The organism is Myxococcus sp. CA040A, from assembly GCF_013336725.1.
GTDB lineage: Bacteria > Myxococcota > Myxococcia > Myxococcales > Myxococcaceae > Myxococcus > Myxococcus llanfairpwllgwyngyllgogerychwyrndrobwllllantysiliogogogochensis.
In genome coordinates this window covers 1168097-1283439 of sequence record NZ_JABUMR010000002.1, presented here as the reverse complement: position 1 = coordinate 1283439, position 115343 = coordinate 1168097, and the positions used below count along the sequence as shown (strand labels likewise).

Annotated in this window: 83 protein-coding genes (2 of these 83 running past the window's edge); 46 read left to right on the top strand and 37 right to left on the bottom strand. The window is 69.2% G+C overall.

What is annotated here, in order from left to right:
* The 3 genes in view from HUA75_RS11765 to HUA75_RS11755 are tightly spaced (at most 5 nt apart) and all read right to left on the bottom strand, a layout consistent with a single transcriptional unit that may run on beyond the window.
* Positions 1-2754, bottom strand: partial view of an efflux RND transporter permease subunit gene (locus HUA75_RS11765; protein WP_174458279.1) — the 5' portion only. It extends 381 nt beyond the left edge of the window; the window shows 2754 of its 3135 coding nt (coding positions 1-2754); the start codon lies at positions 2752-2754; the stop codon falls past the left edge of the window.
* Positions 2751-3962, bottom strand: coding sequence for an efflux RND transporter periplasmic adaptor subunit (locus tag HUA75_RS11760; RefSeq protein WP_141646132.1), 1212 nt, complete (start codon positions 3960-3962; stop codon positions 2751-2753). Before HUA75_RS11760 ends, HUA75_RS11765 begins: the two co-directional genes overlap by 4 nt.
* 5 nt (positions 3963-3967) lie before the next feature.
* Positions 3968-5425, bottom strand: a complete 1458-nt coding sequence (locus tag HUA75_RS11755; protein ID WP_141646131.1) for a TolC family protein — start codon at positions 5423-5425, stop codon at positions 3968-3970.
* A 202-nt stretch (positions 5426-5627) separates the two neighbouring features.
* On the opposite strand from HUA75_RS11755, the gene HUA75_RS11750 reads away from it, so the two are divergent.
* From HUA75_RS11750 to HUA75_RS11725, 6 genes are read left to right on the top strand one after another with little or no spacing between them, the layout of a single operon-like run.
* Positions 5628-7589, top strand: coding sequence for a putative metal-binding motif-containing protein (locus HUA75_RS11750; RefSeq protein WP_174486408.1), 1962 nt, complete (start codon positions 5628-5630; stop codon positions 7587-7589).
* A 12-nt stretch (positions 7590-7601) separates the two neighbouring features.
* Complete coding sequence (locus HUA75_RS11745; RefSeq protein WP_174486407.1) at positions 7602-8300, top strand: ABC transporter ATP-binding protein; 699 nt, start codon at positions 7602-7604, stop codon at positions 8298-8300.
* Positions 8297-9103 carry an ABC transporter permease gene (locus HUA75_RS11740; protein ID WP_246137529.1) on the top strand — a complete coding sequence of 269 codons (807 nt, stop codon included), beginning with the start codon at positions 8297-8299 and terminating at the stop codon, positions 9101-9103. Before HUA75_RS11745 ends, HUA75_RS11740 begins: the two co-directional genes overlap by 4 nt.
* Positions 9100-9846 (top strand): ABC transporter permease, encoded by a 747-nt coding sequence (locus HUA75_RS11735; RefSeq protein WP_141646129.1) that lies wholly within the window; start codon positions 9100-9102, stop codon positions 9844-9846. The genes HUA75_RS11740 and HUA75_RS11735 overlap by 4 nt, the downstream gene beginning before the upstream one ends.
* Positions 9843-10601 carry an ATP-binding cassette domain-containing protein gene (locus HUA75_RS11730; RefSeq protein WP_141646128.1) on the top strand — a complete coding sequence of 253 codons (759 nt, stop codon included), beginning with the start codon at positions 9843-9845 and terminating at the stop codon, positions 10599-10601. The genes HUA75_RS11735 and HUA75_RS11730 overlap by 4 nt, the downstream gene beginning before the upstream one ends.
* Positions 10594-11604, top strand: a complete 1011-nt coding sequence (locus tag HUA75_RS11725) for an MlaD family protein (protein WP_174468170.1) — start codon at positions 10594-10596, stop codon at positions 11602-11604. The genes HUA75_RS11730 and HUA75_RS11725 overlap by 8 nt, the downstream gene beginning before the upstream one ends.
* 31 nt (positions 11605-11635) lie before the next feature.
* Here HUA75_RS11725 and HUA75_RS11720 read toward each other — a convergent pair whose 3' ends face one another.
* The gene (locus HUA75_RS11720) at positions 11636-12100 is read right to left on the bottom strand and encodes a DUF4150 domain-containing protein (protein WP_174486406.1); all 465 of its coding nucleotides are present in this window, start codon (positions 12098-12100) and stop codon (positions 11636-11638) included.
* A 104-nt stretch (positions 12101-12204) separates the two neighbouring features.
* On the opposite strand from HUA75_RS11720, the gene HUA75_RS11715 reads away from it, so the two are divergent.
* Genes HUA75_RS11715 through HUA75_RS11695 form a run of 5 tightly spaced genes read left to right on the top strand, consistent with a single transcriptional unit; the run spans position 12205 to position 15573 of the window.
* Entirely contained in the window at positions 12205-13077 is an 873-nt protein-coding gene (locus HUA75_RS11715) for an AHH domain-containing protein (RefSeq protein ID WP_174486405.1), read from the top strand.
* A 23-nt stretch (positions 13078-13100) separates the two neighbouring features.
* Entirely contained in the window at positions 13101-13688 is a 588-nt protein-coding gene (locus HUA75_RS11710; protein ID WP_174486404.1) for an imm11 family protein, read from the top strand.
* Between the two features lie 18 nt (positions 13689-13706).
* Positions 13707-14534 (top strand): hypothetical protein, encoded by an 828-nt coding sequence (locus HUA75_RS11705; RefSeq protein WP_174486403.1) that lies wholly within the window; start codon positions 13707-13709, stop codon positions 14532-14534.
* Positions 14522-14806, top strand: a complete 285-nt coding sequence (locus tag HUA75_RS11700) for a hypothetical protein (protein WP_174486402.1) — start codon at positions 14522-14524, stop codon at positions 14804-14806. The genes HUA75_RS11705 and HUA75_RS11700 overlap by 13 nt, the downstream gene beginning before the upstream one ends.
* Positions 14803-15573, top strand: a complete 771-nt coding sequence (locus tag HUA75_RS11695; RefSeq protein ID WP_174486401.1) for an Imm49 family immunity protein — start codon at positions 14803-14805, stop codon at positions 15571-15573. The genes HUA75_RS11700 and HUA75_RS11695 overlap by 4 nt, the downstream gene beginning before the upstream one ends.
* A gap of 104 nt (positions 15574-15677) precedes the next feature.
* Here HUA75_RS11695 and HUA75_RS11690 read toward each other — a convergent pair whose 3' ends face one another.
* Positions 15678-16430 carry a dienelactone hydrolase family protein gene (locus HUA75_RS11690; protein ID WP_174486400.1) on the bottom strand — a complete coding sequence of 251 codons (753 nt, stop codon included), beginning with the start codon at positions 16428-16430 and terminating at the stop codon, positions 15678-15680.
* Positions 16431-16691: 261 nt separating this feature from the next.
* On the opposite strand from HUA75_RS11690, the gene HUA75_RS11685 reads away from it, so the two are divergent.
* Positions 16692-17840: a hypothetical protein gene (locus HUA75_RS11685; protein WP_174486399.1), complete on the top strand. Its 1149-nt coding sequence runs from the start codon at positions 16692-16694 to the stop codon at positions 17838-17840.
* A gap of 3 nt (positions 17841-17843) precedes the next feature.
* Here HUA75_RS11685 and HUA75_RS11680 read toward each other — a convergent pair whose 3' ends face one another.
* Positions 17844-18932: a hypothetical protein gene (locus tag HUA75_RS11680; protein WP_217446019.1), complete on the bottom strand. Its 1089-nt coding sequence runs from the start codon at positions 18930-18932 to the stop codon at positions 17844-17846.
* 302 nt (positions 18933-19234) lie between these two features.
* On the opposite strand from HUA75_RS11680, the gene HUA75_RS11675 reads away from it, so the two are divergent.
* Positions 19235-21991 (top strand): phosphatidylserine/phosphatidylglycerophosphate/cardiolipin synthase family protein, encoded by a 2757-nt coding sequence (locus HUA75_RS11675; RefSeq protein WP_174486397.1) that lies wholly within the window; start codon positions 19235-19237, stop codon positions 21989-21991.
* A gap of 21 nt (positions 21992-22012) precedes the next feature.
* Here HUA75_RS11675 and HUA75_RS11670 read toward each other — a convergent pair whose 3' ends face one another.
* The gene (locus HUA75_RS11670; protein ID WP_174486396.1) at positions 22013-23467 is read right to left on the bottom strand and encodes a hypothetical protein; all 1455 of its coding nucleotides are present in this window, start codon (positions 23465-23467) and stop codon (positions 22013-22015) included.
* A 196-nt stretch (positions 23468-23663) separates the two neighbouring features.
* On the opposite strand from HUA75_RS11670, the gene HUA75_RS11665 reads away from it, so the two are divergent.
* Complete coding sequence (locus HUA75_RS11665; protein ID WP_174486395.1) at positions 23664-24512, top strand: metallophosphoesterase; 849 nt, start codon at positions 23664-23666, stop codon at positions 24510-24512.
* Between the two features lie 24 nt (positions 24513-24536).
* Here the strand turns inward: HUA75_RS11665 and HUA75_RS11660 are convergent, their stop codons facing one another.
* Positions 24537-25277 carry a double-CXXCG motif protein gene (locus HUA75_RS11660; RefSeq protein WP_174486394.1) on the bottom strand — a complete coding sequence of 247 codons (741 nt, stop codon included), beginning with the start codon at positions 25275-25277 and terminating at the stop codon, positions 24537-24539.
* A gap of 7 nt (positions 25278-25284) precedes the next feature.
* Positions 25285-25845 (bottom strand): TIGR02269 family lipoprotein, encoded by a 561-nt coding sequence (locus tag HUA75_RS11655; RefSeq protein ID WP_174486393.1) that lies wholly within the window; start codon positions 25843-25845, stop codon positions 25285-25287.
* A gap of 263 nt (positions 25846-26108) precedes the next feature.
* On the opposite strand from HUA75_RS11655, the gene HUA75_RS11650 reads away from it, so the two are divergent.
* Positions 26109-27827 carry a DEAD/DEAH box helicase gene (locus tag HUA75_RS11650; RefSeq protein ID WP_141646120.1) on the top strand — a complete coding sequence of 573 codons (1719 nt, stop codon included), beginning with the start codon at positions 26109-26111 and terminating at the stop codon, positions 27825-27827.
* A 6-nt stretch (positions 27828-27833) separates the two neighbouring features.
* Here the strand turns inward: HUA75_RS11650 and HUA75_RS11645 are convergent, their stop codons facing one another.
* The 5 genes from HUA75_RS11645 to HUA75_RS11625 all read right to left on the bottom strand — a co-directional run bounded on the left by HUA75_RS11645 (position 27834) and on the right by HUA75_RS11625 (position 34182).
* Positions 27834-28514, bottom strand: a complete 681-nt coding sequence (locus HUA75_RS11645; RefSeq protein ID WP_141646119.1) for a Fe2+-dependent dioxygenase — start codon at positions 28512-28514, stop codon at positions 27834-27836.
* A gap of 17 nt (positions 28515-28531) precedes the next feature.
* Entirely contained in the window at positions 28532-30736 is a 2205-nt protein-coding gene (locus HUA75_RS11640) for a TonB-dependent siderophore receptor (RefSeq protein WP_254627497.1), read from the bottom strand.
* Positions 30737-30957: 221 nt separating this feature from the next.
* Positions 30958-32691 (bottom strand): PepSY-associated TM helix domain-containing protein, encoded by a 1734-nt coding sequence (locus tag HUA75_RS11635; protein WP_174486391.1) that lies wholly within the window; start codon positions 32689-32691, stop codon positions 30958-30960.
* 8 nt (positions 32692-32699) lie between these two features.
* Positions 32700-33557 carry an energy transducer TonB gene (locus HUA75_RS11630; RefSeq protein WP_254627496.1) on the bottom strand — a complete coding sequence of 286 codons (858 nt, stop codon included), beginning with the start codon at positions 33555-33557 and terminating at the stop codon, positions 32700-32702.
* A gap of 136 nt (positions 33558-33693) precedes the next feature.
* Entirely contained in the window at positions 33694-34182 is a 489-nt protein-coding gene (locus tag HUA75_RS11625; protein ID WP_141646222.1) for an 8-oxo-dGTP diphosphatase, read from the bottom strand.
* A 314-nt stretch (positions 34183-34496) separates the two neighbouring features.
* On the opposite strand from HUA75_RS11625, the gene gltB reads away from it, so the two are divergent.
* Together gltB and HUA75_RS11615 are read left to right on the top strand one after the other, a co-directional pair.
* Positions 34497-39053, top strand: coding sequence for a glutamate synthase large subunit (gene gltB, locus HUA75_RS11620; protein WP_174486390.1), 4557 nt, complete (start codon positions 34497-34499; stop codon positions 39051-39053).
* Between the two features lie 3 nt (positions 39054-39056).
* Positions 39057-40517, top strand: coding sequence for a glutamate synthase subunit beta (locus HUA75_RS11615; protein WP_174486389.1), 1461 nt, complete (start codon positions 39057-39059; stop codon positions 40515-40517).
* Positions 40518-40520: 3 nt separating this feature from the next.
* On the opposite strand, the gene HUA75_RS11610 is transcribed toward HUA75_RS11615, so the two are convergent.
* Positions 40521-41132: a hypothetical protein gene (locus HUA75_RS11610; protein ID WP_174486388.1), complete on the bottom strand. Its 612-nt coding sequence runs from the start codon at positions 41130-41132 to the stop codon at positions 40521-40523.
* Between the two features lie 225 nt (positions 41133-41357).
* On the opposite strand from HUA75_RS11610, the gene HUA75_RS11605 reads away from it, so the two are divergent.
* Together HUA75_RS11605 and rnk are read left to right on the top strand one after the other, a co-directional pair.
* Positions 41358-44165, top strand: coding sequence for an ELWxxDGT repeat protein (locus HUA75_RS11605; protein WP_174486387.1), 2808 nt, complete (start codon positions 41358-41360; stop codon positions 44163-44165).
* Positions 44166-44270: 105 nt separating this feature from the next.
* Positions 44271-44687, top strand: coding sequence for a nucleoside diphosphate kinase regulator (gene rnk, locus HUA75_RS11600; RefSeq protein WP_141646227.1), 417 nt, complete (start codon positions 44271-44273; stop codon positions 44685-44687).
* Positions 44688-44744: 57 nt separating this feature from the next.
* Here rnk and HUA75_RS11595 read toward each other — a convergent pair whose 3' ends face one another.
* Positions 44745-45509, bottom strand: a complete 765-nt coding sequence (locus HUA75_RS11595; RefSeq protein WP_174459284.1) for a ParA family protein — start codon at positions 45507-45509, stop codon at positions 44745-44747.
* Positions 45510-45775: 266 nt separating this feature from the next.
* Here HUA75_RS11595 and HUA75_RS11590 point away from each other — a divergent pair, with 266 nt between their 5' ends.
* From HUA75_RS11590 to HUA75_RS11580, 3 genes are all read left to right on the top strand, one after another.
* Positions 45776-46609: an MBL fold metallo-hydrolase gene (locus tag HUA75_RS11590; RefSeq protein WP_141646228.1), complete on the top strand. Its 834-nt coding sequence runs from the start codon at positions 45776-45778 to the stop codon at positions 46607-46609.
* 15 nt (positions 46610-46624) lie between these two features.
* Positions 46625-48220 (top strand): sigma 54-interacting transcriptional regulator, encoded by a 1596-nt coding sequence (locus tag HUA75_RS11585; RefSeq protein ID WP_174486386.1) that lies wholly within the window; start codon positions 46625-46627, stop codon positions 48218-48220.
* A 147-nt stretch (positions 48221-48367) separates the two neighbouring features.
* Positions 48368-50695: a hypothetical protein gene (locus tag HUA75_RS11580; RefSeq protein ID WP_174486385.1), complete on the top strand. Its 2328-nt coding sequence runs from the start codon at positions 48368-48370 to the stop codon at positions 50693-50695.
* Between the two features lie 6 nt (positions 50696-50701).
* On the opposite strand, the gene HUA75_RS11575 is transcribed toward HUA75_RS11580, so the two are convergent.
* The 3 genes from HUA75_RS11575 to HUA75_RS11565 all read right to left on the bottom strand — a co-directional run bounded on the left by HUA75_RS11575 (position 50702) and on the right by HUA75_RS11565 (position 55958).
* Complete coding sequence (locus HUA75_RS11575; RefSeq protein ID WP_174486384.1) at positions 50702-51652, bottom strand: hypothetical protein; 951 nt, start codon at positions 51650-51652, stop codon at positions 50702-50704.
* A 230-nt stretch (positions 51653-51882) separates the two neighbouring features.
* Positions 51883-54300 carry a serine/threonine-protein kinase gene (locus tag HUA75_RS11570; RefSeq protein ID WP_174486383.1) on the bottom strand — a complete coding sequence of 806 codons (2418 nt, stop codon included), beginning with the start codon at positions 54298-54300 and terminating at the stop codon, positions 51883-51885.
* Positions 54297-55958: an adenylate/guanylate cyclase domain-containing protein gene (locus tag HUA75_RS11565; protein ID WP_141646233.1), complete on the bottom strand. Its 1662-nt coding sequence runs from the start codon at positions 55956-55958 to the stop codon at positions 54297-54299. Before HUA75_RS11565 ends, HUA75_RS11570 begins: the two co-directional genes overlap by 4 nt.
* Positions 55959-56166: 208 nt before the next feature.
* Between HUA75_RS11565 and truD the strand changes: the two genes are divergently transcribed.
* The 7 genes from truD (at position 56167) to HUA75_RS11530 (ending at position 64976) form a co-directional block, all read left to right on the top strand.
* Entirely contained in the window at positions 56167-58032 is a 1866-nt protein-coding gene (gene truD, locus HUA75_RS11560; RefSeq protein WP_174486382.1) for a tRNA pseudouridine(13) synthase TruD, read from the top strand.
* Between the two features lie 122 nt (positions 58033-58154).
* Positions 58155-58724, top strand: coding sequence for an RNA polymerase sigma factor (locus HUA75_RS11555; RefSeq protein WP_174459296.1), 570 nt, complete (start codon positions 58155-58157; stop codon positions 58722-58724).
* On the top strand, positions 58721-59224 hold the full coding sequence (locus HUA75_RS11550; RefSeq protein WP_141646236.1) for a hypothetical protein: 504 nt from the start codon (positions 58721-58723) through the stop codon (positions 59222-59224). Before HUA75_RS11555 ends, HUA75_RS11550 begins: the two co-directional genes overlap by 4 nt.
* A gap of 7 nt (positions 59225-59231) precedes the next feature.
* Positions 59232-60740 carry a polymer-forming cytoskeletal protein gene (locus tag HUA75_RS11545; protein WP_174486381.1) on the top strand — a complete coding sequence of 503 codons (1509 nt, stop codon included), beginning with the start codon at positions 59232-59234 and terminating at the stop codon, positions 60738-60740.
* A gap of 256 nt (positions 60741-60996) precedes the next feature.
* Positions 60997-62343, top strand: a complete 1347-nt coding sequence (locus HUA75_RS11540) for a 2Fe-2S iron-sulfur cluster-binding protein (protein ID WP_174486380.1) — start codon at positions 60997-60999, stop codon at positions 62341-62343.
* Positions 62340-63827: an FAD-dependent oxidoreductase gene (locus HUA75_RS11535; RefSeq protein ID WP_141645163.1), complete on the top strand. Its 1488-nt coding sequence runs from the start codon at positions 62340-62342 to the stop codon at positions 63825-63827. Before HUA75_RS11540 ends, HUA75_RS11535 begins: the two co-directional genes overlap by 4 nt.
* 354 nt (positions 63828-64181) lie before the next feature.
* Entirely contained in the window at positions 64182-64976 is a 795-nt protein-coding gene (locus HUA75_RS11530; RefSeq protein WP_174486379.1) for a serine protease, read from the top strand.
* A gap of 9 nt (positions 64977-64985) precedes the next feature.
* Here the strand turns inward: HUA75_RS11530 and HUA75_RS11525 are convergent, their stop codons facing one another.
* Positions 64986-65855 (bottom strand): SDR family oxidoreductase, encoded by an 870-nt coding sequence (locus HUA75_RS11525; protein WP_141645161.1) that lies wholly within the window; start codon positions 65853-65855, stop codon positions 64986-64988.
* Positions 65856-66046: 191 nt separating this feature from the next.
* Between HUA75_RS11525 and HUA75_RS11520 the strand changes: the two genes are divergently transcribed.
* Positions 66047-66511: a universal stress protein gene (locus HUA75_RS11520; protein WP_141645160.1), complete on the top strand. Its 465-nt coding sequence runs from the start codon at positions 66047-66049 to the stop codon at positions 66509-66511.
* A gap of 12 nt (positions 66512-66523) precedes the next feature.
* Here the strand turns inward: HUA75_RS11520 and HUA75_RS11515 are convergent, their stop codons facing one another.
* Complete coding sequence (locus HUA75_RS11515) at positions 66524-67387, bottom strand: hypothetical protein (protein ID WP_254627495.1); 864 nt, start codon at positions 67385-67387, stop codon at positions 66524-66526.
* 338 nt (positions 67388-67725) lie between these two features.
* Between HUA75_RS11515 and HUA75_RS11510 the strand changes: the two genes are divergently transcribed.
* A complete protein-coding gene (locus HUA75_RS11510) occupies positions 67726-68271 on the top strand; it encodes a hypothetical protein (protein WP_141645158.1) in 546 nt (181 codons plus the stop codon).
* Between the two features lie 30 nt (positions 68272-68301).
* On the opposite strand, the gene HUA75_RS11505 is transcribed toward HUA75_RS11510, so the two are convergent.
* From HUA75_RS11505 to HUA75_RS46615, 3 genes are all read right to left on the bottom strand, one after another.
* Positions 68302-69075: a 1-acyl-sn-glycerol-3-phosphate acyltransferase gene (locus tag HUA75_RS11505; protein ID WP_141645157.1), complete on the bottom strand. Its 774-nt coding sequence runs from the start codon at positions 69073-69075 to the stop codon at positions 68302-68304.
* Between the two features lie 20 nt (positions 69076-69095).
* Complete coding sequence (locus tag HUA75_RS11500; RefSeq protein ID WP_141645156.1) at positions 69096-69878, bottom strand: exodeoxyribonuclease III; 783 nt, start codon at positions 69876-69878, stop codon at positions 69096-69098.
* A gap of 81 nt (positions 69879-69959) precedes the next feature.
* Positions 69960-74297 (bottom strand): lamin tail domain-containing protein, encoded by a 4338-nt coding sequence (locus HUA75_RS46615; protein ID WP_254627494.1) that lies wholly within the window; start codon positions 74295-74297, stop codon positions 69960-69962.
* Between the two features lie 576 nt (positions 74298-74873).
* Between HUA75_RS46615 and HUA75_RS11480 the strand changes: the two genes are divergently transcribed.
* The 4 genes from HUA75_RS11480 to HUA75_RS11465 all read left to right on the top strand — a co-directional run bounded on the left by HUA75_RS11480 (position 74874) and on the right by HUA75_RS11465 (position 84962).
* Entirely contained in the window at positions 74874-80042 is a 5169-nt protein-coding gene (locus HUA75_RS11480) for a multicopper oxidase domain-containing protein (protein ID WP_174486377.1), read from the top strand.
* Positions 80043-80135: 93 nt separating this feature from the next.
* The gene (locus HUA75_RS11475) at positions 80136-82124 is read left to right on the top strand and encodes a YncE family protein (protein WP_174486376.1); all 1989 of its coding nucleotides are present in this window, start codon (positions 80136-80138) and stop codon (positions 82122-82124) included.
* The gene (locus HUA75_RS11470) at positions 82121-83254 is read left to right on the top strand and encodes an SCO family protein (protein WP_254627493.1); all 1134 of its coding nucleotides are present in this window, start codon (positions 82121-82123) and stop codon (positions 83252-83254) included. Before HUA75_RS11475 ends, HUA75_RS11470 begins: the two co-directional genes overlap by 4 nt.
* 199 nt (positions 83255-83453) lie before the next feature.
* On the top strand, positions 83454-84962 hold the full coding sequence (locus tag HUA75_RS11465; protein WP_254627492.1) for an ABC transporter substrate-binding protein: 1509 nt from the start codon (positions 83454-83456) through the stop codon (positions 84960-84962).
* A 66-nt stretch (positions 84963-85028) separates the two neighbouring features.
* Here the strand turns inward: HUA75_RS11465 and HUA75_RS11460 are convergent, their stop codons facing one another.
* From HUA75_RS11460 to HUA75_RS11450, 3 genes are all read right to left on the bottom strand, one after another.
* Positions 85029-86426 carry a HAMP domain-containing sensor histidine kinase gene (locus HUA75_RS11460; protein WP_174463676.1) on the bottom strand — a complete coding sequence of 466 codons (1398 nt, stop codon included), beginning with the start codon at positions 86424-86426 and terminating at the stop codon, positions 85029-85031.
* A complete protein-coding gene (locus HUA75_RS11455; RefSeq protein WP_141645150.1) occupies positions 86423-87112 on the bottom strand; it encodes a response regulator transcription factor in 690 nt (229 codons plus the stop codon). The genes HUA75_RS11460 and HUA75_RS11455 overlap by 4 nt, the downstream gene beginning before the upstream one ends.
* Before the next feature lie 84 nt (positions 87113-87196).
* Positions 87197-88171, bottom strand: coding sequence for an alpha/beta fold hydrolase (locus HUA75_RS11450; RefSeq protein WP_174466095.1), 975 nt, complete (start codon positions 88169-88171; stop codon positions 87197-87199).
* 118 nt (positions 88172-88289) lie between these two features.
* Here HUA75_RS11450 and HUA75_RS11445 point away from each other — a divergent pair, with 118 nt between their 5' ends.
* Entirely contained in the window at positions 88290-89081 is a 792-nt protein-coding gene (locus HUA75_RS11445) for a phytanoyl-CoA dioxygenase family protein (RefSeq protein WP_174459306.1), read from the top strand.
* A 21-nt stretch (positions 89082-89102) separates the two neighbouring features.
* On the opposite strand, the gene HUA75_RS11440 is transcribed toward HUA75_RS11445, so the two are convergent.
* On the bottom strand, positions 89103-91166 hold the full coding sequence (locus tag HUA75_RS11440; protein ID WP_174486375.1) for an ATP-binding protein: 2064 nt from the start codon (positions 91164-91166) through the stop codon (positions 89103-89105).
* A gap of 137 nt (positions 91167-91303) precedes the next feature.
* Here HUA75_RS11440 and HUA75_RS11435 point away from each other — a divergent pair, with 137 nt between their 5' ends.
* On the top strand, positions 91304-92092 hold the full coding sequence (locus HUA75_RS11435) for a WbqC family protein (RefSeq protein WP_174486374.1): 789 nt from the start codon (positions 91304-91306) through the stop codon (positions 92090-92092).
* Positions 92093-92096: 4 nt separating this feature from the next.
* Here HUA75_RS11435 and HUA75_RS11430 read toward each other — a convergent pair whose 3' ends face one another.
* Entirely contained in the window at positions 92097-93881 is a 1785-nt protein-coding gene (locus tag HUA75_RS11430; RefSeq protein WP_174459309.1) for an ATPase, read from the bottom strand.
* A 186-nt stretch (positions 93882-94067) separates the two neighbouring features.
* Between HUA75_RS11430 and HUA75_RS11425 the strand changes: the two genes are divergently transcribed.
* On the top strand, positions 94068-94832 hold the full coding sequence (locus HUA75_RS11425; RefSeq protein ID WP_174486507.1) for a DUF6209 family protein: 765 nt from the start codon (positions 94068-94070) through the stop codon (positions 94830-94832).
* A gap of 246 nt (positions 94833-95078) precedes the next feature.
* Complete coding sequence (locus HUA75_RS11420; protein ID WP_174486373.1) at positions 95079-96182, top strand: class I SAM-dependent methyltransferase; 1104 nt, start codon at positions 95079-95081, stop codon at positions 96180-96182.
* A gap of 51 nt (positions 96183-96233) precedes the next feature.
* On the opposite strand, the gene HUA75_RS46180 is transcribed toward HUA75_RS11420, so the two are convergent.
* From HUA75_RS46180 to HUA75_RS11405, 3 genes are all read right to left on the bottom strand, one after another.
* Complete coding sequence (locus HUA75_RS46180; protein WP_217446018.1) at positions 96234-97103, bottom strand: hypothetical protein; 870 nt, start codon at positions 97101-97103, stop codon at positions 96234-96236.
* A 604-nt stretch (positions 97104-97707) separates the two neighbouring features.
* Positions 97708-98853, bottom strand: coding sequence for a right-handed parallel beta-helix repeat-containing protein (locus HUA75_RS11410; RefSeq protein ID WP_174486372.1), 1146 nt, complete (start codon positions 98851-98853; stop codon positions 97708-97710).
* Between the two features lie 129 nt (positions 98854-98982).
* The gene (locus tag HUA75_RS11405; RefSeq protein ID WP_174459314.1) at positions 98983-102006 is read right to left on the bottom strand and encodes an error-prone DNA polymerase; all 3024 of its coding nucleotides are present in this window, start codon (positions 102004-102006) and stop codon (positions 98983-98985) included.
* 412 nt (positions 102007-102418) lie between these two features.
* Here HUA75_RS11405 and HUA75_RS11400 point away from each other — a divergent pair, with 412 nt between their 5' ends.
* The 4 genes from HUA75_RS11400 (at position 102419) to HUA75_RS11385 (ending at position 106546) form a co-directional block, all read left to right on the top strand.
* Positions 102419-103084, top strand: coding sequence for a hypothetical protein (locus tag HUA75_RS11400; RefSeq protein WP_174463669.1), 666 nt, complete (start codon positions 102419-102421; stop codon positions 103082-103084).
* A gap of 104 nt (positions 103085-103188) precedes the next feature.
* Positions 103189-103677, top strand: a complete 489-nt coding sequence (locus HUA75_RS11395) for an NfeD family protein (protein WP_141648771.1) — start codon at positions 103189-103191, stop codon at positions 103675-103677.
* Positions 103677-104801: an SPFH domain-containing protein gene (locus tag HUA75_RS11390; protein WP_141648772.1), complete on the top strand. Its 1125-nt coding sequence runs from the start codon at positions 103677-103679 to the stop codon at positions 104799-104801. Before HUA75_RS11395 ends, HUA75_RS11390 begins: the two co-directional genes overlap by 1 nt.
* A gap of 242 nt (positions 104802-105043) precedes the next feature.
* Positions 105044-106546, top strand: coding sequence for an ATP-binding cassette domain-containing protein (locus HUA75_RS11385; RefSeq protein ID WP_174486371.1), 1503 nt, complete (start codon positions 105044-105046; stop codon positions 106544-106546).
* Between the two features lie 67 nt (positions 106547-106613).
* On the opposite strand, the gene HUA75_RS11380 is transcribed toward HUA75_RS11385, so the two are convergent.
* A complete protein-coding gene (locus tag HUA75_RS11380; RefSeq protein WP_174486370.1) occupies positions 106614-107594 on the bottom strand; it encodes an NAD-dependent epimerase/dehydratase family protein in 981 nt (326 codons plus the stop codon).
* Positions 107595-107724: 130 nt separating this feature from the next.
* Between HUA75_RS11380 and HUA75_RS11375 the strand changes: the two genes are divergently transcribed.
* Complete coding sequence (locus HUA75_RS11375) at positions 107725-108258, top strand: FHA domain-containing protein (protein WP_141648775.1); 534 nt, start codon at positions 107725-107727, stop codon at positions 108256-108258.
* Between the two features lie 12 nt (positions 108259-108270).
* On the opposite strand, the gene HUA75_RS11370 is transcribed toward HUA75_RS11375, so the two are convergent.
* Positions 108271-108795, bottom strand: a complete 525-nt coding sequence (locus HUA75_RS11370) for a hypothetical protein (RefSeq protein WP_174486369.1) — start codon at positions 108793-108795, stop codon at positions 108271-108273.
* Between the two features lie 173 nt (positions 108796-108968).
* Here HUA75_RS11370 and HUA75_RS11365 point away from each other — a divergent pair, with 173 nt between their 5' ends.
* Complete coding sequence (locus tag HUA75_RS11365) at positions 108969-109544, top strand: imm11 family protein (RefSeq protein WP_174486368.1); 576 nt, start codon at positions 108969-108971, stop codon at positions 109542-109544.
* A gap of 11 nt (positions 109545-109555) precedes the next feature.
* On the opposite strand, the gene HUA75_RS11360 is transcribed toward HUA75_RS11365, so the two are convergent.
* The 3 genes from HUA75_RS11360 to HUA75_RS11350 all read right to left on the bottom strand — a co-directional run bounded on the left by HUA75_RS11360 (position 109556) and on the right by HUA75_RS11350 (position 113323).
* Positions 109556-111064 carry a DNA polymerase Y family protein gene (locus tag HUA75_RS11360; RefSeq protein ID WP_174486367.1) on the bottom strand — a complete coding sequence of 503 codons (1509 nt, stop codon included), beginning with the start codon at positions 111062-111064 and terminating at the stop codon, positions 109556-109558.
* 6 nt (positions 111065-111070) lie between these two features.
* Positions 111071-111937 (bottom strand): ImuA family protein, encoded by an 867-nt coding sequence (locus HUA75_RS11355; protein WP_174486366.1) that lies wholly within the window; start codon positions 111935-111937, stop codon positions 111071-111073.
* Positions 111938-112108: 171 nt separating this feature from the next.
* Complete coding sequence (locus HUA75_RS11350; protein WP_174486365.1) at positions 112109-113323, bottom strand: vWA domain-containing protein; 1215 nt, start codon at positions 113321-113323, stop codon at positions 112109-112111.
* Between the two features lie 259 nt (positions 113324-113582).
* On the opposite strand from HUA75_RS11350, the gene lon reads away from it, so the two are divergent.
* Positions 113583-115343: the 5' portion of an endopeptidase La gene (gene lon / locus HUA75_RS11345; RefSeq protein ID WP_141647087.1), read on the top strand. 729 nt of this gene lie beyond the right edge of the window; only the first 1761 of its 2490 coding nucleotides appear in the window; the start codon lies at positions 113583-113585; the stop codon falls past the right edge of the window.

Genomic DNA, 115343 nt, shown 5'->3' with positions numbered 1-115343 from the left:
GTTCTTCTTCACGATGCCCATCAGCAGCAACAAGCCAATCATGCTGAAGATGTTCAGCGTGCTGCCCGTGCCCAGCAGCGCGAAGGACGCGCCGGCCACCGACAGCGGGAGAATCGTGAGCACCGTGACGGGGTGCAGGAACGAGTTGAACTGCGCTCCCAGCACCATGTACGCGACGCCAATCCCCAGGAAGAGCGCGAAGAACAGGCTGCTCATCGAGTCGCGGAACGCCACGCTCGCGCCGCCCGGCACCACTCGCACGCCTCCAGGCAGGTCCTTCGCGAGCCGCTCCACCGTGGCCAGCGCCTCTTCCTGACTGGAGCCCGGCGCCACGTTGGCGAAGATGCTGATGGCGCGCTCTCGGTCCCTGCGGGTGATGGCCTGCAGCGCCGGCCGCTCCTCCTGCGTCACCAGCGACGACAGGGGGACGAGCGCACCACTCGCCGTGCGCACCTTGAGCATCGCCAGGTCTTCCGGCCTGGAGCGCTGCCCGGCCAACAGGCGCATGCGCACGTCGATGCGCCGACCTCCGGTGCTGTACTTGCCTACGCGAACGCCGCCGACCAGCGCGTTGATGGTCGTCGCCACCGCTTGAATCGGCACGCCCAGGTCCGCCGCGCGCGCCCGGTCCGGGGTGATGCGCAGCTCCGGCATGCCCAACTGGTAGTCGGTGTCCACGTCCACCACCTTGCCGCTCGCCTGGACCTTCTCGCGCATCTCCTGGCTCGCCTTGACCAGCTGGTCCCAGTCCGAGCCGCGCACGCTGAACTCCACCGGGAACCCGCGCTGCGCGGTGAAGCCCGCCTGCGACAGGTCCTGCACCACGGCGCGCAGACCCGGGTAGCTGTTGAGCTCCTTGCGGAGGATCTGCTGGAACTCCGCCTGCGGCATGCGCTCGTCGGGTGGCTTCAGCGTCAGCATCATGAAGCCTCCGTTCGCGCTGGTGTTGCCACCGCCTCCGCCCACCACCGCGAAGACGCTGAGCACCTCCGGGCGCGACGAGGCGAAGGCCTCCGCCCGCTGGAAGATTTTATTCGACTCCTCCAGGCTGCTGCCCACCGCCGTCTGCAGGCGGACCATCAACCGGCTCTGGTCCTGCGACGGGACGAACTCGCCCGGCAGCGCGCGGAACGCGAACACGCTGGCGGCCAGAATCACCACCGCCCCGCCCAGCACCCGCCAGGGCCGCTTCAGCCCCCAGCCCAGCACCCGCCCATACGCGTGCTCCAGCTTGCTGAAGCCCTTGTCCACCCACACGCCCATCTTGCTGCGCCCCTCGCGGGACGTCTTCAAGAGCTGCGCGCAGCGCGCCGGCGCCAGGGTGATGGCCTCCACGTACGACAGCAGCACCGCCACGCAGAGCGTGACGCCGAACTGGAGGAAGAACCGGCCGATGATGCCCTTCATGAACACGACAGGCAGGAAGATGGCGATGACGGCCATCGTCGCCGCCAGCGCGGCGAAGGTGATCTCCGCGGTGCCCTCGCGCGCGGCGCGCACCCGGTCCTTCCCTTCCTCCGCGTGCCGGAAGATGTTCTCCAGCACCATGATGGCGTCGTCCACGACGATGCCTACCGCCAATGCCAGACCCAGCAGCGTGAAGGTGTTGAGCGTGAAGCCCAGGAAGTAGATGACGGCCACCGTCCCCAACAGGGACATGGGAATGGCCAGCACCACGTTCATCGTGCTCGACAGCGAGCCCAGGAACACCCAGCACACGAACGCGGTGAGGATGCAGGCCAGCAGCAGCTCGAACTCGATTTCGTGGACGCTCTCCTCGATGAACTGCGTCGAGTCGAAGCGCACCGCCACATCCATCCCCTCCGGGGCCTCCTTCTGGATGCGCGCCAACTCCGCGCGCACGCCCTGCGCCACCGAGACCGCGTTGGCCCCGCGCTGCTTCTTGATGCCCAGGCCCTGCGCGGGGATGCCATTCACCCGCGCCATGCGCCGGATGTCCTCGAAGCCGTCCTCCACCAACGCCACGTCGTGCAGGTACACCGGCTGGCCGCCCTGCTCCCGGATGACGATGTTGCGCAGCGTCTCCAGGTCCAGCGCCTCGCCCAGCACGCGCACGTTGACTTCGCGGCCCGACGTCTCGATGCGACCCGCCGGCAGCTCCACGTGCTCCCGCTGGAGCGCGGCGGTGATGTCCATCACCGTGAGGCCGAGCGAGTCCAGCTTGCCGGAGTCCACCCAGATGCGGACGTTGCGCTCCAGCGAGCCGCCAATCTGGACTTCACCCACGCCCGGCACCGTCTGGAGCTTCTCCTTCACGCGGTAGCGCGCGAAGTCACTCACCACCTGCTGCGAGAAGGGCCCGGACACACCCACCTGGATGATGGGCTGGTCCTCCGGGTTCGTCTTGGTGACGATGGGCGGGTCGATGTCCTCGGGGAGCTGGCGCTGCGCCTGGCTCACCTTCGTCTGCACGTCCGCGAGCGCCGTGTCGACGTTGCGCGACAGGTCCAGCTCCACCGTGATGTTGGCGCCGCCCTGCCGGGCGTTGGAGGTGATGCTGGTGACGCCTTCCACCTGCGTCACCGCCTCCTCGATGGCCTCGATGACGTCGCTCTCCACCGCTTCCGGGTTGGCGCCCTCCCACGTCACGCTGATGTTGATGGTGGGGAAGTCGACGTCCGGGAACTGGCTGATGCCGATGCGCTGCGACGCCACCACGCCGAAGACGATGGTCGCCGCCATGATCATCCAGGCGAGGACCGGCTTCTTGATGCAGGCTTCCGTCAGGCTCATCGCCCAGCTCCCTCGCCGCCGCCGGCGTCTTCGACGCGGGGCTCGGCCGTCAGCGCGGGCTTCTTCTCCTCGGCCACGCGCACCACCACGCCGTCGCGCAGGGCCTCGCCGCCGCGCACCACCAGTCGCTCTCCCGCCTTGAGGCCCTCACGGACCTCCACCCGGCCGTCCGCCGTGCGCATGCCCAGTTCCAGGATGCGCTCGCGGGCCTTGTCACCCTCCACCACGAACGCCATGAAGCCGCGCTCGCTGGCGCGCACCGCCGTCTGCGGCACCACCGGGCTGCCACCGCGCGTCTCCACTGGCACCGCGACGGAGGCGAACACGCCCGGCCGCAACCGGTGCGCGTCCTCGGCGGACACCTCGGCCGTCACCGGCACCATGCGGCTGGCCTCGTCGGCGGCCTCCGCCACGTGGGTGATCTTCGCCATGTACGAGCCGCCCTCCGAGCGCACAGAGAACCGCGCGGGCAGGCCCGGCTTCAGCCGCGACACGTCCGCCTCCGGCACCGTGAAGCGCAAGAGCAGCGGGTCCTTGCGCAAGAGCGTCGCCATCACGATGCCGGGCTGCACGTATTGCCCGGTCTGCACCGTGCGCGTCTGGAGCACGCCGTCCATGGGCGCGCGCACATACGCGTCGCGCTGGTTGAGCTGGGCCTGGTCCAACGCCGCCCGCGCCGAGGCGACGTCCGCCTCCGCCGTGCGCGCTCGCGCCTGGAAGGTGTCGAGTTGCTCCGCGGGCAACAGGCCCGGGCTGGCCTCATTGACGGCGGTGCGACGGGCAGCGCCGGACTGGGCCTCCGCCAGCGAGGCGCGCGCCTTGGCGAACGAGGCCTCGGCCGCGCGCACGGCGATGGCGTAGCGCGCGGGCTCGATCTCCGCGAGCATGTCGCCCTTCTTCACCGTCTGCCCCTCCATGAAGAGGACACGCTCCACGGCGCCAGGCACCCGCGCGGTGATCTGCACCCGCTCGAAGGCCTCCACGGAGCCCACCGCGTTGACGACGTACTCGACGTCGCGGGCCTCCACGGGGGCGACCTCGACGGGGAACTGGATGGGCCCACGGCCCCCCGGACCACCGCCGCCGGGACGACCGCCCGCCTTCCCGGCCGGGGCCGCTTCCGCGCCCTTCGACGCCTCCGCGTCCTTCTTGCATGCACCCATGGCCAGCATGGCCACGGCCAGCGTCAGCGTTCCTGCGCGTCGCATCGCCTTCACGGTTCCTTCCCCAGGGGATCAAGTCCGACTGCCGCCCTCAGGCCCAGCAGGGCCACGCCCAGCGCATACCGGCTGCGCGCCAGGGCCACCTCCGCCTCGAACAACCGGAGGGAGGCATCCGCCAATGTCAACGCCGTGGACAATCCCTGGCGGTAGAGAATGCCCTGCTCCTCCGCGTTCTGCCGCGCCGCGCGGGTCGCCAGCTCGCTCTGGGTGAGCGCCGCCCGCGCGTTCTCCAGGGCCACGCGGGCCCGCTGGATGTCCACGTCCACGCGCCGCGTGCCCGCCTGCTGCTCCAGCTCCGCCGCGCGCGCCAGGGCCACCCGCTCACGGCGCTCCGCGTAGCGCTCACCGCCATCGAAGAGGTTCCAGACGAGGTCGGCCGACAGGAAGCCATCACCGGTGCGGCCCGTCAGGCCGCCTTCATTGGTGAGCCGGTACGTCGCGGCCACGCCCAGCGAGGGCAGCAGTCGCGCCAGCGGCTCCAGCGCATTCGCCTCCAGCGACTCCACCCGCAGACGCGAGGCGAGGATGTCCGGGCGGCGCTCCACGGCGCCCGGGATGATGGAGTCGTGGGTCGCGAGCGGCCGGGCCGCGTCGTCGAGCAGGGTCTGCGGCATGACGAGCGCGCCCTCCACCGACTCCACCAGCAGATAGCCAAGCTCCAGGCGGCTCGTCTGCGCCAGGTTGCGAGCGCTGATGAGCTCCACCTCCGCGGTGGCCACCTCCACCTCCGCGCGCGTCACGTCGTTGGTGCTCGCGAGCCCCCCCTTCGCCCGGGCCGATGCGTCCGCGTGCGACTGCTTCGCGAAGGCGATGCGCTGCTCGGCGGCCTGGAAGACCTGCTGCTCCTGGAGGGTGATGAGGAAGGCGTTGGCGGCCTCGAACGAAATCTGACGTCGGGCCTCCACGGCCTCCAGCCCCGCCGCCTCGCCGTCCAGGCGCGCGGCCCGGTACAGCGGGAAGCCGCGCGCGTCGAAGACCGTGACGCGGGCGACGATGTTGGCGCCGAAGGCGTTGTAGCGCTGGAGGACGACCTGCTGCCCGCCCACCTCACGCGTCGACTGGTTGGAGCGGCGCGTATAGGTGCCCGTCGCCGTCAGCTCCGGGAAGAAGAACGCACGGGCGCGCGACAGGCGAGCGTCGGCGGCGGTGGCGCGCTGCTGGGCCGCGAGCGCTGACTCGTTGCGCTCGGCCGCCATCGACACCGCTCGCTCCAGCGTCAGCGGCGCGCTGTCCGCGGGAGGACTCGCGGGCGCCGCCGTGCCTGGCGCGACGGGTGCGGATTCCGCAGCGGGCCGTGCGGAATTCGCAGCCTCGGGTGCGGAATCCGCAGCGCCGCGCGAGGGAGTGGGTGCCACGGGTGCATCGCTCTGGGCCGCCTGGGACTCGGCTGGAGACAAGGCCAGCCAGGCACAGAGGGGCGCGAAGAGGGCGGTTCGAACAGGGGACATGAGCGAGGAGGCGGGGCTCGGGCCAGATGGGTGACGGGGTGGCGCGCGCTGGGGCCCGACGAGCGAAAGGATGCACCCTGCGACGGGGGCTTCTGGACGATGGCCAGCGCGGCGGTCTATGGGGGAGTTCCGGATGTCCTTGGGTTCTACGGCGGTACGTCACGACAGCGGGCGCCGCGACGCGGCGGGGAATGCACGGGCGATGCGTTTATTCCAGGTGGGTGTACTGCTGCTGACACTTGCGTTGTCGGGTTGCAAGACGGAGACCCCCGCCAGCGCGCCCGCGCTGAGGGTCTTCATCACGTATGCGACCTTCCGGCCAAAGTGCCTGACGCTCACGGTGGTGGACGTGCACGACGCGTCGCACACCGCATCGGGCGCGGTGCCGGTGGACGAGGAGCGACTCAGCGACACGCGCCTCGGCGTCATCCAGGATCATCCGGGCTGGAGTCGTGACCTGCGAGTGACCGCCGTGGCGCACGAGGGCTCGTGTGCCGGGCCCGTCATCGCGAGCCAGTCCGCGGAGGCCCGGTTTCCGACCCGGGATGTCACCGACCTGGGCCTGGACCTGCGCGCGGAGGACCTGGACGGCGATGGAGCCTTCGCCGCGAAGCCGCCCTACCCCGGCACGGACTGCGACGACACAGACCCGGCCATCCACCCCGGGGCCACCGAACTGTGTGACGGTGTCGACAACAACTGTGTTGCAGGAGAGGACGACGCCCCGCGCGAGACTCCGTTCTGGCCGGACGCGGACGCGGATGGCTACGGCGATGACGGGGCCCCGCGGGCCCTTGCCTGCATCACGCCCACGGGCTTCACGACGCGCGGTGGGGACTGTGACGACACGGCCGGCGACATCCACCCCGGGCAGGCGGAGTTTCGCTGCGACGGCAGGGACGACAACTGCGACGGCGTGGCGGACAGCGATGGGTTCTCCGTGGGCATGGCGTGCACGACGCCGCTGGGCTGCTCCGGGGTGCTGGCCTGCGCGGGGCCCTCCGCCTCCGCGTGCGCCAGCAGCGAGCAGCCGGTGGCCTACTTCGCGGACGACGACGGAGATGGAGAGGCCGGACAGTCGGTGGGGCCCGGCTGTGTGCCGCCCGAGCCGGGCGCGACGCGGGAGGACACCGACTGTGACGAGGGCTCCGCCCTGGCGCGACAGGGCCTCACCGAACAGTGTGACCGCCTGGACAACGACTGCAATGACCAGACGGATGACGGGGTGACGGGCTGTGCCTCGACGGCGTGGGATGTGCGGGAGGAGCTGGGTGATGCGAGCGCGCGGTTCGATGCGGTGGCCGTGTACTCGAGGAAGCACGGCTGGCTTGCGGGCGCGGCGAGCCGTGTGCTTCACGTGGAAGACAACGCCGTCACGCCCGTGACGAACTGTGAGGGCGAGTGGAAGTCGGCGTGGGCCGCGAGCAATGGCCGCGTCTTCCTGGGCTCCCGCGCGGGTCGGTTCGCGACGCTGAGGCCCGGTGAAGAGGCCGAGCCGTGCGAAAGCTTCTCCAGTGGCCATGCCGGCGCCATCAACGGCCTGGTCGGCTTCGAGAGCCCCACGGACAACATCGTCACCCTGTATTCCGTCACCAGCCAGGGCCGCGTCCTGCGCTGGCGCTACGACGACGGAGGCGCGACGCAGGAGCAGCCCACGGTCCTCACGGAGGTGGCCTCCAACCTGAGGGCCATTCATGGCCTGGATGAAACGACGCTGCTCGCGGTGGGCGCGGAGACGGTGGAGGGACAGCCCCGCCCCGTGGCCTTTCGTGCGCCTACGAGCGGGACGACGTGGACGAAGGAAGAGATGGGAGTTTCGGGTGCCACCGGCTTCCTGAACGACGTCCGGGTCCTGACGCCTCGGCTGGCCTATGTGGCGGGCGACGGCGCACTGCTGCTGGAGCGCTCGCGAGACACCTGGACTCGACTGCCGACACTGACGGTGACGGGCGGGGCCACGCCCGATCTCCGGGCCCTCATGGCCTTCGGCCGCACCGCCCTCTACGCGGTGTCCTCGGAGGTGAACGACGTCCACTTCTTCAACGGGTCGACCTGGAGCACCGCCACGCAGTCGCCGGCGACGCTGAATGCGCTGGGTGGCTCGGGTCCCGGGGACGTGTGGGCCACGGGCCACCGCGGCACCCTGCTGCGCTGGACGCCGTGAGAGAGCGAGCCCATGGACCTGCGCGCTGAAGCCCTGACAGTGAGGCACGGCGCGCGGACGGTCCTCTCGGACGTGCGCTGTGCGCTGCCACCGGGGACCCAGGCGCTGCTGCTGGGGCGGTCCGGCGCGGGGAAGACGACGCTGCTGAAATCGCTGGCGGGCCTGGTCCCCGCGTTTCGCGGGCAGGTGCTGTGGGATGGGCAGGACGTGGCGCGGCTGTCCTCCGCCGCGCGACGTGAGCGGCAGGCGTCCTTCGGCATGGTGTTCCAGACGGACGCGCTGTTCGACTCGATGACGGTGCGGCAGAACGTGTTGCTTCCGCTCGTCCGGCGACATGTGCCGGAGCGCGAGGCCGAGGCGCGCGCGGACGAGGTGCTTCGCGCGGTGGGCTTGCAGGACGCGGCCGACACGCTGCCGGAGCGACTGTCCGGTGGAATGAAGAAGCGCGCGGGCATCGGTCGGGCGCTGGCGGCGCGGCCCTCCGTGCTGCTCGCGGACGACCCCTTCGCGGGCCTGGACCCAGGGACGGCCCGGCAGGTGGCGCGGGTGCTGTTGGAGGTCTCCCGGGGCGGCACGTTGATTGTCGCCGCGCCCGAGGCGCCGCTGGACCTTCACCTGCCCCGCTGGCTGTATCTCCGAGGTGGGCGGTTGGTGTACGACGGGCCTCCCGCGCCGGAGCTGGAGCGCGAACAGGACGAGGTGCTCCCATGAGCCCACCGCCGCGCGTCGAGAGCCCCGGGCTGAAGACGGTGCGCGGCGCGGGGAGCCTGGGCCTGGGGGCAGTGCGAGGCATCGGAGCGCTGGCGCTGGTGGCGGCGCGCACGGTGCTCGGACTCCCGCGACTGGAGCGGCGCGAGCTGGCACGGGCGCTGGTGCAGTTCGGGTACGACTCCCTGCCCCTCGCGCTGGCCACGGCGGCGCTCGCGGGCGTCATCGTCGTGTTGCAGTCGGGGCTCTACATCCAGCGCTTCGGCGCGCGGGCATTCCTCGGGTGGGCCGCGGGCTATGGAGTGCTGTGGGAGTTCGGTCCGCTGCTGCTGGGCCTCATCATGTCCGCGCGGATTGGCGCGAGGAACGCGGCGGAGCTGGCCACCATGCAGGTGGGTGGGCAGATAGAGGGCCTGCGCGGAATCGGCCTGGACCCCTTCGCCATCCTCGTGGCGCCGCGCGTGGTGGCGATGGAATTGAGCATGCTCGCGATGAGCACCTTCACGTTCCTGGTCGCCATCCTCTTCGAGTCCGTGGCGGCGCTCTTCACGCTGGGCCTGCCGCTGCGAATCTTCTTCGGGACGTTCGCGCAGATGCTCAGTCCGCTCGACATCCTGGGAGGCGTGGTGAAGACGGGCGCCTTCGGCCTGGCCATCTCGCTGGTGTCCACCACGGTGGGGCTGTCGGCGCGCGGGGGCGCCCAGGCGGTGGGACGCGCGGCGGCGAGCGCGGTGGTGCAAGGATGCGCCGCCATCTTCGTCATCGACTTCGTGCTCACGCTGGTCCTCGCGGGGTGGATGGCATGAACCGGGTGCTGTCGTTCTTCGGAGCCCCGGTGGTGCTCTTCGCGCGCACGGTGCGGGCCGGGGCTCGCGAAGGCGTGTCCTGGCGCGAGTGCGCGGTGCAGCTCCACGAGCTGGGGGGGCGCAGCGTGTGGCTGGTGATGTCGGGCATGGCCTTCTTCGGCGCGGTGCTGGTAACCATCGCCAACAGCCAGGCGCGGAGATTCGTGGGCAACGTGGCGGTGCTCGGGCCGGCGTACTTCGAGCTGCTGATTCGGGAGCTGGGGCCGGTGGTGTCCGCGCTGCTGACGGCGTCGCGCGCGGGGGCGGGCCATGCGGCGGAGCTGTCCACCATGAGCGTGAACGAGCAGGTGGAGGCGCTGGAGATGTCCGCGGGGGACCCGTATGCGGACCTGGTGGCGCCGCGCGTGGTGGCGGGGCTCCTGGGCGTTCCGCTGTTGAGCACCTTGGGGACGGTGGCCGCGACGCTGTCGGCGGCGCTGGTGGCAAGCCTCGTGTTCGGCGTGGACGGTCGGGCCTTCATGGACCCCCGGTATGTGGATGGCTGGGATTTGCTGGCGGCGGGCATGAAGGCCGTGGCGTGTGGGCTGTACATTCCCCTGGCGGCGGCGGTGGCGGGGCTGCGAGCCCGGGGTGGCGCGGAGGCGGTGGGAGAAGCCACGACGCAGGGCGTGGTGGCCGCGAGTCTGGGGTGTCTGTTGATTGACTTTGGTGTCTCCCTCGCATTCCAACTGCTACGCCTGTGAGCGCGAACGACTCCCCCACCCGCACCGAGGACACGCTGCGCTTCACGGACGTGCGCGTCGCGTTCGAGGGAGGTCGGCGCGTGCTGGACGGCGTGACGGCGGAGGTGTCGACGCGCGAGCTGACGTTCATCGCGGGGGCGAGCGGCTCGGGCAAGAGCGTGTTGTGTCGGATGGCGGTGGGCTTGTTGCAACCGGACTCCGGCAGCGTGGAGCTGTGGGGCGAGCGGGTGGACACGCAGCCGGAGCGGGAGCTGGTCCGGCTGCGGCGCCGCGCGCCCTATCTGGTGCAAGGCCCTGCCCTGCTCGACTGGCGGACCCTCCGTGAGAACGTGCGGCTGGCGGACCCGAAGGCCCCGGAGGACGCGGTGGAGTCGGCGCTGGCGCAGGTGGGGCTCTTGGAGTGGGCGGACCGGTTGCCGCCGGAGCTGGGGCCTGGGGCGAAGAAGCGCGCCGCCATCGCGAGGGCGCTGGTGTTGAAGCCGCGCTATCTCTTGCTGGACGAGCCGACCACCGGGTTGGACCGGCGAGCGGCCACGCAGGTGGAAGAGGTCATCGCGTCGCTGAAGACGCGGGGACTGGGAGGGCTGGTGGTGACACACGACTATCGACAGCTCAAGGGGCTGGCGGACCAGGTGTTGGTGGTGGCGGGAGGTCGGTGTGCGTACCTGGGGCCACCGGAGGGCTTCCTGGAGTCCTCCGCGCCAGAGCTGCGGGTGTTGACGGCGCCGTTCATGGAGGGTGCGACGGATGGATGAGCGACGGTTGGAATTGAAGGTGGGCGCCCTGGTGCTGGCGGCGGTGGTGGGCGTGCTGGTGTTGCTGTGGTTGATGGGTGAGCTCAGCCTCGGGTCGTCCACGGTGCTCCCGGTGGACTTCGGGCACACGGGCAACGTGGTGGAGGGCGCGCCGGTGAAGCTGGGCGGCGTCCAGGTGGGCCGGGTGCAGGCGATTCGACTGCAGCCGGAGCGCAGGGATGCCCGCGGACAGCCCTTGCCCGTGCGCATGGAGCTGGCGGTGACACCGGAGTCGCTGGCGGCGCTGCGCTCGGATGCGCGGGTGACGGTGGCCTCGGTGGGCCTGCTGGGCGAGCCCTATCTGGAATTGAATCCAGGAACCCAGCCGGGAGGCAGGCCCGAGGGCGAGGCCTTGCGGGGAACGGATGCACCGCGTCTGGATTTGCTGGCGGAGCATCTCTCGAAGTTCGTGGAGACGATGTCGGGGATGCTGGAGAAGGACCCTGAGGCGGTGACGGGGTTGGTGACCAACATCTCGCGGCTTTCCAAGACGCTGGATGAGCTGCTCACGGAGAACAAGGGCGACGTGAAGGTGCTGGCCTCGGAGCTGGCGGCGGCATCGAAGGACTTGAGGCAGCTGGCCCAGCTCGCGAGGGAGTCACTCCAGCCGGGTGGCAAGGCGGCACGGCTGTTGGACGATGCGGCGGCCTCGGCGGCGGTGCTGCGCAGCGAACTACCGGGACTGACGAAGTCCGCGGGGACGACGTTGGATGGACTGGCGGCCGTCACGGGCGAGCTGGGCCCGGAGGATGGGAAGCGCGTGAAGCTGGCCTTGGAGAAGCTCACGGCCGCCGTAGGGCAACTGGACAGCATCGCGGCCCGGGCGGACCGCGTGCTGGCGAAGATAGAGGCTGGAGAAGGCACCGCCGGCGCCGTCCTCAAGGACCCGACGCTCTACAACGAGCTGCGCACCCTGGTGACGGACCTGCGCAAGCATCCGTGGAAGATGCTGTGGAAGGACTGACCCACCCGATGCAGGCCCCGGGCAGACGAGTCTAGATGTCGTGTTCACAGACAAGGCACTGGGACTTGCCTGGCCCTGTGCCGTTGGCGACGACAGGGCCCTGCATGACAGGGAAAGGCGGCGTGTTCTTGTCGTTGTGCAGCATGAGGTCCATGGCTCGCGCTACGTTCTTGCCCTCGAACTTCACGTCGAACGAATAGTTCACGAACTCGGCCTTGCCCTTGGTCTTGCTGGAGGCCACACCTCCGCCCGCGGTCCCTGCCTCGTCGCCGGTGCTGGTGCTGAAGTTGGAGTCCTTCACGCACACGGGGTTACCACCCACCGACACCTTCTTGGTCCCCTTGGCGGTGTCGGAGGACTTCGCCACATTGGGATAGGGAATGGGGACGGGACCCGCCGGACTGGGCGTCTTGCAGACATCAGGGAAAGCCATCGTCGTACCGCCACTATCCTTGGTGACGACTGACATCTTGTTGACACCAGTATTGACGGCCATGAAGCCCTCCTACCGCACGAGGCTACCGCATCGCGCGGCCCGCAAGGGAGACGCGCCCACCTCAGGTTGACCTGTCATCAATCGGTTCGCTAGCGTCCACGCGCATGGGTAAGGCTGACAAGCACATATTGGCCCTCCAGAAGACTCCTTCGCACGTCACCGCGGGAGGGTTGAGCGGGGGCAAGTGCATCGCGAAACACTCACCCCCGTACAAGGAGAACTGCTCCTGCTCCCATCGCTGGCAGGCCTTCAAACAAGCGCTGAAGGCCGAGAATGCAAGCAGGTACAACGTACCGGAAGAGCACGTGAGTTCGCAGGGCAACGGGCGATGGTCCCTGCTCTTCCGAGGGGGCGCGAAGGCCGTCGCCAGGCTGGCGAAGCGTGGCGAGACAGCTGCCCTCTCCTCCGAGAACAAGGGAATGTACCAGCATGAAGTCCAGAAACCGCAGCAGGGTGACTGGGACATCTCCGAGAGCAAGTACAACTTCAAGTACGATTGCAACAAGCCCTATTACCACGAAGCCCATCACGTCGTTCCGGACGCCACGCTCCGCACCGTGATGGTGAAGGTCTTCCCCAAGCCGGAACTCGCAGTCCTGGTGGCGACCGAGATGCTCGACGCCCCCTACAACGTCCACCATATGGACAACATGATCATCCTGCCCATGGATGAGCGCGTAGGTGACCTGCTCCAGCTCCCGATCCACCGGGAGACCAGGCAGTGCAACCACACCGCCTACGATCTGTACATCGAACAAAAGGTCGAAAAGCGAATGCGGGCGGCCCTCCGAGATATCGTCAAGAAGCACCGTGAGGAAGGTGGAGAGCCCAAATACAAAGACCTCGCGGCAGCCGTCGAAGCCATCTCCAAACAAACCTACGTCGAGGTCGCCAACGCCCGGCGCACCCATCAAGCCAAATCCCTCGAAGAACTGGGGGCGAAGCTTTTGCCCTCCAGCCCTCAAGGCGCCCGATAACTCCGGGTTGAAGAAGACCGAACGTGCAATTCTTCCAGCTCGACACCCTCGGTAACGTGAACGACTCGGAGCTCGGCCTTTCGGATGGCGCTCCGGAGGGCATGGAACTTCATAGTTACTGCATGGCCTTTGGCGACAGCACCCATCTCCTCTATCCAGCGGAGGCGAAGATCTCCCTCCGAGAGGACCGTCCAGGCATCAAGCTGTCTTCGCTCCTGGGGAACACGAACAGCTATCTCATCGTCCACTCCACGATGAAGGATGTCATCGAGGCGCACTGTCAGGGTATCGAGGTGGAGTTCCTCCCCTTCGATCTCCATGACCATCGCAAGCGCCTCTACAGCCGGGACTATTTCATCATCAATCCCCTGGGCACTCACGACTGTCTGGACCCGGTTGCGAGCGGCGTCCAGCGCGGGCCGGAAGGCAGCGTCATCCATGTCGAGAGCTACACCCTCGACCCGAGAAAGGCGACCCACCTCCCGCGCCTCCTTCGCCCCAATGAGGACCCCTCGGTCTACATCGTGTCGGAAGAGCTGGCGAGCGCGCTTCGGGACAAGGGATTCACCAACGTCCAGCTCAACCCCCTCCCGTTCTCACCGGGTTCTTGACGATTCCTGGGGCCACCCATGCCGCTGGCGCTGACAGGACTGGGGATGGTGTCGAGCGTGGGCTGGGGCAGCGTGACCTCCTGTGCAGCCATTCGCGCGGGCCTCACCCGTCCTCGCCCCGTGCACGACATCTATGTCACCGACCAGGACCCACTGGAGCCCGTGCCACTCACGGGCCACCCCATACTCGAGCTGACCGATGGCTTCGGGCCCATTGGGCGCTGGTCGCAACTGGCCGAGGCCTGTGTCGCGGACCTCTGGGAGACCGCTCGCCTACCGCCCGTGTCCGATGTCCGTTTCTGGGCTCAGACGGATTGGATATTCGTCCTGCCGCGCCTGGATCCAGCGCGCTACCTGGAGGTTCAGGACTTCGGCCCCGACCTCATGACGTCCTCCTTGCGGGAGCGCCTCGGCCAACGCCTGCGCCTGGAGTTGCCTCGGCAAGCCGTCCATTTCGTCCATGCGGGCCACGCGGGCACAGCTATCGCGCTCCAACTCGCGCAGCAGCTCCTGTCCGCCCGGCACGTCGAGCGATTCGTGGTGCTCGCTCTGGACTCCTACCTCGACGAAACCAGCCTGGAGTGGTTGCACATGCACCGGCGGTTGAAGTCGCCGGACCAGCACGTAGGGCTGGCACCAGGAGAGTCCGGGGCCTGCCTGCTCGTGGAGCTTCGCCAGACCGCCCGCCAACGCGGTGTCCCCGTGCTGGCGAACATCGAAGACATGTCGACGGGCAACGAGGCAGGTTCGCGCGTCGCGGGGCGACCCGGGACGGGGAGATGTTGGCACGAGCCCTGGAACAGGTCCTTCCCCAAACACCCGCGGGGGGCTTCGTGGGCGATCTGATCTCCGACCTCAATGGAGAGACCTGGCGCGCCCAGGCCTGGGGCTTCGTCCAGGTGCGATTGCACGACCGACTGGGCGAGAGGACTCGGCTGCTGATTCCTTGCACGTCGCTCGGTGACGTGGGGGCGGCCAGCGGTGCCGTGGGAGTCTGCATGGCCACTCGCGCCTTTGCCCGCAAGTACGCCAGCGGGGAACACACGGTCATCGTCTCCAGCGCGGAGCACGGGGAGGTGGGCGCCATTCGCGTCACTGCCCCTGGAGCCCCGGCATGAGCAACAAGTTCCTGCCTGTCTTCGTGAGCAACGCCCGTTACGGAGCCCAGAAGCTCCTGCCCCGGCTGCTTCAGGGCGGTTTCAGTCCGCAGGAACTGCTGACCTTCTGCCACAACCACCGCCTCATGGGCCTTGGGACCCTCCTCCTGCTCTGTGACACCGAGCAGTGCCAATCACACCTGTACCGCAGCGGAAGGGCATTCCTGGAGCTCGGCGCCGTCGCGGACGGCAAGTGGGCCGTGGCGCTGAGCCGCGCAACTCCCTTCTTCGATGCCTTGGCGGCGTTCGACATCGAGGGCGCCCGGGAGCTGGCCATACGTGCTCCACACTCGCGGCGGGTCGACAGTGAATACGAGGAGGATTTTCTCTACGTCCGATTCCTCATGGACCATTGCCTGTTGGACCAACCCGTACACGAGGCAGGACTGGCACTCGCTCGTTTCGAGAAGGTCCTCCAGGGCTCCAAGGAGCCGCGGCTCGATGTGAGCCGGGCTCTGCTGACGCGAAACGAGGAGCGCTTCCACGAAGCCCTCCAGCAATTGGTGTCGGCCCAACGCAAGCGACACGTTCTCTTGCGAGAGAGGGGACGTCTGTCGCAGGAACTCTGGGCCACCGAGGCGAAGGTGTGTGTCGAAGGTCTGGCGCTGTGCATCCTCGCGGAACACCTTGGCTTGCGGGCGCCCGATGCCCAACCAGGCCTTCCTTCCGTGGCGCGATTCCGACAGCGTCCCTCGGTACCGTCAGAGTCATGGAAGCTCGACGCCTGAGCTGGGCGTTCCGAAGCGGCCTCTTCCAGCCGAGGGCGAACCCGACGCCTGGGTCTGGCGCCGGGCTCACCCACGAGACTCCGTGTGGAGCCTCCGACAACCGCTCAGAGCGAGTGGCTCAACATCCACGCGTAGATGTCATGACCCGCTGAACCGTTGTAGGTCTGGGACCACGAGTCGTGTCCCACGCCCTGATACAGCGTGAGCTGGGCGGGCGGGCTCGCCGCCGGATTGCAGACGTTGTTCAGCTTGTTCACCGGGTCGATGGATCCCCACTGAGACACCGTCCCATCCGCCGTGCCATGGAAGGCCCACACCGGCACGTTCCACATGTTGCAGATGGGAATCCCGTTGCCGTTCCCCGCGATGGGCACAATCGCCGCGAGCTTCTGCGGGAAGGCCACCGCGTAGGACCAGGTGACGATGGCCCCCGCCGAGAGCCCTGTCAGATAGACGCGGTTCGGGTCGACTCGATAGCGCGTCTTCGCGAACTCGAGGATGGCGTCAATCTCATCGTCGCCCCACCAGGCATTGAACCGCTGCGGTGAGATGAGGATGAACGGGAAGTGCCGGCCGTTCCGGATGAGCCGAGGCGGTGCGGTGACCGCCATCAGCTTCTCCAGGCCCGTCACCGAAGCCGTTCCATCCCCCTCCTGCCCCTGGCCCCCCAGGAAGATCACCAGCGGATAGCTCGCCCCTGCATTGTCGTCATAGCCCTGCGGCAGATACTCCCAGTAGCCGTAGCTAATGCCCGGCACCGTCGCCTGGGGTCGCGCGAGGATCTGCCCCTGCGCTGCCAACGCGCCCTGCGCGAAGAACAGGACACAGCCCAACAAGATGCGCTGCGATATCGACATGGCAACTCCTCTTCACCCTTAGGGGAGTCGATACTTTAGCCATCAAGTTGCACAACCCCCAGCTATTTACTGATTTGCAGTTTAAGCGGATAACTTAAAGCCCATGCGTCAACAGACACACCTCTGGTGACTCCCACCGAGGTTTGTTGCTCCGGAACGCGGCATCGGGCGCAGACTCGGTGGACGAAACACGCACATCCGGGCTGGCTTTCGGGGGCGCAAGAGTGACTGAGAGTGCGTGTCTGTGTATCCTTCCGCTCCATGCATCCACTTTCCAAACTGCGCAAACGCCTGTTCTCCTACGTCCCCAAGACTGGGGCATTGCCATTTGAGCTCAGCACCCGCGACGATTTTGACCGCTGGGTCCAGCGCGCCGTCCTGGATGCCGTCTACACATCGGACGATGAGCGCTGGGATGGCTATGGAATCACCGCCGCTACCGAGCCATCCCATTCTTCCTTTCCCTCGATGGATAACCCCCTCTTTCCCACCTCCGACCGCCAAGCGTTCGAGAAGCTCCGTGAGGTGATGTGGGGACCGGCTGTGGAGGCAAAGCCCCTCCGCTTGAGCATTCTGGGCAGTGCCTATGGTGTGACGGTGGAGCAACTCGATGCGGTCGGCTGGTACACCTCGCCGCAAGCGGGCTGGTGCGGCGGGAACGTGCCCAAGACCGATGATGACGCCGAAGGCCAGGAGCACGTCGCCCGAGCCCTGACAGAGGCCATGCGGGCCCTCCCGAGCATGCGCGACCTCGGGCTCCAGTTGCCGGTCTTTCGCGTGATTGGCTGCGCCGAGGGCGAGAAGCAAGCGAGCCAGATCTCACACCTCAAGGAGGGGACAGTCATCATCCACGGTGCGCGGCCCATGAAGAACAAGTCGAATCACTTCATGTCGACCAGCATCACCCCCAACTTGAAAGGCTTCAGCGTGAACCTCCCCATGGCAGGTGAGGTGTTGGCGATCTACGGCTCCTCCGGACGCTACATTCAGTGGCTTGGCCGCCACGGCTTCTCGATGGATGGCGGTGAGGTTCTATACCCACCTGGGACCGTCACTCGCTTCTTGGGACAGGTCGCGGCCATCACTGTGGGCGAGCGCGAAAACGTCCCTGTCTACATGCTGGTCGAATGCGACCCCAGCGAGGTCACCAGCAAGACAACGGTCGTCGACGACTTCAAGTTCGGCGAGCCACCCGGCTCGCTCGACCTTGCCAGGCTGCGCGAGAAGTACGCCACCACGGGACGCGCGGTGGAGCCCTTCGATTTCTCAGAGAGAGATCTCATGCAACGCACGAGCAACATCCTCAAGGGCCTCACGGCGTCGGGCTCACCAGTTGCCACCGAGGGCCACGCCCGCGACCTTGCCCAGTCGAACCCAGGGCTTCGCTATCGCGGTGGAAAGTCCGGTTGAGCTTCAGGGCCCATTGGTGTCCCTGTCCCTCAGCACGGCATAAGCCGGTCGGATGCGGCCGGCGGTGTCATACCCCAGGGGACTTCCATCCCAGGGCTCTGGCGCGATGATGCCCCGGTCCTGCATGGCGCAGTTGGCCGCCGTCGAGCACTGGTTCGCGGAGTTGTAATAGTAGATGCGGGTGATTCGCCCGCTCAGGTTCGGCAGCCGCAGGATGAACTTCGTGGTGTCTCGTTGGGACACGTCACCGAACACCTGCCCATCCGCGTTCCGGTAGAACGCTCCCACCTCCGTCAGCCAGATGTGCCCCACGTCCCAGCTCGCATCCAGCCCCCCGAGCCAGTTCACGAACGTCCGCGTCGTGCAGCCCTGGTCTCCCGGAACACAGTGCGCGCCGCTCGCTTGATAGCGATTGGCATCATGGTGCGGATGGATGCTCCACAGCTTGGGCCGGTGGCTCCGCAGGAAGATGCGATAGCGATCCCAATACGCGTCGTTCGGCGTCGCGTCGAACTCCCCCGCCGCCACCGTGCAGTCCGGACAGATGCTCACGACGAGCCGGTAATAGAACGCCGCCCTCAACGGCCCGCAGTTCTCCAGGTCCTCACTGGCGCACGTGGGCTGATCCAACGGGACTCCGCTCTGCAGGACGGAGTTCGGGAAGTTCGGCTCGTTCCAGGCTCCCACCAGGGTGATGGCCGAGTACGTCGAGTGGAATGACTCGAAGGCCGCGCGGAACTCCACGTCCGTGGGCGCCAGGTACTTCCCATTCGCCGCCTTGCGCAGATCGCTCGGTCCGAGCGTCACGTAGGGCTCCACGGCCTTCGCCGCCGTCGCCTGCAACCACGCCTCGAACTTCAGTCTCCGGGCGTCGTTCGCGGGTCGCTGCGCCACGTCATAGGGCACGACGACTCGCGCCCGCTTCACGTTGAGCCCATCCCAGGCCGGATGGGTGAACGTCTCCGCATCCGAATCCGAGATGCCCACCGCGAAGTCCACCAATGAGCGAGGGACTGTCCCCGCTTCCCCATGGACCTCCTTCTCGAACACCCCGTCTCCACAACCCATGACACTCGCCACGACGAGCGCCATCAACGGACGCCTCTTGCAACGCGATGGAATGGCCATGAATCCGAAGACTAACAAATCCCCACGCGAATCACAGACTCGTTGCCTCAGGCAATCAATTCCAATCCGCCTGCAATTTCATACGACCAATCCTAGGAAAGCCCGGCATCGGGAGTTCGAAGCCCAGCCCCCGCTCCAAAACCTCGACGCCCTCCATCGAAGGGCGCCGCCACGGCTCAATCCCGGCATAATGGTTCCTCGGTCGACCGCTGGAGCCGTGAGTCGGTGAAGGCGGGCGACAGGATGTCCTGGGAACCGCGCGCGCCATGTTCCGTCGTCTAGTGGTCGTCTTCGATGCCGGCTCGGAGTCCGAGGCGGTGCTCCACGCGGTTCGTCGGCTGAGCGCCTCGCCCGAGGCCGTCTATCTGTACGGCCTGGTCCCCGAGCGCAGCGAGCTGGAGGCCCCTCCTCCCGCGAGCCTCACCGTCCTGGACCGGCTTCGACACGCCCTGCACACCTGGAGCCCCACACTCCAGGTTAGTGGCGCACTCGAAACCCACCTCGACACCCGCTCACTCATCGAAGCCGCCACGAAGCACGGCGCCGAGCTCGTCGTCCTCGGTCCCCACCTCGACACGGCCCCTCGTGCCCGGGTCAGCGCCATGCTCACGCTCTCGCTGCGCGAGCACGTCCCCGTGCTCAACATCGGGAAGGCCCCCGCCACCGCGCCCAGGGCCCCGTCACGCATGGCCGTGGCCATCGCTCCAGATGGACGGGGACTCGGCTCGGTGGCGACCTTTCTCTCCCGCTGCGCCCTGCCCTCCGAGCTCATCGCCCTCACCACCGGCTCGGCGCCCGAGCAGACCTCGCACCTCCAGGCCCTTTCGCGCGCCCTGGGCATCACGCAGACGCTCCACGTCGAATCCCTCACCGAGAACCCCGCCGACAGCCGCGTGGAGGCCTTCGACGTCGCGGCGCTCCGCTCCGGCGCGGACCTCCTGGTCATCCCCGCCGACGCATTGGCCGACATGGAAGCCCTGGTGCTTGGGATGTTGGGAGCCAGGGCCCTCCAGGAGGCTCGCGTCCCCACGCTGCTCCTGCCTCGCACGCAGACGGCGTCCGTGTTGTTCGAGGACCATTACGCCGTCTCCGACTCCGTGGCCGTCCCCGGATTGTCGCCCCGCTTCTCCGTCGAGCGCGTCGGCTTCATGTCGAGCATCTCCGTCCCCGAAGCGGGCCCACTGTCCGTGTTCGAGGGCGGAACCACCCTGGGAACCACTCGACACGAAGGCGGCACCGCGGCGCTCACCGCGTCCTGGTTCGACCACGTTCGCGGACTCCACCCGCTCGCGTTCTCCTTCTCCGGCGCCTCCGCCCCCAGGAACCTCTCCCCTTGCTACGTGCTCGGGCCCGAACAACCCCTGTTCCTCGTGGACAGCCAGCTCGACGAGGACGCGCTCGAAGCGGTGCGCGCCCTGGCGATGGACCGTCACCACCTCGTCTTCGTCAGACTGCGCGACACCGACTCTCTCGACGAACAACGCGAGCACCTCCGCGAGCTGCTGCCCGACACCCCCTGGCCCCTGCTGCTCGATGCCAGCGCGTGGCTCGACGACGCTCGCGCGGACGATGTGCCCCAACAGGTCGACGGACAGCGCCTCCTGCGCGTGGCCACCCGTCTCGCCGCCGCGGGCGTCGCCATCTCCGCCGTCGTCACTCGCGACCCGCACAAGCCGGTCCATCCGTACCTGCGCACGCTGAGCCCCGAGGAGTGCCTGGCGCTGCCCCGGGCAACCTCCCTGGACCCCCTCGCCATCCCCGACGCACCAAACACCTGGTCACGGGAGCTGGCACTGGCGGGCTGCAGTCCCCTCCTGGAGGGACACCACATCGACTTCGAGTTCGACAACGGGCTGGCTCGCGAGTCCGTGCTCGAGGCCATCGACTCGGCCCGAAGCACCATCCATTGGCAGTGCTACATCGTCGAGGACGACGCCGTCACCGCCCGCATCACGGACGCACTGAAGCGAGCCGCCTCACGCGGTGTCCACGTGCGCTTCCTCGCGGACGCGCTCTACAGCGGCCACGACTCCTTCGGCGCCCTCAACCCCGCCCTCGTGACGCTGTCCGAGACACCGCACGTCGAGGTGCGCGCCATCGCGCCCTTGGTCGGCGTGCCCAGCCTCTCCGAGCTCAAGCAACGCAACCACCGCAAGCTCACCGTCATCGACTCCGAGCGAGCCTTCGTCTCGGGCCGGAATCTCGGCGCGCCCTACTACACGGGCTTCGATGAAGTGGGCCTGCGACGGACCTCGCACTATCGCGACATCCCCTGGCTCGACTGTGGCGCGCGACTGGAAGGGCCCCTGGTCAGCGTCCTCGAAGGCGCGTTCCTGTCCGAGTGGACCCGCGCGGGCGGCGAGCCCTATGCCTTCCCACCCACGCAATCCGTGGGGACGATGGCGGCCCGGGTCGTCCTCCATGAAGGACTCAGGGACACCCACACGCTCGACACACAGCTCGCGCTCATCCGCCACGCGCGCTCACGGCTCGTGCTGGTGAACACCTTCCCGCTGCTGCTCGAACTCCAGAACGCGCTCATCGCCGCCGTGCGCCGGGGCGTCCGCGTGGAGGTGCTGTTCGGCAGCGTCCGGCCGCACTACGGCTCCGCGCGGACGTACTTCCCGGGTGGAGCGCTGCGCGAGGTGGCGGACCGCTACGTCCGCAGTCGACTGGACGCGGTCATCGAGGCGGGCGGCATCGCCTACGAATGGGCGCTGCCCGCCATGCCGGAGTGGGAGCCGGAGCTGGAGCAGCTCTTCCCCCACGTCCACGCCAAGCTCATGGTCTGCGACACCAGCGCCGTCGCCATCGGCAGCGCCAACCTGGACGTCACCGCCGCCTACTGGGAGAGCGAGGCGCTCCTCATCGTGGAGGACGCGCCCTTCGCCGAGCGCCTGCTCACCGCCCTGAACGGGCTCTTCGCCACGTCGCACAGAATCGACCGCGAGGACCGGAGCTGGCGCGACGAAGTCGAACAGCGCGCCTGGGTCGGCCGGAACTGGCCCTCGCTCGTCGGCTGAGCCACGCCGGCCCCGGCCCGACTACCCGGTCCGCGCGATGCGGTCGGGCGCGTCCGGATGCCTCGGGTCGCGGTCCAGCTCCTTCCCCTTCTCCTCGGGGCGGGTGTGCATGCTGTTGAGCCGGCTGAGGAACTCGTCCTTCGGCATGCGCTCGGTGCGGCCCCAGGGGTTGGTGTACTCGACGTACTCCTCGCCGGTCTTCGGGTCCACGCCCGTGCCCGTCACCACCACCTGGTGGCCTCCTGAACCCCACGTCATTCCCACCGCCACCGACTCTCCAGCGGCCGTGCGCTCCTGGATGAGCTCCCACGCCGCCGCTTCCTCTTCGGCCCCGCCAATCCCCTTCACCGTGTCGACTCTCCGGTCGAACACCGCCTCCGCGAGCCGATCAAACTCGTCCGCGTACAGGCCGCTGTGCGTCTTCTTCCCGTCTTCGTAGTGGGCGTCCGTCTTGTCCTGGTAGTCCTTGTCACCGTTCGCCACTTCCATGAACGCCGGCGCAAGCAGCTCCTGGCTCTCCGAGCGGACGTCCTCTCCGCCCTTCGCCTCGGCCCCCAACGCCTCGCGCTTCATCACCGTCTCGCCGTCCGCCAGCGTCACCTCGCCGGAGCTGCTCGCCAGTCCCGCGACGAGGCGCACGTACTCCGCCGGGTTCTCCATGAGGAGCTGGATGGTCGCCGCGGTGGCCGCGCAGGTGCCCTTGTTGCGTTGGTTGACGGACTCGGGCGTCGCCAGCTCCTGCACCACGTCCGACAGCAGCGCGCCGCGATCAATCCCCTCGCCCAGCTCCTGCGTCTGCAGCGTGTGGAGCTGGTCCAGCAGATCTCCTTCGCCGCCCAGCGCCTCTTCACCCGGCAGCTTGCCCTCCAAGAGCAGCTTCTGGAGCGCGAGCGTCGCCACCGGGTCGCCCGCGGGCTCCACCGCCATCAGCCCATCGCGCACCTCCTGGTACTGCTGGCGCTCCTCGGGAGAGAGGTTGTCCAGCGCCTCCTGCTCCAGGGCCGCGTTGGCCTCCACCTCGGCCACGGCCGCCTGATGGCGCGGCGACGCCGGGTCCGTGTCCGCCGCGTCGTTCACGTCCTTGGCGTCGCGGGTGATGTTGGCGCCCTGCGCGGTCTCGCTCAGCTTCAGGAAGTTCGCGCCACCCAGCAGGCGGTCCGCGTTGGCCAGCGCGTCCTCGCGCGTGCGGGGCTGGGCTTCACCCTCGCTGAAGCTCCGGAGGCTGTTCGACTGCGAGCGGATCTTCTGAACGTCGAGGTCGTTGTAGACATCGCGACGCGTGGGCCCCGGAACGAACTCATCCGGGTTGATGGCCACCGCGGCACGCTCCACGCCCTTCTGCGTCGGGCGGGAGAAGCTGTCCTGCGACGTCACCGCGGGCTTGCGGACTTCCGGCTTCGGCTGGGCCGCGGCGACCGACGTGTCACTTTGCGAGGCACGGGTGGGCGTGCCTCCACTGGAGGAAATGCGCGTCATGGGGAGATCTCCGGGGGTTTGGATTGCGGCCAGGCCCGAGGGGCAACTCAGCCGCGACTGCTTTGTATGGATTATCTCCACACTCCCAGGGAAGTTGCGAAGCCGGGACAACTACTCTCTGTCCCGGTCAGACCCCTGGGCCCGCCCCCGTCGCTGCGCCACCCGACGCCAGGACGCGTCATGCTGAGAGGCGACCATGGCCCCCCGTCCCGACGACTTCTACTTCGCAGCCGTGGGCGACGTGCACGGACGGATGAACCGGATGGTGTCCTTCCTCCAGTCCTGGACGAAGAACGCGCACCGGGAGCTGGCCTTCGTGCTCCAGGTCGGAGACTTCGAGCCCCACCGCGACGACGCGGACCTGGCGACCATGGCCGCCCCCGCGCGCTACAAGCACCTGGGCGACTTCGGGGACTACCACCAGAATCGCCGCCGCTTCCCCTGGCCCGTCTACTTCATAGGCGGCAACCACGAGCCGCACGGCCACCTGGACGCGACCCCCGAGGGCGCGCTGATCGCCACCAATTGCCGGTACCTGGGCCGCGTGGGCGTCGTCGAAACCAGGGGGCTGCGCGTCGTCGGCGTCTCCGGCATTCATGACGAACGGGGCTTCCAGAAGCCGCATCCGCCCCTGTCCCTGCTCGGCAGCGTGTCCCTCAAGGACTTCACCTGCTTCAACGAAGAGGACATCGACCGCGCCCTGGGACTCGAACGGGCGGATGTCCTCCTCGTGCATGACTGGCCCTCCGGAATCATCGCCACCGAGGACCGCGAGGACTTCGCGCACCAGCGTCGCAGCCCCAGCGCCGAGGCCGTGGGCAATGACTACGCGCGGCTCGTGGCCGAAGCACTCCAGCCCTCGCTCGTGCTCTGTGGACATCTGCACAAGCGCTACCGGGGCACCCTCGCCCACGCCTCCGGCCGGGTCTCCCAGGTGTGCTGTCTCGCCAGCGTGGACCAGGGGGCGGACGCCTTCGCCGTCTTCCACGCCACCCCGACAGGGCTCCAGGAAGTCACCGGGCTGGGGGTCCCCGAGCAGGGCTGAAGCCTGGCGAAGGGGATTCCAGCCCTACGACGCTGGTCGTGGCGGGCGCTCGCTGTAGCCAGCGGAGTCCTCCGCCGCCAGCTCTACCAGGAGGATGTCACTGGGGTCCTCCATCGCGTCGAGTGCGTGCGCGAATCGCTCGGACGCGCAGACCACGGTAGGGGCGTCCTCGAGCCTCCACAGGTCCAGGTCTGGGACCTGCGCACTGTCGAGCCAGTACCGCTGTGGCAGTCGCCAACCCGCGCGGCCGCACACGCCGCACGGCGCCTCAACGGTGGCTGGGAGACACTCAGGGGCCAGCCGTCCACGCGCCGGAATCTGCAGCTCAAGCAGCTCCGTGACGGTGCGGCGCAGTTCGTGGCGCGCGGGCGTTACTCCGCGGAGCCCCGACAGATACTCGAGCGCGTCTGTGCGCACCCAGACCGTCCAGGGGTCGGTGAGCGTCACGGGCCCCCACCGCCCGAGCGCGGTCCCCATCGCCGGGCCAAACTCCGTCCCTGGCTCGAGGAGCGCCCCGGGAGGACACAGGGGCCGCACCAACTCGCGCAACTCCACCACCTCACCCCACTGCGCCGGTCGCGGCTCCTCGAGGCGTCGTGCCCAGTCCACACCCGAGAGGTCGACAGCTGGGTACGCGAGGGGGCCGCTCCAAGTCTCTCGACATCCTGGACAGTCCTCGACGCCTGGGAGGCTCCACTTTCGAGTGGCGCGGAGTGCCGCGCTCCACCGCCGGCGCGCTGGTGTGCGTAGCTCGTAGACGCGCATGACGTCCTCACGGGGGCGGGAGGGGAGGGAGATTGAGGTGTTGATAGTACGTCACCGGGATACCAAACACGTTGTACTTGCGTATCAGCTCGCGAGCGAAATCGAAGTGCTCGACCTTGGTGGCGCGCCCCCTCGTATTGCGGCGCCACTCAAGCCACTCGGTATTCCACGGTCCCCCGTCTCCATCCTTGTGCAAGGCCCGGTGATGGGCCACATCGATGATGACGGTCCAGTCGTGCACTGCGATGCCTTTGGACCGGAAATAAAGCTCTTGGGCCTGGGGGAATATGTGGTGCCGCTCGTGCGGCCGATCACGCCAGAGCGCATAGCGCCGCTCTGTCTCGAGTTGGGACGGCAAAGGCTCCGGCGGATACCAGTTGAACACCATCGCCTTGGTGGACGGGCCAGCCTGTGCGGCCCCCCAGTTGCGCTGGGGAGACGATGGTGCCCGCGGAGGGGCGATTGCGCCTGCGGGGCGCTGGAGCACCTTGCGTGACTCTCCGTGAGGAGTCGGCGTGGTGCTCGCGCAGGCCGCGAGCAGGAGCGTGAGGGCGAGAGTTGCGCGCATGGGTCCCCCCGAGGGATGCGGTCATCTTAAACCGCAATGGCACGGGCCCCAGGGTCTGCCTCCACCGCTCAGGCCCGGCGACGCCCTTGTCCGGACAGTCCTTTCAGACGAAGAAGCCTGACCCGTTGGACCTTTCGCCCCCCACGTGAGGGGTCGGTTCGCGGCCGTCCACCCACCAGCGCCCACCAGGGACGCGATAGATGTGGGACAGAAGGGCGATTCTTAAAGCCACGAGGGAGGAAGCCGGTGGTACAAGCCCCGGCGTGACTTCCGCACCGCCGTCTTCGCCCCCCGTCGCCTCCTTCGAATCCCTGGGCCTCAAGCCCCAGCTCGTGGAGGCGCTCAGTGCCCTCGGATACGAGGAGCCCACGCCCATTCAGCAGGCCGCCCTCCCCCCGCTGCTCGCAGGGAAGGACCTGCTCGGTATCGCCGCCACCGGCACTGGCAAGACGGCGGCCTTCGCCCTCCCCCTCCTCCACCACCTGAAGCCGGGTGAGGCGGGCCCCCACAACACCTCCGCCCTGGTGCTCGTCCCCACGCGCGAGCTGGCCATGCAGGTGTCCGAGGCCATCCACCGCTACGGCCAGAAGCTGGGCGCCACCGTCCTGCCGCTGTACGGCGGCCAGGTCATCGGCCAGCAGCTGCGCGTGCTCAAGCGCGGCGTGGATGTCGTCGTCGCCACCCCCGGCCGCGCCCTGGACCACCTGCGCCGAGGCACCCTCCAGCTCGAGAACGTCCGCACCGTCGTGCTCGACGAGGCCGACGAGATGCTCGACATGGGCTTCGCCGACGACCTGGAGGCCATCCTCTCCGGGACGCCCGAGAACCGGCAGACCGCCCTCTTCTCCGCCACCCTGCCCCCGCGCATCGCCAGCATCGCCGAGCGCCACCTCCACCAGCCGGTGCGCGTGCGCATCGCCAAGGAGAAGGTGGAGCCGGGTGAGCTGCCTCGCATCCGGCAGACCGCGTACGTCGTCCCGCGCTCGTTCAAGATCGCCGCGCTGGGCCGGCTGCTCGATGTGGAGTCCCCCACCGCCGCCATCATCTTCTGCCGCACCCGCACGGAGGTGGACGACCTCACCGTCTCCCTCAACGGCCGGGGCTGGCGCGCGCACGCGCTCCACGGCGGCATGACGCAGGAGCAGCGAGACCGCGTCATCAAGCAGCTGAAGTCGCATGGCACGGACCTGCTCGTCGCCACGGACGTCGCGGCGCGCGGCCTGGACATCCCCCGCCTGTCCCACGTGGTGAACTTCGACGTGCCCAACGCCCCGGAGGCGTATGTGCACCGCATCGGCCGCACGGGCCGCGCGGGTCGCGAGGGCGTGGCCATCACCCTCGTCGAGGCCCGCGAGAGCCGGCTGCTGCGCAACATCGAGAAGGTCACCGGTCAGCGAATCACCGTGTCCACCATCCCCACCGTGGCGGACCTCCGGGCCCGTCGCCAGGAGCTGATGCGCGCCACGCTGCGCGAGACGCTGGTGGCCGGCGGACTGGAGTCGCTGCGGAGCATCGTGGAGGACCTGGCCGGCGAGTTCGAGCCGCTCGACATCGCCGCGGCGGCCGTGAAGCTGCTCCAGGACTCGCAGGACGAAGGCCGCGCGAAGGAAGAGGAGGAGATTCCCGCGGTCTCGCCGGCGACGGAGCGGCCGGCTCGCTCCAGTGGCCCCTCGTCGGGACCGGGCGGGCGTCCCGTCCGCTCGGAGCGAGGCGCCCCGAAGCGCCCGGCGGGCCCTCCGTCCTGGGACACCACCCGGCTGTGGATTGGCGCGGGCCGTGTGGCGGGCATGCGTCCCGCCGACCTGGTGGGCGCCATCGCCGGTGAAGCGGGCCTGGACTCGTCGCGCATCGGCGCCATTCAGATCGCCGACGGCTTCTCGCTCGTGGAAGTCCCCGAGCCGGATGCCAACCGCGTCATCGCCGCGCTGAAGGCGGCGACCATCCGCGGTCGCAAGGTCGTGGTCCGCAAGGACCGGACCTGAGGTGACTCAGGGCTCCGCCCACTGGCGGAGCAGGTTGTGGTACACGCCCGTCAGCATGACCAGTGAGGGGCTCCTGGGCACCTCCTGGTTGAGCTGCATGATGGCGGTGTCCATGTCGAACAGCAGGGCGCGCCGGGACACGTCGCGCACCATGCTCTGCACCCAGAAGAACGAAGCGAGCCGCGCCCCCCTCGTCACCGGGGTGACGTGGTGCAGGCTCGTCGACGGGTAGATGATGAGGTCCCCCGCGGGCAGCTTCACCGCGTGGTGGCCGTACGTGTCTTCCACCACCAGCTCTCCACCGTCATAGCTGTCCGGCTCGGAGAGGAAGAGCGTCGCGGACACATCGGTGCGCACGCGCTGCCCCGTCCCGGGAACGGGGCGGATGGCGCCGTCCACGTGCGAGCCGAAGGACATGCTCGTGTCGTAGCGGTTGAACAGCGGGGGAAACACGCGCTGCGGAAGCACGGCGGAGATGAAGAGCGGACTGCGCTCCAGCCCCGCCAGGACGAGTTCCCCCAGCTCCCGCGCGGCGGCGCCGCCTTCGGGGAGCTGGAGGTTCTTCTTCACCTGGGCGGACTGGTGGCCGGCCGTGACCTTGCCGTCCGTCCAGTCCGCCTGCTCCATCACCGCGCGGCAGCGGGCCACCTCGGGCGCGGTCAGGACATTGGGAATGTGCAACATCATGACCGCGACCCTCTTGGTTAGAAGCGGTAACGCGCCGTCAGCAGCGCGGACACGCCATCGGCGGGCACCGCGTGGCCGCCGTAGTACTGGTCGTAATACAGCGTGTCGGTGAGGTTGTAGACGTTGAGCTGGACCTGCGCCTTGCCGAACGCGTAGCTGGCGAACGCATCGAAGCGCCAGAAGTTCGGCACGTAACTGGTCGCCGTGGTGGGCGCCGCGGGATTGCTGACGCTCGTCACGTCCTGGTAGACGGCGCCGCCGCCCACGGTGAAGTCCTTCAGCGGCGAGTACGTCGTCCACAGGGAGATGCTGTGGCGCGGCGTGTTGGGCAGCCGCTGGCCCACGAGGAACGCGTTCGTGTGCTCCACGATGGCGGAGTCCATCAACGTGTAGTTGGCGAGCACCTTCCAGCGCTCGACGATGGTGCCGGCGATGCCCACGTTGAAGCCCTGCACGCGCTGCTCACCCTCGAGCACCTGCGGCGGCCCCTCCGGGTCCGTGTTGGGCACGCGCGCGTCCGTCTTCGTGATTCGGAACACCGCGCCCGTCAGCCCGAGCCGGCCGTCGAGCAGGTCCGCCTTGGCGCCCGCCTCCAGGATGGCGTTCTTCTCCGGGTCCAGGCTCACGGTGTCCGCGGACACCGAGCCCAGCTCCGCGGAGGGGCTGGAGGACGTGCCGTACATGCCATAGACGCTCACCTTCTCCGCCGGGTGCAGGACGACGCCCGCACGCCAGTTGAAGAGGTGGTCGCTCTTGCGCAGCCGGCTCTTGGCGCCGGTGTTGCCCGTGGTGGAGTAGTCGGTGTTGAAGACGTCCCAGCGCAGCGAGCCCACCAGCTCCAGGTACTGCCCCACCTGCACCTGGTCCGCGGCGAAGAGGCCGAGCGTCCGCTGGATGCTCACGTTGGAGCCGGAGAACACCGGCGACACCGCGGACAGGTCCGGCTCCGCGTCCGGCTCGAACAGGTCCGCCGGGATGTTGGGGCCGGTGGGCAGGCCCACGGCGTTGAGGTTGTCGCGGGACTGGCCGCGCTTCTCCCACGACAGCTCCACGCCCGCGTTCGCGGTGTGCTTGATGAAGCCCGTCTCCACTTCGCCGCCCACGGTGGCCTGGTTGGAGACGACGGAGTTGTCCGTCTCCGTCTGGAAGCGCTGCCGGCCGATGGTGGTCGGCGCGCCCGCGGGGGTGAGGCCGCGCGGCGCGGTGGGGCTGGCGAAGCGGTCCACGCGGCCGAAGCGCAGCGTGTTGGTGAACTGGAACTGCTCGCCCAGTCCCTGGGTGAGGCGCGCCGTGGCGACGTGGGCATCCACGCGCTCGGTGTCCGCCTTCACGCCGTAGAAGTTCCCGCGCGGGACATCCAGCGTCTCCGTGACGGGCTTGCCGTTGAAGTAGGGCACGCCGTAGTCGGGAAGGCCGTCCTCGCGCTGGAAGAGGTAGTCGAGCTCCAGCGTGGTCTGCTCCGCCACCTTGAAGCGCAGCGAGGGCGCCAGGCCCAGCCGGTTGTCCTGGACGACATCGCGGCCCGCCGTGGAGGCCAGCTGGCCCATGAGGTTGAGGCGCGCCTGGAAGTTCTCCGACACCGCCTCGTTGAGGTCCGCCTCGACGCGGCCCGACGGCGCGGTGCCGCCGCTCAGCGCGACCTCCTGGAAGGACGTGCGCTTGGGCTTCTTCGTCACCAGGTTGATGGCGCCGCCCGTGGAGCCACGGCCGAAGAGCACCGAGGACGGACCGAAGTACGCCTCCACGCCCTCCAGGTTGAACGTGTCGCGGGTGAACCAGCCCAAGTCTCGCGCGCCGTCGCGAGACACGTCGTTCTGCGCGGAGAAACCACGCAGGATGAAGGCGTCACCCTGACGTCCCCCTTCGCCGGCGCTCATGGTGATGCCGGAGACGTTGCGCAGCGCGTCCCGCACCGTGGTCGCCTGCTGCTCCTCGAGCACCTCCTCCGGCACCACCGTCACGGACTGCGGCGTATTCACGAGCGCGCGCTGGACGCGGGGCAGAGAGCTCTCCTTGACCTGATAGCCCTCCGCGTCGCCCTGCACCTGCACGGTGGGCAGCGTGAAGTGACCCTCGGTGCCCTGGGTTTCCGGCACGGGCGTCGTGGCCTGGGGCTCCACGGGCGCGGCCTCCACCGGGGCCTCCGCCGCCACCGGCACCTGCTGTGCTTCCTGCTCCTGCGCCACCGCCCCACCGGCCGCCAGCGCCGATGCGAGCCCCATCGCGGGACCCCACGGCCTCAGCGCGGAACGAATTCCTCCCGTGTGACCCGCGCTCGTCCGGATTCTAGGGCTGCGTGACTTGATGAACGACATGACTCTCCCCACTCCCAGGCCCATTGAGGGGCCGTTCCAGTTAAATTGAGAATGACTGCGATTTTCAGAATCAACTAAAGGACGCCCGAAGGCGTCGCGGGAACCTCGCCCGCCCGTTTCGAGGTGTCCTAGGCGGGGGTCTCCGGCGAGCTCACGGGCGTGGGCTCGGACGACGCCGGCACGGGCGTCGAAGTGCGCGGGTTTCGCTTCGGGAAGAAGCGTCGCCACGACAGGGCGAAGCCGGTCCACACGAGGAAGACACCACCGAGCGAGGCCATCGCGGCGATGAGCTGGCCCACCCACCCGAGCGCCTCGCCGGTGTGGAGGAAGCGCAGCCAGGTCCTCAGCTTGCGTCCGCTGTTGAAGTCCGCGAAGCCCTCACGCTTCGCGATGACGCCCGAGAACGGGTCCACCGAGAACTGCGTGGAGGCGAACAGCGGCCATCCATCCTGTTCCTTCACGTTGAAGGTGACGGCGTCGACCTTGCCGTCGCTGTCGCCCTTCGGGCCGCGCGATTCACCGCGCGACTTGCCTTCGGCTCGGCGCTCACCTTCCGCGACGGGCGCACCACCCCGCGACTCGGCGCGACGCTCGCCCTCAGCGGCCGGTGCCTCAACACGGCGCTCACCTTCCGCGACGGGCGCACCACCCCGCGACTCGGCGCGACGCTCGCCCTCAGCGGCCGGTGCCTCAACACGGCGCTCACCTTCCCCGACGGGCGCACCACCCCGCGACTCGGCGCGACGCTCGCCCTCAGCGGCCGGTGCCTCAACACGGCGCTCACCTTCCCCGACGGGCGCACCACCCCGCGACTCGGCGCGAGGCGCACCCTCACCCGCTGGTGTCTCGGTGCGACGCTCACTGTTGGTGACGGGGGACTCAGCGCGACGCTCACCCGCCACGACCGGAGCCTCGGCGCGAGCGCCAGGCTCACCCTGCCCTGCCTGTGGCGGCGCGGACGGTGCCTGCCCTGGGGGAGCGGACGGCTTGTCCTGCCCACCTGCCCCTCGGGGCGGCGACGGCAGCCGATACGTGATGCTCGACCAGGCGGGAACCTGCTCCTGGACCGTCGCGAGGAGCGCACCCAGTTCCTTGCGCGGCCCTCCACTCTCCGGCGGCGTCACCTTCACGCCCGCCGACCCCGGAGGCCCCTGCGTCGCTGGCGCAGCGTTGCCCGTCACCGAGTAGACGAAGTCCGACGCCCACTTGTACGAGATGACCATGCCGGACGCCGTGAGCACCACCAGCACCGGCATCGACCAGAGCCCGATGACGTTGTGCCAGTTGAAGTCGCGAGGCTTGCCCTTCAATCCCCGCTTGAACCAGAGCACCGGGCGCACCGTCTTCAGCGTCCACTTGCGCGGCCACCACAGGTAGAGCCCCGACAACGCCAGGAACAGGAAGCCCGCGTTGGACGCGCCGGTGATCGCCTTGCCGATGGCGCGATTGTCGCCGCCCGTCGCGAGCCACCGGTGCCAGTCCTCCATCACATGGAAGAAGTCCCGCCAACCCTTCGCCCCACCCTCCCGCACCTCGCCCGTGTAGGGATTGACGAACACGACGCCAGCGCGCCCCAGGGCCACCTGCGCGGCCGCCGTCGCGGACGGATACACCGTGACACCCGACACCTGGGCCTCGGGCTTCGCCTCGCGAACCTTCGCCACCAGCGCCTCGATGGGCAGCCGCCGGACCTCCGCCTCGGGAGCCGGCACGGCGCGAGCCTCGGCCTCCGCCCACTCGAGCACCTGGGACTCGAACGCGATGGCCACCCCCGTCACCGACATGATGGCGACGACGATGCCAACGACGACACCGACGACAAGATGAATCCAGAACAGCGGCTTGCGGAGCGGGAGGGCCATGACCTGCTTCAATTCAAGGAGAACTGGACGGGAAGCTCGAGGATGACGCGCACGGGCTTGCCCTGGCGTCCGATGGCCGGCGTGAAGCGCCACCGATTGACGGCCGCGATGGCCGCCGAATCGAGCATGGGAATGGAGCGGATGACCCGCGTGTGCTCGGTCTCAACCTCACCGTCCGTGCCGACGATGATGCGCACCAGGACGAGCCCCTGGACGCCATCGACGCGAGCCCGACGGGGGTACTCCGGCGTGAGCTGCTTCAAGACGGACGGAGGTCGCAGCACCTGCCCCAACCCCACTGCCTCGCCCGTCCCCCCCGGGGCGCCGACGATGCCGCCCTGCGTGCCGCCAGCCACCCCACCCGCGACGCCCCCCACCACGCTCGGCTTCGACGTGTCTTCGGGACGAGCCTCCGCGGTGGCCTCGGGCGCGCTCGTCTCCGCCTCTTCAACGGCCGGAGCCTCCTCGGGCGGCGTGGGCTCGACGACCTCGGGCCTCTGCTGCGGCACCACGGCCCGAGGCACCACCACCGGACGCGGCGCGCGAGGGCGGGCCTGCCGCGACGCACGCTCGACCGAAGCGGGACGCGGAGCACCTCCCGATGCGGGCGGAGGGGGCGCGAAGGAGAGGAACACCAACTCCGGATCCTCCGCCACGGGCGCCACCTGGGCGGGCGCGGGCAGCGCCATTCCCACCCCCAACACCCCCACGTGAACCACCACCGCCATGACGAGCGCCCAGCCCCACCGGGCCCAGACGCCTTCGCCTTCCAACGTCTCGCCCAGGCGGAACAACTGCCCGGACGACACGCTCCGCTCGGCCGGCGGGACGCCCTCCATGGAGGGGATATTGAAATTGAGAACCATTCTCATATTCAGATTCCATAGAACTACGCCCACGAGCCAGGGCTCGTCAACGCGCAAGCTCGACTTGGGCGTATTTGTTTCATCACAGTGGCCGATACACGCACCCCGCGCGTGGCAAACCCAGACAGGGTGCGTCTCACAGCCGCGTGAAACTCCAGCTCAACGCGCGTCCCCCGGAATACGGCATGACGCCGTGAAACGGCCGAGGGTCCTCGTCGAACACGAGCGGCAGGAAGTGCCGGTCTCCGTCCCACATGGGCAGGCGAGGAAGCTCGTCGAGGGGCACCCAGGACAGCGTGCCCTCCGCGTTGCGCTCCAGCGGCGTGCCCTCGAAGGCGTCGATGCGGAAGACGAAGCCGAGCCAGTCCTCACCGTGCTTGCCGAAGCCGGGCCAGGACAGCGTGCCGCGAAGGACCATGCGCGTGCACTCGATGCCCGCCTCTTCGCGAATCTCGCGGCGCATGCACGCGCCCACGTCCTCGTCGCGCTCCATCTTCCCGCCGAGCCCGTTGTACTTGCCCAGGTGCGCGTCGTCGGGCCTGGCGTTGCGGTGGATCAGCAGCACCCGTTGCCCGTCCGGCGACATCACGTAGCCCAGGGTGCCGATGATGGGGGTGTAGGGCATGGCGCGGTCCTCATGACGCCGTGCGAGAAGAGCTCGCGCGGACGCGCCGCTTCATAGCGAATCCTGGGCGCCCCCGGTCCACCCACCACGGTGGGTCCCTCCCACGGCGTGACGAGGCCGCCCCTCCCCCGAGGGCAATCGACTGGCCACCCATTGACGAGGGCCTCCGTCTTGGGGGTGGCCGGCAAGGCCCCTTGGCCCACTGCCCAACCACCGGCCTCTCGCTCGTGGCTTCTTTACGGGAGTCGACGCGTCGCGTTAGCGTGTAGCGACACAGCGATGACCTCCCGCGTCAGGCGGGAAAGGGGAAGTTGATGACCGCGATCCTCCCCGGCCGGTACGGCCTCTACGAGCCCGAGACCGAACACGATGCCTGCGGAGTGGGCTTCGTGGCTCACCTGCGAGGTGAGCGCTCTCGAGGCATTGTCGAGGACGCCCTGGAACTGCTCAACCGCCTGAGTCACCGGGCGGCCGCGGGGAAGGATCCTCGAACGGGAGACGGCGCCGGCATCCTCGTCCAGTTGCCGCACCGCTTCTTCGAGCATGAGGCGCCGGAGCTGGGCTTCGAGCTGCCTCCGCGTCGACAGTACGGCGTGGCGCAGGTGTTCCTGCCGCAAGAGGTTGAAGCCCGGGCCGCCTGCGAGGCGGTGCTGGAGGAGGTCGTCGCCGAGGAGGGTCAGCGCGTGCTCGGCTGGCGCGACGTCCCGGTGGCGCCGGAGCACCTGGGGCCGGTGGCTCGCGAGGCCGCGCCCGTCATCCGCCAGCTCTTCATCGCGCGGCGCCGCGTGGTGCCCAGCGCGTTCGAGCGAAAGCTGTACCGCATCCGCAAGCTGACGGAGAACCGCGTGCAGGCGCGCGGCGTGGACCCGATGGGCCGCTTCCACCTGGCCAGCCTCTCCTCGGAGACGCTCGTCTACAAGGGGCTGCTGCTCCCGGCGGACCTGCCGCGCTTCTACCCGGACCTCCAGCACACGGAGTTCGTCAGCGCGCTGGGGCTGGTGCACTCGCGCTTCTCCACCAACACGTTCCCCACGTGGGAGCTGGCGCAGCCGTTCCGCTTCATCGCGCACAACGGCGAAATCAATACCCTGCGTGGCAATCGCAACTGGATGACGGCGCGTCGCGGGCTGCTCCAGACGGCGCGGTTGGGCGGGAGCCTGGAGCCGCTGTGGCCCATCATCGTCCCGGGCAAGAGCGACTCCGCGCAGTTCGACAACATGGTGGAGCTGCTCTACCTGGGCGGCCGCACCCTGCCCCACGCGATGATGATGATGATTCCGGAGGCGTGGGAGGGCGACGCGCTGATGTCGGACGAGAAGCGCGCGTTCTACGAGTACTCCTCCGCGCTCTTGGAGCCGTGGGACGGGCCCGCGGCCATCGCCTTCACGGACGGGCAGCTCATCGGCGCGACGTTGGACCGCAACGGGCTGCGGCCAGCGCGCTACCTTGTCACGGAGGATGACCGCATCATCCTCGCCTCGGAGACGGGCGTCATCGACGTGCCGCCCTCGCAGGTGCGCCGCAAGGGGCGCCTGACGCCGGGCCGCATGCTGCTGGTGGACACCACCGAGGGCCGCATCCTGGAGGACGAAGAGGTGAAGCGCGACATCAGCACGCGCTGGCCCTACCGTCGCTGGCTCCAACGCAACGTCTTCACCTTCGACGACCTGCCCACCATCGCCGCGCCGGAGCGGCTGCGAGGTGACGAGCTGACGCGACTCCAGGGCGCGTTCGGCTACACGGTGGAGGACATCCGCTCGGTCATCACCCCCATGGCGGAGACGGGCAAGGAGCCGGTGGGCTCCATGGGCACGGACACGCCGCTGGCGGTGCTCAGCGACCAGGCCCCCAGCCTCTTCTCGTACTTCCACCAGCTCTTCGCGCAGGTGACGAACCCGCCCATCGACCCGCTGCGCGAGTCGCTGGTGATGACGCTGGCGACGGCGCTGGGCCCTGAGAGCAATACCTTCGAGGAGACGCCCGAGCAGTGCCATCGGCTCTCGCTTCCCGGCCCCATCCTCACCAACGGGCAGCTCGCGCGGCTGGCCTCCATCCACGGCGAGGGCCTGTTCGAGACGAAGCGCCTGTCGCTGCTCTATCCCCTGGACGGCGGAGAGGGCGCGCTGGAAGCGGCGGTGGAGAAGCTGTGCGCGGCGGCGGTCGACGCGGTGGACGCGGGCGCGAGCATCCTGCTCCTGAGCGACCGGGGCGTGGACGTCACGCACGCGGCCATCCCCGCGCTGCTGGCCATGTCCGCGGTGCACCAGCGACTGGTCCGTGACGGCATCCGCATGTACACGGGCCTCCTGTTGGAGACGGCGGAGGCGCGTGAGGTGCATCACTTCGCCTGCCTCTTCAGCTACGGCGCGGCGGCGGTGAATCCGTACCTGGCGCTGGACACGGTGCGGGCGATGGCGGACGGGGGCGAGCTGGGGGTGGACGCGGAGAAGGCGCAGGAGCGCTTCATCCACGCCGTGGAGGAAGGACTGATGAAGGTGATGTCCAAGATGGGCATCTCCACGCTCCAGTCCTACCGAGGCTCCCAGTTGTTCGAAGCGGTGGGACTTCAGCGCGGCCTGATTGAACGCCACTTCACCGGTACGCCCTCCCGAGTGGAAGGCGTGGGCCTGCCCGAGCTGGGGCGGGAGGTCGCGGAGCGCCACGCGCGCGGCTTCGAGACGGCGGAGGGCCAGGTCCCCGTGGGCGGCCAGTACCGCTGGCGCCGACAGGGTGAGCGACACAAGTGGAACCCGGCGACAATCGCCAAGCTCCAGGCGGCGGTGCGCGGCAACGACGCGGCGCAGTTCGCGGAGTACTCGCGGCTGGCGGACGACGAGACGCACGAGCACTGTAACCTGCGCGGTCTCCTGGAGGTCGTGACCGAGGGTTGTCGTCCCGTCCCCCTGGAAGAAGTAGAGCCGGCCCTGTCGCTGGCGCGTCGCTTCGTCACGGGTGCCATGTCCTTCGGCTCCATCAGCGCGGAGGCCCACGAGACGCTGGCCATCGCGATGAACCGGCTGGGTGGCAGGTCCAACAGCGGCGAGGGCGGCGAGGAGTCCCGGCGCTACCAGCCGGACGAGCACGGCGACCTGCGCCGCAGCGCCATCAAGCAGGTGGCGAGCGCGCGCTTCGGTGTCACCACCGAGTACCTGGTCAACGCGGACGAGCTGCAGATCAAGGTCGCCCAGGGCGCCAAGCCCGGCGAGGGCGGGCAGCTTCCGGGCCACAAGGTGGACGAGCGCATCGCCAAGGTCCGCTGGTCCACGCCGGGCGTGACGCTCATCTCCCCTCCTCCGCACCACGACATCTATTCCATCGAGGACCTGGCGCAGCTCATCTACGACCTCCAGTCCACCAACCCGAAGGCGCGGGTGAGCGTGAAGCTGGTGAGCGAGGTGGGCGTGGGCACCATCGCCGCGGGCGTGGCGAAGGCGGGCGCGGGCTGCGTCGTCATCTCCGGCTACGAGGGCGGCACGGGCGCCTCGCCGATTTCGAGCATCCACCACGCGGGTCTTCCGTGGGAGCTGGGCCTCGCGGAGACGCAGCAGGTGCTGGTGCACAACGGCCTTCGCTCGCGCATCCGCGTGCAGGCGGACGGCGGCCTGCGCACCGCGCGCGACGTGCTGGTGGCCGCGCTCTTGGGCGCCGAGGAGTTCGGCATGGCCACCGCGAGCCTCGTGGCCGTGGGCTGCATCATGCTGCGCAAGTGCCACCTCAACACGTGCTCGGCCGGCATCGCCACGCAGGACGGAGCGCTGCGAGAGCGCTTCCAGGGCAAGCCCGAGGACGTGGTGAACTTCTTCCTGCTCATCGCGGAGGACCTGCGGCGCAAGATGGCGGCGCTGGGGGCTCGGACGATGGAGGAGCTGGTGGGCCGGGTGGACCTGCTGCGCCAGCGCGCGTCGGTGGACCACTGGAAGGCGCGACGCGTGGACCTCTCCGCGCTGCTGGCCGCGCCCGCTGCTCCGGAGAGCGAGCCCCGTCACTGCACGGTGCCCCGCTCCAAGGATGTGTCGGACCACCTGGACCACGAGCTGCTTCGCGACGCGAAGGCGGTGCTCGACGGTGGCCCCGCCATGCTGTTGACGCGGCCGGTGAGCAACACGCACCGCGCGGTGGGCGCCATGCTGTCCGGGGAGATCGCCAAGAAGTATGGGGCGCGAGGGCTCCCGGACGGGCGGCTGCACGTGCGGATGAAGGGCTCGGCGGGTCAGAGCTTCGGCGCGTTCCTGGTCTCCGGCGTCACGCTGGAGCTGGAGGGAGACGCCAACGACTACGTGGGCAAGGGCCTCTCGGGCGGACGCATCATCGTCTACCCGCACCAGTCCAGCCGCTTCGTGGCGGAGGAGAACGTGCTGGTGGGCAACACGGCCCTCTACGGCGCCACGGCGGGCGAGGTGTACCTGCGAGGACTCGCGGGTGAGCGCTTCGCGGTGCGCAACAGCGGCGCGCAGGCGGTGGTGGAAGGCGTGGGCGACCACGGCTGCGAGTACATGACGGGCGGCGTGGTGGTGGTGCTGGGCCCCACGGGCCGCAACTTCGCGGCGGGCATGAGCGGCGGCACCGCGTACGTGTTGGACAAGGAGTCGACCTTCCGGCAGCGGTGCAACCTAGAGATGGTGGAGCTGGAGTCGCTGGTGGACGAGTCGGAGATCTGGCTCGTGCACGGCATGGTCGAGCGACACCTGCGGCATACGCACAGCGCGCTGGCGCGGCGGGTGCTCGACAACTGGGAGCTGATGGTGCCCCGGTTCGTGAAAGTGATGCCGACGGACTACAAGCGCGTGTTGCAGGCGCGACGCGCGGCGAAGAAGCCACCGGAGACCTCGGTGGGGGCGCAGCTCCAACACGTCGTCGGCGGGAGGGGCTGAACCATGGGCAAGCCGACCGGATTCATGGAGTGGGCCCGCGTCCACCCGCACAAGCGCGAGAAGCAGGAGCGGCTGGGCGACTATCGGGAGTTCGCGCTGCCGCTGGCTCCCGAGGAAGCCAAGCGACAAGCAGGGCGCTGCATGGACTGTGGCGTCCCCTTCTGTCACCAGGGCTGTCCGCTCGGGAACCTCATCCCGGACTTCAACGAGGCCGTGTACCGGGGCCGCTGGCGCGAGGCGTACGACATCCTCACCCGCACCAACGGCTTCCCGGAGATGACGGGCCGGCTGTGCCCCGCGCCGTGCGAGGCCGCGTGCGTGCTGGCCATCGACCGCGACGCGGTGACCATCGAGCAGATGGAGAAGGAGATCGCCGAGCGCGCCTTCACGGAGGGCTGGGTGAAGCCCCGGCCGCCCCCTCGACGCACGGGACGAACTGTCGGCGTGGTGGGCTCGGGTCCCGCGGGGCTGGCGGCGGCGGCGCAGCTCAATGCGGCCGGTCACAGCGTCACCGTGTACGAGCGCGACCCGAAGGCCGGAGGGCTGCTGCGCTACGGGATTCCGGACTTCAAGCTGGAGAAGTCCGTGGTGGACCGTCGCCTCGCGCTGATGGAGGCGGAGGGCGTGGTGTTCCGCACCGGCGTGGACGTGGGCGGCTCAGTGAGCTTCCGCGAGCTGCGCGGGCGACATGACGCGCTGCTGCTGGCGATGGGCGCGCGACGGGCGCGTGAGCTGGAGGTGCCCGGGCGCGACCTGAGCGGCGTGGTGCAGGCCATGGAGTACCTGGAGCACCAGAACCGGCTCGTGGATGGGCATGGTGAACAGCAGGAGCGACTGAACGCGGCGGGCAAGCGCGTGGTCATCCTGGGCGGTGGTGACACGGGCTCGGACTGCCTGGGCACGGCGCTGCGGCAGGGCGCGAAGAGTGTGCAGCAAATCGAGCTGTTCCCCGCGCCTCCCTCCGTGCGCGCGCTGGACAACCCGTGGCCCCGGTGGCCGGTGGTCTTCCGCACGTCGTCGAGCCAGGAGGAAGGCGGCGAGCGTGGCTTCGCGATGCAGACGAAGCGACTGGTCGGCACGGACGGGAAGCTGGAGACCCTGCACGCCGTGAAGGTGGAGGTGCAGCGCTCGGTCGGCGGCGGCCCGAGGCTGGTGGAGGTTCCCGACTCCGAGACGACGCTCGAGGTGGACCTGCTGATTCTGGCGATGGGCTTCACCGGCCCGGAGACAACGGGACTCGTGGACGACCTGGGCGTGGCGCTCTCACCTCGCGGCACGGTGCAGGTGGACAAGCGCTTCGCCACCTCGGCGGATGGCGTCTACAGCGCGGGGGATGCCAGCCGGGGCGCGAGCCTCATCGTCTGGGCCCTGTCCGATGGCCGCGAGGCGGCGAAGTCCATCGACGCGTACCTGTCCGGCGGCGTGTCGGTACTGCCGACACGCGGCGCGGACAGTCCGTTCTGAGCGTCAGGGCTCGAAAGTCTGGAGCTCAAGCCCCTCCGCGATGAGCTCGGCCACGGTGACGCGTTGGTCGAGCCGTTCGAGCGGGCAGCCCCAGAGCGCGATAATGGCGCGGTCCAGCATCGGCGAAAGTTGGAGCGCGGACCTGGCGTGAGCGGCCAACGCATCGGCCACTTCCTCAGCCATGGGACGCAGCTCGGTCGGCATCTTTCGATGGAAGATGGAGAGCTGGAAGGGGTGCCCCTCCAGCACCCCCGACGCCCATTCGGGCAGCGCCAGGAGCCGGCTGCGCATCAGCCACGCGCGTCCCAGCCCATCGACGAAATCCGGCGAGTCGACGACACCGAGCACGTTGAGCAGCTCGGCACCTGACGTCTGCTCCCGCATCGCTTCATACTGAGGAAGATTCACGAGCCCGAGGCGCTCGAACAACGCGAGGCTCAGCGGCCGATACCACCCCGCGAGATCCTCCTGCTTCCGATCCAGCATCCACGCCAGGTCCGCGCAGAGCGTCACGAGGTCCGCGGGTTGGAGAGTTTCCTGGGGCAGGAGGTAGCAGTAGTGGCGGGGAGTAAACGGCGTCAGGAAGGTCGACAGGTCGTTGATGGACGTGGGCATGTTGGACCCCAGGACCAGGTTGGCGTCTCAAGGCTGACGTTGTTCCATCCACCGTGGCGCGCTTCTCGACGCGGCTTCGGCCGATGAGTCGCCTCTGACCGACCGTGGCGATGTGCCCGAGCGCTCAATTCCCCGTCCCTGGAGGGTGGGTTTTCACGAGGCGGGAGCAAGCCACCTTTGGCGCCCACTCGCGCGAGAAATGTCGCGCGAAGAACGGTGTCCCTCATGGCGTTGCCGCTCCTGCCTTTGTCACTGCTCCTCACGTTGCTGGTCTCCGCGCTCTGCTGTGGCGCAGGAGATGCGGACACCCTGTCGATGGGAAAGCTGGGGGGCACCCCGGACGTGCTGGACTCCCCCTACCCCGTGGACGACATCGCGGGAGGCCGCCTCAGCTCCGGCCCGCATGAACTGACCGACGTCAACGGCACCCTCTACTTCGTCGCCACCGACCGCTCCCGAGGCACCGAACTCTTCAAGAGCGATGGCTCGGACCGAGGCACCTTCCTCGTCAAGGACCTCCGCGCTGGGCCCCTCGGCTCGGAGCCGCGTGAGCTCACCGCCGTGGGAGACACGCTCTACTTCGTCGCCCATGACGGCGAGCACGGCGAGGAGCTGTGGCGCAGTGAAGGACGGAGTTCAAACACCCGCCTCGTCGTGGACTTGCGTCCAGGCCCCCTGGGCTCCCATCCCGAGAGCCTCGTCCAGCTCGGCGAGCACCTCTTCTTCTTCGCCCATGACGGCCAGTCCGGCGTCGAGCTCTGGCGGACGGATGGCACCGAGGGAGGCACCGCGCTGGTGAAGGACATCGCGGAAGGTCCATCCGGCGCATTCCCTTCCCAACTCGTCGCAGCGCAAGGCCGGCTCTACTTCTTCGTCGACCGGGTCCTCTGGCGCAGCGACGGCACGACCGGCGGCACCGTCGCCGTGAAGGAAGTCGATGCCCCGCCCAGCGTCATCGTCCGCCCCAGGGCGCTCACCCAGGTGGACGGTCGACTCTTCTTCTTCGTCAGCTACGAGGACGACGACGTCCTTCCCGGTGAACTCCCCGCACTCGCCCTCTGGACGAGCAACGGCAACCCGAATGGCACGGTGAGGCTCATGGACCTCCCGTTCCCCACGCTCGATGGGCCCTTGCGCGCTCGCGCCGCGGGCAACCTCTTCTTCTTCGTCACCAGCTTCCCCGACCATGGCGACGAGCTGTGGCGCAGCGATGGCTCCGTGCTCGGGACATTCCCCGTGCGCGACATCGCCGCGGGCTCCGCCAGTTCCAACCCCCGCGAACTCACCGCGATGGACGGGCGCCTCTACTTCTCCGCCTGGTCTCCCCAGCACGGTGACGAGTTGTGGCGCAGCGACGGCACGCCCGACGGCACCGTGCTCGTCAAGGACCTCGCTCCCGGTCCCCAGGGCTCCGCCCTCGCCTTCCTCCGTGAGGCCAGGGGACGGCTGTACTTCTCCGCGCGCGAGCCCGGGAAGGGCCACGAGCCCTGGAGCAGCAATGGCTCCGGGCGCGGAACCTCTCGACTGGAGGACCTGTCCCCCGGCGCGTTCTCGTCCGCCGCGCGCGACTTCACGGTCAGCGGCCGCAGGGTGTTCTTCACCGCGAACGAGCGCGGCACCGGCGCGGAGCTGTGGGCCCGGGACGTGGGCTACGACTTCCGAGTCGCCACGAAGCACCTGCTGTGGCCGGGCGACGACGAGGACACGCTGCACTCGAGCCCCTCACCCGCGCGACTCATCCAGGACATCTTCCCGGGCCCGGGCAGCGCCAACACCCGCGCGTGGACGACGCGAGGCGACACGCTCTACTTCGACGCGGACGACGGCAGCGTCGGCCAGGAGCTGTGGCGCACGGACGGAACCCCGGCGGGCACCGTGCTCATCAAGGACCTGCGCCCGGGCCCCCTATCCTCCGAGCCCTCCGACTTCTTCGTCGTCGGCCCATGGGTCCTCTTCTTCGCCGACAATGGCGTCCACGGCCGGGAGCTGTGGCGCACGGATGGCACCACCGAGGGCACGGTGCTGGTGAAGGATATCCGGCCCGGCTCGGGGAGCAGCCAGGGCGACGGAACCCCGGTCGTGCTGGACGGCATCGCGTACTTCAACGCGCGCGATGCGAGCCACGGCGAGGAGCTGTGGCGCACGGACGGAACCCCCGCGGGCACCACGCTCGTCAAGGACCTGGCCCCTGGCGCCGAGGACGGCTCGCCGCGCTACCTCACCATGGTGGGCTCGCGCATCTTCTTCCTCGCGAACTTCCCTGACGCCGGATGGGAGCTCGGCATCAGCGACGGCACCGAGCCCGGGACACACCTGGTGAAAGACCTCCTCCCAGGCTCCACCGGCTCGTTCCCCAACACCTTCACCACCCTCGGCTCGCGGCTCGTCTTCGCCGCCAACGACGGCGAGCACGGCGAGGAGCCCTGGGTCAGTGATGGCAGCGAGGCCGGTACCCGGCTCCTGCGCGACATCTGGCCGGGCCCGAGCGGTTCATACGCGGACACCTTCACCGTCGCGGGAGACCGCGTCTTCTTCGCGGCGGCGGACCCCATGGCGGGCCGCGAGCCCTGGCTCAGCGACGGCACCGAGAGCGGCACCACCCTGGCCTTCGACATCTACCCCGGCCCGGAGGGCTCCTATCCCCTGTGGTTCGGCGAGCTGGGCTCAAGCGTCCTCTTCAGCGCCGATGACGGCACCCACGGCATCGAGCTGTGGCGCACCGACGGCACGCCCGGCAGCGCCTTCCTCGTGAAGGACATCCACCCGGGCCCCGCCCACTCGGAGCCCCGCTGGATGACAGGCGTGGGCACGACGGCCCTCTTCCATGCGGACGACGGCGTCAATGGCGCCGAGCTCTGGGAGACCCACGGCATGGAGTCCGGGACGCGGTTACGTCAGGAGCTGGTACCCGGACAGCTCGGCGCGCTCCCCTACTTCTTCACGCGCGCGGGGCCCCAGGTCTTCTTCCTCGCGGACGACGGTGCCCAGGGAATCGAGTGGTGGGTGCTGAAGCTCCCGGACGACGGCGGCTGAGGCCCCGCATGGCTCTCCGGGCTCGCCGGGAATAGATATTTCGCCCAGCCGTTGGCGCGGTGTTGACCCTATCCTCATTCTTTACTTTTCACGGGAGCCATCGACATGACCAGCGAGCAGTCCCTCATCGTGACTGAGACCGACCTGGAGCGTCTGCGCCAGGTCATCGACCACCATGGAGGGGGCCGTACGGCCGAGCTCGTGGAGATGCTTGATTCGGAGCTGTCCCGGGCCCAGGTGGTGTCCTCGGAGACGGTTCCTCCCAGCGTCGTGACGATGAACAGCACCGTGCTGTTCGAGGATGAGCAGACCGGCGAGCAGCGGCAGGTCACGCTCGTCTACCCGAGGGACGCGAAGAGCGACGAGGGTCGCATCTCCGTGCTGGCCCCCATCGGCAGCGCCCTCATCGGCCTGTCCGTGGGGCAGTCCATTGCCTGGCCGCTGCCGAGCGGGCGCACCAAGCGACTGCGCATCGTCGCCGTGCCCTACCAGCCCGAGGCCGCCGGCCACTACCACCTCTGAGTGATTCGCGCGAAGGCACCCGTCCCGTGCTCCCGGGGCGGGTGCCCACGCCGTAAGTCAGCGCAGGCCCACGCGCTTCGCCAGCTCCTGCGCCAGGGCCCGCAGCTCCTCGACACCCGGCGCCGCGGGGCTCGTGTCGAACACCACCTCGTAGCCCAGCCCCGCTTGATTGATGGACTCCGAGCGCGGAATCCGCGCGCGCAGCACCGGCACCGTCGAGTCCTTCAGCGCCTCTTCCATCGCCTCGTTGGTCGCCGTGGTGCGCCGGTCCCACAGGTTCACCACCGCCACCAGCTCGCCGCTCTGCTGCTCACGCACGTCGCGCCACGCCGCTTCGATTTCGCCCAGGCCCTGGAGCGCGAAGGCCCCCGTGGGCACCGGCGCCACGACGAGGTCGGAGAAGCCCAGCACCGCCTCCGTGTACGCGCCGATGCTCGGCGGCGTGTCCGCGAGGATGACGTCCGGCGTCCAGCTCAGCGTCTTCAATGCGCGCGGAATCGCCTGCAGCCGGTGTCCCCATTGGAACAGCTCGCGCTCCATCGCCGCCATGCGAGGCGCCGCCGGCGCGATGAAGAGCGTGGGCCGCTTCGGTGACGCCACCACCACCTGGTCCAACCGGTACTTGGGCCGCGCGCCCAGGGCCTCCCCGACACACGGCCCCTCGCGACTCTCCAGCCCCAGCACAAGCGACGCGTGCGCCTGGGGATCCAGGTCCAACAGCAGCACGCGCTTGCCCATGTCCGCCAGCGCGGAGGCCACGTGCGCGCAGAGCGTCGTCTTCCCCACGCCACCCTTGATGGTGCAGAACGCAATCAACGCCATGGCTCCGTCCTATACCGGATCTCCCACGCGGGCGATGGACGCCAGGGCCCCCAGCAGCCCGGCCATCAATCGGAACTCCCCGTAATTCTTGATGCCCCGGAATGGTACGGCCGCACCATCCAGGGGCGCTCCAGAATGGTGCGGTGCCCCGCAACGTCAGACCTCTCGTCAATAATTCCAGCCACTTGGACATGGCATCCCACGTGCTCAAGCACGGGGCATCAGGGCGTCCTCACGGAGGCCCTCCATTGAATGAGGAGGTCGTCATGGATATCCGGTTCTACGGCGTTCGGGGGAGCATCGCTGTCTCGGGTTCGCGCATTGGCGGCAACACGGCGTGCGTGGAGGTGACGAGCCAGGGCCACCGGTTGATCCTCGACGCGGGCACGGGCATCCGGGCGTTGGGTGAGGTGATGATGCGCGAGGGCCCGCCGCACAAGGTCGCGATGTTCTTCTCGCACCTGCACTGGGACCACGTGCAGGGCTTCCCCTTCTTCACGCCCGCGTACCTGCCCACGACGGAGCTGACGATGTACGGCCCCGGCGCGAATGGCGCGCAGGCGCTCCAGTCGGAGCTGGCGGCGCAGATGCAGCCGCCGCACTTCCCGGTGCCGCTGAGCATCATGCGCTCGCGGATGGACTTCCTGTCCGCGCTGCACGGCAAGACGGTGGAGGTGGGGCCCTTCAAGGTGACGCCCATCGACGTGCCGCACCCGCAGGGATGCCTGGCGTACCGGGTGGAGGCGGATGGGCACTCGTTCATCTACGCCACGGACGTGGAGCTGTGCCGCGAGGACCTGACGCCGGAGGTGGCGCGGCTGTTCGAGGGCGCGGACGTGTTGTGCCTGGACGCGCAGTACACGCCCGAGGAGTACGACGGCCGCAAGGGCATCCCGAAGAAGGGCTGGGGCCACTCGACGATGATGGACGCGGCGGACGTGGCGAAGACGGTGGGCGCGCGGCGGCTGTGCCTGTTCCACCATGACCCGGCGCACACCGACGAGACGCTGGAGGACATGGCCGAGCAGGCGCGCACCCTCTTCCCCGTGTGCGAGCCGGCCCGCGAGGGGCAGCGACTGATCCTGGGCCGCGCGGCCTGAGAGGCGGGCGGAACGATGCCACTCGAATGCTATGGTGACGCGTCGGCCTTCATCCTCCCGCCACTGCCCACCATGCCCCCTGCCGCGGACATCACCCAGGTCCTCCTCCCCTTCGGAGCGCTCGTCGGCAGAGAGGTGGACCTGGATGCATTCCTCCAGACGTTGATGGACCGCATCGCCGCCACCATGCAGGCGGACCGGGGAACCTTGTGGCTGTTGGACCCCGCGCGCCGGGAGCTGTTCAGCCGCGCCGCGCACCTGCCGGAGGTGTCGCAGATTCGCGTGAAGCTGGGCCAGGGCGTCGCGGGCACCGTGGCCCAGGAGGGCCATTCCATCAACGTCCCGGACCCGCGCGGAGAGCAGCGCTTCTTCGCGGACATCGACCGGATGACGGGCTACCGCACCACCAGTCTGCTGGCGGTGCCCCTGCGCGACGCGGACGGCGCGCTGTACGGCGTGCTCCAGGTGCTCAACCGTCGCGGGGGAGATCGCTTCACCCCGGAGGACACCGAGCGGCTCGACGCGATTGCCTCGCAGGTGAGCACCGCCCTGCAGAGCACCAGCCTGTACCAGGAGCTCCAGCGCGCGAAAGACCAGCCGCACGCCCCGGTGGGCTACTTCTTCAACCGCATCATCGGCGAGTCCCCGCAGCTCCAGGCCATCTACCGGCTGGTGCGCAAGGCCGCGCCCACCGACGCCACAGTGTTGCTGCGCGGGGAGAGCGGCAGTGGCAAGGAACTCTTCGCGCGCGCTGTCCACGTCAACGGGCCGCGCCGCGACAAGCCCTTCGTCAAGGTGGACTGCGCCGCGCTGCCCGCGACGCTCATCGAGAACGAGCTGTTCGGCCACGAGCGTGGCGCCTACACAGGCGCGGACCACCGCATGCCCGGCAAGTTCGAGGCGGCGGACAACGGCACGGTGTTCATCGACGAGATTGGCGAATTGCCCCTCCCCGTGCAGGGCAAGCTCCTGCGCGTCATCCAGGACCGCGAGTTCGAGCGCGTGGGCGGCACCCAGGCCATCAAGGTCGACGTGCGCATCGTCGCGGCCACGCACCGGGACCTCGCGCGCATGGTGGCGGAGGGGCGCTTCCGCGAGGACCTCTACTACCGCATCAAGGTCGTCGAGGTCGTCCTGCCTCCGCTGCGCGAGCGCGGCGCGGAGGACATCGAGCGACTGGCCCGGCACTTCGTCGCCGCCGTGGCGCGACGTCACCGGTTGCCTCCGCCCCGACTCAGCCCGCTCGCGCTGGAGCGACTCAAGCGCTACCGCTGGCCCGGCAACGTGCGCGAGCTGGAGAACTGCATCGAGAGCGCGGTGGTGCTGTGCGAGGGCGAAATCCTCGAGGAGCACCTCCCCCTGCCCGACATGGACCGGTTGCCCCCCGCCAGCACGGCGCCCCAGTCGATGGCGGACCCCGCTCGCGCGACGACCACCCCCTCATCGGCCGAGGCCGGACTGCTGCCGCTCGCGGAGGTGGAGCGCCTCCACATCCTGCGCGTCCTGGACTCGGTGAAGGGCAACCGCACGGCCGCGGCGAAGGTGCTGGAGATTGGCCGCAACACCCTGGCCCGGAAGCTCAAGGAATACGGCCTCGGCGACGAGGTGTGACCTTCCTCCCCGCGGGCTCCCCCCCTCGCGCCCAGGCAGCCAGCCGGGCCAGCCCTGGACTCCACCTCGAAGCCGACAGCACGTGCCTCCCGGGATAACCTGGAGCATGCTGGGACGGCACTTCCATGCAGGTCGAGGGGGCTTCACATGAAGGTGATTGAGACGCTGGCGAACCTGCCGGCGGAGCTGGCCGAGAAGATTCCAGACGTGAAGCTCCAGGACCAGGACATCCGGGTGACGCTGGCGCAGGAGGGCCTCACGCGCGAGGGCATCCTCCCGCCGAAGCTGAACCTGGGGGACTTCGCGCTCTCCTTCGAGGCCAGCGCCGAGGCCACCGTCCGCAACTTCAACTCCTCCGGCGACGTGGACGAGAACGGCATCGTCGGTGAGGCGGCAGCGGCGAACGCCCCGCCCTCGGACTCGCCGCGTCCGCAGCTCCTCCTGGGCGGCGACAAGGGGTGGATGCGTTATCAGGCCACCGGCCTCGTGAAGGCGGGGGCATCCGGCCGCTACTCCTTCGTCTCCGCCAATGGGAAGACGGAGCTGTCCGCCACGCTCAGCGACTACCGCGCGCATCCGCTGGCGCGCAACATGCGCGAGGCCGCGAAGGAAGACCTGGCCTCGCCGCGCCTGCTGGTGAATTCGACGGACCTGACGAAGCTGGGGACGGGTGACGCGCTGTCGTGGCGGGTGCGCGGCATGCTGGAGACGGGGCTGGACCTGGGCTGGGCGGACCTCTTCACCACCAACCTGGGAGACCTGTCCTTCGTCCGGAACAGCGAGCTCATCGAGCTGAAGACGTCCATCGTCGCGCTGGTGCGCGCGCGCGTCTCGCTCACCGACGACTACCAGCTCAGCTTCTCCCGTCCGAGCCCGGGCCGCCTTCAGCTCGCGGTGCGCAAGGCGAAGTCCCACGAGGCCACGCAGGGCGCGGGCCTGGGCATCCAGGTGGCCTTCGCGGACCCCGAGGCCGTGCAGGCCCGGCTCAAGGAAGTGCTGTCCGCGCTCGCGGGACAGGCCGAGGCCAAGGTCGAGGAGCTCATCGACAAGGCCCTCCAGAAGGTGGCCTCCTCGGAGGACCTGGCGCTGCTGCGCACCGTGCTGGAGCGGCTGGGGTTGGACCCCGAGCTCGTCAACCTGGACCACCTGAAGCAGGAGTGGGAGGAGCTGAAGCAGAAGGTGGAGGGCGCGCTGGAGAAGGTGGTGAAGGCGCGAATCGGCGCCGCCTTCCAGTACGAATACCTGCGCATCTCCGAGTCCTCCACGCTGCTCGAAGTCGAGCTGGACGAGGCCACCGCGCTGAACTTCCACGGCCAGCTGGTGCTCGGCAACCTGGTGGACCTGATGTCGTGGCTGCGCGCGCCGAAGAACGCGGGCAGGTTCACCCTGAAGAACTACCTCAACACCGCGTCCTTCACGCTCCAGCAGACCGTGGGCTTCTCGCTGAGCCTGGGCACCTTCGAGGTGTTCAAGGCGCGCGGCTCGCTCAAGCAGACCTGGGTGTCGCAGGAGAACACGCAGGGCGCGCGGCGGCAGGCGTTCCTGGGACAGCGCACGTACGAGGACGCGCTGATGGGCCACCGCAACCGCTGGGCGGTGGACTTCCGGGCGGACATGGAGTCCTTCGCCCAGGCCCCGGCCGCGTCGGACTTCCGTTACGGCCTGCACATGCTCCTGTGGGGGCAGAAGAAGAAGCTGACGAAGCAGGAGCTGCAGCAGGCGGTGGACGACGCCGTCGTCTGGGGAGTGCTGGACGCCAATGATGCGGCCAGCGTCACGGCGAAGCTCGAGGCCCACCTGGGCAAGACGGACGTGCAGACGCAAGTCGAGCTGAAGGTGTCCGACGACATGCTGCGCGAGCTGGTGCCCCGGCTCCAGACGTTCGACCTCAAGCTGTTCTCACGCGCCCTCGCCCGCGCCATGCCGTGGAGCGAGCAGACGGCCCGCGTGTCCTCGGAGTTCCGTAAGCTCGTCTACGCGCCCATCTGGGAGTCGTACCTCACCGAGGTGATGAACAAGGGCAGCTTCCTGTCCGGAGACCTCTCCCCCACCCGCGCCGCGCAAATCGCCGCGTGGTTCATCGAGCGGGACTCCACGGTGAAGCAGCTCGCCTCGGGCCTGCTCCTGCGCGAGAAGACGTGGCAGCCGCCCGGTGGCAACTTCAGCTTCGCCGAAGTCACGGACAAGAACCGCAACACGCTGGCCAAGTGCCGCCGCTTCGTGGACGGCCTGGTGCGCCTCCGCCGCTCCATCGAGGAGCGCCGCAGCGGCGAGGAGCTGCGCACGGTGCACGGCGACCTGGAGGGCTTGTGGAACACGGGCTTCCACCTGCGCACGGCCGGCGCGGTGCTGGCGGAGCTGGCGAAGAGCACGCCTCGGGGGCTGGGCGGAATCGAGCGGACCTTCACCGTGAGGCTCGCCGACAGCCAGGAGCAGCTCGTGTTCTCCACGGCGTGGGGTCCGTCCACGCCGTAGCGCGGCTCACATCGAGCGCGACAGCATGAACGCGGCGGCCATGGACATCGCTCCGGCCGCCGCGAAGTGCCTCCAGGCCAGGCGCGACAGGGTGCCCCTCGTGACGTCGGCGTCCGAGCCCAGCACCACCATCGCCGCCCCGCCCCGCCGGCCCCTCAGCTCGTAGGTGCCCTCGCGAGCGCCGCGCCGCAGCTCGCCCACCACGAAGCAGGTGTCGCCCGCGCTCCCCACGCGCTCCCAGGACAGTGCCCGAGCCTCATCGTCGGCCTCGCTCGCGCCCGACAGCCCGCGCCCCTCAGGACTCACGGGCACCTCTTCGTACCAGGACGAGGGCGGCATCACCGACAGCGTCCGACAGCGACGAGGCCGCATCGGCGCCATCAGCGACGCGGGAGAGAACCTCACGCGCGCTCGGACCTGTGCGCCTCGCAACGTCAGCGCGGGCGAATAGGCCCGCTCTCGCGACAGGAGCGCGCCCTTCCGACCGTCCGCCGCCACCTCGCGCAGTTCGGCTTCGAAGAAGGCGCAGGGAACGCCGCCCGGTGACGTGAGCACCTCCTCGGCATCGAGCGTGCCCTGGTAGACGCCCCAGCGCGACGCCTCACCGGAGCGCAGCGTCGCCACGGCCTCATCCAGCGATTGGGGCACCGTGCCGCGCAGCAGGTCCGCGCCCGAGCGCACCCGCGTGCCACGCACTGCCAGGAGGGCCGCCACCACCAGCAGCGCGAGCGCCAGGGACTTGCCAACAGCCTCGTCCGACAGGAGCGTCGGCCCACCGCCTTCCCCCAGGCGCAACACCAGCGCGAGCGCGCCCAGGGCCAGCATTCCGAACCAGACCAGCGGAAGTCGCGGGATGCGGGCTCGCGCGCCTCGCCGTCCAAACGTGAACGCCGCGACGACGAGCGCCGCCAGGAACGCCGCATAGATGGGCGCCAACACGACGCGCCAGAATTCCATCCCGTCCCCCGGCAGCTCGACCGGAGCCCCCAGGGCCCCGAACACCGGAAGAAAATGGGACGCCCGCGAAGCCCGCGCAAGGTCGTCCAGGGCGAGAACCCGTCTCCCCGAGGACAGCCCTCGGCAGGAGAACACTTGCCCGCTCCGCAAGGGCCCGAGGCGAGGCGCGATGTGAGTGGAGTGTCGGAAACAGGAGACCGGCGCGCGGGGCGGAGCCGGCTCTGGAGGAACTACTGCTCCTGGCCCGCGACCGCCTGGCGGGGAGGACGCTCCTTCAACTGTCCCTTCACCGACAGGTCGTCGAAGGTGCAGGCCAGGTTGCGGCACCCCACCGCCACCTTGCCGACGCGGTTCTTCAGGCCCGGAAGCAGCTTCCGGGCGAAGCGCTGCTTGCCGAGAAAGCCCTCCGCGAGCACGACGCCTTCCGCCTTCGGGCTCAGCTTCAGCCGCACGAAGTAGGGTCCTGTCGAGGGCAGCGGCATCTCGTCCTCGACGAGCCCGTCCGTGTCCTGCGCGCTGTTGCCCACCACCTCGTGGCCATCCTCGGTGAAGTAGCGCCACGCCAGGCGCATCCCCACGCCCGGAATGGCGAAGGCCGACACCTGGAGGTCCTTGATGCGGAAGGACAGCTCGCCGTAGTGCTGGGCGTCCGGCTCCTCGGGGTACTCGTCCCCGAGCGGCTTGACGTCCATCAACACCTGGGCGTCGAAGTCGTCGGCCGCGAAGTACCGGTGCGCCACGTACGCGCGCGGCACCAGCCGCCGTCCCGACGCATCCAGGCCGCCCTGCCACGCCCTGAGCTCACCGTCCTCAATCACCCACCGCCCGCTGTGGAGGTTGAGCTCCTCGGTGCCCTGGCCCTCGAAGGTGACGCCGAACCGGGTCTCCCCGCCGGGCTTCTGGGCCAACGCCACGCTCGACGAGGTGAAGGCCTCGCCGTACGTGTTCGGCGGAAACGGCCGGGTGGGCGTGCGCACCTTCCTGCCCTGCTCGGAGGAGGTCCGCTCGGAACCATTCTGGCCCGACGCGTCCATGAACACCCGTGCCGCCAGGCCAATCACCGCGAGCCCGCCCACGATGGACAGCCCGCTGCGCACCTGGCGCCAGCCCATGCGCAGGCGACGGGTAATCTGGCTCGTCGTCGGGGCGCGCGCGGTCGCCAGTTGGCGTGCCGGCTGGATGCCCGTCATCAGGCCCGGCGCGGATGAGGTGGAGATCATCGTCTCCAGCGCCGCGCACAACTCCCCCGCCTTTTCGTAGCGGGCTTCCGGGTCCGTCTCCAGCAGGCGCTCCACCACCAGATCCACGCGCGAATCCAACCCCGCCACGCGCTGGGACGGCAGCTTGAAGCGCCCCAGGGGCACGTCCCCGGTGAGCAGTTCGTAGAGGACCACGCCCAGCGAGAACAGGTCGGCGCGACCGTCCACGTTCTTCGCGTCGCGCCGCTGCTCCGGGGCCATGTAGTTCAGCGTGCCCATGGCCACCGCCGTCGCGGTGAGCTGCAACCGGGACTCCGACTGACGGATGCCCGCCAGCCCGAAGTCCGCCACCTTCACGTTGCCCCGCCCGTCCAGCAGGATGTTCTCCGGCTTGAGGTCGCGGTGGATGATGTCCTTGTCGTGCGCGCACTCGACGGCGCGCGCCACCTGGAGCATCAGCCTCAGGCTCTGCTGCGGCGACAGCGCGCCAGCGGAGATGGCCTCTCTCAGCGAGCGCCCCTCCACGAACTCCATGACGAAGTAGTAGTGCTCGCCCGCGACGCCCCGGTCGATGATCTGCACGATGTTCGGGTGGTTGAGGGCGGCCAGCGCGGTGGCCTCCTTCTCGAACCGCGCCACGAACTCCGGGTCCTTCGCCAGCTTCGGCGGCAACAGCTTCACCGCCACCGTGCGACCCAGCGACGTCTGCCGCGCGAGCCACACCTCGCCCATGCCGCCGCGGCCGAGCAACTCCAGCAGCTCGAACCCCGGCAGCGCCACCCGCGACGCCGCCACGAAGGTGTCCACCTCGTGGACGTTCAAGTCGGAGTCCGCGTTGCCACGGCCCGTCGGCGTCGACGAGCGAACCACCGTCGCACCCACGGGAACCTCCAGGCCGGGTGTGGCGGACGGCATGGCCACACCGCTCGGCCCGATGCTGGCATTGAGGGGAGGGACCACGTCCGCGCCCGGAAGCGGGACCCCGGGAAGCGCCATGTCGCTCGGAGAAGCACCCGTGCTCGACGAGGGCGCCGCGCCGGCATTCACGCCCAGCACCTCGATGCCACTCGCCAGCGGGCCCCTGCTCGCCGCCGTTCCGCCCACCAGCGTCACGCGCCCATGGACCGAGCCGGGCTCGTCACGCGGGGGCTCGCGCTCCTCCAGCAGCGAGGCGTCCCGGAGGGCGCCGCCGTTCGCATAGCTCGTCGTGCTCCGGGGGGCGCGCTCGTCGGGGCCAAGCCCCGGCACCACGGTGTCGCGGGTGTTTTCCGGAGCCCCCTGCGCGCGGTGCGGGGCAACGGTGATGTGGGACGTCGCGCGAGCGCCGCTCGCGTCCTGACGCCGCACCTCGAAGCGGATGCCGCAGCGGCACGCCACCTTCTGTCCACTGACATAGACCCGGGTATCGTGCTGGATCCCGCAGTTGGGACACTCCTGGGTCGTCGTCATGCGCGGCGCGGGGAAGCAGCGGTCGTGTGTTCCACGCCGTGGACACGATACGTGGGAACGGCCTTCTCCTTGCCCTTCACCTGCAGCGCCTTCAGCTCCTCCACGTCGAAGCCAGGCCCGGACTTGCGGACCGTCGACTCCGACGCGAGCACCTCGCCACTCTTCGCCATGCCGCACAGTCGAGAAGCCGTGTTCACCGTGTCCCCGATGGCAGTGAACTCATGCCGCTCCGCGCTGCCCATGTAGCCCACGACGGCCTGACCGGTGTTGATGCCGATGCCCACCTCGATGGGCGCCTTCCCCATCGCGACGCGCTGACGGTTGATCTCCTCCACCGCGTCCTGCATCTCCAGCGCCGCCCGCAGCGCACGCGCCGCATCGTCCGGATGCGAGAGCGGCGGACCCCACACCGCCATGACGCAGTCGCCAATGAACTTGTCCAGGTTCCCCTCGTAGCGGAACACCACGTCCGCCATCGCCGAGAAGAAACTGTTCAGCATCGACACCACTTCCTGGGGCGACTCGTTCTCGGAGATGGTGGTGAAGCCCCGGATGTCCGCGAACAGGCAGCTGACTTCCGCCAGCCGGCTCTGCCTCAAGTCCTCCGTCTCGCCGGAGATCACCGCGTCCGCCACCGCCTTGGACAGGAAGCGACTGAGCTCCGCGCGCGTCACCGCCTCCGCGCGGATCTGCTCGCCCAGCGCCGAGTTCTCCAGCGCGATGCTCGCCTGCGAGGCGATGCCGGAGAGGATGTTCAGGTCCTTCTCCGAGAAGGCGTTGATCTGCTGCCGGCTGTCCAGGAAGAGCACCGCCTGGATCTTCGTGTTCACCATCAGCGGCACCGCCATGGCTGAACGGATGCCCTGCGCGACAATGCTCTCCGCCGCGGAGAAGCGCTCGTCGATGATGGCGTCCGCCGTCAGCACGGCCTTGCCCGTCTCCACCACCCGCTTCAACACGGTGTCGGAGAGCATCACGTTGACGGGCTTGCCCGTGCGGTGGTGCACCGCCGCCGGGATGAACTCCCCGTCCCCGGCGACCTTCAGGATGACGCCGTGGTCCGCCGCGAGGAGCTGGAAGGCGACCTTGAGGATCTGCTCGAACAGGGCCGTCTGGCTGCCCTGCAGGCCCACCTGCCGGTGGAACTCGTGGGCGATGCGCAGCTTCTCGTAGTCGCGGCGCAGCGCCTCCACGTCCGTCATCAGCTCCACCGGACGGAAGTTCTGCGGCACCTGGTCCATCTGCGCCAGGAAGGCGGGCATGGACACCGACTGGGCCACCACCGTCACGCCCGGCGCGGTGGGCGCGGTGTGGTTCACCGCCGGCTCGCCGCTGTGGAAGATGAGGCGAGAGGAGCCCAGGGCTATCTCGTCCCCGTCCTTCAGCCGCAGCTCCTTCACCCGCTTGCCGTTGACGAACGTCCCGTTCGAGGACCCCAGGTCCTTCAGGACGAAGTCCTTGCCCTGCCGCTCAATCGTCGCGTGCTCCTTGGAGACCTCCCGGTCGACCAGGCGCAACGTGTTGGACGGATGGCGGCCGAGCGACGTCAGCGGCCCCAGGGGAAATTCCCCCAGAGTGCCGTCCGCGAAGCGCCCGGTCAGCCGGGGGCCGCGAAGCTGCCCGGATTTCGGAGCGAATGGGGCGGGAACCTGGCTCACGCGCGAATCCTCACCGGCGCGGACACTACCAGAGCCTCTCCCTCACAGGGAACGTCTGGTGCGGCTGTCCGACCCGAAGGGCCTCCGAAGGGCTGCACGGCTGGTCAGCGTCCAGTTCCTGGGACGGCGCGTCACCCGGGGGAGTCCACCCCCCAGCCGCCCCTCCGCCCCGCTTCTCTCCTGGGTCCCACACTGGTAAGGGGGGCCCGTGAGAATCAAACAGAAGCCCGAAGACTTCAGCGTCAAGGAATCATACCGCTTCGATGAAGTCGATGGAGGGCGTTTCCGCGTCTACCTGATGGACAAGCAGAAGCTGTCCACGTTCGACGCCGTCACCCGCCTGCGGGACGCGTTCGGCCTGAAGCCGGGCGCCATCAGCTATTGCGGTCTGAAGGACAAGCAGGGGCGCACCGAGCAGATCATCGCGGTGGACGGCGCCGACGTGGACATGCAGGAGCCCGACCTGCGCCTGAAGTTCCTGGGCCGCACGAACAAGGCCCTGTCCTCGGCCAACATCACCTCCAACCGCTTCTCCGTGACGGTGCGAGCGCTGGGCCCGGAGTCCGTGGGCCCCCTCAACTCGGCCGCCGCCGAGGTCAACCGCCTGGGCGTGGTCAACTACTTCGACAGCCAGCGCTTCGGCTCGCTCAAGCACGGCCAGGGCTTCATCGCCAAGGACCTCATCCGGGGCGACTTCGAGGCCGCGCTGCACAACTTCCTGGCCAAGCCCTCGGAGCTGGATTTCACCGAGGACGCCAAGGTGAAGGCCTTCTGGCGCGACAATTGGGGCCAGTGGGACGCGCGCGTCCCCTTCGAGGGCACCCGGAAGTACCACCGCGTGCTGCGCTCCTTGAGGGACCACCCCAAGGACTTCATGAAGGCCTTCCTGCAGATCGACTCGGACTACCGGGCGATGCAGCTCTTCACCTTCCAGAGCTTCCTCTGGAACGAGGGCGTGCGGCGCTACCTCCAGTTGATGCTGCCGCGCGAGTCGCTGTTCCCCATGCGCTACCAGGCCGGCACGCTGCTGTTCCACCGCGACGCGGACGCGAACACGCTGCGCGTGCTGCGCGAGGCCACCTTCCCCCTGCTCGCCCCCGACACCACCTTCAAGGACCCCAAGGTGGAAGAGGCCGTCCACTGGGTGCTGAGCCGGGAGAAGCTGACGCTGGCGGACCTGCGCATCCCCGACGCCGAGCGCCTGCTCTACTTCAAGCACGAGGAGCGGCCCCTGCTCTCCTTCCCGCACAAGCTCGTCGTCGGCCGCACCCAGCCGGATGAGATCAACCGCGGGGACATCAAGGTCAACGTCGCCTTCACCCTGCCGCCGGGCGCGTACGCCACCCTCGTCGTCAAGCGCCTGTTCCACTTCGCGTACACTGAAGAGACCGCCGACGACATTCGCGCCCAGCGCGAGCGCACCGCGCGCATCATCGAGGAGAGTCAAGCCGAGGGCGCGCCGTCCAGCCGCCGCGGTCCTCCCGTCCGCGACGGTGAGCGAGGCTCGGAGCGTCCTGGCGCCACGTCTTCACGCCGCCCGCAGACCCGTGACGAGGAGCGAGCCCGCTCCCCGCGGACGGAGTTCCCCTCCAGCCGCCGTGCGTCCTCCTCCCGGAGCGAGGCTCCCGCCCGCCGTGGAGCCGGGGCCGCTCGCGAGGACGAGCCTTCGTCCACCCGCCGAGCCTCCTCCTCCCGGAGCGAGGCTCCCGCCCGCCGTGGAGCCGGGGCCGCTCGCGAGGACGAGCCTTCGTCGACCCGCCGCGCCTCCTCTTCCCGGAGCGAGGCTCCCGCCCGCCGTGGGTCATCTCGCGATGAAGGGCCCTCGACCCGTCGCTCCCCGTCTGAATGGGCGGCGGCACCCGCCCGGAGCCGGTCCGCTTCGAGCGAGGATGACGTCTCGGCGTCCCCCTCCAGGGGCCGGTCGCTCGCCGACCAGGCAAACGCCCCGAAGGCCCCCAAGGAAGCGCCCCCTGCCCCGCTCGGATTCCGCGAGAAGGCCCGCCAGCGCAAGGCGAACAAGGAAATCGCGCGCGCCGAGACGGCGGCCAAGCGCCCGAAATCACGAAAGAAATAAGACTTCAACGGGGATGAACCGTTTGAACGCAATGGGGGAGCGCGCACGTCGTAGACCAGGACGTGAACGCTCTTGCCCTCGACGACGCCCCCGGGACGCTCGCCCACGCCATTGGGATGCTGATGGCTGACGACGCCGTCCCGCTCCCCTGGAAGGCCGACGTGCAGGCGGCCCGCCGGGGAGATCCGTCCGCCTTCGAGTCCCTGGTGCGCAGCGTCCAGCGCCAGGTGTACGGCCTGGCCCTCCGGCTCCTGCAGAGCGAGGCGGAGGCCGCCGAGGTGTCCCAGGAGGCCTTGCTGCGCGCGTACCAGAACCTTCACCGGTACGACGACGCGCGCCCCTTCGATTTGTGGGTGCTGGCCATCACCCGCAACCTCTGCCTGGACCTGCTCCGGCGCCGCACCAAGGTGCGCACCGAGGAGCTGGAGCCCATGAAGGAGGTCCTCCCCAGCGGCGAGGCGTCGCAGGAGGAAGGCGCCATCGCCCGCGAGGAGCGTCAGTCGCTCGAGGACGCCATGGCCACCCTCTCCGTCGACGACCGTGAAGTCCTCGCGCTCTACTACGTCCAGAAGCGCACGACGAAGGAGATCGCGCAGATCCTCGGGTGCGCCCCTGGCACCATCATGGCCCGCCTCTTCAGGGCCCGAGAGAAGCTGCGCAAGAAGATGACCACCGAGGAGGCCACCCGATGAGCGCGCACCTTTGTCCCGACCTCGAGGTCCTCTTCGCGGAGCTGGAAGAAGGAGAAGGCCCCGCGCTGGACCACGCCGCCGACTGTGAAGCGTGCTCCGCCGTCCTCGAAGAACACCGGCTGATGGAGCAGGACCTGTACCGACTGGCGGACCCCCTTCCGCCACCCACCCTGGTCGCCAGCGTCATGGCGAGGGTCGCGGCCGAGCCCGTGCCGCAGCGTCGCGAGGTGTGGTCCGGGCTCGCCATCCTCATGACCTCGCTGCTCGGTGGGCTGGGTTACCTGGTGATGAGCGACCAGGCGCTCGGTCGGCTGGGAACGGGCGTCGCGTCCTTCCTCGTGGAGGGACGGCTGTTCGCCGAGGGCGTGCTGAGTGGCGCCCGCGCGCTGTGGTCCACCGAGGGTCTGGCCGTGGCGGCCATCCTCGCCTTCCTCCTCCTCACGTCCCTGGCAGGCCTCAAGCGGCTCGCAGGCAGCGCCCCCACCCCCTCGGAAGCCTGAGCGACCCATGAAGATCTCCCCTCGATTCCTTCTCCCCGCGTTGCTCATGGGCGCCCCCCTCGCGCTCGCCGAGTCCGCCCCGGCCCCCAGCGCGGCGTCCGCGCCGGCCGCCAGGAGCATCGACGTCAGCTTCCGCGGCAGCCTGCGCGACGCGCTGAAGACCATCGCCGACAAGGGCGGCCTCAACCTGGTCGTCACCGGCGACCTGGATGTCCCGGCCGAGGTGCACCTGCGCAACGTCACCGCTGACCAGGCGCTGCGCACCGTCTCTCGCGCCTACTCGCTGCGCATGGAGCAGGACGGCTCCATCATCACCCTGCGGCCCATGACGCCGCATGAGAAGGAGGCCGCCGCGCAGGGCCACGCGCTGCCTGCCCCCGCCGCTCCGCCCGCCCCCGCCGCTCCTCCCGCGCCCGCCGTGGCGGCGACGCCCGCGGCTCCTCCAGCGCCCCCGGCGCCCCTGGCTCAGGAGACGGACACGGAGTCGGGACACTCCGAGGAGGGCATCGGCTCCGACGCGGAGGGGATGGAAGAGGTGCGGGATCAGATCCGCGAGCAGATCCACCGCACGCGGGACGAGCTGAAGCGCTCGCGCCGCTCCGGTGGCCGCAATGTCGTGGCGCGCGGACAGTCGCTCGAGGTGAAGGAAGCCCAGAACGTCCAGAGCGCGGTGGTGTACGGCGGCAACCTCGTCGTGAAGGGCCACGTGGAGAACGACGCGGTCGCCTTCGGCGGCAACCTGGTCATCCACGGCCACGTGGAGGGAGACGCGCACGCCTTCGGCGGCAACGTCGTCCTCAAGCCCGGCGCCAAGGTGGAAGGCGACGTGTCCTCCTTCGGCGGCAACGTGGAGCGCGAGGACGGCGCGGACGTGGAGGGCAGCATCAACACCTTCGGCGGCGCGAACATCGGCCGCATCGTCGCCGGCGAGCTCAAGGAAGGCCTCAAGGAGTCGCGCAACCCGCGCCACGAGCACGAGGAGCGAGACTCGGACGACGACAACAACAACGAGGGCGGGCTGGCCACCTTCATCCTGACCTTCGCGGTGCTCTTCGGACTGGGCTTCCTGGGACAGATGTTCTTCCCGGCGCGGATGAAGCAGGTGGGTGACGAGATTCGCGCCCGTCCGGTGCAGAGCGGACTCACCGGCCTCTTCGGAGTCGTGGCGATGATTCCCCTCACGGTGGTGCTGGCCATCACCATCATCGGAATCCCCGCCGCGCTGGTGCTGTGGATGGCGGCCCCGCTGGCCGCGGCGCTCGGCTTCGCGGCGGTGGCGAGCGAGCTGGGCACGCGGCTGCCGGTGATGCGCGGTCGCAAGACGCAGGCGGTGGTGCTGGCGCTGGGCTTGTTGGTGTTGATGGTGGTGGGCGCCATCCCGGTGCTCGGGGCCATCGTCTCCACCCTGGTCGTCCTGGTCGCCCTGGGCGCGGTCATCCGCACCCGCTTCGGCTACCGGCCGCGTGGCAGTGGGATGCCGGAGCCCATCCACCCGCACACCGAGCAGCCGGTCTAACGCACCGCCGCCGGGGATTGCCCGGCGCGTCAAAGGAGGCGGACAGCGCACCGTCCGCTCTCCCGAGAGACACCCACCGGGGATCGCCACGAGCCCAGACGGCCCGTGACGGTCCCCGGTGTCGTTTCAGCGGCAGTCTTAGAGAAGTTCCATCGCGCCATCACCGCGACTGTCGGATGGCCCCCATGACCGGGGTGCGTCATGCCTCGACAGGCTTTGACCACCCGGTCCGGGTACGCCATTTTGCGCGGCACCCATGCGACGCCTCCCAGACGCCTCGTTGCGCGGCAGGGCCATCACCGTGGACCTCGAGGGCGAGAGCATCCCCGCCATCGAAGGCGAGCCGGTGGCGTGCTCCCTGGTCGCCGCCGGCGAGCCCATGCTTGCCCGCTCCGTGAAGTACCACCGCCCTCGCGGGCCCTACTGCTTCGCCGCCGCGTGCTCGCACTGCCTGATGCGCGTGGATGGCCTGCCCAACGTCTACACGTGCCGCACGCCCGCCAGGGAGGGCATGAAGCTGGAGCGGCAGAACGCGTACCCCTCCGCGAAGGTGGACGTGTTCGAGACCATCGACTGGTTCTTTCCCAAGGGCCTGGACCACCACGAGATGTTCGCCGGCGTGCCCGTCGCCGAGCAGGTGATGGCCAAGGTCGCCCGCCAGCTCGCCGGCCTGGGCCTGTTGCCCAAGGAGGCCGCCCCCACGCCGCCCGAGTCGCGCACGGTGCGCACCCGCGTGGCCGTGGTGGGCGCTGGCGCCGCGGGCCTCGCCGCCGCTCGGGAGCTGACCGAGCGCGGCGTCCCCTTCCTTCTCTTCGAGCGCGAAGACCACGTGGGTGGACGGCTCGCGCACGGGGCGCCCGAGCAGGACGCGCCCGAAATCACGGACGTGGCCACGCTCGCGCCGGCAAGCCTCACCACGCGCGCCACCGTGCTGGGCCTGTATGACGACGAGGCGGGGCGCTTCCTCGCGGTGGGCGTCTGGGAGCCCACGGGCACGCGGCTCCTGAAGGTCTACGCGGAGCGCTTCCTGCTGACGCCCGGCGGCCACCCGCCCATGGTGCCTTTCGAGAACAACGACCTGCCCGGCGTCTACGCGGGGCGCGCGGCCAGTCTGTTGCTGCGCCGGCACGACGTGGCGCCCAAGGTCGCCGCGCTGGTGGGCTGGGGCGACGAGCTGTACGGCCTGGCCAGGCTCCTGGAAGAGCGCGGTGTGAAGCTCTCCGCGGTGGTGGACCTGAAGGGCCCGCCGCCCTCGGGGGCCCACGCGCTGGCGGTGGAAGGCTCCGAGCCCAAGGCCCACGGCATGCGCTCCGTGAGCGCGTTCAGCTTCACGCCTCGCGATGGCAGCAGGCGCAAGGTGCACTGTGACGCGGTGCTGGTGTCCGTGCCCGTAAGCCCCAGCTTCGAGCTGGCGCGACAGGGCGGCGCGAAGGTGTCGTTCGACGCCGGACGCGGGCTGTTCCGGGTGGAGGCGGACGCGGATGGACGCACCGAGGCCCCGGACATCTTCGCGGCGGGCGACCTCACCGGTGGAGGCAGTGCGAAGGACGCCGCTGCCGCGGGACGCCGCGCGGCGCAGACGCTGGTGGGAGGACTGTCATGAGCAAGTCGATGATCTGCTCGTGCGAGGACGTCACCGCGGATGACGTGCGGCACGCTGTCTCGCGCGGCTATTGCGATGTGGAGTCGGTGAAGCGCTACACCGGCTTTGGTACCGGCATCTGCCAGGGCAAGAGCTGCCTGTCGGCGGTGGCCGCGCTGCTGGAGAAGGAGAAGGCCCTCAAGCCCGACGCGGTGGTGCCCTTCACGCCGCGCCCTCCCCTGTTCCCCACCGAGCTGCGCCTCTTGGCTTCCGCTCCGGTGGACGAGTCCCAACCTCCCGTGGGCGGCCTGCCCCAGGACGTGGACGCGTTCGCCAGCGCGCTGCGGCCCGAGGGGCCCCTGCCCGCCAAGGCCAAGGTGGTCATCATCGGCGGCGGCATCATGGGGCTCGCGCTCGCGTACAACCTGGCGCGCGAGGGTGAGACGGACGTCGTCGTGCTGGAGCGCGGCTACCTGTGCGCGGGCGCGTCCGGACGCAACGGCGGCGGCGTGCGCATGCAGTGGGGCACTCCGGCGCTGGTGGAGTTGGCCAAGCGCTCCATCGACCTGATGAAGGGCTTCGCCCGGGATCTGGGCATCAACGTCTGGCTGCGCCAGGGCGGCTACCTGTTCCTGGCCCGGACGGACGCGGTGGCCAAGCGGCTGGAGCGCAACGTCACGCTGCACAACCGCTACGGTGTGCCCACGCGGCTGGTCACCCCGGACGCGGCGCGCGACATCGTCCCCGGCCTGACGATGAAGGGCTGCGTGGCGGCCTCCTTCAATCCCGAGGACGGCGTCATCTTCCCCTGGCCCTTCCTGTGGGGCTACGCGCAGGGCTGCAAGAAGAAGGGCGTCCGCGTGGAGACGTACACGGACGTCACCGGCTTCGAGGTCAGCGGCGGCCAGGTGCGCAAGGTGAAGACGGACCGGGGTGACATCGCCTGTGACACCGTCGTCCTCGCGTCGGGCGCGTGGAGCCCGGAGGTCGCGAAGCTCGTCGACGTGCAGCTCCCCAACGAGCCGCACCGTCACGAAATCCTCAGCACCGAGCCCCTCAAGCCCTTCCTGGGGCCGCTGGTGTCCGTGCTCGACTCGGGCCTGTACTTCAGCCAGTCCATGCGCGGCGAAATCGTGGGCGGCATGGGAGACCCGAAGGAGCCTGCGGGGCTCAACATGGGCAGCACCCTGCGCTTCGTGTCCCGCTTCGCCCGCGCGCTGATGGAGCAGATGCCCCACGTGGGCCACGTCAAGGTGCTGCGCCAGTGGGCCGGCTGCTACGACGTGACGCCGGACAACAACCCCATCCTCGGCCGCACCCCCGGCCTGGACAACCTCCTCCAGATGTCCGGCTTCGTCGGCCACGGCTTCATGATGGCCCCCGCCGTCGCCGAGCGGATGGCGAAGTGGATGGTCACCGGTGAGTCCGACGAGCTCTTCACCCGCTTCAACCTGCGCCGCTTCGCCGAAGGCAGCCTGGAGCGAGAAGACATGATCATCGGCTGAGCGCCCCAGTCCTCCGCCTCGCGTCGTCGACGGGCCGCGTCCCCTCCTGCGTGGAGCGGAGCGCGGCCCGTGGATTTTTCCGTCGCTGTCCTGGCACGGGACACCGAGCCCCGCGACTGCCCACAAAAACGACACTCCCAGAAAAACAAGTAAATCACGATAATCACTGAGGTTTGTCCCGAGGGGCGCGAAGGGCCTTTACATGGCCTCTCGTCAAACCGGAGCACGCGCGCACCACCTGGGCGCGCGCGAGTGAGTGACTCCCGAGTGAGCGTGTCCCGTTGATGACGGTGGCACGGGGTGTGCCAGGGCCCACGCGGCGCGCAATCCCGCGCGTGGTGGAGGAGTCCCCCGATGATCGCGAAGAGCATGCGTGCGTTGTTCCTGGTGGGTGCCCTGTCGGCATGCGGTACCGAGCAGGCTCCCGACGTTCCCGATGTGGAGGCGAACGAGCCGCTCCAGTCCCAGGAGTCCACGGTCATCGTCGGCTCGGTGAACTGGGTGGGCGCCACCACGCTGACGGGCACGCAGCGCACGCGCTCCAGGGCGGTGGGCTACCTGTCCATCCCCGCGGTGGGCAGCCGCTGCACGGCGTGGCTCGTCTCCGCCGACGTCATCATCACCAACAACCACTGCATCGGCAGCGCGTCCCAGGCCGTGGGCGCGCGCGTGTCCTTCAACTACGAGGACGGCGTCGCCTCGGCGGATCGCGTCTGGTACAACTGCGCCACGTTCATCAAGACGTGGTCCGGTGATGACATGACGGCGGTGCGCTGCTCGGCCACGAACGGCCAGCTGCCCGGCAACGTGTACGGCTGGCTGACGGTGTCCACCACCAACGCCGCCACCAACGCGAGCGTCTACGTCGTGCACCAGAACTGCGACTACTACACGACGTCCGGCTGCGCCCCGACGAAGAAGTCCTCGCCGGGCGTGGTGAAGAACGCGAACTACTCCACCACGGACCTGTCCTATGACGCGGACACGCTGGGCGGCTCCTCGGGCTCGCCGGTGTTCTCGTCCTCCACGCACCAGGTGGTCGGCCTGCACCACATCGGACTGGGCGGCAACTCGTCCGGCCGCGGCACGGCCAACACCGGCGTGAAGGCCACCCGCGTGAAGGCGCGCCTGACGGAGATCGGCCTCTAGTCCGTCACGTCATGCCGGAGTGGGCTCGCGCGCCAGCAGCACCGGTGACGCGAGCCCCACCGGCAGCGCCTCGGGCGCGGTCAGGGCCTCCCGCCGCACGCCTCGCAGCGCCAGCCGTCCCAGGCCCCGCTTCACCATGCGCGGCAGCAGGGGCAACAACCGCATCACCCACCGGTGGCCCCAGCCTGGATACACCAGGGCCTCACCCCGCTCGAAGGCCGCCAGGGCGACGCGCGCGCAGTGCTCCAGCGAAATCTGGAAGAAGGGCGCCACGCCCGCGCCCACCGCCTGGGAGCCCGCGTCTCCCAGCGGACCCGGCGCCACGCGGGTGATGACCACGCCGCGCCCCTCCACCTCCAACCGCAGCGACTCCGTGAAGCCGTCGAGGAAGCGCTGCGTGGCGGCGAACATCGTCGAGCCGGGCAGGAAGAGCTGGGCTGCGCCCGAGCCGATGTTCAGCACCCCGCCCCTCCCCCGCTCCAGCATGGGGGCGAGCAGCCGGTGGGTCAGCAGCGCGGGCACCCAGACATTCGCGCGCAGCAGCTCCTCGAGCCCTCCCCAGCGCGCTTCGGCGTACAAGCCCTGGCGCCCCAGGGCGGCGGTGTTCACCAGCACATCCACCCGGACGAAGTGCGACTCCAGCGAGGCGACGAGCGCGTCGATGTCGCGCGACTCGCAGACGTCGCACTGCTCGAGCAGCACGCCCAGGGTGGGATAGAGGGACAGCAGCTCCTCGCGCAACGGCTTCAGCCGCGCCACGTCTCGGTCCACGAGGACCAACGTGCGAACGCGCCGCGACAGCAGCCGGGCAAGCTCCCGGCCGATGCCCTCGGACGCTCCGGTGATGAGGACCGTGCCCTGGTCAATGGGAGGACGCATGGGAGAGAGGCACCTCGTCTTCGTTCAGGTGGCCATCCTGCGCACGAATCGCGGAGCGCGCTCGCCTCCCCGCAAGCTCTGCGCGCGCACGGGTACGAGCAGGCGGGCAAGCCCTGGCATGGAACTTCCACTGAGCGTCTTCCGGCCCCATTCCCCTAGCAGGGGCCTTTCCAACCACCGAGGAGCCGCCGATGGCCGCACCGTCCCGCATTCTCGTTCCCATCGATTTGAGCGAGGGCTCTCGCACCATCATCGACTACGCCCTGCACCTGGCGAGGCCCTTCAACGCCTCCGTGGAGGTGGTTCACGCCTGGGAGCCCCCTCAATACGTCGCGCCGGACCTGCTGGTGGCCGCGCCGGGCTGGAATGCCCTCTCGCTGGAGCAGGTCGCCATGGACACGGCGCGCAAGGAGCTGGCGACCCTCCTCCAGCAGATGGAGCCCCCGCAGGTGACGCTGAAGCACCGGGTGCTGGTGGGCGAGGCTGCCTCCACCATCCTCGAGCTCGCGGAGCAGGAGGGCTTCGACCTCATCATCATGGGCACCCACGGCCGCCGGGGACTCCCCCGACTCCTGCTGGGCAGCGTGGCGCAGAAGATCGTCTCCCGCGCGCCGTGCCCGGTGCTCACGCTGCACGTCGCGCCGGACAAGAAGTAGCGAGCACCGCCCCTAGCGCCCGAGCGCCGCCCGCGTGGCGGCCTCCCGCCGTCGGGCCGCGAGCACCGTGGGCACCGCGAGCACCGACATGGCCACCATGACGAGCGCGGCGCCGAGCAATTCGCGCGTCCCAACGCCGGGCAGCCCCAGGAACAGCGACAGCCCCACCGTGGCCACCACGCCAGAGAGCACGCTGGACGCGCGATTCACCGGCACGGAGAAGGCATTCTCCCTCGCGTCCAGGAGGATGAGCCCGCCGAAGATGCCGGTCCCCTGGGACAGCAGGCCCACCAGCACCTCCTCCAACAGCCGCCCCCGGGCGAACATGCCGGTGAAGCCCTCGCGGATGTCCAGCGCCGCGGCGGAGCCACCCCAGAGCGCCACCCCGGCGAGCACGAGCACGAGGAAGGGCGTGGCCACCATCTGCTCCTCAACGAAGTAGCGCGTGGACAGCGACTTGTCCTCGGACTTGGCCAGCCGGCTCATGGCGCGCAGCCGGATGAAGTAGCTGAGCAGGTACACGCCCACGTCCACCATGGCCACCACCGTCATGGTGGCCCGCGCATCCGTTCCCGACGCGACGACCACCGCCGAAAAGCTCAAGCCCAGCGCCACCCACGAGGGCCAGCGCACACGCCTGCGGCTCAGGACGTCCACCACGGGCGCCAGCACCAGCACGCCGCCGCGCATCAGCAGCATCATGAAGACGATGGAGGTGCCCTCCAGCGTGTACGCCAGCGTCGTGGTGCCGATGATGGCCGCCGAGCACATCCCGGACAGGAAGGTCCACGGCCCCGGCGAGGGCACCCGCAGGCCCAGCACCTTCCGGTGCCCCGCGAAGCGCCACCAGCGCTTGAGCGTGAGGAAGATGAACATGCCCACCATCGACGTCGCCGCGCTCACCGGCAGCAACGTGAAGCCGACGATGCCCTCCTCCATGCCCGGCAGGGAGCCGCTCGACAACGCCTTCGTCAGCGCGCTGTAGGGGGCATAGGCCGCGAAGTACCCGAAGGCATAGACCCAGATGGTGAGGTCGGTGGAGTCGTCGTGCTGCGTCGAAGGAGCGGCCAGTGCGGACCTCGGGACAGGGCCAGATGGACACCGTACAGCAAGGCGCGTGCCCTGGCCCGCACCGGCTGGAGCAACCGCCCCATGCAATCAGTGCGAGCCCTCGTCCGTAGGCCTCTCAACTCGGATGTCTCAGGAGCCCGCCCATGCGCTCATCGCTGCTGCCGACCCTGGCCCTCGCCGCCACCCTCACCTTCCCGGCCTTCGCGGCGGATGACGCGGCGAAGAAGCCCAACGACATCAAGGTCGTCTGCGCCACCACGTCCAAGGATGGCAGCCGCGCGGTGCAGGGCACGGACCTGGTCATCGAGGCCGGGGACAAGGTGACGGACGCGGTCGCCGTGGACGGCAACGTCATCATCCGCAAGGGCGCCAGGGTCGACGACGCCGTCGCCATCCGGGGCCGCGTCATCGTCGAGGCCGGCGCCCGCGTGACGGGCGACGCCGTCTCCATGGGTGGGGAGGTCCGCATCCAGAACGGCGCGCGCGTGGACGGCAGCGCCATCGCCCTCGGCGGCAAGCTCACCGTGGACAAGGACGGCGTCATCGGCGGCGACCGGGTCAGCCTGTCCTTCGAGATTGGCGGCAAGGACCTGCTGCGCGGCTTCATCGAGGAAGCGCTCGAGGAAGAGACGGGCTGTCACATCATCGACGAGGACGACGAGGACAAGGGCGAAGACAAGGACGTCTGAACGACGTCCCCTCCCAGCCCGCGTGGGGTGCTACGCGGCGCTGACGGTATCCGGGGCGGAGTCGGCGTCCCGGGTCAACGGCTGGAGCGAGGCGCGCAGCGAGAGGATCTGCTCGCGCGCCAGCGTCTTGAGCTTCTCCAGGTCATCCATCGTCATGCCCTTGGTGGAGATGGGCGTGCCCACCGTCACCATGCCGCGCGACGTGGAGAAGCGCCACGAGTGCTTCGGCAGCGCCTTGCGCGTCCCGCTCACCGCCAGCGGCAGCACGTCCGCCTGACGCTCGATGGCCAGCCGGAACGCGCCGTCCTTGAAGGGCAACAGCTCGTCCGTCTTCGAGCGCGTGCCCTCCGGGAAGATCATCACCGGCATCCCCTTCTCCATCCACTCCTTGCAGCGCGCCATGGCGCCCGTGGCGGACTCGCGGTCTCCTCGGTGCACGGGGATGTCGCCGGCGAGGCTCATCATCCACCCCACCACGGGAATCTTGAAGAGGTTGGCCTTGCCCAGCCACTTCATCTCCCACGGCAGATGGGAGATGAGGAACGGGTCCGCGTTGGACTCGTGGTTGCTCACCACCACCGTGTTGGGGGCCACCCGCTCCGGCACCGCGCCGTGCACCCGGAAGCGCCAGTACGGCGTCAGCTTCGCCGCGGTGACGCCCACCATCCGGAAGCACCGGCCCGTGGCATAGCGCGTCTTGTCGAACGGCAACGTGAAGATGGCGATGACGAGCTGAACGAAGAAACCGACCAGCGCGACGATTCCAATCTCGACCCAGGTCCAGATGGAGAGCAGTGCGTTCATGAGAGAGCCTCGAGCAATCGTCAGCGGACAGCGGAGTCCAGGTCCACGCTCACCGGGCAGTGGTCCGAACCCGACACGTCGGGGTGGATGGCGGCGCGCTTGACGTAGGCCATGGCTCCGGGAGACGCCAGGACGTAGTCGATACGCCAGCCGATGTTCTTCTCCCGCACCCCGAAGCGCTGGCTCCACCACGAGTAGTGGCCGCCGCCCTTGTGGAAGTGTCGGAAGCTGTCGACCCAGCCCGCCCGGAGCCACCGGTCCAGCTCCTCGCGCTCCTCCGGACGGAAGCCGCTCGTCTCGCGGTTCTCCCGGGGACGCGCCAGGTCGATGTCTTGATGCGCCGTGTTGAAGTCGCCCACCACGAGCACCCGCCCACCATCGCGCAGCGGCTTCTCCAGCTCCGCGAAGAGGCGTCGGTAGAAGGACAGCTTGAAGGGGATGCGGCTCAGGTCCCGGTCCTTCCCGTTGCCGTTGGGGAAGTACACGTTGGCCACCGTGAGCTTGCCGAAGCGGGCGAGCTGGAGCCGGCCCTCCACGTCCATCTCCGGGATGCCCAGACGGGTCTCCACCGCGTCGGGTTCATCTCGGGAGAACAGGCCCACGCCGCTGTAACCAGGGCGCTCCGCGGACGAGAAGTGCGTCTTCCATCGGGGCGGGGTGCGGACCTCGTTGGGCAGCTGGTCGGCGCGCGCACGCACCTCCTGCAGCGCCACCACCTGCGCCCTCGCGCCCGACAACCACGGCAAGAAGCCCTTGCCGTGGGCCGAACGCAGTCCATTCACGTTCCATGAGACGACTCGCACGGAACGCTTATGACCCGGCCGGGCCGGGTTTTCCAGCCCCTACCGGTTCAGAGACCGGTAGGGGCGGGGGATGCCCGTCAACTACTCCGTGGCGCTGGAGGAGTTCTGGGGCTGACGCGTCGTCCGGAGGATGAAGTCGGACGCGTTGTCCTGCGAGTCATACCCGTTGCCAGCCGTCGCATCCGAGCCGTTCTCCATGGTGGCCGCCGTGGAGGAGATGGTCGCCTTGCGCTCGAAGCTCCCCGCCGCCGCCGGCATGGACGAGAAGGTCGTGCCCTCGGGGGCATCGCCGGTGCCGTAGGCGACCGCATCCACCGTGGCCGGGTCGTTCACGTTCACGCCCAGCCCCGGCGGGCCGATGCGCAGGTTGCCTCCGCCCGACGCGCTGGCCTGCATGGAGAAGACCGTGCCCCAGCTCGCATCGCCGCTCACGGTGCCCGAGTACTGCCCGTGCACCACGAGGTAGAAGCCGCGAGGCTGGATGATGGCACCCGCCGGCAGCGTGTAGGACTGGTACGTGCCGCCAATCGCTCTCTTGTACTGGACCTTCCAGCCGGACAGGTCCACCGCGGTGGCGGTGGGGTTGAACAGCTCGATGAACTCGTCGTTCGTGTTGCCCGCGCCCGCCGGAGCCGCCTCGCTGATGACGATGTGGTCCGCGCCCGTAGGTGCGTCCGTCACGCGAAGCTGCGCCGACACCGTCTGGCCATCCAGCGTGGCCACGACCAGGCCTTCACCGCTGGCGTTGGCCGCGACCAGGTCGAACTTGGCGGACAGCGTGTCGGCCCGCACCAGCACCTGGGCCGGCACCGCGCCCAGGCTGGCCGGCTGAACCGCCAGCTCCACCACGGTGTCCACCGCCGGAGGCACGTCCAGCGTCACCGTGAAGGCGAACGAGGAGCCCCCAGTCACCACGGCGACCTCGGGCGACAGCTGCGCCAGCGCCGCCGGCTGATCCGCGGCCAGCACCTGCACCAGGGCGTCGCGCGTCACGCCGCCCAGGCTGGCCGTCAGCGTGGCCTTCTCCACACCCGGGTCCTGCGAAGCGTCAGCGCTCAGGATGACGACCGCGGAACGCTGGCCCGCGGGGATCACCACCTGCCCATTCTCCACGGAGACGGCGAGGCTGGACGACGCCACCGTCACCACCGTGTCCTGGAGCGCCGGACCGCTGAGTGTCACCGTCAGCGGCTCGGGGAACGTGGGCCCGTTGAAGCCCGAGCGCACGAACACGCCCGTGGGGCCCAGCGAGGCCAGCGTCGCCTCGCCCGTCCCCGCGGGCACCAGGTCCGCGGCCGAGCGCGGCTCGATCTTCGAGTGGTCATTGCGCAGCTCCAGCACGCCGGTGATGGAGAAGAACCGGTCTCCCAGCGCCGGCATCGGGTACGCGTACAGGTAGTCGTTGATGCGCAGCGAGCCGTTCACCTCGAACTCACTGGTGGGCGCGGATTCGCCGCCACCCGGCGCGGGCGCGATGTTCGTCACGTCCACCTGAGACACCCGCACCAGCACGCCTTCCAGCGGACCGGCGCGCAGGCCGCCCGTGGCGATCTCCGCGGGCGTCACCACCTGCGGAGCCGGCAGCGTGCTGCCCTGGCTGACGATGGTCGCCGTGGGCGTGGCGATCTGCAGCTGACCGAAGTAGTTGGCCACCGTGCCGTTGACGTTCACTCGCACGCCCGCCACCACGTTGCTCGGGGGCGCCGTGCGGGTGAAGACGAAGACGCCGGAGTAGTCCGCGCCCTGGTAGCCCTGATCCAACGGGTTGACCTGGACGAAGTAGCCCGTGCTGCCCACGCCGGTGACGGTGACGTTGGACAGGCCCACTCGCTGGCCCACCCACGCCGAGCCTCCACCCGGAGCCGGCTCCTTCACCTGGTAGATGGACAGCGGGCACGCCGTGTCGCCCGGGTTGGGCGCCGCGCAGATGTCACACACGTCGCCACGTCCGTCGCCATCCGCGTCGGCCTGGTCGGCGTTGGGCACACCCGGGCAGTTGTCCACGGCGTTGATGACGCCGTCGGCATCCGAGTCGTTCGGGTTGGGCCGCGCGCACAGCGTGGTGTTCGCGTTCAGCGGGCACACGTCGCACGCGTCACCGACGTTGTCGCCGTCCTCGTCCCGCTGGAGGCCCTGATCCATCGGGCGCACGGGGTTGAAGACCGCCGGGCAGTTGTCCTGCGCATCGGAGATGCCGTCGCCGTCCACGTCGGTGCCGGTGGGGTCACCGGAGTAGACGGTGGAGCCCGTCACGGAGGCCGGGTAGCGGGAGTCCGTGGAGGCGCGGCGCGGCTCACACACCGGCTCGCTCGCCGGCACGGTGCAGGAGAACAGCGGGTAGGCGCCGTTGTTGCGCGATCTCAGCGTGTCCAGCGACGTGCTGATCTCCGACTGGAGGCACACCGAGCGCATCGCGCCGCACACGTCCAGCGTGTCGCAGCTCGCGCCACCCAGGGCGGTGACCACCGCCGCCTCACCGTAGAGCGGCGTGCCGCCGCGCATCGTCAGCACCACGTCCGCGGGCTCCGCCATGATGACGGCGCGGTACGGCGAGTCCACATGGCCGTTGAGCCGGAAGATGGCCACGTCCGCCAGCTTGCCCGGAGCCAGCGCGCCCGTGTTCGTGGCCTGGAACGCGTGGGCCGCGTTGCCAGTCACCATCGCCCACGTCTCCGCGTCGGTCAGCGAGTTGTTGAAGTAATCGCTGTCCAACGAGTCCGCGCAGCGCAGCTCACGCAGGACGTTCATGGAGCCGGAGCGCAGCCAGTCGGTGCCCAGCGCGATGTTCACGCCCAGGGACTTGTAGAGCGGGACGGCGGCGGTATCGCCATACAGGCCGATGTTGGATCGCGGCGACCAGACGAGGCTGCTGCCCTTGCCCGAAATCATGGAGATGTCGGCGGCGCGCAGCCCGATGCCATGGACGATGGCCGTACGCGGGCTGAGGATGTCCTGGCCACCGGACTGCTGACCGGAGAGGCAGAGGAACTCGTTGCGCGCGGTGCCCTCGATGCCCTCGGCGATGTGCGGCAGATAGGCCGAGGCGGCCGGAATGTCCGACGGCGTGTCGATGCCCGCGTAGCCACAGCCGCTCGCCACTTCGCGACCGTCGCTGTCGCTCAACGGGAACGTCTGGTAGTTCGCGCCCGAGCCCGCCCCCAGACCTTCCTGGTTGCTGCCCGTCTCGGAGAGGTTCGGCGCATCCAGGTTGCGCAGCAACCCCTTGGCGCCACCCGAACCGGCGATGGACGTGGTGCCCGCGATGACCTGGCGCAGCTCGCCCCAGCGAATCCCATCCGCGTTCGTCGTGCCGCCCGCGGAGATGCGCGTGTGGCCGTTGTTGCCTTCACGCCAGTCGTGGCGGTGCTCGTAGCGCTCTTCCACCGTCGAGCCGGTCGCCACGTAGGGCGCCGCCTGGAACGTGATGTGGTCATGCGAGTTGATGAGACCCGGCGACACCACCGCCTGCGGGCACGTCACGCGAGTGGCCGTGGACGCGCCTGGCGTCTGAGAGCAATCACAGCTCACGCACTGGATGATGCCCGCGGAGTCCACGAGCATCTGCCCGCCCTGGTAGACCTTGTCCGGCGCCAGGATGATGCCCGTGAACAGTCGCGCCGCGCCGCCCGACTCCACCGAGCAGGACCCCGTCGGAGGAGGCGGCAGGTTCGCCGCCGGGCACATCACGACGGTCTCACCCGAGCCAGCGTCCGTGCCGGCATCGCTCCCCGAGCCCGCATCCGGCTCGCCAGTACCGGCGTCCGTCCCCGCATCCGTCTCCACCGGGCCGGCATCCGTGCCCGCGTCCGTCTCCACCGGGCCGGCATCCGTGCCCGCGTCCGTCTCCACCGGGCCGGCATCCGTGCCCGCGTCCGTCTCCACCGGGCCGGCATCCGTGCCCGCGTCCGTCTCCACAGGACCGGCGTCCGTGCCCGCGTCCGTCTCCACCGGACCCGCATCCGTCTCCCCGGGGCCTGCGTCGATGCCGGCGTCCGTCTCGACAGGACCGGCGTCCGTCTCCACATGGCCAGCATCCGTGCCGGCGTCCGTCTCGACAGGACCGGCGTCCGTCTCCACCTGGCCCGCATCCGTGCCCGCGTCCGTCTCCACCGGGCCAGCGTCCGTGCCCGAATCCGTGCCCGCGTCCGTCTCTACGGGACCCGCATCCGGCTCACCGGCATCCGGCTCACCCGCGTCAGGTACCGTGGGACCGGCATCCGTGCCCGCGTCAGGCGTCGGCTGACAGCTGCTTTCACAGCCATCCCCATTGGTGGTGTTGCCGTCGTCACAGCGCTCGCCACTTTCGACGACACCATTTCCACAGACAGGGTTGGAAGGAGGGTCGTCACCATCACAAGCTGAGACGACCAGGAGCAGCGCCGTAAGAGGCGCCAGCAGTTGGCGGAAAGACCAGGACATGTAGGGGACGCTCCGGAGTGGCAAACCTGCGGGGGGCTGAATCCTACAACCGTCATGCATCTTTCAATCAGCAAAATTTCAACAACACCGTAGCAAAATGCAACTCCGGGGGTGCTTTCCACCCCAGGAAAACTCGGGCAATTCCCGTGTTTTAGAGACTCTAAGGGTTAACCACCACATCCCTGTTCCTTTGAATCCTCTCAGACAACCTCCCAGTGCGGGCACGAAGTGTCGCGAGTCCGGACGCTTACGCGGAGTGTTTACTTCCCGTCGGCGACGCCCATAGTGAGACATCGGAAACACGGACTGGATGTCTGTGTTTCTTGAGAAGTCTCTCAGAAACACAAAGGTCGTGTTTCACGGCTTAATCATGAAATCGCTCTCAGCGAGGGCGGTTCAGGGGGATGTGTGTCTTCAACCAAGAATCGACAACACCCGGGGGGGAGACTCCTACCCGGAGGCCGGGTCGCGCCCACGCTCGGGCGATCCTTCCTGGCGGCCGCGCTGGTCTCCAGCCTCGCCTGCCAACCGGACGGAACCGACGCGTCCCCGCGGGCCGCGCCAGGCCACCAGCCCATGGCGCCCACGCAGGAGAAGCTGGTGGGGTCCTCTCCACAGGCGGTCGCGGAGCCCACGTGCACGCGGACGATCTTCGCGGACGTGGTGGCGCTGGACCAGGTCTACACCTACAACCGGCTGGGCTCCTTCAACCCCACGGGCATGATCTACGCCCTCCGTGAGGACGTGGAGGCCATCAGCCCGAGCAAGCCCGCGGGGCCCGGCAACGCGCGCCTGAAGACGAACAAGCGCCCCCGCCCGCTCACGCTGCGCGCCAACGTGGGGGACTGCCTCCACGTGAAGTTCACCAACTGGCTGGCCCCCACCCGCTCGGCGATTCCCAGCGCGGAGGAGTCCCAGCCCGGCCCGAGCAAGGCGGGCGGCTCCACCACGCAGAGCTTCCTGCGCAAGCTCTTGCCGCTCTGGGTGTGGACGCCCTCGTATGACGCCGTCCTCTCGCTCATCAAGGGCGAGGCGGTGGGCGGCCGGTGGTTCTGGCTCGGCGAGGACAAGGAGGCGGACAGCGACCACCGCGACAACTCCCCCGCCACGCGCCACGCCTCCATCCACGTGCAGGGCCTGCAGTACCGGAACATCCTCTCCGACGGCGCCAACGTCGGCTACAACCCCAGCAGCCTCGTGCCCTCCGGAGGCTCGCTCGACTACGAGTGGTACGCCGACCACGAGGGCGTCTTCTTCTTCCACAGCATGGGAGCCTCTTTCGGCGGCGAGGGCGACGGAGGCTCCACCGCGCAGGGCCTCTTCGGCGCCGTCAACGTGGAGCCCGCGGGCAGCAGTTGGTACCGCTCCAAGGTGAGCGCGACCGTGCTCAAGTCCGTCACCACGGGCACCAACCCGGACGGCACGCCGCTCATCCAGTACGAGAAGCTGGATGACTCCAACCGTCCGTACCTGGCCATCCTGGACGCCAATCGGCAGATCCGTCACGGCGACCTGGAGGCCATCATCACCGGCTACAAGGGCACGTCGGTGGGCACCCGGACGTCCATCGACCAGGGCCATTTCCGCGAACTCACGGCCATCTACCACGATGAAATCAAGGCGGTTCAGGCCTTCGACGAGCTGGAGTGGAACCCGACGTTCCACAGCGTCCGCGACGGCTTCGGGGTGAACTACGGCGTGGCGGGCCTGGGCGCGGAGCTCATCGCCAACCGCGCGAAGATTGGCCCCACCAAGGACTGCGTCACCTGCGAGTACGAGGAGTTCTTCCTCGAGTCCTGGGCCAATGGCGACCCGGCGATGAACGTGGAGAAGGACGCCTCAGGCAAGGCCGTGGCGGCGCTCTATCCGGACGACCCGACCAACGTGCACCACAGCTACCTGGGCGACCCGGTGCGCATCCGCAACATCCACGCGGGCCCCGCGGAGACCCACGTCTTCCACCTCCACGCCCACCAGTGGAAGTACTCCCCCGGCGCCCAGGACTCCAACTACCTGGACTCGCAGACGGTCAGCCCCGGCTCGGCCTTCACCTACGACATCAACTTCGGAGGCTCCGGCAACCGCAACCTCACCGTGGGCGACTCCATCCACCACTGCCACCTGTATCCCCACTTCGCCCAGGGCATGTGGGCGCTGTGGCGCGTGCATGACGTGTTCGAGGCCGGCACCAAGGACCGCGTGCTGCCCGACGCGGAGATCAAGAACGGCACGCCCAACCCGGCCGTCATCCCCATCCCCAGCCGGGCCATGCCGCCCATGCCCACGTATGTCGCCACCACGGTGAGCACGCCGTCGGGCCCGATGACGCGGCCCGCGTTCCCCGGCTACCCCTTCTACATCCCGGGCATGCCCGGCCGCCGGACGCCCCAGGCGCCCCTGGACCTGGAGTTCGACGGCGGTCTGCCGCGCCACATCGTCACCAACGCGGTGGGCCCGGTCGTCTATGGCAACTCGGGGCGCTTCGACGTGGACCCGACGGCGCTCAACATCAAGCTGCTGCCCCAGGCCGGCACCCCGACGGAGAAGGCCGCCATGGCCTTCCACTCCGGCGACTTCCCCAGCTCCATCGGCGCCACCGCGCCCTCCATCGTGCCGCTCCACAACGACCCCGTCTTCGCGGAGACGGTGAGGTACTACCCCGGCTACACCGCGCTGGGCGGCACCGGGAAGTTCCTCGTCAACGGCCGGCCCCCCGTCGCAGGCGCGCCCTTCGCGGACCCGTGTCCGGCGCGCACGACGAAGCGCAACTACCGCGCGACCTATCTCCAAATCGCCATGCAGCGGGTGAACCGGGCCGGCTGGCATGACCCGCAGGCGCGACTGATGGTGCTCAACGAGGACGTGCCGGCGACCCAGGACGGCAAGCGGCCTCCAGAGCCCTTCTTCTTCCGCGCCGAGTCGGGCGAGTGCATCAACTTCTACGCCACCAACCTCATCCCCGCGCACCTGGCACCGGATGACTTCCAGATCTACACGCCCACGGACATCATCGGTCAGCACATCCACCTGGTGAAGTTCGACGTGACGGCGGCGGACGGCGCCGGCAACGGCTGGAACTACGAGGACGGCACGCTGTCCTCGGACACGGTGGCGCACCGCATCCACCTGGCCAACGCGGCGGGCGGCGCCTTCGTGGCGGATGGCAACGTGGGCGAGACGGGCGCGCGCGTGTACCTCACCGCGCCCGCGTCTCACCCGCGCATCCCCCGCGCGCCGGGCACCGCGCAGACCAGCGTGCAGCGCTGGTGGGCGGACCCGCTGCTCAGCGACTCGGGCAAGGAGCACCCGCTGGAGACCGTGTTCACCCACGACCACTTCGGCCCGTCGTCCCATCAGCAGCACGGCTTCTACGGCGCGCTGATCGTCGAACCGAAGGGCTCCAAGTGGAGGGACCCTCGCACGGGCATCTTCTACGGCTCGCGCGTGGCGGACGGTGGCCCGACGAGCTGGAGCGCGGACATCATCACCGCGAACCCGGCCAACAGCTTCCGCGAGTTCGCCATCGCCTTCGCGGACTACGTGCCCCTCTACGACGAGTGCGGCAAGCCGGTGAACCCGCCCAACTACAAGGAGGAGAAGCTGCCGTGGGCGGTCGGATTCGAGTCCACACCCATGCCGGAGGCCATCAGCGCCGCCGACCCGGGCGGGATGACCATCAACTACCACAACGAGCCCATCCCCCACCGCATCTCCACGCGCCTCAGTTGCAGCGATCGGGTGCAGCGCAGCGGGACGCGCGGAGACATGGCCAACGTCTTCCGCTCGGACATCCACGGCGACCCGTACACGCCGGTGATGTACGGCAACCCGGGCGACAACATCCGCATCCGCCTCATCCAGGGCTCACAGGAGGAGCAGCACTCCTTCACCCTCCACGGCAACAAGTGGCTCAAGGAGCTGTACGACCCGGACAGCGGCTTCTACAACGCGCAGCCCATCGGCATCTCGGAGAAGTTCGAGTTCAACCTGACCGGCGGCCTGCCGCAGATCATCGGCCCGTACGAGACGGCGGACTACATGTACATGAGCGCTTCCACGGGCGACCTGTGGAACGGCATGTGGGGCATCCTCCGCACGACGAAGAACCGGCTGCGCAACACCCGCACCCTGGCGGACGTGGCCCTGCTGGCCGCGGACGAGAACCCGAAGCTCCAGTCTGTCGCCACCCGGGGCGCGGCGAACGGAGAGGTGCAGCCCTACCCGCCGTTCACCCTGCTGGACCTGCCCGACGAGGCGGGCCTGGAGGTGTTGGATCCGGAGAAGGAGCGCGACTCCGTGGAGGACTCCTACGAGGTGGACGAGACGGGCAAGCCGGTGAAGCAGCGCACCGTCGAGCACCTCATGGCGGACCGCGAGGGGATGATGCGAATCGACAAGGACCTGGTGCTCCAGTACGAGGCGCTCCAGTGGTTCGGCATCAAGCCCATCAAGACGGACTCGTGTCCGAAGGGCTCGCCGGTGCGGCTGTACCGGGTCTCCGCCATCGACGCGAAGAACCACATCGCCGGCAAGCGGCTCGTCTACAACGACGCGCACAAGATCTACGACCCGGACGCCATCATCTTCGCGCAGGACGCGCACCTGGCCGGGCTGAAGGCCGGCACGCGCAAGCCGGAGCCGCTCATCCTCAGGGCCCGCGCGGGTGAGTGCATCCAGGTCATCCTGACCAACCGGCTGCCATCCACCCCCCTGCCGAAGTCGTACGTCTGGGCGCACCACTCGGCCATCACTCCGCGCTTCAACGTCAACCAGGTGCGGATGTCGAACCACGTGTCGCTGCATCCGCAGCTCGTCAACTACGACGTCAACGTGGACGACGGCGCCAACGTGGGCCTCAACGCGGTGCAGACGGTTCCGCCCGGCGGCACGCGCGCGTACCGGTGGTTCGCCGGTGAGTTCAAGAGCTCGCCGTTTGGCACCCCGTTCCCCTGGGGCCGCAGGACGCCCATGGAGTTCGGCATCGTCAACCTGCGCAACATGGCGGACGTGGTGAACCACGGCATGCACGGCGCCATCGGCGCGCTCGTCATCGAGCCCGCTGACGCCGCATGGACGGCCGACCCCGGCACGGAGGCCCAGGCCTACGTCTCGTACACCCGGGCCGACGGCAAGCCGGAGACGTTCCGCGAGTTCGTCGCCCTCTTCCAGGACGACCTGGGCCTGCACAGCGATGACTCCACCTTCTGGGACACGGATGGCCTGGAGAGCGGCACGGCGCTGCGCAACACGGCGGGAATCGACGACTCGCAGGACACCGGACAGAAGGGCTTCAACTACCGCACCGAGCCCCTGTGGGCCCGCCTGGGCGTGCCGCCCCAGACGGACATGGAGACGCTCAACGATTACGACCTGCGCGACATCTTGAGCTCCACCGCGCATGGCGACCCGGCCACGCCCGTGTTCGAGGTCAAGGTGAACGACCCGGTGCGCTGGCGCTTCGGCCATCCCTCCGGTCACTCACGTCAGCACGCCATCTCCATGCATGGCGCGGAGTGGCGCCGCAACCCGTGGCTCGCGGGCAGCCAGTCGCGCGTCATGGGCCCCAACGCCACGTCACCCATCATCTCCACCCAGGGCGGAGCGTCGGTGATGCAGTCGTACACGATGATCCCCGAGTACGGCGCGGGCGGTGCCTCCAGCGTCAAGGGCGACTACCTCTACCGGGACCACGCCAGCTTCCTGTGGAGCGCTGGCGGCCTGTGGGGCGTGTACCGGGTGAAGTAGCGGTTGCTCTCTGTCGGTTCCGGGCGACGCGGTCCACCTCTGACCGCGTCGCCCCCCTTCTCTCTCTTCGGTGTCCCTGGAAGTCCCCGCACCATGCGCAAGAGCCTTGTCTTCACCACCCTCGGCCTGCTGTCCGTGGGCGCACTCAGCGCCGTCGGATGGAATCTCCGCGTTCGAGCACAGCCGGACGTCCCCGCGGCCGCGCCGCCCCTCCCCGCCCCGGAACCCGTCTTGGCCGAGCGCGAGGGTGTCTCGGTGCGGTTCGATTTATCGCTGACCCCTCGTCCCCGGGAGGCCGCGGCCGGCGCGCCGCTCCAGGGCACCGCGCGCTTCGTCCTCCAGGACGCGAAGTCCCACGCGCCGCTCCAGGGCCGGCGTGTGCTCGGCTGGATGTCGCTGCGGGAGAAGGGCGCCGCGCCCCTGGACGACGCGGCCTGCACGGCGCGCGTGAAGACCTATCTGGGCGGCCTGCTCTCCGCGCGCGCGGACGTGGACCTGAACGCCTACTGGTTCCTCACCCTCAACCATGACCACACGGTGTCGGTCATCAACCCGCAGATCGCCTTCGAGCGCACCAAGCTGCACAGCCTCGTGTCCGTGGGCGGCGAGGCTGCCGACTGGGCGATGCTCAACGACCGCTCCGCGCTCTACGTGACGGTGGCCTCCGGCAACAGCGTGTCCGTGGTGGACATGGAGCGCTTCCTCGCGACGCGGACGGTGCGCGTGGGACAGCAGCCGGGCCGCATCGCGGTGGCGCCGGATGGCCGCACCGCGTGGGTGAGCAACGATGGGGACGGCACCGTGAGCGTCCTCGACACCGCGGCCCACGCGGAGGTGGAGACCCTGCGCGTGGGCGCGGGCCGCCACGAGTTCGCCTTCTCCGACGAGGGCCGCACCGCCTGGGTCACCAGCACCGAGGCGGACGTGCTGACCGCCGTCGACGTGGCCTCTCGCGAGGTGCTGGGCACCGTGAAGGTGGGCGTGGGCGCGGGTGACGTGGCCTGGAGCCCCGTGGCTCGAGCCCTCTTCGTGGTCCAGCCCCGCTCCAGCGAGGTGCTGGTGGTGGACCCCGAGAGGCGCGAGGTGTCGCGGCGCATCGCCGTGAAGGCCGGGCCGGGCGCGCTGCGGTTCGACCGCTCCGCCCGCTGGGCCTTCCTGCTGTACCCGGAAGCGGGCGCGGTGGACGTCCTCGACGCCGCGCGCAGCCGGGTGGCCCACGCGCTCACCGGCTTCTCCGCGCCGGACTCCGTCGTGTTCACCGAGTCCTTCGGGTACGTGCGCAACACCACCAGCGGGCGCGTGTCCCTGGTGGACCTGAACACGTTGGAGGGCACCGGCACGCCCTCCGTGGTGAACGTCACCATGGGACAGCGCGCGCCCGAGGAGTCTCGTGGGTTGGGCCGCTCGGACCCCATCGCCGCGCTGCCCGAAGGCAACGGCGTCATCGTCGCCGGCACCGCGGACCGGGCCCTCTTCCTCTACCAGGAGGGAATGATGGCGCCGCGAGGCACCCACCTGAACTACGGCAGAGAGCCCCGCGCCGTGCGAGTCCTGGACCGCTCACTTCGCGAGGTGGAGGCAGGCGTCTACTCCGCCACGGCCACGGTGCGGGAGAACGGCACCTACGACGTGCAGCTGCTCCTGGACAACCCCCGCGCCATCGTCTGCATGCAGTGGCAGGTGGGCGGCATTCCCGAGGACGCGGCGCTCGCGAAGAAGCTCCCGCTGACCCTCACTCCCGCGTTCGACCCGAAGACGCTGCTCACCGCCGGCACCACCACGCCGCTGCGCTTCAAGTTGGAGCCCACCCCGGGCATGACGGGCATGCCCCCCGTGCAGCCCGAGGAGATTCGCGTCCTCCTGTTCAAGACGCCCGGCACCTGGCAGTGGCGCACGGAGCCCCGGCGCACCGCCGACGGCGGCTTCGAGGTGGACTTCACCCCGCCGACACCGGGCCAGTACAAGCTCGTGGTGGGCGTCGAGAGTCGGAGCATCGACCTGGGCCGGCTGCCTCACTTCACCTTGGGCGTTGTCGAGGCTCCCGCCGCGACGACCGCGTCCGCTTCCGAGGTCCACCGATGATGCCGCGCCTGGTGTCTCCCCTGAAAATCAGCAGCCTTACGCTGGCCCTGGTGTGGGCCCCTCTCGTGCTCGCGCAGGAGGTCGCGGTGCCGACGCCCAGGGCCGCTTCCTCTGCCCCGTCGCTGGACGTGGAGGTGCCAGACGTGGCGCTGGTGGACCAGACGGGCCGCGAGGTGAAGCTGTGGACGGACCTGGTCCGCGGCCACACGGTGGCCATCAACTTCATCTTCACGCGCTGCAAGACCATCTGCTCGCCGATGACGGCGACGGTGGCACGGGTGCAGAAGGAGCTGGGCCCGCGGAGCAACGTGCGCTTCATCTCCATCACGCTGGACGTGGCCAACGACACGCCCGAGCGCATGGCCAGGTTCGCCGAGCCCTTCAAGCCAGGCCCTGGCTGGTCCTTCTTCACGGGCGAACCGGCGAAGGTGAAGGAGGCGCTGGTGGCGCTCGGCGGCTATGTGCCGGACAAGGAGGCGCACCGTCCCACCGTCCTGGTGGGCAACGCGGTGTCGAACACGTGGACGCGTGTGGACGGGCTGGGCAGTCCGAGCGCCATCCTCTCCGCCATCCATGAAGTCCAGGCCGCCTCCGCCGGCCCCACGGAGTTGGGGCCCCAGGCCCGCGACGCCGCCGCCCAGGACGCCGCCGCCGCGAAGTACTTCACCAACACGGAGCTGGTGGACCAGCACGGCAAGACGCACCGCTTCTACGAGGACCTGGTGCGTGGCCGGAAGGTGCTCATCAACTTCGCCTTCACCGCGTGCAAGGGCGCGTGCTCGCCCATCACGAAGCACCTGACGCAGGTGCAGGAGAAGCTCGGCGGGCGCGTGGGCAAGGACATCACGATGATCACCCTCTCGGTGGATCCCGCCAACGACACGCCGAAGAGCCTGGGCACCTTCACGAAGAAGCTCGGCGTCCAACCCGGCTGGTACTTCCTCACGGGCGCGAGGGAGAACATCACCCTCGTGCTCAAGAAGCTGGGGGGCTACGTCGATGACCCGGATGCGCACAACACCACGCTGCTCATCGGCGATTCGGCCACGGGGATGTGGGTGAAGTCTCCGGCGATGGCCCGCGTGGAGAACATCGTCTACGCCGTCGAGCACTTGAACGACCCGAGGTAACGGCATGCCGACGATGCATGACGGAGCCCGCGCACTCGGAGTCTCGCGAGGGGCACGTGACGCGAGGTGGGTCCTCGTGGTCCTGGCATCGGTATGGCTGGGATGTAAACAGCCGGTCCCGGCTCCCGTGGACCCGCAGGCAGCGAAGCGAGGGCGAAGCCTCTTCCAGCGCGGACAGAGCGTCCGCGGAGCGCCGCTCATGGGCTTCCTCGCGCCCGAGCGCGTGGAGCTGAGTGGTGAGGTGGCCGCATGCGCCCGTTGTCATGGACCTTCGGGTCGTGGCAGTCGCGAAGGCGGCGTGGAGGTGCCCGACATCACACCCGGCGCCCTCGGACATTCGCGCACGCGGGCGGTGGGCGAGGTCGAGGACCGTGCCCGCCCCGCGTACTCGCGTGCCACGTTGCTGCGTGCCATCACCGAGGGCCGCTCCGCGAGTGGACGCGAGCTGGGGATGACCATGCCTCGCTACGTGCTGGATGATGCGGAGCGAGAAGAGCTGCTCGCGTACCTGGTTCAGCTTGGTGAGCATCCAGACCCGGGAGTCTCCCCCACTACGCTCACGGTGGGCGCGGCGCTGCCCCTCACGGGAAGACTGGGGCCGCTGGGACAGGAGGCGGCAGCCGTGGTGCGCGCGGTGTTCGCGGACGTGAACGCCAGTGGTGGCATCTTCCGAAGGAAGCTGGAGCTGGTCGTCGAAGACGACGCCGCGCTCCATGAACCACGCAGCGTGACTCGTTCGAACGCTGAGACCGCCACGGGGTTGCTGGCACGTGAGAACCCGACCCGGGTGGAGACAGAAGGTCCCCAGCGCGTCACCCCGGACGCCACCACGCGGTTGCTGGACCGAGGCGTACTCGCGCTCGGGGCCAGCATGCGCCGGGGTCCACTTCCTTCCGACACGAGGCTCGCCGCGGAAGGTGCTCCCCTCGTGCTGCCACTGGCCTTGACCGGAGGCACTTCCGAGGAGGACAGCCCCGTGTTCTTCCTGTACCCGGATGAGCCCTCACTCGCGCGGCTGGCGGTGCAGTCCCTCGCAAACACACGAGAGTCCGAGCTGCGACGAAAGCCACTCGTCGTCGTCCACACCGGAGGAGAAGCGGGACAGGCCTGGGCACAGGCCGTGCGCGCCGAGACGACTCGCCGGGAGTTCCTCTCCCCCGTGGAGCTGACACTCCCGGATCGGACTCTCCCAGTGGAGCGCTGGGCCTCCGCGCCTCCGCCCGCCGTGCTGTACGCGGGAACCCCCGAGGGGCTGGCCACCTTGCTGCGCGCTCTGGAGGCCAGTGCCCCCACGGTGCGAGTCCTCGCGCCCGCGAGTCTCGCCATCCCCGAGGTGGTGGGCGCATCGACAGAGCGCATCCACTTCCTCTACCCCGCGGGACTCGGAGAACGCGCCCCCGAGCTGAAGGACTTCGTCTCGTTCATGAAGCGCCACGGCCTGGCTCCAGGGCACTCCTCGTTTCAATTCGGCGCCTACGCCGCCGCACGTGTGCTGGTGGAAGCCCTCACCCGTACGGGCGCGGAGGTCACTCGCGCCAGCCTGACGCAACAGTTGGAAGCCCTGCGCGACTTCGACACCGGCGTCTCCCCTCCCGTCACCTTCGGCGTCAATCGCCGCGTGGGCATCCAGGGAGGACAGCTCGCTGCGTTGGACCCCACCACGAACCAGCTCGTCGCCGCGTCCGACTGGATACCGCTGACACCCTAGCGACGGGTGTGCGGGCATCCGGCCCATGTCCCCGCCTGGTGCACATCGAGGAGCACCCGCGGCCCCTCACGCCGCCGCATGCAGCGCTACCGGCACCTCGATGACCATCTCCGTCCCAGAGTCCCTCGGCTCCGGAGCGACGTAGGCGCGGCCACCGTGTTGCTCCGCCACTTCGCGGACGATGGCCAGCCCCAGGCCCGTGCCTGACGTGTGCACGTCATCCAGCACGCGATGGAAGGGCTCGAACACGGCCTCGCGCTCGGCCCTAGGGATGCCCGGTCCCAGGTCCGCCACGCGCACCTGATAGCGCCCTCCCTCCCGCATCAGCCGCACGTGAATCTCTCCTCCCTCCGGCGAGAACTTCAGGGCATTGGAGAGCAGGTTGTCCACGGCCTGCCGCAGGCCCCCCGCATCGAAGCTCGCTTCGGCGGGACCGGGCGCATCCAATCGAATCAGCATCCCCCGCCGCTCGGCTTCCGCACGGGCGCCCTCCACCGCCTGCATGACGAGCTGAGACAGGTCTCCCCGCTTCCGGTCCCACGCCCCCCGCCCCGCCACCGCGAGGTCCAGGAGGTTGCCCGCGAGCACCGCCAACCGGTCCACCTCTCGCCGCGAGTCGAGCATGCTGGCGCGCAGCTCCTCCGGCGTCCTCTCTCTCCGCAACGCCAGGTCCATGCTGGTGCGCATCAACGTGAGCGGAGTGCGCAGCTCATGCGCCGCGCCCGCGATGAGTCGCTCCTGCGTCTCGCGCGCACCGCGCAGCCGCTCCGTCGCTTCCGCCAGCACCGCTCGCAACTGGCCTATCTCGTCCCGCTCCTGGTCCTCCACGGGAGCACGAGAGAAGTCGCCTTCACGCAACTGGCCCAGGTGCCGGGTGATGGCCGCAAGCCTTCGTGCCAGCGTCCTCGCCTGTGTCGTCTGCAGCACCAGCAAGGCCAGCCCCAGCATCGCCGACAGCGAGAAGGCCATCCGGTAGTACGTCACCACCGAGCCATCCACCTGCCCCAGCGATGCCGACAACCGCAGCGCATAGCGCTCACCATGCGGAGAGCGCACATTCACGCGCACCTCGCGCCACCGCTCTCCATCCGGGGCGACCTGCGTCACCAGCTGGGGCTCGCCCCCGGGCGCCCCTGGAACGAGTCGCTCCTCCAGCCCCGTCACACCCGCCGGACCTTGCGGATACCTCACCACGAGCGTTCCATCCGGCCCGTAGAGATAGCCATGGGGCGCGAAGGGCCGCACCTGGTCGAGCAACGGAGACACCGCCATGTGCAGGTGGACCTTCTGCCCGGGACCATCGAAGAGGCTGACGCTCTCCACCGCCGCCTGCGCGAGCAGCGCACGGTCCAACGAGCGCTCCAGGTCATAGCGGAAGAGCTGTCCCGCCAGCCCCAGCGCGACGAGCATCGCCAGCGCGGGGACCAGGGCCCCCAGCAACCAGAGGCGCCGCGTGAGTGTCACGAGGCTTCATCCGTCGTGGACACCGTCAGTTTGTAGCCCACGCCGCGCACGGAGCGGATGGTGACGTCAGAGGCCTGCAAGCGCTCCAGCTTCGCGCGCAGATAGCCCACGTACACATCCAGCACATTGCCGTGCCCCTCGAAGTCCGGGCCCCAGGCCTGGGTCATCAACCGGGCGCGCACCTGCGCTTCACCCGGGTGTTTCGCCAGCGCGGAGAAGAGCGCGAACTCCCGGGCCGTCAGCGGCTCCTCGCGTCCACCCCGGCACAGCACCCGGCGGCGAGGGTCCATCACCACGCCGCCCAGTCGCACAGGGCCATCTTCTGATTCACCCCGCCGAGCCAACGCCTCCAACCGCGCCAGCAGTTCCTCGAAGTCGAAGGGCTTCACCAGGTAATCGTCCGCGCCCGAGCGCAGCCCCATCACCTTCTCCGGCGTGGTGCCACGCGCGGTGAGCATCAGCACCGGCGTGCGAACCCCCACGCTCCGCCAGTGCTTGAGCAGGGTGACGCCATCGACCTCCGGGAGCGCCCAGTCCAGGACGATGACTTCGTATCCATCCCGGGTGCCGAGCTCCAACGCCTCGCGTCCTCGGGTGCAGACCTCGACGGTGTGGCCCTCCTCCGTCAATCCCCGCTGGAGCAGGGCCACCATCTTCTCTTCGTCCTCGACGAGCAAAAGTCTCAAGTACACGCCCCCCTGCGTGCCCAGCTTTTCACGCCCCGTGGGCGCGTTGCCAGTGCCATCCAGGTGACGGCCGCGCCCTGGGGCTCACGACGGAGAGGAGGGCCGTGACTCGCGAGACGACGGGGACGCGTCGGGCCGCATCCCATGTTCGATGAGGAAGGAGCGCACGGCGTCGGAGATCTCCGTCCCCGCTTCCAGCAGCCCCGCGTGGCCCGCGTCATCCACCTGCATCCAGTGGGCATGCGGCAGTGCATCGCGCATGCGGATCATCTCCCGCAGGGGCACCAGGGTATCGTCGCGCGCGGCGATGATGAGCGTGGGTATCTTCACGGAGGGCAGCACGTCCCACGCGTGGCCTTCCGCCAGCCCGCGCAGCGTGTACCAGTAGGCCCGCGGACTCATCGTTCGCAGCGCCCGCAGGAACTCACTGATGTCGTCCCGAGGCGCGCGAGGCCGCAAGGCCCCCACCGCGCGCGCCAGGGGATAGGCGAAGCGGCTGCCCAGCACCGCGCGCACCACCGGGGTGGCCAGCGGCACCGCGGGGGTCGCCATCCGGAAGACCTCGCGGACGGTGGACAGGGCGGCGCGCGCGGCCAGTCGCGGGTCCCCCGAGCCCGGAGCCCCAGGTGTGCCGGCGATGAGCGTCATCGCGGGCACCAGGTCCGGCCGTCGCCGATACAGCTCCAGCAGGACGCGCACGCCCATGGAGAAGGCCACCTGGTGCGGAGGCCGGCCGTCTCCGCGAGCCATCACCTCCTCTGTGATTCGCTCCAGGTCTCCCACGTGCACGGAGACGTCGTAGTCGCCGCCGCGCGACTCCTCGCTGCCACCGTGCCCCCGGTAGTTCCAGTGCACCACCCGGTGGTCCTGCTCCAGGCTGGTGACGATGTGCCGCCAGAAGTTCTCCGACGTGCCAATGCCGTTGCTCAGCAACACCGTGGCACGCGACCTCAGGACGCCTTCCGAGGCCTGCTCGTGCAGGTCACCGAAATGGGTGTGCCAGGCCACCCGGGTCCCATCCGGAGCGACGACGTAACGCGTGGTGCGACGATAGGGCATGCCCCTTCACCATGGTGCGGGGACGGCGGGCGCGCAAGCGGTCCGTCCCCGCGTCCGCGATGCGGAACACCGTCCCGTGACACTCCCACCCATGGAGCGTCCGGGGTATGAGGGCGCCATGCTTCGTGAGGATGCGGAGGACGTCGATATCGAGAGGGCGCTCGCGCACTACGCCGAGCACGGCTATGCCCGGCTGGGTCGAGTCCTGGACGAGTCGGGACTGGAGGCCCTGCGCGAGCGTGCGGACGACCTCATGCTCGGCCGGGTGACCTACCCCGGCATGTTCTTCCAGCCGGATGCGTCCACCGGCCGATACGAGGATGCCCCCCTGGGCCTGGGCTGGCAGGGGCCCTCGCTGGACTACCGCAAGCTGGAGAAGCTGGAGAAGGACCCTCGCTTCCTCGCGTGGATGGAGAACCCGCTGTTCGAGCGCGTCGTCCGCGCGCGCATCCCCGGCGACATCGTCCTCTATCGCGCCATCCTCTTTCACAAGGGTCAGGCCGGCGGCAGCAACCTGCCCTGGCACCAGGATGGCGGTCGGCTGTGGGGCCTCACCCGAGAGCCGGAGCTCCAGCTCTGGACGGCCCTGGATGACGCCCCCGAAGACGGTGGCTGTCTGGAAGTGGTGCCCGGCAGCCACAAGGCCGGACTGGTGACGGAGCTCGGCGGAGTCATTCCTCCGGACGCCGTGGCCGCCCGGGACGCGGAGCGCCGCGCCCTGCCCCTCCCCGCGCTCGCCGGCGAGGTCATCCTCATCCACAACCACCTGTGGCACCGCTCCGGCAGAGGCCGCCCCGGCCTGCGCCGCCGCGCCTTCTCCGCCTGCTACATGAGCGCGGACACCCGTTGTTTGCGCAAGAAGAAGGCCCCGCGCGTCTTCCCGCCCATGTTCCGTCACCAGGCCCCGTGACGGCGCGGGCCGCGCGACGGCTCAGCCCACCAGGTGCAGGCGGGGCGTCGGTGACGTGAGCTCCCGCGCCCGCTGGCCCACGGGCAGCGATACCCGGAAGATGCTGCCCCGGCCCACCTCGCTCTCCACCGAGATGTCCCCGCCGAAGCCGGTGACGATGCCGTGGCAGATGGACAGGCCCAGGCCGGTGCCCTCGCCCACGGGCTTGGTGGTGAAGAACGGGTCGAAGATGCGCGCGCACACCTCCGGCGTCATGCCCACGCCGGTGTCGTGCACCTCGACGATGACCCGATCTCCCAACGGGCGCAGGATGACGCGCACCTCGTTGTGCTCCGGCTTGCCTTCGGGAATGGATTGCGCGGCGTTGATGAGCAGGTTGAGAAACACCTGACCGAAGCGCCCCTCGTTGCCCTCCACCGAAGGCACGTCGCGGTAGTCGCGGATGATCTGCGCGCGCATCTTCAGCTCGCCGCGCGCCATGGTGATGGCGGACTCCAGCACCGCCTGGAGGTTGACGGCGGTGGCCACCTCGTCGTCCCCGCGCGAGAAGGTCCTCAAGTCGCGGACGATCTGCCGCACCCGGTGCGCGCCATCCACCGCCTCGCGCAGCACCTCCTCCATCTCGGACGTGCGCCCCAGCGGCAACTCGCGCGCCACGGATTGGAGCTCCACGGACAGGAAGGACAGGTTGGAGAGCACGAAGGCGAGCGGGTTGTTGATTTCGTGCGCCACGCCCGCCGCCAGCGTGCCCACCGCCGCCAGCCGGTCCGACACCACGAGCTGCGCCTGCATCGCCTTGCGGTCCGTCACGTCCAGCGCCACGCCGCCCAGGAGCCTGCGCCCCGAGTGCTCCTTCACGATGAAGCGATACGTGAGCCAGAACCGCTCGGACCCGTCCGGCGAGGGCACCATGCCTTCCGTCGCGCTGGGCTGCCCCGACTCGAGCACCGCCTGGTCCTCGCGGCGCACATGCTCCGCCGACGCGGGCGGCATCAGGTTCATGTCATCCAGGTGATCCAGGCTCGCGGTCTCCGACAGGCCGAAGAAGCGGCGGTACGGCTCGTTCACCCAGATGCGGCGGCCCTGCTCGTCCTTCATGTAGGCCACCGCCGGACTGTGGTTCATGAAGGCCGCGAACAGCGCCTGCGACTCCTGCAGGGCCGCGAGCGCCGCGGCGCGCTCCTCCATCAAGGCATGACGCGCCTCGGCCTCGGCCGCGTTGCCCATGGCCGCGCCCAACAGACCCGCCATCAACTCCAGCGTGCGCACGTCCCGGTCATCGAAGGCGTTCGGATGACGGGAGATGAGGTTCAACGCGCCCACCGGCCGGGCCTCGCGCCACAGCGGGACACACACCATGGAGCGAGCGCCCACCTGTCGCGTGGCGCGCACGTTGACGCGCACGTCGTCCTCGGTGTCGTCGGTGCGCATCACCTCGCCACGCAGCAGGCTGGTGCCGGTGAGGCTCCCCTCCACCGGGAGGCGGAAGCCCATATGGGCCAACAGACTGCCCGTGGCCACGCGGTACTGCGCGTACCCATCCTCCAGCAGGGCCACCGCCGCGCCGTCCGCGCCGCAGAGCTCACGCGCGCGCTCGCACAAGAGGCGCATCACCCCGGACAGGTCCAGCCCCGCCAGCGCCACGTCCGCCTGCGTCTGGATGATGGAGGCCAGCCGCTCCATCTCACCGCGCGCCGCCGCCTCCGTGCTCTGGTGGTGCCGGCGCTTCGCCGCGCGACGCTCCAGCAGGTGCCTGCGCGCGCGCACCTCCACCGGGGAGACGGGCACGACCAGCAGCTCGTCCACCCCCGCCGCCAGCAGGGGCGCCAGGACCTCCTCCGTCGCGGAGCGGGACACGCCCAGCACCAGGGGCTCCTCGGGCCGCGCCCGCGCTCGCAGCGCGTCCAGCCAGCGCGCGTCCTCCGCGAGCGACTCGGCCTCGACGATGAGCACGTCCACCCGGCCATGCACCAGCTCCGCGCCGGCCTCCGAGGCGTCCGCGCGAACGAGCACCTCCTGCCCCTGGCGCTGAAGCTCCTCCGCCACGGGGTGCCTCGGGTCAGCGCTGATGCACAGGTACTTCATCCGTTCCTTCCCGCCGCGGCGAAGGTCCCTGGCCGTCTTTGGAATGTTACAGTCTAGCAGGAGGCTGAATCCACCGCGCCGGTCCAGAGTGAGGGGCCGACCCAACCCAGGACGTCTCAGCAGAAGAGAGGCCGTGAGTGTCGGGCAGTCCAGGAGTCGTCGTCGCCGAGCAACCCCACTACCTGCCCTGGGTGGACTTCTACGAGCAGGTGGCGCGCGCAGGCACGATGTTGGTGCTCGACAATGTGCAATGGCTGCGGCGTGGTTGGCAACGCAGGACGCGTGTGGCCTTGCCAGCGAATGTGCCCACACCTCCGCCCACCGAGCCGGGCTTCCAATGGCTGTCCATTCCGCTGGAGGACCCACACCGCGACACGCTCATCGGCGAGCTGGCCGTGGACACCCGACAGCCCTGGGCACGCAAGCACCTGAGCAGGCTGGTGACGCTGTATGGGCAAAGGCCCCATTTCGCCACCCAGGTACTTCCGTTGCTGGAGCCCTTCTACGACAGTGTGGCACGTGAAGCCGGGCCGGGCTCGCTGCTGCGGGTGCTCCTGGGGAGCACCGCGCTCTTCCACGAAGCGCTGGGGCTGAAGCCAGACATCCTCCTGGCGTCCACGCTGGAGCGCCAGGGCGACGAGAAGTCCGCGCGACTGGTGGAGTACTGCCGGCAACTGAAGGCCCACACGTACTACTCCGGGCTGGGCTCCTCGCTGTACCTCCAGGTGAGCCTGTTCCGGGACGCGGACGTGCGAGTGTTGTGGCAGCGCTTCCGGCACCCGCCCTACGCGCAGGGACGCGAGGGGAGATTCGTGCAGGGCCTGTCGATTGTCGACGTGCTGTCCAACGTCCCGGTGGACGAGGTGCGCCGGTGGTTGGAGCCCTCGCCGTGGGGCCCCTTCGCACCGGCGCCGGCCGGAAGCTGACGGCTCAGGTCGCGGAGGCCGCGGTGGTCCCCGAGGGCTTGTCGAAGCGCACGAAGTAGCTGCGCACGGCGGCGTCCAGCAAGGCGGGGTCCAGCTTCGGCTCCTGTCCCAGGTAGTGGGACATGTCGATGACCTGGTCCAGGAGGTCTCGAGGCTGGCAGGCCGCGAAGGGGCGGTCCGTCGGCCGGTAGTGCGAGTCGATGAGGTAGTCGATGGCGTTGGCGTTGTAGGCCACGCCCCGCTTGCGGCACATGATTTCGAAGATCTGGTGGAACTGCTCTTCGTCCGGCCGTTGCACCTCCAGCTTGTAGCGGACGCGGCGCAGGAAGGCGTCGTCCACGAGGGCGCTGGGGTCCAGGTTGGTGGAGAAGGCGGCGAACACGTCGAAGGGCACCTGCAGCTTCTTGCCCGTGTGCAGGGTGAGCATGTCGATGTCGCTCTCCAGCGGGACGATCCACCGGTTGAGCAGATCTTTCGGCGACACCTTCTGCCGGCCGAAGTCGTCGATGAGGAGCATCCCGTTGCTGGCCTTCATCTGGAACGGGGCCTCGTAGTACTTCACCTCCGGCGAGTAGACGAGGTCGAGCATGTCCAGCGTCAGCTCACCGCCCACGACGACGAGCGGCCGCCGGCAGCGCACCCAGCGCCGGTCATACGAGGCGCCCCCTTCGTCCTCCACGGGCTTGTGGATGTTGGCGTCGAAGACCTTCACGACGAAGTCGTCGATGAGGATGGCGTGGGGGATGAAGATGTCCCCCTCGAAGCAGTTCACCATGCCCTGGCAGATGGCTGTCTTGCCATTGCCGGGGGGGCCGTAGAAGAAGATGGCGCGGCCGGAGTTCATCGCCGGGCCGATGCCGTCGTAGATGTAGTCGCGGATGACCAGGTCGCCGAACTTGTCCTGCATCCGCGCGCGGGTGATGCGATTGCCGCGCACCGTCTGCTTCTTCACCGCCGCGACGTACTCCTGGAAGGAGACGGGCGCGGGGCCGTTGTAACGGTTGCGGTCGGTGATCTGCCGCAGCATGTCCGTCACGAACGTCGTCAGCTGGTAGATCATCGTGGACTTGCCGACACCGGACGCACCGCCGCCTCGGATGTCCACGTACTTCTGGCGGCGCAGGCCCTCGATGATGTCGTCGATGACGGACGAGGGGAGCTGGATACGGCTGGCCAGGTCCATGCCGCGCATCTCACCGGCGAAGAAGAGCGCCTTGAGGATGAGCTCCTCCACGAAGGTCGCCGTAAGGCCGGTCTCCTCCAGGGTGCGAGGCTGGCTGGGCCAGAAGCGCTCCTGGGACCCCGCGTTCGGGTCCAACGCTCGCCGGGAGCTGGTGCCAGGGGTGCGCCGCTCGGGGCCCGCATAGGACGCTGGAGGCGGAATGGTCCGCCGTTCCTGTCCGCTGGGGGGCGGCGCCGCGGGGGCTGCGGCCTGGGGGCGACGCTCGGCGCCGGGCGCGGCGGGGGGGCGGCGCTCCTGGTTGGAGACGATGACGGACGGCAGCGGGCCGGACTGCAGGGGCGAGCGGGGCGCCGCGGGAGGCCCGGGGCGGCGTTCGGTGGGGTACTCCGGCTCCTCGGACTGCGGGGCGGAGGGACGTTGGGGGGCCGCGGGCCGGCGCTCGGGGAGCGAGGGGGCGGAGCCCGTCATCCCGGGGCGGGGACGCGGGGGGGAGCTGAGCACCGGGTTGGGTGTATCTGGGACGGAAGGCGTCTCGGTGGGAGTAGCGCTGCGGCTCGAATCGTCGCTCGGCCCGCCGGCCGGGGACGGCCTCCTGAACAGGGTCATTCGGTGCTCGCTCCAGGGTGTTCAGCGCGGAGCCTACTCTAAATACCCGGTATCAACGAGGCAGCTGGGCGTCGGTGGCGTCGGCCATGATGCGCCCGCCTCCGTCCAGGAGGCGGCCCGAACCCCCTTGCGGTCGACACCAGCGGGCCTGACTCTCACCCTGGAGCCACACCCTTGAACCGACTCATGTCCCTCCTCGTGGTCCCCCTGCTGCTGCTCGGCGGCGGCGCGGCGGCGCAGACCCCGCCCGTCATCACCTTCGGCGCCAACGGGTCGCTTGCCCAGTCGCAGACGCTGCTCGCCGGTGGACAGGTCCAGGTGGCGTATGACGCCAGCCGCCTGCCGCAGTGCCGCGCCACCCTGCCCGACGGCAGCCCGGGCTGGAGCCTCACCGGCCACTACCGCCTCGACGGCGGGGCGGAGAGCAGCTTCGACGTCGCGGGCCAGCCCACCGCGGGCGCGCCGCCGGTGCTCTCCCTGCCCGCCGCGGGCACGCTGGAGCTGTGGTTCCGCGTCTCCAGCGCGGGCTGCGAGCAGTACGACTCCAATTACGGCTCGAACTTCCGCTTCACCGTGCGCCCCGCCGGCACCGCCCACGTCCCAACGCTGGTCTTCCAGGAGGGCTGGGTGGAGTACCCCGTGGGAACCGTGAAGGCGGGGCAGACGTTCGTGGTGGATTACGACATCGACCGGCTGCCCGAGTGCCGCCTGCTCTACAACGGCGCGCCCACCTGGGAGGTCTGGGTCCACTACCGCTTCGACAACGGCGTCACCGGCGACCTGAGCGTCACGCAGGTCTCGGGCTACTCGCGCCAAGGCGTCCCCGTCACCCTCACCGCGCCCGCCGGGGCTCGCTCCGTCGCGCTCTGGTTCGAGAACTGGGACCGGGGCTACTGCCGCCGCTGGGACTCGAGCTACGGCCAGAACTACCGCTTCGCCGTGCAGCCGTAGTCCGGCGCGCTCCCGCCTCGCCGGCAAGCACCACCTCCCCGGCGGGGCGGGCCTCCGCCCATGACAATCATTGGCATCCGTGGAGACAGGCCGTCCCGCGGATGTCTTATTTTGTATCAGCACTGTGAGTCACGAGGATTCGGCCCGTACGCGGGGGGCGGTATCCGCCGTGAGAGTCGTTGCTTTCCAGAGGGAGACCCCCTTTACTGCGCGCCCTTTCAATCAGCGAAAAACACCCAGACTCCCATGTCCAATCAGACCGAGAAGGCGCTGTCCGAGCATCTCAAGCCGCTGGTGAAGTCCGTGGCACGCAAGGTCGTCCACCGGCTGGCGCCCTGGATGGAGACCCCGGAGCCCTCCAGTGCCCCTCCTCCCGCGCCCCAGGCCGCGCCGGACCTCACCAGTGCCGTGTGGACCCTGCCGGATCGCCCCTTGCGAAACGCGCTCCCTCCCGTGGCCGAGCTCTTGCGCACGCACCACGCCGGGCAGCCCCTCCATGACGTCATCCGGGGCCTCTTCGGCGCGGACGACGGGACGCTCCAGACCCGGCTGCTCCAAGCGCTCTCGGAGGAGCAGCTCCGCGCCTACGTCGCGTCGGACACCGCTCCGGTGCCGCGCACCGAGGACCGCGCCGAGTATTTCGGCGAGCAGCACGTCAGCTACTGGCTCAACGGCCTGAGCGACTACCTCTTCCTGAAGGGGCTGCTGAAGTCCTCGGGCATCGACCCGGAGTCGCACTTCCGCTTCCTCGACTTCGCCTGCTCGTCGGGCCGGGTGCTGCGTCACTTCATCGCCCACTCGCCCAAGGCGGAGGTCTTCGGCACGGACATCTATTCCAACGCCGTCCGGTGGATGAACAAGTTCCTTCCCCCGCGCGGCTTCTACTTCCAGAACAGCGTCGTCCCGACGCTGCCCATCCCCGACGCATCCATCGACCTGGTCTTCTGTGGCTCGGTCTTCACCCACATGGATGAGTTCGAGGAGTCCTGGCTGCTGGAGTTCCGCCGCGTCCTCAAGCCGGGAGGAATCGCGTTCATCTCCCTGCACACGGAGCGGACCTGGGAGGGCATGCGCAACCCCGAGCATCCCATCCGCAAGCACCTCACGAACCATCCGTACCGGTGCTTGGAGTCAGAGACGAACCCCGTGCCCTCCGCGTGGTTCGATCAGCCGATGCCCGCCGAGCGCCTGGTGCTGCGCTACATGCCCTCGCCCTTCCACAACATGCACACGTTCTATACGACCGAGTACATCCGGGAGAAATGGGGGCGGTTCTTCGAGGTTCGCGAGTTCCTCCAGCACGCCCACGGCACCTATCAGGACGGCGTCGTGCTGGTCCGGCGCGCCTAGGACTGTCGAGTCCGGCGCACGCCTGTAGCGGCGGGCGCCGAGTCGCACGGCTCAGCTCAGCTGCAGGCCCTTCTCGATCTCCGCCAGGCGGAAGCGCGCCATGGCCAGGTTCGAGGTGGCGCGGCTCAGGGCCACGTAGAAGAACAGTCCCTCGCGCGCCGCCAGCGGGCGGATGACGTGGTACTGCTCGCCCAGGGTGATGAGGATGTCCTCGATGCGGTCCTTGATACCCAGCACGGTCATCGCCTTGAGCTTGGCGCGGACGACCTCGGTGTTGGCCGCGGCGGCCGTCTCGATGTTGAACGTCGCGGTGCCACCCTGGCTGCCCAGACACATTCCGCTCTTCGCATCCACCAGACAGGCCGCGAAGGCCCCTTCGATCTTCAGCGTCTCTTCCAGGGACTGCTTCACGTTCGGCATGACTTCTCTTTCGGCTGGGGGGTGGGTGGAGTGTTGTTCGACGGGAAGGGTCAGCTCCTCCAGGCTGAACGTCAGCTGACTGGAGTAGGTGCGCGGCTGGGGGACGAAGAGCGCCTGGGCGTCCTGGAGTGACAGCAAGACCTGCAGGTGGTTCGCCATGTGGCCACGAAGCACGTCCCGGAGCATGTCGCGGGGAACCAGCCCCCACGCCACCAGCACCTCACAGAAGTTGCCCCCGTTCTTGCGGCACTCCGTCATGACCTGCTCGACGTCGTCTCGGCTGACGAGCTGCCGCTGGATCAGCACCGACGAGAAGTTCTGGACCCCGGGCCCGTTCAGGACCGCCCAGGCCACCTTCTGCTCCACGATGAAGATGCGGCCGGAGACGGTGGACGACTTCACCACCACCTCACCGCCCGTCTCGCTCTCCAACGCTTCGTGAAGCACGGAGCGAAGGACGGGGCGTACAACCTGGGTCACCGTTCGGGATGCTCGTTCCATGGAGTGGGTCCGGGACGCACCAGGTGTGCTGATTTTCATATCCAATTCCAGGCAACTATATCCAGCGCCCCCGAAATATCGCAACCCGGCTGCAATATTCGCGGATACCACGTGAGCTGGGTTCAAGCGGCCCCAGCCCGAACAGCCCTGACCCATCGCAGAGATCCACGCGGATGGGAAGGAGAAATCCCACGATGTCTCATACTTCCAGTGAGGGTGTGAGAGCCGGCGAGGGCTGAGCGCGAGGTGCTCGGCTGGTGGATCATGCTCCGGCTCAATGGGGCGGTCAGCTGACCTGCTTGCCCGAAGCCCAAGGACTGGAAGGGATCATGAAAAAGTTACTGCTCGGTGAGCGTGCGGTGAGTCGTCGTGTTCCGAGACCGAGGACGTCACGCCGTTCTTCCTCATGGAGTGCACGTCCTGTTGAGCGTCGTGGGAAAGACAGCCCACCTTGCACCTGTGTCTGGGTGAGTGCACCAACACCAACACCAACACCAACACGCGCATCTGCGGCTGCTGAGGCCCCATCCGCCAGGAAGTGGGCGTCCCGGCCCTCATGTCCGGGATGCCCACCCACTCTCACGGGGCGCGGCGAGACCTGACTTCACTCAGCCCCGGGGGTCTGCCGTTCCTCCAGGGACTCGAGCAACGAGTTGGGCGTGGAGTCGAAGGGCACGACCACGGTGGTGCCATTCACATCACAGATGGACCCGGGGCCCGCATCATCCGCGGGGTCCGGACCGGGCCCGGTCGCCGCGCCCCAGTAGTTGCGTGCCGCGTCGATGGGGCCGCCCATGTCATTCACGAGGCCGCAATTGGGCGCCGCCGGGAAGGAGCCCCCCACGCTCTCACCCAGGTTTCCAAAGAAATTGCTGCTACGCACCTTGAGCTGCGCGCCAAACCGCACCCACATTCCGGCGCCCCGGTTTCCAATGGCCTCGTTGTCCTCGAACTCGAAGTCCGAGGTCCCCGAGAAGAGGACGAGGTAGAAGCCGATACCCCTGTTGCCAATGGCCTTGTTCCCCTCGTACGTGCCCTTCTGCCCGCCCACCGCGAAGCCGTGGCCGAACACCTCGTCATTGCCGTTGTTCGTGGCGAGGTTCTCCTTCACGGTGTGCCCCTCCGTGTCCGAGCCAAGAGAGAACCCCATCCCATTGCCCGTGGAGACATTGTCCCTGACCGTGTGGTTGTCCCCCCGGATGGCGAATCCCGCGTCCCGGTTGCCCTGCGCGATGTTCCCAATCACCCGAACGTCGCGCCCGCCCAGGACATCCAGCCCAATCCCATCATCATCCGTGACCTTCCCGGCCCCCGTGAGGGTAAACCCCTTCCCATAGTCGCCGAAGGAGACGTTGCTCGCGGTGATGTTGACGACATCCAGCACGGCCCCGGCGGCGGCGAGCACCGTGACTTGCGCGCCCCCCGTCGACTCGACCTTGAGCCGCTTGTTGATCAGGATCATGCAGCGACACCCCGTCTGCACTTCGGCCGCTTCGTCACCGGGGTCGCTGAAGTCTCCGTCGGCGTTCAAGTCCCCGTAGCGGCCGGGGTGGACGAGGATGCGATCTCCATCGCGAGCATGGGCGATGGCCCGACTGATGGAGCGACAGGGGTTCACCTTCGCGCCACACGTCGCGCTGTCCAACGCGTTGTTGGCGACGTGGAGCGTCCTCGTCGGCTCCGCCATGGATGGCGAAGGCAACCACAGGGTCCCCACCACGGTGACCATTCCGAGCATCTGCCTGAACATGCCAACCTCCTGCCCACTTCCCGCCATGGGCTAACAAGCGCCATTGAATGGCGCGAAGGATGATGGAGTCGCCTGGGACCTTTGTGCAGTGAGGCCCTGGGCTCGGAGTCGGCTCCCCGACAGGTCCTCTCAGGTGCGGGACAGGGATTGGACGAACTTCGTCTTCACGTTCGTCACCTTGCCCGAGCGCTCCAACACGCCCTGCCCCACGATGAACAGGGCGCCGTGGATCTCCTTCCGGCACCGCTCATACACATCCGGAGGCACCACCAGGTTCGCAATCCCTGTCTCATCCTCCAGCGAGATGAAGCACATCCCCCTCGCCGTCGGAGGCCGCTGTCGGCAGATCATCATCCCTCCCACGGACACCGTCCGCCCGGAGGACACCTGCTTCAGCCCCTCCGCCGTCACCGCCCCCAGCTTCCTCAACGTGGGCCGCAGCAGCTCCAGCGGGTGCTTCTCCAACGACAGCCCCACCGTGTCGTAGTCCGCGCAGACGCGGGCAAACACATCCATCGACGGCAGCTCCACCTCCGTGCCGTCCATCGACATCCCGAAGAACAAGTCATCCGAGTCCAGCGGCCCCAGCGCCTGGATGTCCCACAGCGCCTTGCGGCGTGAGCCACAGAGCGACCCCAGCGCCCCCGCCAGCGCCAGGCGCGTCAGCTCGTGCCGGGGAATCCGAGCCCGGCGCGCCAGGCTCCCCACGTCCGTGTAGCCCTCCCCTCGCCCCGCCTCCACCCGCCGCCCCGCGGACTCCCCCAGCCCCTTCACCATCCGCAACCCCAGCCGCAGCGCCTTCCCCCCGTCCTCCAGCGTGCAGTCCCATCGCGAGCACCGCACGTCCACCGGCCGCACCTCCACGCCGTGCCGCTGCACATCCGCCACCAGCGTGTGCGGCGCGTAGAAGCCCATGGGCTGCGAGTTCAGCAACGCCGTCGTGAAGGCCGCCGGGTAATGACACTTCAGCCAGCTGGACGCATACGCAATCAACGCGAAGCTCGCCGAGTGACTCTCCGGAAAGCCGTAGTGTGCGAAGCCCCGGAAGTTGTCGAACCACTCCTCCGCCTGCACCCGCGAGTACCCTCGCGACAGACACCCCTCCACGAAGCGTCCCCGGTACTGCAACAGCATCGACTCCGCGCGCTTGTGGCTCAGCACCCGCCGCAGCCCATCCGCCTCCTCCGCGGAGAAGCCCGCCGCCACCATCGCCAGCTTCATCGCCTGCTCCTGGAAGAGCGGCACCCCCAGCGTCTTGCCCAATATCTCCCGCACCGCCTCGCTCGGGTACACCACCGTCTCCTCGCCGTTCCTCCTGCGAAGAAATGGGTGCACCATCTTCCCGACAATCGGCCCCGGGCGGATGAGGGCAATCTCCACCACCAGGTCGTAGAACGTCCTCGGCCGCAGCCTTGGCAGCATGTTCATCTGCGCCCGGCTCTCAATCTGGAACACCCCCACCGTGTCCGCTTCGCACAACATGTCGTAGACCTTCGGGTCCTCCGCCGGAATCGTCGCCAGCGACAGCTCCCGCCCGTGGTGCTCTCGAATCAGCGCGAAGCACTTCGACAGCGCCGTCAACATCCCCAGCGCCAGCAGGTCCACCTTCAACAGTCCAATCGAGTTGATGTCATCCTTCTCCCACTGGATGACCGTCCGCCCCGCCATGGCCGCGTTCTCCACCGGCACCAGCTCCGTCAGCGGCTCTCGCGTCATCACGAACCCGCCCACGTGGATGGACAGATGTCTGGGAAAGCCCTCCAGCTCCGCCGCCAGGGACAACGTCCGCTGCACCCGCCGGTCGAACGCGGACAGCCCCGCCTCCAGCAGGACCTCCGGCGTCACCTCGAACCCGTGCGCCGCGGAGACCTTCGACAGCCGGTCCACCTGGTCCAATGACAACCCCATCGCCTTCCCCGCCTCCCGCAGCGCCAGCCGCCCGCGATAGCAGATGACCTCGCACACCATCCCCGCCCGGTGGCGCCCGTGCTTCTCATACACGTACTGGAGCACCTCCTCGCGCCGCTCGTGCTCGAAGTCCACGTCGATGTCCGGCGGCTCCTTGCGCGCCATGCTCAGGAAGCGCTCGAACAACAAGCCCATCCGCACCGGGTCGATGGCGGTGATCTGCAGCGCATAGCAGACCGCCGAGTTCGCCGCGCTCCCTCGCCCCTGACACAGAATCCCCTGCCGCCGCGCGAAGCCGACGATGTCCCACAGCGAGAGGAAGTAACCCGCGAAGTCCAGCGCGGCGATCAACCGCAGCTCGTGCTCTATCTGCTTCACCACCTCCGGCGGCACACCCGCCGGGTAGCGCACCCCGAGCCCCTCGTACGTCAACACCCTCAGGTGCTCGTCCGCCGTCCTCCCTCCTGGCAGGTCCTCCTCCGGGAAGCGGTAGCGCAGGTCATCCAGCGACGCCCGACACCGCGACGCCAGCTCCACCGTCCGCGCCAGCGCCTCCGGCCGGTCCGCGAACAGCCTCGCCATCTCCCCGGGCCCCTTCAGCGTCCGCTCCCCGTTGGGCCACAGCCGCGTCCCCGCCTGGTCCACCGTCGTCCCGTGCCGCACCGCGCTCAGCACGTCCTGGAGCGGCTGACGTCTCCGGTGGTGCGTGTGCACGTCGTTGTGCACCACCAGCGGCACCCCCAGCTCCCGCGCCAGCACCTCCGCGCGCGCCTCCCGGGCCGAGTCCCCCGCCGACAACGTCCGGCACAGCCCGACATGGAAGCGCTCCGGGAACGCCTCCGCCAACGGCGCCACCCGCTCCAGCGCCGCCGGCTCCGGCAACAACGCGAGCAGCCCGCTGGAGCGCTCCGCCAGCGCCCGCCACGGCAACCCCGCCTCCCCCTTGGGGTGCGTCATCCGACTGCGCGACACCAGCGCGCACAGGTTCGAGTAGCCCCCCGAGTCCGCCGCGTACACCACCACCGGAGGCCCGTCCTCGAGCGTCAGCTCGGCCCCGAGGATGAGCCGCAGGCCGTGCTCCTTCGCCGCGAGGTGGGCCTTCACCGCCCCGTACAACCCATCCGCGTCCGTCAGCGCCAGGGCGCTCAGCCCCAGCCGCGAGGCGGTGAGCACCAGCTCCTCCGGATGCGAGGCACCGCGCAGAAACGAGAAGTTGGAGCGACAGACGAGCTCGGCGTAGTCCACACCCGATCAAGACACTGACCAGCCGTTCAGGCGCTAGGTCGGATCTTCGTTCAGCGACCGAGGGACTCGCCGGGTTGAGGCACGCCGCACGCGCCCCGACGCACCACGTCCTCTTCGGGCCTCCAGGGCCTCGTTCCGCGACTCCGGCGCCTGCCGTCCGCCACCCGCCGCCGCGCCACGACGTTTCCAGACAGCCCTTGGGCCGAGCCCCTCGTCCAAACCCAGACATGCCATCTCCAGGCCTCGCCCCCCTGTCCGCGCAGCAACGCTCAACTCCTGAGAATCACTGTCACGCGAGTCCCCGGTGCCTACCGTCGCTGTCCGCCCGGCGCCGCCCTCTCCCGGAAAGGCGCCCGTTGCCACGGACGGCATCGGCCCATGTCGCCACGACACCTCTCGACGAGGAGGACTCATGTCCCTGCACGGCCTCAACCGCTTCGCCCTTCCCTTCACCCTGGTCCTCGCGTCCGCCCTGCTCTTCCCGGCACTCGGGCTCGTCGGCGAGACGCAGGCCGCTTCGCGCAAGAGCGCCCCCTGTGGGGTGAATCGCGAGCTGTATCTGGGCACCTACAAGGGCCGCGTGTTCAAGGAATGGCAGACACCGCTCACCGATGAGCAGCTCAAGGACCCGTTGACCCGCATGGCCAATGATGCCCTGCTCAAGAACAACTACACGCTGACGGTCCGCTTCCAGCGCGACGCGCGGGGCACCTACCAGGCGGAGACGCTGGTGCAGTTCGACAGCCTCACCCCCGATACCGTCGGCCCCAGCCACAAGGACACCAGCAGCTACCTGCTCAACCTGGACCGGGAGCCCGCCAAGGTGGAGTTCGTCGTGACGCGGCGCCCCGCGAAGACCTACGCCACCCGCCCCCAGGAGCCACCCCGCACCGGAGGCATCGAGAAGACCACCTCGCGGCCCAAGCCCACCAGCCACACCCTCGTCTTCAAGGAGACCCTCGCCCTGGACGCCCTGGACTGCGACAGCGGCGGCGTCCCCCAGCGCCTGCTCTTCACCCGGACCATCGGCGGCCAGCAGCCCATCGTCGAGACGCGGGAGCTGTTCCGTACGAAGTAGGCGCGCCCAAGCCCCCTCACGGGGCCCCATGAAGGCGTTCAGTCCTTTCGTCCCCGCCCGCCCGCGTTTGACAGGACGGGGAACCGACTGACAAAGAGATCTTCATGGACCTGACCCCCGCCGCCTGGCAGCTCTGGATCGTCGCCGCCCTCGCCTGCGGTGGGCTGGAAATCAAGCTGTCCGGCTTCGGGCTCGTGTGGTTCGCGGTGGGGGCGCTCGTCTCCTCGCTCGCCGCGGGCCTCGGGCTGACCTTCTTCCTCCAACTGGCGCTCTTCGCCACCGTCTCCATCGGCCTGTTCGCCGCCTCGCGCACCCTGTTCAAAAACGTTTTCATGCGGAACGCTTCGCACTTGAAGACGGGCGTCGAGGCCATGGTGGGGCAGGAGGCGGTGGTGATGGAGTCCATTGAAGGCCCCCACGGGGGCACGGTGCGCATCAACGGCGAGCTGTGGACGGCCCGCTCGCTGTCCGGCGCCATCCCCCAGGGGGAACTCGTCACCGTGGAGCAGGTCGAGGGACTCAAGCTTTGGGTGCGCCGCCCTTCGGCGACGTTGTCGGTTCCCGAGGCGGAACAGAAACAGGAGAAAGTCTGATGGACGCGCTGACCTTTGTAATCCTTGCCGCTCTCGTGGGGCTCGCGGGCTTCGTGCTGTACACCTGCGTCCGCATCGTTCCCCAGGCCAAGGTCATGGTGGTGGAGCGGCTGGGCAAGTTCCATGGCGTCGCCACCAGCGGCCTCAACCTCCTCATCCCTTTCCTCGACAGCCCCCGCCCCATCGAGATGCGCACGGGCAACCGCTACATGCGCAGCACCATGGTGGACCTGCGCGAGCAGGTCATGGGCTTCGAGACGGTGCAGGTCATCACCCACGACAACGTCAACATGGAGGTCGGCTCGGTCATCTACTACCAGATCGTCGACGCCGCGAAGGCGCTGTACCAGGTGGAGAACCTGGCGCTGGCGATTGAACAGCTCACCATGACGAACCTGCGCAACGTCATGGGCAGCCTGACGTTGGACCAGACGCTCACCAGCCGCGAGACGGTGAACACCCGGCTGCGCATGGTGCTGGACGAGGCCACGGAGAAGTGGGGCGTGAAGGTGACGCGCGTGGAGTTGCGCGAAATCGAGCCGCCCCAGGCCATCAAGTCCGCCATGGCCAAGCAGATGACCGCCGAGCGTGAGCGCCGCGCCGAAGTGACGAAGGCCGAGGGCGACAAGGCCGCCGCCATCCTCCAGGCCGAAGGCCAGAAGATCTCCCGCATCCTCCAGGCCGAGGGCGAGCGCGACGCGGAGGTCGCCCGCGCCGAAGGCCACAAGCGCGCCACCATGCTGGAGGCCGAAGGCAAGGCCGAGGCCACGCGCCTCACCTTCGAGGCCATCCACAGCGGCCACGCCACCCCGGAGGTGCTCGCGCTGCGCTACATGGAGACCCTCCAGGAGATTGGCAAGGGTGACAACAAGATGTTCATCCCCTACGAGGCCACCGCCACCCTGGGCGCCATCTCCGTCATCAAGGACGTCTTCTTCGCCAAGGAAGACGCGGCCAGACGCCCCGCGCCCCAGGCCCCGGGGACGCGTCCCGCGCCCACCGCCGCCTCCCTGAGCGCCCAGAGCATCGCCCGGAGCAACGTCATCGCGGAGCCCGCCACCCTCACCGGCGCCAGCGCTCCGCAGGCGCGTCGTCCCCGTCCTCCCTCCGAGCAGGACGAGTAGACCGCTGTCCGGAATCCGTCTTGCTCGCCGTCCAGGCTGGCCGGCGAGCGAGACGGGGTTGCATTCCGCCCCGGCGCGCGTCATAGATTTCGACGCACGCATCCACCGGAGGGCCTGACACCCCCTCCCTACGCGAGGTCGACGTACCCTTGAAGCTGAGCCGCTGAGTCCCAGGTCTTTTGGCCTCACCGCGCAGGGCCGCCCCTTGGGCTGGCTCGCGCCTGGATTCAGGAGTTCGCTTCATGTCTTCCCTTCGCGCGCATCGCGTGTCGTTCGCCTATTCCGACGCTGTCGCCGTCCTCTCTGAAGTCGACTTCCATCTGGCGTCCGGCTGGACAGGGCTCGTGGGCGCCAATGGCGCCGGCAAGTCCACCCTGCTCCGGCTCCTCTCGGGGGAGCTTGCGCCCACCGAGGGGCACATCCAGTCCGAGCCCCCCTCGCCCACCCTGCGGCTGTGCCGCCAGGAAGTGGAGGCGCTGACGCCGGACATCACCGCCTTCGCCGAGTCGTGGGACTCGCTCGCGCGCAGGCTGCACGGGCAACTGGGGCTGGACGTCTCCGCGCTGGAGCGCTGGTCCACGCTGTCCCCGGGCGAGCGCAAGCGGTGGCAGGTGGGCGCGGCGCTGGCCGCCGAACCGCACGTGCTGCTGCTCGACGAGCCCACCAACCACCTGGACGCGGAGGCGCGGACGTGGCTCGTCTCGGCGCTGAAGCGCTTCAAGGGCGTGGGCGTCGTCGTGTCACATGACCGGCCGCTGCTGGAAACGCTCACCACCGCCACGCTGCGCGTCCATGGCGGCGATGCGCGGCTGTGGCCCGGGGCCTACTCCGCGGCGAAGCAGCACTGGGAGGCCGAGCGCGAGGCGGAGGTGGGCGTCTATCAACAGGCCCGCGCGGAGCAGCGGCGCGCGGCGCGACTGCTCGACCAGGCCCGACGCGAGCAACAGTCCGCCGACGCGGCCCGGAGCACACGCAAGCGACTGAAGGACAAGAACGACAACGACGCGCGCTCCATGGGCGCGTCCGTCGTGGCGGGCTGGGCGGAGAATCACGCGGGCCGCCGCGTGGGCATCCAGCGTCGCGAGTTGGAGCGCGCCACCGAGGCAGTGGGTGAGTTCACCGCGGACAAGACCGTGGGTCGCTCCGTCTTCGTCGACTACGTGCGCTCGCCCAACCCGTGGCTCTTCACCCTCGACGTGCCGGAGCTGCGCGCCGGGGACGTGCCGCTGCTGGGGCCCGTGAATCTGTCCGTCGGCCGCGAGGCGCGGGTGCGCATCGAGGGTCCCAACGGCGCGGGCAAGAGCACCCTGGTGCGCGCGCTGCTGGAGCGTGCTCGCGTGCCCATGGAGCGCGTGCTGTATCTGCCGCAGGACGTGGGCGCGGAGGAGGCGCGGACCACGCTCGACGAGGTGCGCGCCCTGCCTCCCGAGGAGAAGGGGCGCGTGCTGTCCCTGGTGGCCGCGCTCGGCGTGGACCCCGAGCGGCTGCTGGGCTCGGAGCAACCTTCACCGGGAGAGGTGCGCAAGCTGCTCATCGCTCGGGGACTGGGACAGCACGCCTGGGCGCTGGTGCTCGACGAGCCCACCAATCACCTGGACCTGCCCTCCATCGAGCGACTGGAGGCGGCCCTGCGTGAGTATCCCGGCGCGCTGCTGCTGGTGACGCACGACACCGCGTTCGCTCGCGCGTGCACCTCCGAGGCCTGGCGCGTGGAGCATGGCCAGGTGGAGGTGACGGCCGGGTGAGGCCGGGCGGGAGCGCGACTCCAGCGCGATGATGCGACCCGTCCCCCTGGACCATCCCGGGACTGGCTCACGTCCTGAACTGGGGGTGCTCCCGCTCCCACGCCTCCAGTTGCGCGAGCCCCTCTTCCACGGACACGCGAGGACGAAAGCCCGTCTCGCGCTCCAGCGCGGAGGGGTCCGCCCACGTGCCGTCCATCTCTCCTGGCTGGGCTGGCAGTGGACGCAGCACGGCCCGCGTCCCCACGTGTCGTTCCAGGACGGCCACGAAGTCGCGCAGCGAGACGGGCTCGCCGCGGCCCACGTTGAGCAGTCGATACGGCGGTGTACCGGAGGGCGGGCGGTCCAGCACGCGCAGCACCGCCTCCGCCACGTCGTCCACGTGGGTGAAGTCGCGCCGCATGCGGCCCTCGCCGTAGAGGTCGATGGGGCGCCCCTCGCGCAGGGCGCGGAGGAAGCGCAACGGCGCCATGTCCGGACGCCCCCAGGGGCCGTACACGGTGAAGAAGCGCAACCCGCTGGTGGGCAGCGCGTGCAGGTGGCCGTACGTGTGGGCCAGCAACTCTCCGGCGCGTTTGGTCGCGGAGTAGACATTCAGCGGGTGGTCGGCCGAGGCGCTCTCCGCGAAAGGGGGCGGCGTGTCAGCGCCGTACACGGAGCTGGAGGAGGCATAGACGAGGTGCTCCACCTGCGTGGCATGCGCCTGCTCGAGGACGTGGAGAAACCCCGTCACGTTCGCGTCCAGATAGGACCGCGCGGAGGCGCTCGCCGTCCGGACGCCGACCCTCGCCGCCAGATGCACGACCCGCTCGGGGCGCTCTTGCTGAAAGATTCTCGCGAGCGCGGCGGCATCGGTGATGTCGACCGGATGACAGGTGAAGTGCTCGGCGCCGGGGGTGGTGCGAAGTCGGGCCAGGCGGGCCTGCTTGAGCGGCACATCTCCGGAGGGGTCCAGGTTGTCCACGCCGAGGACGGTGTCCCCTCGCGCCAGCAGCCTCGCGCTGACGTGGTGACCGATGAAGCCCGCCGCTCCCGTGACGAGTACCCGCATGCAGGCCGCACGCTCCCATGCCCTCTTGGGGGATGCCACGTTCACGGTGTGACGGACTCCCTCGCCGAGCGTCCAGGAGGGCTCGACAGCCTGCTTCCCGTGGCCCCTGCTTGGACGTAGGGTGAGCGGCATGGTGTCCGTGAACCAGCTCCGACCCTTCGCCGAAGCCTCGCTCGAAGCCTTCCGGGCCGCGTCAGGCCCGGTGGCGCTCATCCAGCAGCCCGTGGACCCGGTGTTCCGAAGCGTCGCCCAGCAACTGACGGGGGCGCGCACGGTGGGCATGGCGCATCGCTCGCGCATGACGGAGCGGCTGCTCGCCATGCTTCGCGACTTCGACAACCTGGAGGTGCACTTCCTCAACCCCAAGGTGGATGGCGAGGAGCTCACCGTCGGCCGCTCGGAGTGTGACCTGGTGGTGCCGGACCCGTCCGTCTCCCAGCACCACGCCACGCTGCGGTGGAATGCGGCGACGGGCGGCTTCCTCGTGCGCGATGCGCAGTCGATGAATGGCACGTGGATCAACGGCGCGCCCCTGGGGTTTCGGGCGCAGGTGACGCTCAACGACGGCGACACGCTGGCGTTCGGCGACGCGCAGTTCCTCTACCTGCGCGCGGAGACGGTGCACGAGCACTTGCGACTGGCGAGCCCTCGGCCGAAGCCCTGAGGGCGTGGGGGCTCAGGGCACTTCCTTGACGGCCTGGATGACGGCCTTGCGCAGATAGGAACTGTAGTCCGTCTGCGACTGGTACAGGCCAATCATGGCGACGGTGCGGCTCTCCTTGCGCCAGATCAGCTGGCCGTCGGGAGAGACGACGCCGGCCTCCAGCACCACGTCGGCGCGGCCCATGGTCTGGACGGCGGAGACGTCGACCCAGGACAGCACGACGACGACGGCGGCCTCCGCGTCGTTCTCACGGATGACGGACACGACTTCATCCGTGGAGGGCGAAGGCGCCGCGGAGATGCGTGTCCCGGCGACCTCGAAGCCCCGCTCTCGGAGGACGGCTTCCGTCGAACCGGAGAGGACGGTGCGAGGGTTGCCCTCGCCCATCAGGTCCTCGCGGTAGGACGCCGAGGGCAGTGAGTCCACCCGCGAGCCGACGACCACGACGACCTTGCGGATGGCCCCCGCGGGACGGACCTGCGGCGCGGCACATGCGGTGACGAACAGGGACAGCAGGAGGAGAGCGGAGACGCGCATGGGGGCCTGGGGGAAAAGGTGGTCGCTCTGCATAACCACCAGGGGCGGGGATGGGCAAACCGGTGAAGCCTGAGGGTGCATGCCTCACGCCTCCCGCGATGTTCCGACCCGCTGAGACGGAGGGTGCGAGCAAGGAAACGTCATGAGACGATGCACCCTCGAGGAGCGTGTCGATGCCAGGCCCGAACTACTACATCTTCAACGACCTGCTGGAGGACTCCGCTCTTGGATTCCAGCACTCGGAGATCTGGAAGCTTCCTCTCACCCGCGCGTCATGGATTTCCGGCGCGCGACACCCCAAAGCGATTGCCACGCCAATCCAGGTACAACTGAACCCCAGGTTCGGGACCGAGCTGCTCGATTCCTATCACGAGTCCATTCCTGTCTGGTCGGACCGTCTCATCGAGGTCCTGCGCGCTGCGGGCGTGGACAACCTGGATGTCTACGATGCCGTCATCCATGATCCACGGACGGGCCTGACGACTTCCGCGTTCAAGGCCGTGAACGTGCTCGGCAGCGTCGACTGTGCCGACATGGAACAGTCGGAATATGATCCCCGGGCCGAGCGTGGTGCACGTGAGTTCATCAAGCTGGTCATCGACCCCACGAAGACGATGGGGTTGAAGATGTTCCGGCTCCATGAGCGCCCAACCCTCTTGCTCATCCACGAAGACGTCAAACAAGGCATCGAAGCCGCTCGGCTGAAGGGAATTCGCGCCGACCCGGTCTTGCAGCATGTCCGCAATTGATTGCCCATCCCTCAGTCAAACAAGCCCTGCAGATAAAAGCGGCCGTCTCGCATGTCTCGGAACACCCACGCCGGGCCCAGTCCCTCGAAGTGCACCCGGTAGTAGTCACGCTGGAAGGGAGACTCGGACCACCATTCCCCTCCCAGTCGCTCTGGCCCTGTCACCGCCGTCACCCGGTGCCGCCGCCCACCCACCCTCGCGGCCAGCAACCTGCCCGTCTCCGCCACCTCCGCGTCCAGCCACGCGGGCTCCACCAACAGCCGCGAGGGCCGCTCCCGGAGCCCCCCGCCCTCCGCGCGTTCCACGCGAGCCCCGCCCAGCTCCCCCGCCCACCCCTTCCGCGCCTCCGGAGGATGGAAGCCCTTCGCCCCATGCGCGCCCTCCGGTCGGTGCACCGCCTCCAGTCCCGCCGCGCAGAGCGACTCCTCCCCCAGCGTCGTCACCAGTCGCGACAACACCACCTCCAGCGCCGCATCCCCCTCCGGTTCATCCCCCAGCGAGAGCTGCTGCTCCCGGTCCTCCGAGCACTCGTCCACCCGCGCGGACACCTCCGCCACCGGGTTCTCCAGTCGCAACTCCTCCAGCCGGTGCCGCGCCAGGTCCAGCAGCAGCTTCGCCTCCGCCGTGGGCCTCGCCAGCGCCAGCGTCACCTGCTGCTGCCCCGACGGATCCAACTTCAGCGTGAAGGTGATGCGCACCGCCGCCCGTCTCCGCCCCGCCAGCCGCGCCCCCAGCCTGTCCAGCAACGTCTTCAGCGCGAAGCGCAGCGGCTCGAACGACTCCGCGGGCCACTCCAGCACCCGCCGCTCCTCCAGCACCTCCTCCAGCACCTCCGCCACGAAAGGCGTGTCGTCCGCGCCCCCGCACCGCGCATGCACCCGCGCCCCGTTCGCCCCGCCGCGCGCGGCCACCGCGCCCGCCGGCAACGCCGCCACCTCCCCCAGCGTGGTGAGCCCCAGCGCGGAGAAGGACGCACCCTCCCGCCCCTCCAGCGCGGCCAACGGCAACGGCGCCAGCGCCCGAGCCGAATCCCCCAGCGGAATCACCTCCACCCGCCGCGCCCCGTACCGCGCCAGCGCCCGCGAGGTGAACGCCTCCGAGGCCACCGCCACGTGCGCCCGGTACCCCAGCTCCGAGCACAGTGCCAACGCCCGCGAGCACAGCCCCTCCTCGCCTCCGGACAGGTGCGCCGCCCCCGCGTCCAACCACAGTCCATCCGGCGCGGAGAGCTGGAAGCCCGGCCCCAGGCACAAGAGCGCCTCCCCCAACGCCACCAGCGCCCGGGCCTCCTCCTCCGGCCGATAGGGAAAGTGCCGCAGCTCCGGATCCAGCGCCGTCGCCGCCGTGAGCGTCGTCCCGGGCCGAACCCCCGCCTTCAGCGCGGACGTCGACGCCGCCGCCACCCGCCGCTGGCCGCGCGACTCCTCCACCAGCACGAAGGGCCGCCCCGTCAGCTCCGGGCACTCGATGACCTTGCGCTGCACCGGGAAGCGCGTGAAGTGAAGATACGCCCTGCGCATGGGGCCTCAGTGCGTCGCCGAGGCCGCGCGCAGCCCCGCTCGCAGCGACGGCATGGCGCCATCCCGCCCGGGCCGCTGGCCCTGGATCCCCAGGCCATTGCGCGCCACCCACGCCCCCTCCTTCAGGAAGTCCGGCGTGGCATCCGCATCCAAGGGCCCCACCTCCAGCAACCGTCCGCCCCCCTCCAACCCCAACTCTGGATACAGCGCGCTCCACGGCACCACCGCCCGCGCCCCCGTCCCACCGCGCCGGCTGCGCACCACCTCCACCGACCACCCCTCCCCATCCCCCGACTCCGTCCGCAGCCGAGTCATTCCATCCGCCGGCGCGTCCGGCGAGGTGAGCAGCAACAACAGCCCGCCCCCCCGCTCCGCCGCGTCCGCCAGCTTGCGCGCCTCCGCGAGCCCCACCCGAGGAGACCGCCCCGCCGCCCCCACCCCTCGCGTCAGGTCCAGCACCACGCAGGCGAAGGCCCCACTCCGGGCGAGCTGCACCGCCGCCCATACCCGCTGCTCGGGCGCCTTGGGACGAACGATGAGCAGCCGCTCCAGGTCCACGCCCTGCGCCGCGGCCGCCGGGGGATAGAGCTCACGCGGCCCATCCACCCACGCGCACAGCCGCTCCTCCCGGTGCGCCGCCGCCACCGCGCTCAGCGCCAGACTGGTCCGCCCGGAGGCCGCCTCTCCGCACAGCTCCACCGCCTGTCCCAGCGGGAAGCCGCCCGAGGGCAGCAGCGCGTCCACCGCCTCCATCCCCGTGCGAAGGACGGACAGGTAGCGCCGGGGCGCCGCCTGCAACTGGCGGATCCGCTCCCGGAGCTGGTCCACGACCGAGCCCGCCGGGCCCACCCGCTGCTCCAAAGCCGCGCCCATCTCGCCTCCTCGCCGGAACCCGGCACACCGAACGTCCGACTGGACGGCAGTTCAGTATGCTCACGGGTCTGACGTGCGCCCGCCCAGGACGCACGGCGATGGGTGAGGCGACACGACGCACCGGCTCGGATCCACTGGCCCGAGGCCAGGGATCTCAAGCCCCTGCACGTCCTATCCGGCGCAGATGACCTTCACTTCCACTTTCTCGTCATCCGCCCGGCGCAGGCAGCTGCCGCCGAAGTAGATGCGCGCGGGGCGCTCCTCACCGGACGGCTCGTACGTCAGGTCGCCCGCGGCCACCGAGCACCGCTCCACCGTGCCCCCGGCGCGCGTCAGCTCCACCTGCGCCAGCCGCGGATCCGGCAGGTTCACCACGTCCAGGCTCTGCGCCACCGCGGCCAGCTCGGCGATGCCCAGCAGCGTGTCCCGGTAGCTCGCCCGGCAGATGGAATCCAGGTTGTCGAACTTCGTGTCGAACTTCTCCGACATCGCCCGGTGCCGATGCCCAGGCCCGTACGACGTGGGGCAGTCCACGTTGCGCACGTACGTGCCCTGCGGCGTGACGTCGAGCACCAGCTCCGCCCGCTTGTCGCTCAACGCCACCGGTCCCACCGTGGCCCAGAGCACCTCGCGGCGCCCGCCCTTCGAATCCCGCAGGGAGCTGAAGAACTCGAAGTACTCGTCCACCGTCGTCAGCAGCGCCGCGTTCTCGCTGCACTTGTCCACCGACGTGTCGTCCGGGACGGTGACCGGAGGCGGACGCAACTTGGAGCTGCAGTCCTCCTCGTCCGTCACCACGACCACCAGCAGCCGAGCCCCATCCCGAAGGAAGCCGCCGTTGCCTCCCTCGCCGATGGAGGTGTTGGCCAGGGGCTCGGAGACCGCCAGGCGCACGGCCTCGAAGGGGGACTCCTGCCCGCTGCCCGCCGTGCCCTGCTGCACCAGCCGACGGAAGCGCTCCAGCAGGTGCTCGTCCGTGCTCTCGATGTAGCGCGCGTCCGAGGGCTGTCCATCCGCCTCCGGAACAGCCTGGAGATGTCCCGACTCGGCGGGGTATTCGCGGTATTGCTCCACACCCTGGAAGAGGATCCGCCGGTACACGGACGTGGTGATCACCCCCACGCGGAAGTCCTGCGTCACGCCGCCGCCCTCCTGGAGGGCCTTGATGAACGCGGGCAGCTCGGTGGCGATGCCGGCCTGCTCCTCGGCCATGGAGGCCGAGTTGTCGATGACGAAGAGGATGTCCGTCTTCTGCGGAGCCACCACCGGGGACTCGCTCTGACACTTGCCCGGAAGGGTGGATCCCGCCTCGTCGACAGGCGACGCACAGGACGCCACCCAGAGGGCCGGCAAGAGGAGCAGGGGGGCACAGGGCTTCAACTTCATGGCGGCCTCCTAGGAGGCGGCGCGCCCAGGCGGCGCGACGCATCAGGGCTGGGGGGGCGAGCATGCCCCACCCCAGGCCCGGACGCGAGACAAGGTGCAGCGTCTGGCATCCGACTTGGACGTGGAAAATCGCACACGGCGTTTGCCATGGGCGTTTTGGTTGTTACGTTGGTTCATCTGCCGCAGAAAACCGACAGATGTTCACCGGCTCGGCCGCTCGCACGGCCGGGCTTGAAGACGAAGGAAGAGGCCGAACTTCATGTCCGATGAGAAGAAGAAGGGCACCGCCGCGAGCGCCATGCCCACCGCGATGGCCCCTCCCGGGCTCATCAACAAGGAAGACATCCCGCAGGTGCTCCCCATCCTGCCCCTGCGCAACAGCGTCTTCTTCCCCGGCGGCGTGCTCCCGCTGGCCGTCGGCCGTCAGAAGACCATTGCCCTGATCAAGGACGCGGTGCGCGACGACCAGGTCATCGGTGTCGTCACGCAGCGCCGCGCCGAAGAAGAGGATCCGGGCGCCGCCGACCTCTACACCATGGGCACCGTCGCCCGCATCGTGAAGCTGCTCAAGATGGGCGAGGACAACTACTCGCTCGTGGTGCAGGGACTCGCCCGTTTCCGGGTGGTGGAGCTGGTCCAGGAAGCCCCCTACCTCAAGGCCCGCGTCGACGCGGTGGAGGACAAGACCTCCGCTGAAAACGTCGAAGTGGAGGCCCTGGGCATCAACCTCAAGAAGCTGGCGCGCGAGGTCATCGAGCTGATGCCCGAGCTGCCGGCCGCCGCCACCGAACTGGTGGAGAGCATCACCCACCCCGGCCATCTGGCGGATCTGATCGCCGCCAACGTGGACGTGCCGATCGAGGAGAAGCAGGCCGTCCTGGAGACGGTTGATCTCAAGGCGCGGATGAAGCTCGTGCTCGAGCTGCTCAACCGCAAGCGGGAGATCCTCAAGCTCTCCAACAAGATCGACTCCGCCGTGAAGGGCGAGATGTCGAAGACCCAGCGCGAGTACTACCTGCGCCAGCAGCTCAAGGCGATCAAGGAAGAGCTCGGGGAGATGGGTGAGGAGGAAGAGGAGCTCGACGAGCTCCAGGAGCGCCTGAAGAAGGCGGCCCTGCCTCCCGACGTGGAGAAGGTGGCGAACAAGGAGCTCAACCGCCTGAAGACCATTCCGGCGGCCTCCAGCGAGTACACCGTCGCGCGCACCTACCTGGATTGGATCGCCGACCTGCCGTGGTCGAAGATGTCCGAGGACAACCTCGACATCGAGAACGCCCGGCAGCAGCTGGACAAGGACCACTTCGGCATCAAGAAGGTCAAGAAGCGCATCCTGGAGTACCTGGCGGTGCGCAAGCTGAAGAACGACATGCGCGGGCCCATCCTGTGCCTCGTCGGTCCTCCGGGCGTCGGCAAGACGTCGCTGGGTCAGAGCGTGGCCAAGGCCACGGGCCGCAAGTTCGTGCGCCTGTCCCTGGGCGGCGTGCGTGACGAGGCGGAGATCCGCGGCCACCGGCGCACCTACGTCGGCGCGCTGCCCGGCCGCTTCATCCAGAGCATGAAGAAGGCCGGCACCAAGAACCCGGTCATGATGCTCGACGAAATCGACAAGCTCGGCGCGGACTTCCGCGGCGACCCGAGCGCGGCGCTGCTCGAGGTGCTGGATCCGGAGCAGAACAACACGTTCAGCGACCACTACCTCGACGTGCCGTTCGACCTGTCGAAGGTCATGTTCGTCGCCACGGCGAACCAGCTCGACCCCATCCCCGGTCCGCTCCGCGACCGCATGGAGATCATCGAGCTGTCCGGCTACACGTTCGAGGAGAAGCAGAGCATCGCGCGCATCCACCTGGTGCCCAAGCAGCTCAGGGAGCACGGCCTCAGCGCGGATCACATCGAGATCACCGACGAGGCGTTGCTGACGCTGACCACCTCGTACACCCGCGAGGCGGGCGTGCGTAACCTCGAGCGGCGCATCGCGGACATCTGCCGCGCGGTGGCGGTGGAAGTCGCTGGCGGGAAG

What these genes read in the sequence shown, in the direction of transcription:
- HUA75_RS11690 (WP_174486400.1), bottom strand. Translation starts at nt 16,430, where the DNA reads ATGTCGATATCGCAGCGCATCTTGTTGGGCTGTGTCCTGTTCTTCGCG.
- HUA75_RS11385 (WP_174486371.1), top strand. Translation starts at nt 105,044, where the DNA reads ATGTCTTCCCTTCGCGCGCATCGCGTGTCGTTCGCCTATTCCGACGCT.
- HUA75_RS11410 (WP_174486372.1), bottom strand. Translation starts at nt 98,853, where the DNA reads ATGTTCAGGCAGATGCTCGGAATGGTCACCGTGGTGGGGACCCTGTGG.
- HUA75_RS11365 (WP_174486368.1), top strand. Translation starts at nt 108,969, where the DNA reads ATGCCAGGCCCGAACTACTACATCTTCAACGACCTGCTGGAGGACTCC.
- HUA75_RS11395 (WP_141648771.1), top strand. Translation starts at nt 103,189, where the DNA reads ATGGACCTGACCCCCGCCGCCTGGCAGCTCTGGATCGTCGCCGCCCTC.
- HUA75_RS11580 (WP_174486385.1), top strand. Translation starts at nt 48,368, where the DNA reads ATGAAGGTGATTGAGACGCTGGCGAACCTGCCGGCGGAGCTGGCCGAG.
- HUA75_RS11640 (WP_254627497.1), bottom strand. Translation starts at nt 30,736, where the DNA reads ATGGGGCTCGCATCGGCGCTGGCGGCCGGTGGGGCGGTGGCGCAGGAG.
- HUA75_RS11530 (WP_174486379.1), top strand. Translation starts at nt 64,182, where the DNA reads ATGATCGCGAAGAGCATGCGTGCGTTGTTCCTGGTGGGTGCCCTGTCG.
- HUA75_RS11720 (WP_174486406.1), bottom strand. Translation starts at nt 12,100, where the DNA reads ATGGCCGTCAATACTGGTGTCAACAAGATGTCAGTCGTCACCAAGGAT.
- HUA75_RS11480 (WP_174486377.1), top strand. Translation starts at nt 74,874, where the DNA reads ATGGCGCCCACGCAGGAGAAGCTGGTGGGGTCCTCTCCACAGGCGGTC.
- HUA75_RS11380 (WP_174486370.1), bottom strand. Translation starts at nt 107,594, where the DNA reads ATGCGGGTACTCGTCACGGGAGCGGCGGGCTTCATCGGTCACCACGTC.
- HUA75_RS11755 (WP_141646131.1), bottom strand. Translation starts at nt 5,425, where the DNA reads ATGTCCCCTGTTCGAACCGCCCTCTTCGCGCCCCTCTGTGCCTGGCTG.
- HUA75_RS11740 (WP_246137529.1), top strand. Translation starts at nt 8,297, where the DNA reads ATGAGCCCACCGCCGCGCGTCGAGAGCCCCGGGCTGAAGACGGTGCGC.
- HUA75_RS11440 (WP_174486375.1), bottom strand. Translation starts at nt 91,166, where the DNA reads ATGAAGTACCTGTGCATCAGCGCTGACCCGAGGCACCCCGTGGCGGAG.
- HUA75_RS11760 (WP_141646132.1), bottom strand. Translation starts at nt 3,962, where the DNA reads ATGCGACGCGCAGGAACGCTGACGCTGGCCGTGGCCATGCTGGCCATG.
- HUA75_RS11655 (WP_174486393.1), bottom strand. Translation starts at nt 25,845, where the DNA reads ATGCGCGCAACTCTCGCCCTCACGCTCCTGCTCGCGGCCTGCGCGAGC.
- HUA75_RS11555 (WP_174459296.1), top strand. Translation starts at nt 58,155, where the DNA reads ATGGCTGACGACGCCGTCCCGCTCCCCTGGAAGGCCGACGTGCAGGCG.
- HUA75_RS11575 (WP_174486384.1), bottom strand. Translation starts at nt 51,652, where the DNA reads ATGGAATTCTGGCGCGTCGTGTTGGCGCCCATCTATGCGGCGTTCCTG.
- HUA75_RS11665 (WP_174486395.1), top strand. Translation starts at nt 23,664, where the DNA reads ATGGCCCCCCGTCCCGACGACTTCTACTTCGCAGCCGTGGGCGACGTG.
- HUA75_RS11360 (WP_174486367.1), bottom strand. Translation starts at nt 111,064, where the DNA reads ATGCGCAGGGCGTATCTTCACTTCACGCGCTTCCCGGTGCAGCGCAAG.
- HUA75_RS11535 (WP_141645163.1), top strand. Translation starts at nt 62,340, where the DNA reads ATGAGCAAGTCGATGATCTGCTCGTGCGAGGACGTCACCGCGGATGAC.
- HUA75_RS11515 (WP_254627495.1), bottom strand. Translation starts at nt 67,387, where the DNA reads ATGTTCATCTTCCTCACGCTCAAGCGCTGGTGGCGCTTCGCGGGGCAC.
- HUA75_RS11715 (WP_174486405.1), top strand. Translation starts at nt 12,205, where the DNA reads ATGGGTAAGGCTGACAAGCACATATTGGCCCTCCAGAAGACTCCTTCG.
- HUA75_RS11705 (WP_174486403.1), top strand. Translation starts at nt 13,707, where the DNA reads ATGCCGCTGGCGCTGACAGGACTGGGGATGGTGTCGAGCGTGGGCTGG.
- HUA75_RS11745 (WP_174486407.1), top strand. Translation starts at nt 7,602, where the DNA reads ATGGACCTGCGCGCTGAAGCCCTGACAGTGAGGCACGGCGCGCGGACG.
- HUA75_RS11675 (WP_174486397.1), top strand. Translation starts at nt 19,235, where the DNA reads ATGTTCCGTCGTCTAGTGGTCGTCTTCGATGCCGGCTCGGAGTCCGAG.
- HUA75_RS11550 (WP_141646236.1), top strand. Translation starts at nt 58,721, where the DNA reads ATGAGCGCGCACCTTTGTCCCGACCTCGAGGTCCTCTTCGCGGAGCTG.
- HUA75_RS11400 (WP_174463669.1), top strand. Translation starts at nt 102,419, where the DNA reads ATGTCCCTGCACGGCCTCAACCGCTTCGCCCTTCCCTTCACCCTGGTC.
- HUA75_RS11420 (WP_174486373.1), top strand. Translation starts at nt 95,079, where the DNA reads ATGTCCAATCAGACCGAGAAGGCGCTGTCCGAGCATCTCAAGCCGCTG.
- HUA75_RS11425 (WP_174486507.1), top strand. Translation starts at nt 94,068, where the DNA reads ATGTCCCTCCTCGTGGTCCCCCTGCTGCTGCTCGGCGGCGGCGCGGCG.
- HUA75_RS11660 (WP_174486394.1), bottom strand. Translation starts at nt 25,277, where the DNA reads ATGCGCGTCTACGAGCTACGCACACCAGCGCGCCGGCGGTGGAGCGCG.
- HUA75_RS11505 (WP_141645157.1), bottom strand. Translation starts at nt 69,075, where the DNA reads ATGAACGCACTGCTCTCCATCTGGACCTGGGTCGAGATTGGAATCGTC.
- HUA75_RS11590 (WP_141646228.1), top strand. Translation starts at nt 45,776, where the DNA reads ATGGATATCCGGTTCTACGGCGTTCGGGGGAGCATCGCTGTCTCGGGT.
- HUA75_RS11370 (WP_174486369.1), bottom strand. Translation starts at nt 108,795, where the DNA reads ATGCGCGTCTCCGCTCTCCTCCTGCTGTCCCTGTTCGTCACCGCATGT.
- HUA75_RS11670 (WP_174486396.1), bottom strand. Translation starts at nt 23,467, where the DNA reads ATGACGCGCATTTCCTCCAGTGGAGGCACGCCCACCCGTGCCTCGCAA.
- HUA75_RS11475 (WP_174486376.1), top strand. Translation starts at nt 80,136, where the DNA reads ATGCGCAAGAGCCTTGTCTTCACCACCCTCGGCCTGCTGTCCGTGGGC.
- HUA75_RS11375 (WP_141648775.1), top strand. Translation starts at nt 107,725, where the DNA reads ATGGTGTCCGTGAACCAGCTCCGACCCTTCGCCGAAGCCTCGCTCGAA.
- HUA75_RS11450 (WP_174466095.1), bottom strand. Translation starts at nt 88,171, where the DNA reads ATGCCCTATCGTCGCACCACGCGTTACGTCGTCGCTCCGGATGGGACC.
- HUA75_RS11735 (WP_141646129.1), top strand. Translation starts at nt 9,100, where the DNA reads ATGAACCGGGTGCTGTCGTTCTTCGGAGCCCCGGTGGTGCTCTTCGCG.
- HUA75_RS11520 (WP_141645160.1), top strand. Translation starts at nt 66,047, where the DNA reads ATGGCCGCACCGTCCCGCATTCTCGTTCCCATCGATTTGAGCGAGGGC.
- HUA75_RS11510 (WP_141645158.1), top strand. Translation starts at nt 67,726, where the DNA reads ATGCGCTCATCGCTGCTGCCGACCCTGGCCCTCGCCGCCACCCTCACC.
- HUA75_RS11750 (WP_174486408.1), top strand. Translation starts at nt 5,628, where the DNA reads ATGCGTTTATTCCAGGTGGGTGTACTGCTGCTGACACTTGCGTTGTCG.
- HUA75_RS46615 (WP_254627494.1), bottom strand. Translation starts at nt 74,297, where the DNA reads ATGTCCTGGTCTTTCCGCCAACTGCTGGCGCCTCTTACGGCGCTGCTC.
- HUA75_RS11445 (WP_174459306.1), top strand. Translation starts at nt 88,290, where the DNA reads ATGCTTCGTGAGGATGCGGAGGACGTCGATATCGAGAGGGCGCTCGCG.
- HUA75_RS11465 (WP_254627492.1), top strand. Translation starts at nt 83,454, where the DNA reads ATGGGCTTCCTCGCGCCCGAGCGCGTGGAGCTGAGTGGTGAGGTGGCC.
- HUA75_RS11610 (WP_174486388.1), bottom strand. Translation starts at nt 41,132, where the DNA reads ATGCCCACGTCCATCAACGACCTGTCGACCTTCCTGACGCCGTTTACT.
- HUA75_RS11585 (WP_174486386.1), top strand. Translation starts at nt 46,625, where the DNA reads ATGCCACTCGAATGCTATGGTGACGCGTCGGCCTTCATCCTCCCGCCA.
- rnk (WP_141646227.1), top strand. Translation starts at nt 44,271, where the DNA reads ATGACCAGCGAGCAGTCCCTCATCGTGACTGAGACCGACCTGGAGCGT.
- HUA75_RS11545 (WP_174486381.1), top strand. Translation starts at nt 59,232, where the DNA reads ATGAAGATCTCCCCTCGATTCCTTCTCCCCGCGTTGCTCATGGGCGCC.
- HUA75_RS11355 (WP_174486366.1), bottom strand. Translation starts at nt 111,937, where the DNA reads ATGGGCGCGGCTTTGGAGCAGCGGGTGGGCCCGGCGGGCTCGGTCGTG.
- HUA75_RS11570 (WP_174486383.1), bottom strand. Translation starts at nt 54,300, where the DNA reads ATGACGACGACCCAGGAGTGTCCCAACTGCGGGATCCAGCACGATACC.
- HUA75_RS11470 (WP_254627493.1), top strand. Translation starts at nt 82,121, where the DNA reads ATGATGCCGCGCCTGGTGTCTCCCCTGAAAATCAGCAGCCTTACGCTG.
- HUA75_RS11595 (WP_174459284.1), bottom strand. Translation starts at nt 45,509, where the DNA reads ATGGCGTTGATTGCGTTCTGCACCATCAAGGGTGGCGTGGGGAAGACG.
- HUA75_RS11525 (WP_141645161.1), bottom strand. Translation starts at nt 65,855, where the DNA reads ATGCGTCCTCCCATTGACCAGGGCACGGTCCTCATCACCGGAGCGTCC.
- HUA75_RS11430 (WP_174459309.1), bottom strand. Translation starts at nt 93,881, where the DNA reads ATGACCCTGTTCAGGAGGCCGTCCCCGGCCGGCGGGCCGAGCGACGAT.
- HUA75_RS11615 (WP_174486389.1), top strand. Translation starts at nt 39,057, where the DNA reads ATGGGCAAGCCGACCGGATTCATGGAGTGGGCCCGCGTCCACCCGCAC.
- HUA75_RS11540 (WP_174486380.1), top strand. Translation starts at nt 60,997, where the DNA reads ATGCGACGCCTCCCAGACGCCTCGTTGCGCGGCAGGGCCATCACCGTG.
- HUA75_RS11635 (WP_174486391.1), bottom strand. Translation starts at nt 32,691, where the DNA reads ATGGCCCTCCCGCTCCGCAAGCCGCTGTTCTGGATTCATCTTGTCGTC.
- HUA75_RS11605 (WP_174486387.1), top strand. Translation starts at nt 41,358, where the DNA reads ATGGCGTTGCCGCTCCTGCCTTTGTCACTGCTCCTCACGTTGCTGGTC.
- HUA75_RS11350 (WP_174486365.1), bottom strand. Translation starts at nt 113,323, where the DNA reads ATGAAGTTGAAGCCCTGTGCCCCCCTGCTCCTCTTGCCGGCCCTCTGG.
- HUA75_RS11625 (WP_141646222.1), bottom strand. Translation starts at nt 34,182, where the DNA reads ATGCCCTACACCCCCATCATCGGCACCCTGGGCTACGTGATGTCGCCG.
- HUA75_RS11645 (WP_141646119.1), bottom strand. Translation starts at nt 28,514, where the DNA reads ATGATGTTGCACATTCCCAATGTCCTGACCGCGCCCGAGGTGGCCCGC.
- HUA75_RS11695 (WP_174486401.1), top strand. Translation starts at nt 14,803, where the DNA reads ATGAGCAACAAGTTCCTGCCTGTCTTCGTGAGCAACGCCCGTTACGGA.
- HUA75_RS46180 (WP_217446018.1), bottom strand. Translation starts at nt 97,103, where the DNA reads ATGGAACGAGCATCCCGAACGGTGACCCAGGTTGTACGCCCCGTCCTT.
- gltB (WP_174486390.1), top strand. Translation starts at nt 34,497, where the DNA reads ATGACCGCGATCCTCCCCGGCCGGTACGGCCTCTACGAGCCCGAGACC.
- HUA75_RS11630 (WP_254627496.1), bottom strand. Translation starts at nt 33,557, where the DNA reads ATGGTTCTCAATTTCAATATCCCCTCCATGGAGGGCGTCCCGCCGGCC.
- HUA75_RS11390 (WP_141648772.1), top strand. Translation starts at nt 103,677, where the DNA reads ATGGACGCGCTGACCTTTGTAATCCTTGCCGCTCTCGTGGGGCTCGCG.
- HUA75_RS11725 (WP_174468170.1), top strand. Translation starts at nt 10,594, where the DNA reads ATGGATGAGCGACGGTTGGAATTGAAGGTGGGCGCCCTGGTGCTGGCG.
- HUA75_RS11680 (WP_217446019.1), bottom strand. Translation starts at nt 18,932, where the DNA reads ATGGCGCTCGTCGTGGCGAGTGTCATGGGTTGTGGAGACGGGGTGTTC.
- HUA75_RS11685 (WP_174486399.1), top strand. Translation starts at nt 16,692, where the DNA reads ATGCATCCACTTTCCAAACTGCGCAAACGCCTGTTCTCCTACGTCCCC.